This is a genomic window from Pseudomonas sp. Ma2-10, from assembly GCF_054330215.1.
The window spans coordinates 340937-456279 of sequence record NZ_JBTEYL010000003.1; the positions used below are offsets into that span (position 1 = coordinate 340937).

97 protein-coding genes and 8 pseudogenes (2 of these 105 running past the window's edge) are annotated in these 115343 nt (G+C 57.8%); 57 read left to right on the plus strand and 48 right to left on the minus strand.

Features of this window, described 5'->3' with window-relative positions:
* Positions 1-39: the 5' end (the start) of a glutamine synthetase family protein gene (locus ACXPVS_RS06660; protein WP_458509209.1), read on the minus strand. It extends 1338 nt beyond the left edge of the window; 39 of the gene's 1377 nt are visible here — the first part of the coding sequence; it begins with the start codon at positions 37-39; its stop codon lies beyond the left edge, outside the window.
* 280 nt (positions 40-319) lie between these two features.
* On the opposite strand from ACXPVS_RS06660, the gene ACXPVS_RS06665 reads away from it, so the two are divergent.
* The 5 genes from ACXPVS_RS06665 to ACXPVS_RS06685 all read left to right on the plus strand — a co-directional run bounded on the left by ACXPVS_RS06665 (position 320) and on the right by ACXPVS_RS06685 (position 5398).
* Positions 320-1081: a gamma-glutamyl-gamma-aminobutyrate hydrolase family protein gene (locus tag ACXPVS_RS06665; protein WP_458509210.1), complete on the plus strand. Its 762-nt coding sequence runs from the start codon at positions 320-322 to the stop codon at positions 1079-1081.
* Between the two features lie 214 nt (positions 1082-1295).
* Positions 1296-2438, plus strand: coding sequence for an ABC transporter ATP-binding protein (locus tag ACXPVS_RS06670; protein ID WP_458509211.1), 1143 nt, complete (start codon positions 1296-1298; stop codon positions 2436-2438).
* 29 nt (positions 2439-2467) lie between these two features.
* On the plus strand, positions 2468-3349 hold the full coding sequence (locus ACXPVS_RS06675; RefSeq protein ID WP_458509302.1) for an ABC transporter permease subunit: 882 nt from the start codon (positions 2468-2470) through the stop codon (positions 3347-3349).
* Positions 3346-4230 (plus strand): ABC transporter permease subunit, encoded by an 885-nt coding sequence (locus ACXPVS_RS06680; RefSeq protein WP_458509212.1) that lies wholly within the window; start codon positions 3346-3348, stop codon positions 4228-4230. The genes ACXPVS_RS06675 and ACXPVS_RS06680 overlap by 4 nt, the downstream gene beginning before the upstream one ends.
* Positions 4231-4300: 70 nt before the next feature.
* Complete coding sequence (locus ACXPVS_RS06685) at positions 4301-5398, plus strand: polyamine ABC transporter substrate-binding protein (RefSeq protein WP_458509213.1); 1098 nt, start codon at positions 4301-4303, stop codon at positions 5396-5398.
* A 101-nt stretch (positions 5399-5499) separates the two neighbouring features.
* Here ACXPVS_RS06685 and ACXPVS_RS06690 read toward each other — a convergent pair.
* Positions 5500-5916 (minus strand): annotated as a pseudogene (locus ACXPVS_RS06690) (2'-5' RNA ligase family protein); the annotation flags it as partial.
* Positions 5917-5976: 60 nt separating this feature from the next.
* On the opposite strand from ACXPVS_RS06690, the gene ACXPVS_RS06695 reads away from it, so the two are divergent.
* Positions 5977-6171 carry a hypothetical protein gene (locus ACXPVS_RS06695; protein WP_458509214.1) on the plus strand — a complete coding sequence of 65 codons (195 nt, stop codon included), beginning with the start codon at positions 5977-5979 and terminating at the stop codon, positions 6169-6171.
* A 53-nt stretch (positions 6172-6224) separates the two neighbouring features.
* On the opposite strand, the gene ACXPVS_RS06700 is transcribed toward ACXPVS_RS06695, so the two are convergent.
* Positions 6225-7283: a hypothetical protein gene (locus ACXPVS_RS06700; protein ID WP_458509215.1), complete on the minus strand. Its 1059-nt coding sequence runs from the start codon at positions 7281-7283 to the stop codon at positions 6225-6227.
* A gap of 134 nt (positions 7284-7417) precedes the next feature.
* On the opposite strand from ACXPVS_RS06700, the gene ACXPVS_RS06705 reads away from it, so the two are divergent.
* Positions 7418-7645: a hypothetical protein gene (locus ACXPVS_RS06705; RefSeq protein ID WP_458509216.1), complete on the plus strand. Its 228-nt coding sequence runs from the start codon at positions 7418-7420 to the stop codon at positions 7643-7645.
* On the opposite strand, the gene ACXPVS_RS06710 is transcribed toward ACXPVS_RS06705, so the two are convergent.
* On the minus strand, positions 7642-8547 hold the full coding sequence (locus tag ACXPVS_RS06710) for a LysR family transcriptional regulator (protein ID WP_458509217.1): 906 nt from the start codon (positions 8545-8547) through the stop codon (positions 7642-7644). The two genes, ACXPVS_RS06705 and ACXPVS_RS06710, sit on opposite strands and share 4 nt — an antisense overlap.
* Before the next feature lie 134 nt (positions 8548-8681).
* On the opposite strand from ACXPVS_RS06710, the gene ACXPVS_RS06715 reads away from it, so the two are divergent.
* Positions 8682-10121: an MFS transporter gene (locus ACXPVS_RS06715; RefSeq protein WP_458509218.1), complete on the plus strand. Its 1440-nt coding sequence runs from the start codon at positions 8682-8684 to the stop codon at positions 10119-10121.
* On the opposite strand, the pseudogene ACXPVS_RS06720 reads toward ACXPVS_RS06715, so the two are convergent.
* Positions 10116-10339: pseudogene (locus tag ACXPVS_RS06720) on the minus strand (cupin domain-containing protein); the annotation flags it as partial. The gene ACXPVS_RS06715 and the pseudogene ACXPVS_RS06720 sit on opposite strands and share 6 nt — an antisense overlap.
* 585 nt (positions 10340-10924) lie before the next feature.
* Complete coding sequence (locus ACXPVS_RS06725; protein ID WP_458509219.1) at positions 10925-12454, minus strand: MFS transporter; 1530 nt, start codon at positions 12452-12454, stop codon at positions 10925-10927.
* Positions 12455-12745: 291 nt separating this feature from the next.
* On the opposite strand from ACXPVS_RS06725, the gene yghX reads away from it, so the two are divergent.
* Positions 12746-13633: a YghX family hydrolase gene (gene yghX, locus ACXPVS_RS06730; RefSeq protein ID WP_458509220.1), complete on the plus strand. Its 888-nt coding sequence runs from the start codon at positions 12746-12748 to the stop codon at positions 13631-13633.
* A 100-nt stretch (positions 13634-13733) separates the two neighbouring features.
* Here the strand turns inward: yghX and ACXPVS_RS06735 are convergent, their stop codons facing one another.
* On the minus strand, positions 13734-14051 hold the full coding sequence (locus ACXPVS_RS06735) for a carboxymuconolactone decarboxylase family protein (RefSeq protein ID WP_458509221.1): 318 nt from the start codon (positions 14049-14051) through the stop codon (positions 13734-13736).
* A gap of 212 nt (positions 14052-14263) precedes the next feature.
* Here ACXPVS_RS06735 and ACXPVS_RS06740 point away from each other — a divergent pair, with 212 nt between their 5' ends.
* The 4 genes and pseudogenes from ACXPVS_RS06740 to ACXPVS_RS06755 form a co-directional block, all read left to right on the plus strand.
* Positions 14264-15637: a glutamine synthetase family protein gene (locus ACXPVS_RS06740; RefSeq protein ID WP_458509222.1), complete on the plus strand. Its 1374-nt coding sequence runs from the start codon at positions 14264-14266 to the stop codon at positions 15635-15637.
* Between the two features lie 10 nt (positions 15638-15647).
* On the plus strand, positions 15648-17039 hold the full coding sequence (locus ACXPVS_RS06745; protein WP_458509223.1) for an aldehyde dehydrogenase family protein: 1392 nt from the start codon (positions 15648-15650) through the stop codon (positions 17037-17039).
* Positions 17040-17042: 3 nt separating this feature from the next.
* Positions 17043-18203 (plus strand): iron-containing alcohol dehydrogenase, encoded by a 1161-nt coding sequence (locus ACXPVS_RS06750; RefSeq protein ID WP_458509224.1) that lies wholly within the window; start codon positions 17043-17045, stop codon positions 18201-18203.
* A 40-nt stretch (positions 18204-18243) separates the two neighbouring features.
* Positions 18244-18399 (plus strand): annotated as a pseudogene (locus tag ACXPVS_RS06755) (VOC family protein); the annotation flags it as partial.
* A 25-nt stretch (positions 18400-18424) separates the two neighbouring features.
* Here ACXPVS_RS06755 and ACXPVS_RS06760 read toward each other — a convergent pair.
* Entirely contained in the window at positions 18425-18586 is a 162-nt protein-coding gene (locus tag ACXPVS_RS06760; protein WP_458509225.1) for a DUF2986 domain-containing protein, read from the minus strand.
* Positions 18587-19058: 472 nt separating this feature from the next.
* On the opposite strand from ACXPVS_RS06760, the gene ACXPVS_RS06765 reads away from it, so the two are divergent.
* On the plus strand, positions 19059-19802 hold the full coding sequence (locus tag ACXPVS_RS06765) for a hypothetical protein (RefSeq protein ID WP_458509226.1): 744 nt from the start codon (positions 19059-19061) through the stop codon (positions 19800-19802).
* Positions 19803-19844: 42 nt separating this feature from the next.
* Here the strand turns inward: ACXPVS_RS06765 and ACXPVS_RS06770 are convergent, their stop codons facing one another.
* The gene (locus ACXPVS_RS06770; protein WP_458509227.1) at positions 19845-20648 is read right to left on the minus strand and encodes a hypothetical protein; all 804 of its coding nucleotides are present in this window, start codon (positions 20646-20648) and stop codon (positions 19845-19847) included.
* Between the two features lie 199 nt (positions 20649-20847).
* On the opposite strand from ACXPVS_RS06770, the gene ACXPVS_RS06775 reads away from it, so the two are divergent.
* From ACXPVS_RS06775 to ACXPVS_RS06840, 14 genes are all read left to right on the plus strand, one after another.
* On the plus strand, positions 20848-21519 hold the full coding sequence (locus tag ACXPVS_RS06775; protein WP_458509228.1) for a GntR family transcriptional regulator: 672 nt from the start codon (positions 20848-20850) through the stop codon (positions 21517-21519).
* A gap of 113 nt (positions 21520-21632) precedes the next feature.
* Positions 21633-22565 carry a 4-hydroxyproline epimerase gene (locus ACXPVS_RS06780; protein ID WP_458509229.1) on the plus strand — a complete coding sequence of 311 codons (933 nt, stop codon included), beginning with the start codon at positions 21633-21635 and terminating at the stop codon, positions 22563-22565.
* Entirely contained in the window at positions 22562-23677 is a 1116-nt protein-coding gene (locus tag ACXPVS_RS06785) for an NAD(P)/FAD-dependent oxidoreductase (RefSeq protein WP_458509230.1), read from the plus strand. The genes ACXPVS_RS06780 and ACXPVS_RS06785 overlap by 4 nt, the downstream gene beginning before the upstream one ends.
* Positions 23670-23906 (plus strand): (2Fe-2S)-binding protein, encoded by a 237-nt coding sequence (locus tag ACXPVS_RS06790; protein ID WP_458509231.1) that lies wholly within the window; start codon positions 23670-23672, stop codon positions 23904-23906. Before ACXPVS_RS06785 ends, ACXPVS_RS06790 begins: the two co-directional genes overlap by 8 nt.
* Positions 23903-25159: an FAD-dependent oxidoreductase gene (locus ACXPVS_RS06795; protein ID WP_458509232.1), complete on the plus strand. Its 1257-nt coding sequence runs from the start codon at positions 23903-23905 to the stop codon at positions 25157-25159. Before ACXPVS_RS06790 ends, ACXPVS_RS06795 begins: the two co-directional genes overlap by 4 nt.
* A 74-nt stretch (positions 25160-25233) precedes the next feature.
* Positions 25234-25983 carry a helix-turn-helix domain-containing protein gene (locus tag ACXPVS_RS06800; protein ID WP_458509303.1) on the plus strand — a complete coding sequence of 250 codons (750 nt, stop codon included), beginning with the start codon at positions 25234-25236 and terminating at the stop codon, positions 25981-25983.
* Positions 25984-26233: 250 nt separating this feature from the next.
* Positions 26234-27052: an ABC transporter substrate-binding protein gene (locus ACXPVS_RS06805; protein WP_095132633.1), complete on the plus strand. Its 819-nt coding sequence runs from the start codon at positions 26234-26236 to the stop codon at positions 27050-27052.
* 10 nt (positions 27053-27062) lie between these two features.
* The gene (gene lhpI, locus ACXPVS_RS06810; RefSeq protein WP_458509233.1) at positions 27063-28841 is read left to right on the plus strand and encodes a cis-3-hydroxy-L-proline dehydratase; all 1779 of its coding nucleotides are present in this window, start codon (positions 27063-27065) and stop codon (positions 28839-28841) included.
* A complete protein-coding gene (locus ACXPVS_RS06815) occupies positions 28834-29499 on the plus strand; it encodes an amino acid ABC transporter permease (protein WP_458509234.1) in 666 nt (221 codons plus the stop codon). The genes lhpI and ACXPVS_RS06815 overlap by 8 nt, the downstream gene beginning before the upstream one ends.
* Positions 29500-29509: 10 nt before the next feature.
* Positions 29510-30160: an amino acid ABC transporter permease gene (locus tag ACXPVS_RS06820; RefSeq protein ID WP_008157201.1), complete on the plus strand. Its 651-nt coding sequence runs from the start codon at positions 29510-29512 to the stop codon at positions 30158-30160.
* Complete coding sequence (locus ACXPVS_RS06825) at positions 30153-30875, plus strand: amino acid ABC transporter ATP-binding protein (RefSeq protein ID WP_458509235.1); 723 nt, start codon at positions 30153-30155, stop codon at positions 30873-30875. Before ACXPVS_RS06820 ends, ACXPVS_RS06825 begins: the two co-directional genes overlap by 8 nt.
* 9 nt (positions 30876-30884) lie before the next feature.
* Positions 30885-31913 carry a trans-3-hydroxy-L-proline dehydratase gene (locus ACXPVS_RS06830; RefSeq protein WP_458509236.1) on the plus strand — a complete coding sequence of 343 codons (1029 nt, stop codon included), beginning with the start codon at positions 30885-30887 and terminating at the stop codon, positions 31911-31913.
* A gap of 135 nt (positions 31914-32048) precedes the next feature.
* The gene (locus tag ACXPVS_RS06835; protein WP_007903713.1) at positions 32049-32966 is read left to right on the plus strand and encodes a dihydrodipicolinate synthase family protein; all 918 of its coding nucleotides are present in this window, start codon (positions 32049-32051) and stop codon (positions 32964-32966) included.
* Positions 32967-33037: 71 nt separating this feature from the next.
* On the plus strand, positions 33038-34618 hold the full coding sequence (locus tag ACXPVS_RS06840) for an aldehyde dehydrogenase (NADP(+)) (RefSeq protein ID WP_458509237.1): 1581 nt from the start codon (positions 33038-33040) through the stop codon (positions 34616-34618).
* Positions 34619-34651: 33 nt separating this feature from the next.
* On the opposite strand, the gene ACXPVS_RS06845 is transcribed toward ACXPVS_RS06840, so the two are convergent.
* Complete coding sequence (locus tag ACXPVS_RS06845) at positions 34652-35659, minus strand: Ldh family oxidoreductase (protein WP_458509304.1); 1008 nt, start codon at positions 35657-35659, stop codon at positions 34652-34654.
* Between the two features lie 193 nt (positions 35660-35852).
* Entirely contained in the window at positions 35853-36737 is an 885-nt protein-coding gene (ptrR, locus tag ACXPVS_RS06850) for a putrescine utilization regulator PtrR (protein ID WP_458509238.1), read from the minus strand.
* Between the two features lie 100 nt (positions 36738-36837).
* On the opposite strand from ptrR, the gene ACXPVS_RS06855 reads away from it, so the two are divergent.
* Complete coding sequence (locus ACXPVS_RS06855; protein ID WP_458509239.1) at positions 36838-38229, plus strand: aldehyde dehydrogenase family protein; 1392 nt, start codon at positions 36838-36840, stop codon at positions 38227-38229.
* A 16-nt stretch (positions 38230-38245) separates the two neighbouring features.
* Here ACXPVS_RS06855 and ACXPVS_RS06860 read toward each other — a convergent pair whose 3' ends face one another.
* On the minus strand, positions 38246-39064 hold the full coding sequence (locus tag ACXPVS_RS06860; RefSeq protein WP_458509305.1) for an aldo/keto reductase: 819 nt from the start codon (positions 39062-39064) through the stop codon (positions 38246-38248).
* 133 nt (positions 39065-39197) lie between these two features.
* On the opposite strand from ACXPVS_RS06860, the gene ACXPVS_RS06865 reads away from it, so the two are divergent.
* Positions 39198-39983 (plus strand): alpha/beta hydrolase, encoded by a 786-nt coding sequence (locus ACXPVS_RS06865; protein ID WP_458509306.1) that lies wholly within the window; start codon positions 39198-39200, stop codon positions 39981-39983.
* Positions 39984-40130: 147 nt separating this feature from the next.
* On the opposite strand, the gene ACXPVS_RS06870 is transcribed toward ACXPVS_RS06865, so the two are convergent.
* Positions 40131-41462, minus strand: a complete 1332-nt coding sequence (locus tag ACXPVS_RS06870) for an aminotransferase-like domain-containing protein (RefSeq protein ID WP_458509240.1) — start codon at positions 41460-41462, stop codon at positions 40131-40133.
* 83 nt (positions 41463-41545) lie between these two features.
* Between ACXPVS_RS06870 and ACXPVS_RS06875 the strand changes: the two genes are divergently transcribed.
* A complete protein-coding gene (locus tag ACXPVS_RS06875) occupies positions 41546-42436 on the plus strand; it encodes a DMT family transporter (protein ID WP_458509241.1) in 891 nt (296 codons plus the stop codon).
* On the opposite strand, the gene ACXPVS_RS06880 is transcribed toward ACXPVS_RS06875, so the two are convergent.
* Positions 42384-42791 (minus strand): hypothetical protein, encoded by a 408-nt coding sequence (locus ACXPVS_RS06880; RefSeq protein ID WP_458509242.1) that lies wholly within the window; start codon positions 42789-42791, stop codon positions 42384-42386. The two genes, ACXPVS_RS06875 and ACXPVS_RS06880, sit on opposite strands and share 53 nt — an antisense overlap.
* Positions 42792-43255: 464 nt before the next feature.
* On the opposite strand from ACXPVS_RS06880, the gene ACXPVS_RS06885 reads away from it, so the two are divergent.
* From ACXPVS_RS06885 to ACXPVS_RS06910, 6 genes are all read left to right on the plus strand, one after another.
* Entirely contained in the window at positions 43256-45295 is a 2040-nt protein-coding gene (locus tag ACXPVS_RS06885; protein WP_458509243.1) for a type VI secretion system Vgr family protein, read from the plus strand.
* Positions 45292-46140: a DUF4123 domain-containing protein gene (locus ACXPVS_RS06890; protein ID WP_458509244.1), complete on the plus strand. Its 849-nt coding sequence runs from the start codon at positions 45292-45294 to the stop codon at positions 46138-46140. Before ACXPVS_RS06885 ends, ACXPVS_RS06890 begins: the two co-directional genes overlap by 4 nt.
* Positions 46137-46937: a hypothetical protein gene (locus tag ACXPVS_RS06895; protein WP_458509245.1), complete on the plus strand. Its 801-nt coding sequence runs from the start codon at positions 46137-46139 to the stop codon at positions 46935-46937. The genes ACXPVS_RS06890 and ACXPVS_RS06895 overlap by 4 nt, the downstream gene beginning before the upstream one ends.
* Positions 46934-49177 (plus strand): lipase family protein, encoded by a 2244-nt coding sequence (locus ACXPVS_RS06900; RefSeq protein WP_458509246.1) that lies wholly within the window; start codon positions 46934-46936, stop codon positions 49175-49177. Before ACXPVS_RS06895 ends, ACXPVS_RS06900 begins: the two co-directional genes overlap by 4 nt.
* A gap of 607 nt (positions 49178-49784) precedes the next feature.
* Positions 49785-52040: a catalase/peroxidase HPI gene (katG, locus tag ACXPVS_RS06905; RefSeq protein ID WP_458509247.1), complete on the plus strand. Its 2256-nt coding sequence runs from the start codon at positions 49785-49787 to the stop codon at positions 52038-52040.
* Between the two features lie 152 nt (positions 52041-52192).
* The gene (locus ACXPVS_RS06910; protein WP_458509248.1) at positions 52193-53212 is read left to right on the plus strand and encodes an AbrB family transcriptional regulator; all 1020 of its coding nucleotides are present in this window, start codon (positions 52193-52195) and stop codon (positions 53210-53212) included.
* Positions 53213-53503: 291 nt separating this feature from the next.
* Here ACXPVS_RS06910 and ACXPVS_RS06915 read toward each other — a convergent pair whose 3' ends face one another.
* From ACXPVS_RS06915 to ACXPVS_RS06940, 6 genes are all read right to left on the minus strand, one after another.
* A complete protein-coding gene (locus tag ACXPVS_RS06915) occupies positions 53504-54052 on the minus strand; it encodes an antibiotic biosynthesis monooxygenase (RefSeq protein WP_458509249.1) in 549 nt (182 codons plus the stop codon).
* A complete protein-coding gene (locus ACXPVS_RS06920; protein WP_458509250.1) occupies positions 54049-55089 on the minus strand; it encodes a catalase family peroxidase in 1041 nt (346 codons plus the stop codon). The genes ACXPVS_RS06915 and ACXPVS_RS06920 overlap by 4 nt, the downstream gene beginning before the upstream one ends.
* A gap of 5 nt (positions 55090-55094) precedes the next feature.
* Complete coding sequence (locus ACXPVS_RS06925; RefSeq protein ID WP_458509251.1) at positions 55095-56552, minus strand: aldehyde dehydrogenase family protein; 1458 nt, start codon at positions 56550-56552, stop codon at positions 55095-55097.
* A 19-nt stretch (positions 56553-56571) separates the two neighbouring features.
* Positions 56572-58209, minus strand: coding sequence for a GMC oxidoreductase (locus tag ACXPVS_RS06930; RefSeq protein ID WP_458509252.1), 1638 nt, complete (start codon positions 58207-58209; stop codon positions 56572-56574).
* 122 nt (positions 58210-58331) lie between these two features.
* Positions 58332-59255 carry a LysR substrate-binding domain-containing protein gene (locus tag ACXPVS_RS06935; RefSeq protein WP_458509253.1) on the minus strand — a complete coding sequence of 308 codons (924 nt, stop codon included), beginning with the start codon at positions 59253-59255 and terminating at the stop codon, positions 58332-58334.
* 64 nt (positions 59256-59319) lie between these two features.
* Positions 59320-59469 (minus strand): hypothetical protein, encoded by a 150-nt coding sequence (locus tag ACXPVS_RS06940; RefSeq protein WP_458509254.1) that lies wholly within the window; start codon positions 59467-59469, stop codon positions 59320-59322.
* Between the two features lie 184 nt (positions 59470-59653).
* Between ACXPVS_RS06940 and ACXPVS_RS06945 the strand changes: the two genes are divergently transcribed.
* Positions 59654-60556, plus strand: coding sequence for a LysR substrate-binding domain-containing protein (locus tag ACXPVS_RS06945; protein WP_458509307.1), 903 nt, complete (start codon positions 59654-59656; stop codon positions 60554-60556).
* Positions 60557-60745: 189 nt separating this feature from the next.
* Here ACXPVS_RS06945 and ACXPVS_RS06950 read toward each other — a convergent pair.
* Positions 60746-61253: pseudogene (locus ACXPVS_RS06950) on the minus strand (malate:quinone oxidoreductase); the annotation flags it as partial.
* A gap of 64 nt (positions 61254-61317) precedes the next feature.
* Here ACXPVS_RS06950 and ACXPVS_RS06955 point away from each other — a divergent pair.
* Both ACXPVS_RS06955 and ACXPVS_RS06960 read left to right on the plus strand, forming a co-directional pair.
* Positions 61318-61848: pseudogene (locus ACXPVS_RS06955) on the plus strand (PAAR domain-containing protein).
* Entirely contained in the window at positions 61845-63131 is a 1287-nt protein-coding gene (locus tag ACXPVS_RS06960; RefSeq protein ID WP_458509255.1) for a glycine zipper family protein, read from the plus strand. Before ACXPVS_RS06955 ends, ACXPVS_RS06960 begins: the two are co-directional and overlap by 4 nt.
* Positions 63132-63294: 163 nt before the next feature.
* Here ACXPVS_RS06960 and mqo read toward each other — a convergent pair whose 3' ends face one another.
* Entirely contained in the window at positions 63295-64944 is a 1650-nt protein-coding gene (gene mqo, locus ACXPVS_RS06965) for a malate dehydrogenase (quinone) (RefSeq protein ID WP_458509256.1), read from the minus strand.
* Between the two features lie 387 nt (positions 64945-65331).
* On the opposite strand from mqo, the gene ilvD reads away from it, so the two are divergent.
* The gene (gene ilvD / locus ACXPVS_RS06970) at positions 65332-67014 is read left to right on the plus strand and encodes a dihydroxy-acid dehydratase (RefSeq protein ID WP_458509257.1); all 1683 of its coding nucleotides are present in this window, start codon (positions 65332-65334) and stop codon (positions 67012-67014) included.
* Between the two features lie 38 nt (positions 67015-67052).
* Here ilvD and ACXPVS_RS06975 read toward each other — a convergent pair whose 3' ends face one another.
* From ACXPVS_RS06975 to ACXPVS_RS06985, 3 genes are read right to left on the minus strand one after another with little or no spacing between them, the layout of a single operon-like run.
* Positions 67053-68000, minus strand: coding sequence for a phosphatidate cytidylyltransferase (locus ACXPVS_RS06975; protein ID WP_458509258.1), 948 nt, complete (start codon positions 67998-68000; stop codon positions 67053-67055).
* Positions 67997-68596, minus strand: a complete 600-nt coding sequence (locus tag ACXPVS_RS06980; RefSeq protein ID WP_458509259.1) for a lysophospholipid acyltransferase family protein — start codon at positions 68594-68596, stop codon at positions 67997-67999. Before ACXPVS_RS06980 ends, ACXPVS_RS06975 begins: the two co-directional genes overlap by 4 nt.
* Positions 68583-69215: a CDP-alcohol phosphatidyltransferase family protein gene (locus ACXPVS_RS06985; RefSeq protein ID WP_458509260.1), complete on the minus strand. Its 633-nt coding sequence runs from the start codon at positions 69213-69215 to the stop codon at positions 68583-68585. Before ACXPVS_RS06985 ends, ACXPVS_RS06980 begins: the two co-directional genes overlap by 14 nt.
* A gap of 204 nt (positions 69216-69419) precedes the next feature.
* Between ACXPVS_RS06985 and ACXPVS_RS06990 the strand changes: the two are divergent.
* From ACXPVS_RS06990 to ACXPVS_RS07035, 10 genes and pseudogenes are all read left to right on the plus strand, one after another.
* A pseudogene (locus ACXPVS_RS06990) lies at positions 69420-69735 on the plus strand (hypothetical protein); the annotation flags it as partial.
* Positions 69715-69900 (plus strand): annotated as a pseudogene (locus ACXPVS_RS06995) (helix-turn-helix transcriptional regulator); the annotation flags it as partial. The pseudogenes ACXPVS_RS06990 and ACXPVS_RS06995, both read left to right, overlap by 21 nt.
* A gap of 125 nt (positions 69901-70025) precedes the next feature.
* Positions 70026-71249, plus strand: coding sequence for a chromate efflux transporter (gene chrA / locus ACXPVS_RS07000; protein ID WP_458509261.1), 1224 nt, complete (start codon positions 70026-70028; stop codon positions 71247-71249).
* A gap of 274 nt (positions 71250-71523) precedes the next feature.
* The gene (locus tag ACXPVS_RS07005; protein WP_458509262.1) at positions 71524-72708 is read left to right on the plus strand and encodes an acetyl-CoA C-acyltransferase family protein; all 1185 of its coding nucleotides are present in this window, start codon (positions 71524-71526) and stop codon (positions 72706-72708) included.
* Between the two features lie 430 nt (positions 72709-73138).
* On the plus strand, positions 73139-74563 hold the full coding sequence (locus ACXPVS_RS07010; protein WP_458509263.1) for an undecaprenyl-phosphate glucose phosphotransferase: 1425 nt from the start codon (positions 73139-73141) through the stop codon (positions 74561-74563).
* A gap of 370 nt (positions 74564-74933) precedes the next feature.
* A pseudogene (locus ACXPVS_RS07015) lies at positions 74934-76485 on the plus strand (MFS transporter).
* Between the two features lie 21 nt (positions 76486-76506).
* Positions 76507-77571 (plus strand): HlyD family secretion protein, encoded by a 1065-nt coding sequence (locus ACXPVS_RS07020; RefSeq protein ID WP_458509264.1) that lies wholly within the window; start codon positions 76507-76509, stop codon positions 77569-77571.
* Positions 77568-79043: an efflux transporter outer membrane subunit gene (locus ACXPVS_RS07025; protein ID WP_458509265.1), complete on the plus strand. Its 1476-nt coding sequence runs from the start codon at positions 77568-77570 to the stop codon at positions 79041-79043. The genes ACXPVS_RS07020 and ACXPVS_RS07025 overlap by 4 nt, the downstream gene beginning before the upstream one ends.
* Before the next feature lie 218 nt (positions 79044-79261).
* Complete coding sequence (locus ACXPVS_RS07030; RefSeq protein WP_458509266.1) at positions 79262-79774, plus strand: ATPase; 513 nt, start codon at positions 79262-79264, stop codon at positions 79772-79774.
* A 3-nt stretch (positions 79775-79777) separates the two neighbouring features.
* Positions 79778-80566: a LysR family transcriptional regulator gene (locus ACXPVS_RS07035; RefSeq protein WP_458509267.1), complete on the plus strand. Its 789-nt coding sequence runs from the start codon at positions 79778-79780 to the stop codon at positions 80564-80566.
* On the opposite strand, the gene ACXPVS_RS07040 is transcribed toward ACXPVS_RS07035, so the two are convergent.
* From ACXPVS_RS07040 to ACXPVS_RS07095, 12 genes are all read right to left on the minus strand, one after another.
* Positions 80528-81673, minus strand: a complete 1146-nt coding sequence (locus ACXPVS_RS07040; protein ID WP_458509268.1) for a hypothetical protein — start codon at positions 81671-81673, stop codon at positions 80528-80530. The two genes, ACXPVS_RS07035 and ACXPVS_RS07040, sit on opposite strands and share 39 nt — an antisense overlap.
* Before the next feature lie 49 nt (positions 81674-81722).
* Positions 81723-82478: a WecB/TagA/CpsF family glycosyltransferase gene (locus tag ACXPVS_RS07045; protein ID WP_458509269.1), complete on the minus strand. Its 756-nt coding sequence runs from the start codon at positions 82476-82478 to the stop codon at positions 81723-81725.
* Positions 82478-83665 (minus strand): glycosyltransferase family 2 protein, encoded by a 1188-nt coding sequence (locus ACXPVS_RS07050; RefSeq protein ID WP_458509270.1) that lies wholly within the window; start codon positions 83663-83665, stop codon positions 82478-82480. The genes ACXPVS_RS07045 and ACXPVS_RS07050 overlap by 1 nt, the downstream gene beginning before the upstream one ends.
* A complete protein-coding gene (locus ACXPVS_RS07055; RefSeq protein WP_458509271.1) occupies positions 83662-84864 on the minus strand; it encodes a glycosyltransferase in 1203 nt (400 codons plus the stop codon). Before ACXPVS_RS07055 ends, ACXPVS_RS07050 begins: the two co-directional genes overlap by 4 nt.
* A 75-nt stretch (positions 84865-84939) precedes the next feature.
* Positions 84940-85875 (minus strand): DUF535 family protein, encoded by a 936-nt coding sequence (locus ACXPVS_RS07060; protein ID WP_458509272.1) that lies wholly within the window; start codon positions 85873-85875, stop codon positions 84940-84942.
* A 7-nt stretch (positions 85876-85882) separates the two neighbouring features.
* On the minus strand, positions 85883-86860 hold the full coding sequence (locus ACXPVS_RS07065) for a glycosyltransferase family 2 protein (RefSeq protein WP_458509273.1): 978 nt from the start codon (positions 86858-86860) through the stop codon (positions 85883-85885).
* Positions 86861-86903: 43 nt separating this feature from the next.
* Positions 86904-87428, minus strand: a complete 525-nt coding sequence (locus tag ACXPVS_RS07070; RefSeq protein ID WP_458509274.1) for a serine O-acetyltransferase — start codon at positions 87426-87428, stop codon at positions 86904-86906.
* 8 nt (positions 87429-87436) lie between these two features.
* Positions 87437-88393, minus strand: a complete 957-nt coding sequence (locus ACXPVS_RS07075; RefSeq protein ID WP_458509275.1) for a glycosyltransferase family 2 protein — start codon at positions 88391-88393, stop codon at positions 87437-87439.
* Positions 88386-89003, minus strand: coding sequence for an acyltransferase (locus ACXPVS_RS07080; RefSeq protein ID WP_458509276.1), 618 nt, complete (start codon positions 89001-89003; stop codon positions 88386-88388). The genes ACXPVS_RS07075 and ACXPVS_RS07080 overlap by 8 nt, the downstream gene beginning before the upstream one ends.
* A gap of 133 nt (positions 89004-89136) precedes the next feature.
* The gene (locus ACXPVS_RS07085) at positions 89137-90606 is read right to left on the minus strand and encodes an FAD-dependent oxidoreductase (protein WP_458509277.1); all 1470 of its coding nucleotides are present in this window, start codon (positions 90604-90606) and stop codon (positions 89137-89139) included.
* Positions 90603-90797, minus strand: a complete 195-nt coding sequence (locus ACXPVS_RS07090; protein WP_458509278.1) for a hypothetical protein — start codon at positions 90795-90797, stop codon at positions 90603-90605. Before ACXPVS_RS07090 ends, ACXPVS_RS07085 begins: the two co-directional genes overlap by 4 nt.
* A gap of 139 nt (positions 90798-90936) precedes the next feature.
* Positions 90937-92313 (minus strand): oligosaccharide flippase family protein, encoded by a 1377-nt coding sequence (locus tag ACXPVS_RS07095; RefSeq protein WP_458509279.1) that lies wholly within the window; start codon positions 92311-92313, stop codon positions 90937-90939.
* A 95-nt stretch (positions 92314-92408) separates the two neighbouring features.
* Between ACXPVS_RS07095 and ACXPVS_RS07100 the strand changes: the two genes are divergently transcribed.
* Both ACXPVS_RS07100 and ACXPVS_RS07105 read left to right on the plus strand, forming a co-directional pair.
* Positions 92409-93932: an O-antigen ligase family protein gene (locus ACXPVS_RS07100; protein WP_458509280.1), complete on the plus strand. Its 1524-nt coding sequence runs from the start codon at positions 92409-92411 to the stop codon at positions 93930-93932.
* 5 nt (positions 93933-93937) lie between these two features.
* The gene (locus ACXPVS_RS07105; protein WP_458509281.1) at positions 93938-96562 is read left to right on the plus strand and encodes a glycosyl hydrolase family 5; all 2625 of its coding nucleotides are present in this window, start codon (positions 93938-93940) and stop codon (positions 96560-96562) included.
* 53 nt (positions 96563-96615) lie between these two features.
* On the opposite strand, the gene ACXPVS_RS07110 is transcribed toward ACXPVS_RS07105, so the two are convergent.
* Entirely contained in the window at positions 96616-98223 is a 1608-nt protein-coding gene (locus ACXPVS_RS07110; protein ID WP_458509308.1) for a phosphoethanolamine transferase, read from the minus strand.
* A gap of 426 nt (positions 98224-98649) precedes the next feature.
* On the opposite strand from ACXPVS_RS07110, the gene galE reads away from it, so the two are divergent.
* Entirely contained in the window at positions 98650-99627 is a 978-nt protein-coding gene (galE, locus tag ACXPVS_RS07115) for a UDP-glucose 4-epimerase GalE (protein ID WP_458509282.1), read from the plus strand.
* Between the two features lie 44 nt (positions 99628-99671).
* Here the strand turns inward: galE and ACXPVS_RS07120 are convergent, their stop codons facing one another.
* The 6 genes from ACXPVS_RS07120 to ACXPVS_RS07145 all read right to left on the minus strand — a co-directional run bounded on the left by ACXPVS_RS07120 (position 99672) and on the right by ACXPVS_RS07145 (position 105637).
* On the minus strand, positions 99672-100403 hold the full coding sequence (locus ACXPVS_RS07120) for a CpsD/CapB family tyrosine-protein kinase (protein WP_458509309.1): 732 nt from the start codon (positions 100401-100403) through the stop codon (positions 99672-99674).
* A 68-nt stretch (positions 100404-100471) separates the two neighbouring features.
* Entirely contained in the window at positions 100472-102034 is a 1563-nt protein-coding gene (locus tag ACXPVS_RS07125; RefSeq protein ID WP_458509283.1) for a GumC family protein, read from the minus strand.
* 20 nt (positions 102035-102054) lie between these two features.
* Positions 102055-103110 carry a hypothetical protein gene (locus ACXPVS_RS07130; RefSeq protein WP_458509284.1) on the minus strand — a complete coding sequence of 352 codons (1056 nt, stop codon included), beginning with the start codon at positions 103108-103110 and terminating at the stop codon, positions 102055-102057.
* A gap of 86 nt (positions 103111-103196) precedes the next feature.
* Entirely contained in the window at positions 103197-103754 is a 558-nt protein-coding gene (locus ACXPVS_RS07135) for a polysaccharide biosynthesis/export family protein (RefSeq protein WP_458509285.1), read from the minus strand.
* 451 nt (positions 103755-104205) lie between these two features.
* Positions 104206-104703: a VPLPA-CTERM sorting domain-containing protein gene (locus ACXPVS_RS07140; RefSeq protein WP_458509286.1), complete on the minus strand. Its 498-nt coding sequence runs from the start codon at positions 104701-104703 to the stop codon at positions 104206-104208.
* Positions 104704-104983: 280 nt separating this feature from the next.
* A complete protein-coding gene (locus ACXPVS_RS07145) occupies positions 104984-105637 on the minus strand; it encodes a peroxiredoxin (protein ID WP_458509287.1) in 654 nt (217 codons plus the stop codon).
* Positions 105638-106052: 415 nt separating this feature from the next.
* Between ACXPVS_RS07145 and ACXPVS_RS07150 the strand changes: the two genes are divergently transcribed.
* Positions 106053-106769 carry a glycosyltransferase family 25 protein gene (locus ACXPVS_RS07150; protein WP_458509288.1) on the plus strand — a complete coding sequence of 239 codons (717 nt, stop codon included), beginning with the start codon at positions 106053-106055 and terminating at the stop codon, positions 106767-106769.
* Positions 106770-106888: 119 nt separating this feature from the next.
* On the opposite strand, the gene betA is transcribed toward ACXPVS_RS07150, so the two are convergent.
* The 4 genes from betA to speB form a co-directional block, all read right to left on the minus strand.
* Entirely contained in the window at positions 106889-108577 is a 1689-nt protein-coding gene (gene betA, locus ACXPVS_RS07155; RefSeq protein WP_458509289.1) for a choline dehydrogenase, read from the minus strand.
* Positions 108578-108579: 2 nt separating this feature from the next.
* On the minus strand, positions 108580-110148 hold the full coding sequence (locus tag ACXPVS_RS07160; RefSeq protein WP_458509290.1) for a purine-cytosine permease family protein: 1569 nt from the start codon (positions 110146-110148) through the stop codon (positions 108580-108582).
* Between the two features lie 89 nt (positions 110149-110237).
* Positions 110238-111746: an aldehyde dehydrogenase family protein gene (locus ACXPVS_RS07165; RefSeq protein ID WP_458509291.1), complete on the minus strand. Its 1509-nt coding sequence runs from the start codon at positions 111744-111746 to the stop codon at positions 110238-110240.
* A gap of 27 nt (positions 111747-111773) precedes the next feature.
* Positions 111774-112778: an agmatinase gene (gene speB / locus ACXPVS_RS07170; protein WP_458509310.1), complete on the minus strand. Its 1005-nt coding sequence runs from the start codon at positions 112776-112778 to the stop codon at positions 111774-111776.
* Between the two features lie 151 nt (positions 112779-112929).
* Between speB and ACXPVS_RS07175 the strand changes: the two genes are divergently transcribed.
* Together ACXPVS_RS07175 and ACXPVS_RS07180 are read left to right on the plus strand one after the other, a co-directional pair.
* Positions 112930-113844, plus strand: a complete 915-nt coding sequence (locus ACXPVS_RS07175) for a LysR family transcriptional regulator (RefSeq protein ID WP_458509292.1) — start codon at positions 112930-112932, stop codon at positions 113842-113844.
* Positions 113845-113901: 57 nt separating this feature from the next.
* Positions 113902-115343: the 5' portion of a sigma-54-dependent transcriptional regulator gene (locus tag ACXPVS_RS07180; RefSeq protein WP_458509293.1), read on the plus strand. The gene runs 67 nt beyond the window's last position; the window shows 1442 of its 1509 coding nt (coding positions 1-1442); it begins with the start codon at positions 113902-113904; its stop codon lies beyond the right edge, outside the window.

A 115343-nucleotide genomic window follows, 5' to 3' on the forward strand; every position in this document is an offset into this window, starting at 1 on the left:
TGCTTCGTTGAGTTGAACGGTACGCAGAGGGACCGACATGATGCACCTATTAGCTGTTAATTATTATGTTCACTGCCTTGTTGCGAACTCAGTCAACCCGAACGGCAAAGTGAAGTCAATAGCGAACACTTGACCTCTTAACCTTTATTTTTGGGCCTTTAATGGGCACGAGAGTGCCATGTCAGTCTTGCGCACCGCGTAAACCCTGAAGATCGGACGTACGGCGTTTAGAATTTTTTACATGAGAGTTGTTAATTAAAATCAACAAGGCTAAGCTCCGGAAAAGCTCGTTCAAGTGTGAAACTTCGAGGTGATAAAAATGGCATTCAAGCCATTGATCGGTGTTACTGCGTGCGTCAAACAGATTGGCCTGCACCCTTACCATGTCAGCGGCGACAAGTACTTGCGTGCTGTCAGCGTCGCGGCTTTGGGCCTGCCCGTCGTCATTCCTTCCTTAGGCGATCTGACCGAAATCGATGACCTGCTCGCGCAGCTCGACGGTCTGCTGCTGACCGGCTCACCCTCGAATGTGGAACCCTTCCACTATCAAGGCCCCGACAGCGCCCCCGGCACGGATCACGATCCGCAACGGGACGCCACGACCCTTCCCTTATTGCGCGCGGCCGTTGCGGCTGGCGTTCCGGTGCTCGGTATTTGCCGGGGCTTCCAGGAAATGAACGTGGCGTTCGGCGGCGGCCTGCACCAGAAGGTCCACGAACTCCCGGGCATGCTTGATCACCGGGAAGCGAATCATCCGGACCTGGCGGTGCAATACGCATCGGCGCATTCGGTCAACGTGCAACCGGGCGGCGTGTTCGAGGCGCTGGATTTGCCGCAGGTGTTCCAGGTCAACTCGATTCATAGCCAGGGCATCGACCGACTGGCGCCCGGCCTGCGTGCGGAAGCGATTGCGCCCGACGGTTTGATCGAGGCGATTTCGGTTGAACACAGCCCGACCTTCGCCGTTGGCGTGCAATGGCATCCGGAATGGCAGGTTCTGTCGAATCCTCCTTATTTGAGTATTTTCCAGGCGTTTGGCGACGCGTGCCGGCGACGGGCCGCGCTACGTAATAAGCGCTGACGTCAAACCCGACCAAATCAATTTACTGCCCCGAGCGTCAGGCGGGCGTGCCTTTGCGCGCCAGTCCCTCACGACAACAACAAACGCGATAACAACAAGCACCACCAGGCAGCCAGGACGGCGGCGCCGAATAAGCCCGCCCAGTGCTGGCTTGCAATCAACTATTAAGTCAGGCCGCGTTGGCCCGACGACTGAAACCTGTTGGGAGTTTCACATGGCAAACGCCTCCAGCATCTACAGGAAGGCTCTTGAAGGTCACCCGTCACCGGAAAAGGTGTTGGTGAAAATCGACCGCGTCACCAAGAAGTTCGACGAAACCACCGCGGTGGACGATGTCTCGCTTGAAATCCATCAAGGCGAAATCTTCGCCCTGCTCGGCGGTTCCGGCTCCGGCAAATCGACCCTGCTGCGCATGCTCGCAGGCTTCGAGCGCCCGACCGAAGGACGGATTCTGCTCGACGGTGTCGACATCACCGACATGCCGCCGTACGAACGGCCGATCAATATGATGTTCCAGTCCTACGCGCTGTTCCCGCACATGACGGTGGCGCAGAACATCGCCTTCGGTTTGAAGCAGGATCGTCTGTCCGCCAGCGAAATCGACACCCGCGTTGAAGAGATGCTGCGACTGGTGCATATGACCCAGTACGCCAAACGCAAACCGCATCAACTGTCCGGCGGTCAGCGTCAGCGTGTGGCATTGGCTCGCTCCCTGGCCAAACGTCCGAAGCTGTTGCTGCTCGACGAACCGATGGGTGCGCTGGACAAGAAGCTGCGTTCGCAGATGCAACTGGAGCTGGTGGAGATCATTGAGCGCGTTGGCGTGACCTGCGTGATGGTGACTCACGATCAGGAAGAGGCCATGACCATGGCCCAGCGCATCGCCATCATGCACCTGGGCTGGATCGCGCAGATCGGCAGCCCGGTGGACATTTATGAGGCGCCGGTCAGCCGCATGGTCTGCGAGTTCATCGGCAACGTGAACGCCTTCGACGGCACGGTTGTGGAAGACCTTGAAGGTCACGCGATCATTCACAGCCCGGACCTGGAGCAGAAGATTTACGTCGGTCACGGGGTCAGCACCTCGGTGCAGGACAAGTCGATCACCTACGCCATCCGCCCGGAAAAACTGCTGGTCAGCACCACCCAACCCGATACCCGCTACAACTGGTCCAGCGGCAAGGTGCACGACATCGCTTACCTCGGCGGCCACTCGGTGTTTTACGTGGAACTGCCTGGCGGCAAGGTGGTGCAGTCGTTCATGGCCAACGCCGAACGCCGGGGTTCACGTCCGACCTGGGACGACAAGGTCTACGTCTGGTGGGAAGACGACAGCGGCGTGGTACTGCGCTCATGAAAACACTCAATCAGCAGTTTATGCGGCTGATGCCCAGTGGTCGAAAGCTCGTCATCGGGGTTCCTTTCCTGTGGCTGTGCCTGTTTTTCCTGTTGCCGTTCTTCCTGGTGATGAAGATCAGCTTCTCGGAAGCGGCCCTGGCCATTCCTCCTTACACAGAGATCTACACCTTCGCCGAGCAGAAATTTCAGCTATTGCTCAACATCGGCAACTACTCGCTGCTGACCCAAGATGAGTTGTACATCTCGGCCTACTTCGGCTCGTTGAAGGTCGCGTTTTTAAGCACGCTGATGTGCCTGGCGCTCGGTTTCCCGATGGCCTACGCGATCACCAAGGCCAACAAGGAAACGCAAAACGTTCTGCTGCTGCTGATCATGATGCCGACCTGGACCGCGATCCTGATCCGCGTTTATGCGTGGATGGGCATCCTCAGCAACAACGGTTTGCTCAACTCATTCCTGATGTGGACCGGGCTGACGTCGCACCCGATCGAGATGCTCAACACCAACACGGCGGTGTATATCGGCGTGGTGTATGCGTATCTGCCGTTCATGGTATTGCCGCTGTACGCCAACCTGGTCAAGCACGATCAAAGCCTGCTGGAAGCCGCTTCGGACCTGGGCTCGAGCAACTTCAACAACTTCTGGAAAATCACCGTACCCCTGGCCAAGAACGGAATCATCGCCGGCTGCATGCTGGTGTTCATTCCGGTGGTCGGTGAGTTCGTGATCCCGGAGCTGTTGGGTGGCCCGGAGACCCTGATGATCGGTCGCGTGCTGTGGCAAGAGTTCTTCAATAACCGCGACTGGCCGGTGGCCTCTGCCTTGGCGGTGGTGATGCTGTTGATCCTGATTGTGCCGATTCTGCTATTCAACCGCAGCCAGGCCAAAGAGATGGAGGCACGGGGATGAAACGCTTCGAGTTTTCAAAGTTCATGCTGATTTTCGGCCTGTCGTTTATTTACCTGCCGATGTTGATTCTGGTGATTTACTCGTTCAACGCTTCCAAACTGGTGACGGTGTGGGGCGGCTGGTCGGTGAAGTGGTATGTCGGCCTGGCCGACAACTCGCAACTGATGGGCTCGGTGGTGCGCTCGCTGGAAATCGCCTGCTACACCGCAATTGCGGCGGTGGCGCTGGGAACGTTGGCGGCCTTTGTGCTGACTCGCGTGACTCGCTTCAAGGGCCGCACATTGTTCGGTGGCTTGGTGACAGCGCCGCTGGTGATGCCGGAAGTGATCACCGGTCTGTCGCTGTTGCTGCTGTTCGTGGCAATGGCGCAGTTGATCGGTTGGCCAATGGAGCGTGGCATCGTCACCATCTGGATCGCGCACACCACCTTCTGTGCGGCGTATGTGGCGGTGGTGGTTTCGGCGCGCTTGCGCGAGCTGGACTTGTCCATCGAAGAAGCGGCCATGGACCTCGGGGCGAAGCCGTTCAAGGTATTTTTCCTGATCACCATTCCGATGATCGCACCGTCACTCGCGGCCGGCGGCATGATGTCGTTTGCCCTGTCTCTGGATGACTTGGTGCTGGCGAGCTTCGTGTCCGGACCGGGCTCGACGACCCTGCCGATGGAAGTGTTCTCGGCGGTGCGTCTGGGCGTGAAGCCTGAGATCAATGCCGTGGCCAGCCTGATTCTGCTCGCCGTCTCGATCGTAACCCTCATGGTCTGGTACTTCAGCCGCCGCGCCGAAGCCACCCGTAAACGCGCGATTCAGGAAGCGATGGACCAGACCGCCAGCGAATCCTGGCAGCAACCTAAAAAGCAAATGGTAGAAACGACGGCCTAGCGCCGTCGCGTTTTACGGTTTTGCATGATTTTCATAACAAGAACTGAATAAAAAGATTGGAGTTGTACCGATGAAAATGTTTGGCAGGACTCTGCTGACACTGTCCTTATTGGGCGCGATGGCCACCGGCGCCCAGGCCAATGACAAGGTACTGCGCGTCTACAACTGGTCGGATTACATCGCCCCGAACACCGTCAAGAAATTCGAAGACGAGACCGGCATCCGCGTGACCTACGATGTGTTCGACAGCAATGAAACCCTCGAGGCACGGCTGCTCGCCGGCAAATCAGGCTACGACATTGTCGTGCCGTCCAACAGTTTCCTGGCCAAGCAGATCAAAGCAGGTGTCTATCAGGAACTGGACAAATCCAAGCTGGCGAACTGGAAAAACCTCAATCCGGCGCTGCTGAAAAATGCTTCCGCCAGCGACCCGAATAACGGCCATGCCTTCCCATACATGTGGGGCTCGATAGGCATCGGTTTCAACCCGGAGAGGGTCAAGGAAGTGCTCGGCACGAACGCGCCAACCAACTCCTGGGACTTACTGTTCAAGCCGGAAAACGCCGCCAAGCTGAAAGCGTGTGGCATCAGTTTCCTTGATTCGCCGACCGAAATGCTCCCGGCCGCCCTGCACTATCTGGGCTATCCGGTGAACTCTCAGGACAAAGATCAGATCGCCCAAGCTGAAGCGTTGTTCATGAAGATTCGCCCTTCGGTGGCGTACTTCCATTCCTCGAAATACATCTCGGACCTTGCCAACGGCAATATCTGCGTGGCAGTCGGTTACTCCGGCGACGTGCTGCAAGCCAAGGCCCGCGCCCAAGAAGCGGGCGATAAGGTGAAGGTCAATTACAGCATTCCCAAGGAAGGCGCGGGCAGTTTCTACGACATGGTCGCTATCCCTCGGGACGCATCGAACGTCGAGAACGCGTACCTGTTCATGGACTTCCTGCTGCGCCCGGACATCATCGCCGAGATCACCAACAACATCGGCTACAGCAATGCCAACGCGGCGGCCACGCCTTTGGTGGATGAAGCGATTCGGGATGATCCGGGGTCGTATCCGTCGCCGGCTGTGATGGCGACGCTGTATGCCATTCCGGACATGCCGATTGGCGTTCAGCGGATGATGACCCGTGGGTGGACGCGGGTGAAACTCGGCAAATAACTCGTAACGATCAGTTACCGGTGTCAACGATTTCCGTTCACGCAGCGCCTTACCACCGCTGCACTCCTATCTGTAGAACGGCCTCACCTGGCTTCCTCGGTTAAGGTGAATGTGGGCGGTGTCGCGGACTCTGGCACCAGCATTCGGTAATCACGCATCAGCGTCAGATGCGGCCGAAACGCCTTCGGCGATTCCTCAAACCCGAACGGCAGCATTGCCTGCTCCGGCGCGAGCACCAACACCCCTGCCCTGCGCCAGACATCCAGCCGATCAAGCGCAACCCTCAAAGGCACACCCGGCGTTCGAATATTGGCAGCGACCGTACAGATATCGGCTATTTTCGCCACCTCGACAGCGCCCAAAAACATCAACGTCAGATGAAAGTTCTCCACCGGTACCGGGCGTCCACACCTGAGCTCAAGTGCTCTGCGCCATTGGGCGATGGCCCGACGTTGCGAGGGTGTGCAGTTGAGGGCAAAAAACAGTCGTTTTAACGGCTCATGGGATTCGTCGCTCATACCTGGCACCTCCTCACATCCACGTTATAGTTCATGCAAACGATTCAACTGGAGGGGGCCATGCGAGAGATCATCAGCAAGGAACCATGGTGGGCCGTGCCACCCAAACCTGGCCAGGATGAGTCCGAGCTGGAATGGGGCTGGCTGGTTCATTACAACGAAGGTGAACCGCGCTTCGAGTTCGTCAACGAACGGCCGACAGACAGCGAGATCCGTAATCGCAAGAGTTGCAAGACCACCCCGTCGCCGGAGTGAACCTGTCGTTGCTTTCAGGCTTTTACGATCATTTCGAAGTCGCTCTCCTTGGGTTATGGGGCGATCTGCGGGTCAGTCGGCCCCCAATCGACAGCTCCGCCGCCCGAACTGACCGACGGCACTTGCGCGCTCCCCGCCAGATTGCTCTCGATTTGCGCCGCCATGTACAACGTACCGGCCATCACGCCGGTGGTTGGGTTTTGCACCAGCTTCAACCAGGCCTTGTCGAACGTGTTACCCAAACTGCTGCGAATCAGTGCCTCGCTGTCAGGCCGATCATTGGCCTGGATCATCGCGCGAATCCCCGCCACACCCACGGAAATCAAGCCCCCGGCCAATTTTCCCGCTGCAGCGGCCACTGCACTGACCGCACCTCGCGGGACCATTTCGGCTTCCATTCGTTGACTGGCGCGTTTGGCCACCGGCGCCATGGCGATGTCTGTCGAATCAACACCCATGTCGCCACCGGCCTTGTGGACTTTTTCGATCAGCGCTGCATAGGCCGGCAACGTATTTAGGGGCTGGGTGTGCACGACCTGATAAAGCGAGGCGTCCCTGGCGGGAGGCGGCCCCAAGGCGATGGCGGGGATGTTGCGCAGACGTCCGTTGAGCTGAGCCATCGGTACGCCGTGGCGCTGAGAGATTTTCTGCAGTTCTTCCTGAAGGATGTCCACGTAAAACGCCGTTGCCAGGCCGAGAATCGCGTCGGGATCGATCTCCACCGCGACCGGTGCCAACACGCGCTGTTGGTATTGCTCCAGCAGATAGGCCGCCAAGCGCTTGGCCGAGACATCTTGCTCGCCCTTGGCGCTGAGGGTGTACCAACTGACCTTCATCGAGAGCCATTCCTGAGTCCAGTAACTGCTGAACCATGGAATGAAGTTTTCTTCGGTCAGTTGATAGACACGCGTTCGCCAGTAATCCATGGCACCGCGCGCGTAAATTTTGGTCTGCTCGGTGGCCGATTGCGACGCCACGACAATCTCCCGATCCACCAACTGCCAGGTGCTCCGGGAAATAATCACCGGCACCACTTCCACCGGGGCACGCGCAGGCATGGCGCATCCCGCCAACACCACCAACACGGCGACGATCAGCGAACGCAGGTTCAAGATCGCGGTTCTCTCGGGTTGAAATCAGATCAAGGGCTATATGCCTGAGTATAGGTGGCTGCCCACACGGGGGCCGGAACAGTCAGCGATGACCCCTCCTTCACTTATGTCGATATTCACCATCGGCGCGAATCATGATGATCCATCTGCTGACCTGCCTGGCACGTCCTGGCCGTGAGCTTTGCGGTGTTGGGCAAAACTTCGAGGCGTTGCTGATACCGGCAGCCGCCAACCATTTCAACAACGAAGTGGTCGGGCTTAATGATCACTTTCGGTTTCTGAATGATGTACTGGTCGAGCATCTGCTTGAGATCGAGTTGGCCCAGGCCAGGCCACGGTCGGCGCGTCAGTTCACGTTTTAATCAATGATTTGCTGCTGCGCGCACACCTCCCGAAGGCAACCCCGCAACCAGCGATGCACAGGATCGGCATCCAGCCGCGGATGCCAGAGCATGGCGACAGTGAACGCCGGCAGAGACAACGGCAACGCAAAACTGTGCAGGCCGGCGCGCAAATTGGCGGTGTGCCGTTCGGGAACGCTGGCGATCAGATCGGTGTCCCGGGCGAGTGCCAGTGCGGTGGAGAAGCCTGCGACGACGATTGCGATCTGCCGATCCAGTTTCAGGGGCTCAAGGGCTTCATCAATGGGGCCTCTGTCGAGCCCGCGCCGAGAGACGCCGATGTGGCTGCCCGCCGCATAACGCTCGGGGGTTATCTCGCCTTCGCTCAGCGGATGCCCCCTTCGCACGACGCCAATGAAACGGTCCCGAAACAAGCCCTGCGTGCGCAACTCCGGCCCGGCGCTCTTCCCCACCACTCCCGTTTCCAGATCGACCGTGCCGTCGCGCAGTGACGTGCTGTCTTTGTCGGGTTTGTGCATGAAGCGCAGCCGTACGCCTGGGGCTTGCTCGGCGACGCGGGCAATCAGGTCCGCGCCAAAATTCTCCACAAAGCCTTCACTGGTGCGCAGCGTGAACATGCGGCTCAGCTGGCTGAGGTCGGGTTGCTCGGCCGGTCGAAGGACCGCTTCTGCGTCCTGCACCAGTTGACTGACCCGCTCGCGCAGTTCCAGCGCTCGCGGGGTGGGCACCAGACCGCGCCCGGCCCTGACCAACAGCGGATCGCCAGTGGTTTCACGCAATCGCGCCAGTGCCCGGCTCATCGCCGACGGGCTCAGCCGCAAGCGTTTGGCGGCGCGCGCCACGCTGCCTTCGGCGAGCAGCACATCCAGGGTAATCAGCAAGTTGAAATCGGGAGTGGACATGCAGCGCCCCGCGGAAGAGTGATATGGCGTTGAACGCACACGTTAACTGCAAACGGTGCGCCTTCCGCCATGTTAGGTCGGCGGGTAGATTTCTGATAGCTCCGCTTCGGGAGTGGCCAGAAAAGAGGAACAGCATGAAATCAATCAGTGCAGTCGCAGAACGTGCGCAACAGACACCGTCGACTCGGTGGACGCTGGCCAGTCTTTCACTGTCGATGCTGCTGTCCTCGCTGGGCACCAGTATCGCCAATGTGGGTTTGCCGACGTTGGCCGAAGTGTTCAACGCTTCCTTCCAGCACGTGCAGTGGATCGTCCTCGCCTACCTTCTGGCCATCACTACCCTGATCGTCAGCGTCGGTCGGCTCGGTGACATGGTGGGTCGTCGGCGGCTGCTCTTGGCCGGCATTGGCGTGTTCACGCTGGCGTCGGCATTGTGCGGCTTTGCACCCACGCTCTGGATGCTGATTGGTGCCCGGGCACTGCAAGGACTCGGCGCGGCAATCATGATGGCGCTGACCATGGCCTTTGTCGGCGAGACGGTAGCGAAGGCAAAAACCGGCAGCGCCATGGGCTTGCTCGGGACGATGTCGGCGATAGGCACCGCGATGGGGCCGTCACTCGGTGGCCTGCTGATTGGCGGGTTCGGCTGGCGGGCGATCTTCCTCATCACCGTACCGTTGGGTTTGCTGACGCTGGTGCTCGCGCATCGCTACTTGCCCGCCGATCGCCAGAAGCCTAAAACCGACCGCGCCGGCTTCGACTCGCTGGGCACTCTGTTGCTGGCGTTGACCCTCGCTGCTTATGCGCTGGCCATGACCCTTGGGCGAGGCAGTTTCGGCCCGCTTAACATCGCCTTGCTGTTAGCGGCGGGCGTCGGCGGCGGCCTCTTTGTGTTCGTCGAAGCACGAGTCACCTCTCCGTTGATTCAATTGGCGATGTTGCGGGATCCATTGCTCAGTGGCGGTCTCGCCATGAGCCTGCTCGTCGCGACAGTGATGATGGCGACGCTCGTGGTCGGGCCCTTCTACCTCGCCCATGGGCTGGGGCTCGATGCCGTTCGGGTTGGATTGGTCTTGTCGGTCGGGCCGTTTGTCGCGGCGCTGACGGGAGTGCCCGCCGGCCGTATTGCCGACCGCGTTGGCGCCCAACGCATGACCCTCATCGGGCTCATCGCCATGGCAGCCGGGTGCCTCACGTTATCGGTATTGCCGGAGACGTCAGGCATCGGCGGCTACCTCTTGCCCATGGTCGTGATAACTATCGGCTATGCGCTGTTCCAGACAGCTAACAACACGGCGGTCATGGCGGAGGTTCAGCCGGACCAGCGAGGCGTCATCTCCGGCCTGCTCAACCTGTCGCGCAATCTGGGGCTGATCACAGGTGCGTCCGCCTTGGGCGCGGTATTCGCGCTCGCATCGGCCTCGGTCGACATTGCAACGGCGCGACCCGAAGCCGTTGCCAGCGGTCTGCGGATCACCTTCGCCGTGGCGCTGGTGTTGATCGCTGTCGCACTGGCCATCGCGCTGGGAAGCCGCGCGGTGCCTGGGGGATGTACAAGGAATCGCCAACGTTGATTCAATGACGTGGGCCACTTCCGCCCCGGGATGCGAATGCTTGGGGGGGGCACCACACCCGGCTCGAAATCAACGAGAACCTGGATCACCTCACGCCCGGCAACGTCGAGGTCCTGGCGCAGCCGATCGGTGCGATGAAGACCCGTCTGCCAGCTCATTACGGGAGGCGCCTCCTCAGCTTGAGGGATCCTCCGCCAAAAACGAGAAAAGCCCTGCAAGCGTAAACCTGCAGGGCTTCTCGGTCAGGCTGACCATCTCATTAAGCCCGCACAAGACGGGCTTTGAAAATCGAGTAGGTGGCCGGCGCTGGTCTCCGGCTTACAAGGTTTATCAGGCCTCCCACAGAACAGTTTTGTGCTGTCCTGCTTCACACGGCATAAGGGCTGGATCTCAGCGCGGAGATCTTTCTAACCGTGTACCCTTCGGAACGCGCCCCACGTTTCCTCGCCATCCGCTTGCGCATCAGTCTGCGTCTTCACCTACAACTTCAAGAGTAGTACAAACTCCAAAGCGCAAGGCGGGCTTTTTAGAACGATTTTGTCCTGTAGCAAGCGTGACAGGATGGAAAAATGCTATCGCGCGTCACTTGGGGTACACGCGCTTTCGTCTCACCGGGTCGTGCCTGCCGTTCACGGATCGGTGATTTCCTTATGACGTGGCACCAGATAGGCCAGGGGTCAAAGCCGGGCACGACGCGCAGGTGGCTAGGGCCGGGGCGCAATGCCTGAACTGAGCCGAACCGATTTGAGCAGAGCAATGAAATAGTCGGGCCGTGTGATAAACGGCCCGACGTTCGTTTTCGATCACTGCCCTTCAGCAAGTTTCGCCTTCGGTATCCGCAGAGCGCGCCAGGCAATTAAAATCGCCATGAGTGCCAAGCCGAACGTCACCCACGAAACCAGATTAATTCCACCCTCGAAGGCACTTCCCGCCTGCGTCATCAGCGCTTGTGCTTGATCCTGCGACAACTGCACCGCTACATGATGAGCACCCGATAGCGTCTCACTCGCCAGCATCGTCTGCACCTCGCTCAAAAAGCCCGGCAACTGCAATGCACCGCGATAGTAGGCCGTGACGAGACCACCGAGCACCGTCGTCCCCAAAACCACACCCACTTCATAGGCCGTTTCACTAATGGCCGACGCCGCACCCGCCTTTTCCGGCGGTGCAGCCGACAAAATCACATCGTTGGATACCGTCGCGATCGCGCCCACGCCAATGTTCAGCAAGGCAAAAGCCACCACCAGAACGATCAGACTGCTGCCGATGCTGGCGACCAACAAAAACGCCACCCCAGCAAACGCCATCAGAATCGGTACCAGCACATGCACCGGTACTCGCCGCGCTACTGGCACGACGGCCATTCCCACTACGATCGCCATGATCTGACCAGGTACTAACGCAAAGCTGGCATTCAACGGTGACATCTGAAGAACGATCTGTAAGAACTGAGTGGTAAAGAACACAAAGCCGACGAGGAACGCGAGGCTCATCAGATTGATGAGTACCGAGCCGCTAAAGGTGCCACTTCGGAACAGACTCAGATCCATCAGCGGCACAGGCAGACGTAACTGCCGATGCACAAACCTCCATCCAGCCACCATGCCGATTACACATGCTGTCAGTGCCATCCAGTCGAGACCATTACTGGCGCTGTGTTTAATGCCATAAACGATGGCACTGAGGGCAACCATCGATTGCAGGATACTTAGCGGATCCAATGGCCCTGAACAGTCTTTCTCGGACTCAGGCAACAACACCGGTCCCAATACCAACAACGGCACCAATACAGGTATCGCCAATAGGAAAATCGCCCCCCAGCTGAAAAACTCCAGCAAAACCCCACCGACCAAAGGACCGAGCGCTGATCCTACCGTCAGCGTTGTTGCCCAGATCGCGACAGCTACTCTGCGCTCCTCTCGATCCAGGAACACCGAACGTATCAATGCCAACGTCGAGGGCATCAACATCGCACCGAAAATCCCCATGCACGCTCGCCCGGCAATCAGTTGCATGGCCGTATGGGAATAGGCGGTCAGCACCGACACAATGACAAAACCCAAAGACCCGGCCAGTAACAACTTTCGATGACCGATTCGATCGCCCAGACTGCCCATCGACACCAGTAATCCGGCCAATACCAGCGAATAGGCATCGATCATCCATAACTGCTGACTTGCGCTTGGACTCAGGGCTTCGGCAATCTTTGGTAACGCGAATCCAAGCACCGTATTGTCTACGGTCACCAGTAGCACTGGCAGCATCAGCACGCTAAGGGCTGACCATCGTTTTGATTTTTCTCTGTGTTTCGCTGTATCACTTATTAACGGCATTGCTCCACGCTCCTTATTTCCCTCAAAGTATTCACGGGAGATTTCGCAATGCACCCGTGAAACGAACCCTGCGCGCTTCCATGGCGAGGGTTTAAGAACGTAACGTTCAACGTAAGAAAATTAACTTTTCTCGCGGAAAAACAGATCACTTCTATAATTTCGTTACATCACAATTCAATCGGCTATTTGTTTCATATTGTTTGATAGCACTGATGGGCTGAAAGTCCTTCTCCGTCTGCCCCGCCCCAAAAGCAAGCGCCCCAAACAATCTCGGGCGGAGGAAACGCACAGATGCCCCGTCTCACCGCGAAAGACTTTGCCCCGGAACTGCTCGAACTCTACGACTACTACGCCCACGGCAAGATCAACCGTCGAGAGTTTCTGGATCGGGCGGCGTTGTTCACTTTGGGTGGCTTGACGGCCAGCGCGCTCCTCGCGGCCCTGAGTCCGAATTATGCGCTCGCCGAGCAGGTTGAATTTACCGACCCCGACATCGTTGCCGAATACATCACCTATCCCTCCCCCAAGGGCCACGGGCAGGTTCGTGGTTATCTGGTGCGCCCGGCGAAAGCCACCGGCAAGGTACCGGCGGTGGTGGTCGTGCATGAAAATCGCGGGCTCAACCCGTACATCGAAGACGTCGCGCGGCGTGTGGCCAAGGCAGGCTTCATCGCCCTCGCCCCCGATGGCCTGACGTCAGTGGGCGGCTATCCCGGTAACGACGACAAAGGCCGGGAGTTGCAGGCGACCGTCGCCCCGGAAAAACTTATGAACGACTTTTTCGCCGCCATCGAGTGGTTGATGAAGCATGACGCGACCAGCGCAAAAGTCGGCATCACCGGGTTCTGCTACGGCGGTGGCGTCGTCAATGCGGCGGCCGTGGCTTATCCGGAACTGGGGGCGGCCGTGTCCTTTTATGGCCGCCAGCCAGAGGCCAAGGATGTCGCCCGAATCAAGGCACCAGTGATGCTTCACTACGGCGAATTGGATACGCGCATCAACGAAGGCTGGCCTGCCTATGAGAAGGCGCTGAAGGCTGCGGGCAAAACGTATGAGGCGTACATCTACCCCGGCGCCAACCACGGTTTCCATAACGACTCCACGCCTCGATACGATGACGCCGCGGCAACGCTGGCCTGGGACCGGACGCTGGGGTGGTTTCGACGGTACCTGGCTTAAGGGTGAAGCTGAAGTCTGCTTTGACAGTGTTGCCAGATTCCGCATGAAGGGAGGGTTTCGAACAGCTGACGAGTCAGCTGCTCAAACGCGCCTCAATAGGTCACGTCTCAATCACATCATCCGCCCAACTGATGGCCGCAACGACGGTGGGGAAACCGATCGTGCTGGTCAGTGAGATCAGCGTGTGACGGATCTGCTCTGGTGTAGCGCCCGCCTTCAGTGCGCGTCGGGTATGACTGTGCACCGCCCCCTCCGAGCGGATGGCCGCCGCGGCACCGAGCTGGATCAACTGGACAACGATCTCTTCCAGTGGGCCGGTATGACGCACCGTCGTACCCAAGGCCTCCACGGCAGCCAAGTAATCCGGGTACTGCTGTTCGAGACGTTGGTAGGTGTTGTGCGCTTTCTTCTTGGTCATGTTTGTTTCCTCGCGTTGGAGGGCGATCAATTCGCGCCTTTGCGCCCGAGTCATCAGGCTGCGATTTACGAAATCTGCACACCGCAGCAGTAGGCTACGCTTACAGCAGCTCATTGCACACGATGCTCACGTCTGCAGGTTTTGGTTTGTTCTGGGGAGCGTCTGCAACAGCTATTTCAGACAGCCCCAAACAGTTCACGCAGGACTACGTGATGACCGAGCCTCTCCTCAGTTTCGACCAACTCAAGCGCGCCGCCGCCTCCGGCGAGATCGATACCGTTCTTGTCTGCATGGTCGACATGCAAGGCCGACTGGTCGGCAAACGATTCCAGGTCGAGTTTTTCATCGACAGCGGCCATGAAGAAACCCATTGCTGCAATTACCTGCTGGCCGACGACATCGACATGGAGCCGGTGCCGGGTTACGCCGCGGCCAGCTGGAGCAAAGGCTATGGCGACTTTGTGCTCAAACCCGACATGACCACATTGCGACGGGTGCCCTGGCTTGAGTGCACGGCGCTGGTGCTCTGCGATGTGCTCGATCACCACCATCGGCGCGACCTGCCACACAGCCCGAGGGCGATCCTGAAAAAACAGGTCGAGCGATTGCGCGAGCGCGGCTACACCGGCATGTTTGCTTCGGAACTGGAGTTCTATCTGTTCGACGAGAGCTACGAGGCCATCCACGAGCGCAACTACCACAAGCCGAAGACCGCCGGTCACTACATCGAGGACTACAACATCCTGCAGACTACCCGCGAAGAGCCGGTTCTGCGGACGATTCGCAAGCATTTGCAAGCCAGCGGCATTCCCGTGGAAAACTCCAAGGGTGAATGGGGGCCAGGCCAGGAAGAAATCAATATCCGTTATGCCGATGCGCTGACCATGGCCGACCACCACGTCATCATCAAGCACGCCTGCAAAGAGATCGCGCAACTACAGGGCAAGGCGATCACGTTCATGGCCAAGTGGCGTTATGACGCCGCCGGTTCCAGCAGCCACATCCACAATTCGCTGTGGGACAAGAACGGTAAAAAGCCGCTGTTCTTTGACGCCAAGGCTGAGTTTGGCATGTCGAAACTGATGCGCTCCTGGGTGGCCGGGCAGCTCAAATATGCCAACGACATCACCTGCTTTCTCGCGCCCTACATCAATTCGTACAAGCGCTTTCAGGCCGGCACTTTTGCACCGACCCGGGCGGTGTGGAGTCGGGACAATCGCACTGCGGGCTTTCGTTTGTGCGCAGAAGGCAGCAAAGCCATCCGCATCGAATGTCGCATTGGCGGTGCCGACCTCAATCCTTATCTGGCCTTCGCCGCCTTGATCGCTGCGGGGCTGGCCGGTATCGACGAGAAGCTCAGCCTCGCGCCGCCCTTCGAGGGCGATGCCTACGCCGACGAACACTTGCCTGAAGTCTCGAAGACCCTGCGCGAAGCTTGCTCCGCACTCCAGGGCTCGACCATGTTGCGCGCGGCGTTCGGCGATGAAGTGATCGATCATTACGTGCACACCGCCGAATGGGAGCAGAAAGAGTACGACCGGCGGATCACCGACTGGGAACTGCAGCGCGGATTTGAGCGCTATTGAGACCGCCATCATGACGTCAACGATTCAACTCATCTCCCCAGTCGATGGCCGGGTCTATGCCGAACGCCGCTGCGCCGATGCAGCGCAAATCGACCAGGCGCTGGCGGTGGCCGAAGCGGCCCAGGCGCAATGGAAACGCCGGCCACTGAGCGAACGCGCCGCCTTCTGCAGCGCCGCGGTGGACGCGATGTTGGCCATGAAGGCTGACATCGTGCCGGAACTGGCCTGGCAGATGGGCCGACCGGTGCGCGTTGGCGCGGGCGAACTGCGCGGTTTCGAAGAGCGTGCCCGCCATATGATCGCCATTGCGCCTGAAGCGTTGGCAACGATTGAACCCACGCCTGTCGCCGGTTTTCGACGCTGTATCAAACGCGAGCCGCTGGGAACGGTATTGGTCGTCGCCCCCTGGAATTACCCCTACCTGACGGCAGTCAATACGATTATCCCGGCACTGATGGCCGGCAACAGCGTCATCCTCAAACATGCGTCGCAAACGCTGCTGGTGGGCGAACGGTTCGCCGAGGCCTTTCGCCGTGCCAATCTGCCCGATGGATTGTTCCAGAACCTGCTGCTGAGTCATCTCTATACCGGAGCGATCATTGCCTCTGGACGCGTGCAGCAGGTGAACTTCACTGGCTCGGTCGAAGCCGGAAAATCCATGGTACACGCTGCCGTCGGCGGTTTCCTCGGCGTGGGCCTGGAGCTCGGAGGCAAAGACCCGGCCTACGTCCGGGCCGACGCCAACCTCGACCCTGCAGTGGAAAATCTGGTAGATGGCAGCTTCTTCAACTCCGGGCAGAGCTGCTGCGCCGTGGAGCGCATTTATGTCGATGAAAAAATTTACCCGACGTTTATCGAACGCTTCGCCGCCTTGACTCGCCAATACGTGCTGGGCAACCCACTGGACGAAGCCACCACGCTCGGTCCGCTGGTGACACCGGCCGCCGCTGATTTCGTTCGTGGGCAGATCGCCGATGCGCTGTCAAAAGGTGCAAAGGCACTGATCGATCCAAAGGATTTTCCTGACGACGTGCCGGGCAGCGCCTACCTCGCACCGCAAGTATTAGTCGACGTCACCCATCAAATGTCGGTGATGCGCGAGGAAAGCTTTGGCCCCGTGGTCGGCATCATGCCGGTGGCCAGCGACGACGAAGCCATCGCCTTGATGAACGACAGTGAGTTCGGGCTCAGCGCGTCCATCTGGACGCAAGACCTTGCCGCCGCCGAACGCCTGGGTAACGAGATCGACACCGGCACCGTGTACATGAACCGCTGCGATTACCTGGACCCGGCCCTGGCCTGGACCGGAGTGAAGAACAGCGGGCGCGGCGTCACCCTGTCGCGCCTGGGTTATGAAAATCTGACCCGAGCGAAATCCTTCCATTTGCGCCACGAGATCTGAGCCATGAGCCTGACCGCGAACTGGAACTACCCCACAAGCATCCGCTTCGGTGTCGGCCGCATCGCCGAACTCGCCGAGACCTGCCGCAGTCAAGGGATCCAGCGACCATTGCTGGTCACCGACAGTGGCCTGGCGCGAGCCCCGATCACCATCGCAGCGCTGGACGCCTTGTGCGCCGCCGGCCTTGGCGTCGCGCTGTTTTGCGACCTTAAACCCAATCCGGTCGAAGCCAACCTGGCGGACGGGCTCGACGCCTGGCGCGCCGGCGTTCACGATGGCGTGGTCGCCTTCGGCGGTGGCAGTGGCCTGGACATGGGCAAGCTCATCGCCTTCATGAGCGGCCAGACCCGCCCGGTGTGGGATTTCGAAGACATCGGCGACTATTGGACCCGCGCCGACGAAGGCGGCATCGCCCCGGTCATTGCGGTGCCGACCACGGCGGGCACCGGCTCCGAGGTGGGCCGTGCCGCAGTGATCATTGATGAGCGTACGCACACCAAACGCATCATCTTCCACCCGAAGATGATGCCGCGCGTGGTCATCAGCGATCCGGCCCTCACCGTTGGCATGCCGGCCAAGGTCACCGCGGGTACTGGCATGGATGCGTTTGCGCATTGTCTGGAATCGTATTGCGCCCCCAGTTTTCATCCCATGGCCGAAGGGATTGCGGTGGAAGGCATGCGCCTGGTCGCCAATGCCCTGGTGCGAGCCGTACACACGCCCTCGGACCTGGAGGCGCGCGCGAAAATGCTCGCGGCGGCCGCGATGGGCGCTACCGCTTTCCAGAAAGGTCTGGGCGCAATGCACGCCCTCTCACATCCGGTGGGCGCCCTTTACGATACCCATCACGGCATGACCAACGCCACGTTCATGCCCTATGTCCTGAAATTCAATCGCCCGGCCATCGAGGAACGCATCACCCGCCTCGCGGCTTATTTGCGCCTGCCCTCTCCCGGCTTCGACAGTTTCCTGGCCTTCGTCCTCAAGTTGCGCAAGGACATCGGCGTGCCGCACACGCTGGTTGAACTGGGGGTGGATGATCGGCAGGCAGACCTGATTGCGGACATGGCGATTGTCGACCCTTGCGCCGGCGGCAACCCGTTGCCATTGACTCGAAATGGCGCGACAGAGATTTTCGAAGCGGCATACCACGGCCGTCTATAGCGCAGTTGTCTGCGCCGTTGGCGCGGAACCTGAGGGCACTATGATGTATCGCCAAGGCTACTCGACACCGGACATCGAGAAGGCCGATGACGAACTGATGGTCGCCAGCGTTCAGCCAGTCGACGAAAACGCAGAGCCATTGGCCCGAGCGAATCTGAAACCCCGGTCAGTAACACGCATCATCCGGTTGCCTGAGTGATGCGGTGCTTAAGCGACATAGATCAGCTCTCAGCGCAAATGATTGCGTCGTGACTGGATTCAGCGGCCAGCTTCAATCGGTCAGATTTACTAATGTATTTAGACTTGCTTGACGGAGCCAATTTGGCACTGGCTTTTTTGGCGTGAGCCTTTAATAACTGCGTTATTTTTTTTCGACGATTCATACTTTTCTACTCGGTTTGTAATTTTCTGGATGATATCAGCTTGCGGTTTGCGCAAAAAAACAGAAGCGACCGCGGGGCCATGGAAAAAGAAGGGTTTACCAGGTACTCGAAGGAGTGGTGGCACCTCACATACAGCGGGGAAGGTTCTCCGAAGTCCCGAACAGGAATACACGCACCTTCGCGAACGCTGGCAGACGGGCGCCCCCTTGTTACATCACTGTTACGCAGGCTGTTACTTCATGATCTTCACCTGCGCCAACGACCCTCCTGACTGTAACGCCAAGACACTTTGCCGCACTGCGCGCCCCGCCTACCGTGAAGCCGTCAATGTGCTTACAGGGTCGTGACAGCACCGCCCGCCACCCGTCACGGGAGGCATGGGAAAACGTCACGGATGCTGCCTGATCGCGGGTCGGATCCGAAGCCCGCTGCCCATTGATTGTCCAATACTCAACCAAGGAAGAGGGAAACCATGAGTCAGTCAAACACAGTCAGTAAACAACGCGAGCTACTGCACAAAGACGTGCAAGAGGCTTTCAAGTCGTTCCAGAGCGTCGCCCCAACGGCCCTGAAAACCACCGATTACAGCAAGGTGCTGACGTCGACCCTGGCGGCCACCCAAAAGTCGGTGAAGATACAGATCGCCGCCGGTGATCTGACCCAGCTCAAACAATCAGGCTACAAGCTGTGCTTTGCCAAGAAGGTCGGCAATGAAGCCTATAACGTGGTCTGGCAGTCCTACGTCCAGTACCTGAGCAACAGTACTTTCAGCTGGACGCCCCAGTATCAGTTGTTCGGCGCCAACTCTTTCCAGGCCAACGTGCAGGTTGATGTGTCGACCAACATCGTCAATATCGGGCTGGGCCAACAGTCGATACTCGACAGTTCGGGCCTGCTGGGTTCGGCGACGAGTGGTGGGGCCGACACCTCCATCACCCTGGTGAACAACTACGGTGCGATCCACCCCGGCATCAGCCAATTGTCCACGGGCATCGATGGCAAGCAGATCAGCACGCCCATCTACGTGGCCTCGGCACAAGTAGTCACCGGCCAGACCGTGCTAACCCCCGTCGAGACCATTCTGGTGTGGTTCGAACAGAGCGTGCAGACCAGCACCATGTTCAGCACCTCGCGTTCGCAATCGATCGAAATCGACCTGACCTTTGAGAACAGTGCGACCCGCCTCTACTCTGGCGGTAGCTGGACTGTCGTGTAACACCAGCATCCAGGGGCAGCCTGGTGGTTGCCCCTCTGTTCATCAATCGTCACTGCCACCCCGGGTGAAATACCCCGTCAACGACTGACAGATGGACTCAGCCAGATCTTCCTGAGTGGCAATGCCATAGGGTTGATTGCAATCGAACTGCTCTGACCAGCGAATGCGGCCCTGAGCGACATCAATCAGGCGTACCGAGGCCCGGACACGAGCCGACTCCACCCGCACGCTGCCTTCCAGAGAATAACTCCCCCGTCCTGTCCGCCCCTGGTCCGGTGTTTTCACGCTGCTTCGCGGCACCTTTATCAGCACATGACTGGCGCGGGTTTGGGTTTGTTCAAACGACTCGAACAGCCTGCAGCTCAACTCTTCGCACAACCCCCGGGTAAAGTCGTCGCCATCGCGGGTGATGCAGGTAAACGGCTGGAGTTGCAGGACAGGGTGACGAATAGCGATGCCTTTGGATCTGAGTCGCTGGTACGCCAGCCGATAACAACCGGCCGGTATGCTCAGACTCACCGGGTCCTGTTGACCAAACGTGGCGTAATGACTGGCGAGTTTGCGCCGCAATCGGCCAATCTGCACCCGCACCACCGGATCATCGCCGGTGCAATAGACCGCCGGATCACGGCGAAACACCGCAATGCCGATGGCGTGTTCGGTAAGGGGGATGTCCGAGAGCTGAAGGTCGTGCTCGACCAGAAAGCGTAGCAGGCTGCCCATGCGCCGTGACTTGGCGAACAACGGGCTGGCCAACAACAGCCCGAGCACCCGCTCCACCTCTTCCCGAGCGAGAGGCTCTGGAACGATGTCTGCACTTGCATTGCCAATGTGCTTGATCATCACAGCCTGCCTCCTTGCAGGTAACCGCCTGTCGCCCGCCCCCTTGATGGCCATGATCGGCTTGAGCGCTGCCAGACGTAGCGTAGCAGTTGCAATCGGGGCGGGAAGATATTGCAGGGGCGGGAGGTCCCGGCCATCGACGAAGGAACACCCCAGCAAATTCGTATACCCTATCTGCAATTCATTCCGAACGATCACGACCGTGGCCCTGACAAAACTCAACGCTCCCGACCTTGGCAATTCGCCTTCGACGTCGGAAATCATCACCCGTCATCTGCGTGACGCCATCGTTGCCGGGCATTTCGCCGAGGACGAGCCGATTCGCCAGGACGACATTGCCCGCCAGTTCAACGTCAGCAAGATTCCGGTGCGCGAAGCCCTCAAGCGCCTGGAGGCCGAAGGCCTGGTGATGTTTCAGCGTAATCGCGGGGCGATGGTCACCCGGGTTTCCGATGCAGAACTGGCGCAGATGTTCGAAGTGCGCATGCTGCTCGAAGACAAGGTGCTGCGCCTGGCCATTCCGAACATGACCGAAGACACCTTCGCCCGTGCCGAACGCATCTGCCAGGAGTTCATCGGCGAAGATGACGTGGGGCGCTGGGCCGAGCTCAATTGGGAGCTGCACGCCTGCCTTTACGAACCGGCGCAACGACCGTTTCTGGTCGGCCTGATTCGCTCGGTCAACGACAAGCTGGAGCGCTACCTGCGTATGCAGATGAGCCTGTCGGCCGGCAAGGCGCGCGCCGATCACGAACACCGGGAAATCCTTGCGGCCTGTCGCGCAGGTGACGTCGACCGGGCGGTAAAGTTGCTCGACGAGCACATTGCTGGCGTCTGCAAAACCCTGTTCGAGCACCTGCCTCATAGTCACTGACGCTCGCTGCACTGTGCCGATTTCGTCATCGGCACTGGATAAAACCATCAAGCCGGCATGCCCTCGCACAGGCCACTCTTTCGTTCACTCATCTGAACGGGCGTGGCCAACTTATGAAACGCATCACCGTGATCGACTCCCACACCGGCGGCGAACCGACCCGTCTGGTGACCGCCGGCTTTCCTGATCTGGGCACCGGCAGCATGGCCGAGCGTCGACAGCGGCTGGCCGAACAGCATGACCATTGGCGCGCGGCCTGCGTGCTCGAACCACGGGGCAGTGACGTGCTGGTCGGCGCCCTGCTTTGTGAGCCGGTGGACCCGAGCGCCTGTGCCGGCGTGATTTTCTTCAACAACAGCGGTTACCTCGGCATGTGCGGCCACGGCACCATCGGCCTGGTGGCCTCGCTGGCGCATCTGGGCAAGATCGGCCCGGGGGTGCACAGCATCGAAACCCCGGTGGGCACGGTGCAGGCGACGCTGCACGAAGACCATTCAGTGAGCGTGCGCAACGTGCCGGCCTACCGTTACCGCAAAGCGCTGTCACTGCAGGTACCGGGTATCGGCCAAGTGACCGGCGATGTTGCCTGGGGTGGGAACTGGTTTTTCCTGATTGCCGAGCATGGCCTGCGCGTGGCGGGCGATAACCTCGATACGCTCACCGCCTACACCTTCGCCGTGCAGCAGGCACTGGAGGCTCAGGGTATTCGCGGCGAAGACGGCGGCTTGATCGACCATGTCGAGCTGTTCGCCGATGACGAGCAGGCCGACAGCCGCAACTTCGTCCTCTGCCCCGGCAAGGCCTACGACCGCTCACCCTGCGGCACCGGCACCAGTGCCAAATTGGCGTGCCTGGCGGCCGACGACAAATTGCAGCCGGGACAGATCTGGCGTCAAGCCAGTGTCATCGGCAGCGAGTTCGAGGGCTCCTACGAACTTCAGGGCGAGCGCATCGTGCCGACCATTCGCGGCCGTGCCTTTATCAGCGCCGAAGCCAGCCTGATCATTGACCAGGACGACCCGTTCGCCTGGGGCATTCGTCCGTGAACGAGGGCCTGATGGCCGATGTAATCGTGATTGGTGCTGGCATCATCGGCGCCGCTTGTGCCCGGGCGCTGGCGAGTCGCGGCTTGCGCGTGCTGGTGCTGGACGCCGGCCTGCCCGGCGCCACGGCGGCGGGCATGGGCCACTTGTTGGTCCTCGACGACAACCCGGCCGAACTGGCCCTCAGTCAATATTCTTTGCAACGCTGGCGCGAACTGGCACCAGCCCTTCCCGATGGTTGCGCCTACCGTTGCAATGGCACGCTCTGGCTGGCAGCCAATGCCGAAGAAATGGCCGTCGCCCACAGCAAATACCTGAATTTGCAGGCCCAAGGCGTGGCCTGCGAGTTGATCTCCCGCAGTGCCTTGCACCAACGCGAACCGGAACTGCGCAAGGGCCTTGAAGGCGGTCTGCTGATCAATGGCGACGGCATTCTTTACGCCCCGGCGACCGCCAATTGGATGCTCGACACACCGAACATCAGCCAACGCCGCGCGCGGGTCAGCGAAGTCGACGGTAATCGCGTGCGGCTCGACGACGGCCACTGGCTGAGCGCCGAAGCGGTGATTCTGGCCAACGGTATCCAGGCCAACGCGCTGTGCCCCGAGCTGCCGATCGAGCCGAAGAAAGGCCACCTGCTGATCACCGACCGCTACCCTGGCAAAGTCACCCACACCCTGGTGGAACTTGGTTACGTCACCAGTGCCCACAACGCCAGCGGTCCCTCGACGGCGTGCAATATCCAGCCTCGGCCGACCGGGCAACTGTTCATCGGCGCCTCGCGACAATTCGGCACCACCGACCCGCAAGTCGAGGGCTGGATGCTGGCGAAAATGCTCCGGCGTGCCACTGACTACATGCCGGGGCTGGCTCAGCTCAATGGTATCCGCGCCTGGACCGGTTTTCGCGCTGCCAGCCCCGACGGTTTACCGCTGGTGGGTCAGCACCCGCAACGCAAAGGCTTATGGCTGGCGGTCGGTCATGAGGGCCTCGGCGTGACGACCGCCCCCGGCACCGCCGACCTGCTGGTCGCGCAACTTTTCGACGAAACGCCGCCACTGGCCGCACAACCGTATCTACCGCAACGTTTTCTCGGAGAGCCCGTTTATGCCTGAATTGATGCTGGACGGACGTGCCCTGCGGGTCGCCGAGGGCACCAGCGTCGCCGCAGCCCTGGCCTTGGGCGGCGATGGCTGCACGCGCACATCGATCAGTGGCCAACGCCGCGCCCCGCTATGCGGTATGGGCATTTGCCAGGAATGCCGGGTGACCATCGACGGTCGACGGCGCCTGGCGTGCCAGACGCTGTGCCGTGATGGCATGCACGTGGAGACTCAAGCATGAGCGAATACGCCGACCTGCTGATCATCGGCGCCGGTCCCGCCGGCATGGCCGCTGCGCTCGCCGCAGCCCCTAGCGGTGCGCGCATCGTCCTGCTCGATGACAACCCGCTGCCGGGCGGGCAAATCTGGCGTGACGGGCCTCAAGCCAAGCTGCCGAACTCGGCGCGTCAGATGCGCAAGCGACTGGAAGCCTGTCGCAATATCCGCCGTCACTCGGGTACTCGGGTGATCGCCTGCGCCGGACCGAAACAACTGCTGGTCGAAGACGCTGATCGTGGCTGGCTGATCGACTACGACAAATTGATTCTGTGTACCGGCGCCCGCGAATTGCTGCTGCCCTTCCCCGGCTGGACGCTGCCCGGCGTGACGGGGGTTGGCGGCCTCCAGGCATTGATCAAGGGCGGGCTGCCGGTGCAGGACGAACGCATTGTGATTGCAGGCAGCGGACCGTTATTGCTCGCCAGCGCCGCCACCGCCAAACACAACGGCGCCCGGGTACTGCGCATCGCCGAGCAGGCCCGTGCGGCCGCTGTCGCCAGTTTCACCGCACAACTGCCACGCTGGCCCAACAAGCTGATGCAGTCGGTCACGTTGTTCGACCACCATTACCGTACCGGGACCCATGTACTGGCCGCCTTGGGCAATGAGCGGCTGGAAGGTGTGCGCCTGCAACAGCAAGGGGAAATTGTCGAACTGGCATGTGATCGCCTGGCCTGTGGCTTCGGTCTGATACCCAACACCCAACTCGGCCAAGCCCTGGGCTGCGAACTCGATGGCCAAGCGATTGCCGTCGATGCCTGGCAGACCACTCGCCGCGCCGATCACTACGCGGCAGGTGAATGCACCGGTTTCGGTGGCAGTGAACTGGCGCTGGTCGAAGGCGCCATCGCTGGCTACGCCGCCGTCGGTGACCTTGATTCGGCCCGAGCATTGTGGCCGCGCCGTGCGCGCTGGCAGGGTTTCGCCAACGCCCTCAACAGGGCATTCACGCTCGATCCGACACTCAAGTCGCTGGCGCAACCCGACACCCTGGTGTGCCGTTGCGAAGACGTGCCTTACGGGTTGCTTGCCGAGCACACTGACTGGCGCGACGCCAAACTGGCCAGCCGCTGCGGCATGGGCGCCTGCCAGGGCCGGGTGTGTGGCGGCGCGTTGCAGCACCTGTTCGGCTGGCAACCTTCGGCACCACGACCACCCTTCAGTCCGGCGCGGATCGAGACCTTGCTGTGCCTGGACGACACCCCGCCGGCCTGAATGCCGGCCCGGGGCTTTCGGCTCCGTCGCCGAGTCTTTATGATCCCGAGCATTGCCTTCAGACGCCCAGCGCCATGTACGCCTCGCTCACTACCTTCAAACCCTGCGACCTGCCCACCCTGCTGAGCAGTCTGCAGCCGATCGCGGCGTTGCTCGACACCCTGTCGGATGTGGTGTTTTTCATCAAGGACAGCGAGGCTCGCTACGCCTTCGTCAACCAGACCCTGGCCCGGCGCTGCGGCTTCAAACACAGTGACGAGCTGCTCGGGCGCACCGCCGACAGGGTCTTTCCCGAGCGCTTCGGCCCGCTGTACACCGAGCAGGATCGGCGGGTGCTGTCCACCGGCCGCGAACTGGCCGACCAACTCGAACTGCACCTGTATTACGGCAACCAACCGGTCTGGTGCCTGACCCACAAACTCGCGCTGCGCGACCTGCAAGGCCAGATCGTCGGCCTGGCCGGCATCTCCCGCGACCTGCAAGCGCCACAGTCCAGCCATCCGGCGTTCCAGAAACTCGCGGCGGTGGACGCGCATATCCGCAGCCATTTCGCCCGGCCGATCAGCCTCGCCGAACTGACCGCGATCGCCGGGTTTTCTGTGGCGCAACTGGAGCGCCATTGCAAACGAGTGTTCCAGCTCACCCCACGGCAGATGATTCACAAGGCGCGCCTGGAAGAAGGCTCTCGACTGCTGCTGCACACCGACCTGCCCATCACCGAGATCGCCCTGCGCTGCGGTTACACCGATCACAGCGCCTTCAGCCGGCAGTTCCGTGCCTTGACCAGTCTGGCGCCGAGTCAGTATCGCGAAAACCGTCGCTGAACCCCGGCGAGTGTTCCTTTAAGGGGCGCCCGGCGTTCCCATTGCTCCCTTCTGTAACACCGCCTGATACGACCCGGCGAGGCGTTCTTCTCCTACGCCCTATTCCCACAATCGTGTAAGACCTTTAGCTCAAGGCTTGGCGATTAATTCTCGCCTCCGTTCGGAAACAGGCACGCTCATTGCAAATCACATATCGTATACGAAATTCACAATACGATATTCAACAGCACTTTCCGACAACGAGGCCTCTATGAAAAACCCCGCATTTGCCGTAGCCCTCAGCGCTGTTCTCAGTACGTCTTTCATCGCCACCGCCCAGGCCGACAAGCTCGATGACATTATTGGTTCGGGTAAACTGCGTTGCGCCGTCACCCTGGACTTCCCGCCCATGGGTTTTCGCGATGAAGGCAACAACCCGGCCGGTTTCGACGTGGACTACTGCCGCGATCTGGCGAAGATCCTCGGGGTCGACGCCGAAGTGGTTGAAACGCCCTTCCCCGATCGAATTCCGGCGCTGGTCTCCGGGCGAGCGGACGTGATCGTTGCCTCCACGTCCGATACCCTCGAACGGGCCAAGACCGTCGGCCTCACCGTGCCGTACTTCGCCTTCCAGATGGTGGTGCTGACCCGCGACAACACCGGCATCAACAGCTTCGCCGATATCAAGGGCAAAGCCCTGGGCAACACCAGCGGTACCTATGAAGCCATTGCCCTGGAAAAAGATGTGAAGAGCTGGGGCACCGGCACCTTCCGCGCTTATCAGTCGCAGAACGACACGCTGCTGGCGGTCGCCCAAGGTCACATCGACGCTACCGTGGTCACCAACACTGTGGCCGCCGCCACGATCAAGTCGGGCAAATACAAGAACCTGAAAATCGCCGGCAACGCGCCGTACACCATCGACTATGTGTCCCTTGGCGCCAAGCGTAACGAGTATGGCCTGCTCAACTACCTCAACCTGTTCGTCAATCAGCAGGTGCGCAGCGGCCGATACAACGAGCTGTTCACCAAATGGGTCGGCACCGAGATTTCACCCACCGACCTGACCGTGCCTAAGGTCTATTACTGAGGTGTCCGGCATGCCTAGGCCAACCACTCTGACCGGTCGCAGCCTGGTCGCCGGCGCCGCACAAGGCGCCCTGCTGTTTGCCGATGTCGGGTTGAGTTTCTGGGGCGGGGTCGACCCGTACAGCGGCGAGGTCATCGACCGTCACCACCCGCTGAGCGGCGACTACCTGGCCGGCCGGGTGCTGGCCATTCCCAGCGGACGCGGCTCGTGCACCGGTAGCAGTGTGCTGATGGAACTGATCAGCAACGGTCATGCGCCGGCCGCACTGGTGCTGGCCGAACCCGATGAGATCCTGACCCTGGGCGTGCTCGTGGCGCAGACCATTTTCGCGCGTTCCCTGCCGGTGCTGTGCATCGGCCGGGAGGCCTTCGCCGCCTTGCGCGGCAAGGCTTTTGCTCGGATCGAAGCATCAACCGTGACCCTGTTCGAACACCTGCCGGGCGATGCCTGGCAGGCACTCGACAGTCCGTTGCCGACAGCAGAAAAAAGCATCTCGATCGAACTCACCGAACTCGATCAGGCGCTGCTCGACGGCGAGCACGGCAAGGCCGCCCAGGTGGCCATGCAGATCGTCCTGCGCATGGCTGAACTGCAAGGCGCCCGCCATCTGGTGGACGTCACCCAGGCACACATCGACGGCTGCATTTATACCGGGCCTGCGAGCCTGCGCTTCGCCGAACAACTGGTGCAGTGGGGAGCAAACGTACGGGTGCCAACCACCCTCAATTCGATTTCCGTCGACCAGCGCCGTTGGCGCGAGTTGGGCATCGATCCGGCACTGGGCGTGCCGGCCAGTGCTTTGGGCGATGCGTACATGGCGATGGGCGCGCAGCTCAGTTTTACCTGCGCGCCCTACCTGCTCGACAGCGCGCCGAAGGCCGGCGAGCAAATCGTCTGGGCCGAATCCAACGCCGTGGTTTATGCCAATAGCGTGCTCGGCGCACGCACCCTGAAATACCCGGACTACCTGGATATCTGCATCGCCCTAACCGGGCGCGCGCCCCTGATCGGCTGCCATCTGGACGCGCAACGTAAAGCGAGACTGCAAATCGAATTGCCGGTTTTGCTCGAGTTGGACGATGCTTTCTACCCGCTGCTCGGTTACCACATCGGTGCCCTGGCCGGCAGCCGGATTCCGCTGGTGTTGGGGCTGGAACAGAGCAAGCCGAGCCTGGACGATTTGAAAGCCTTCGGTGCCGCTTTCGCCACCACCTCTGCCGCGCCGCTGTTTCATATCGCCGGGGTGACCCCGGAAGCACTCGACCCGACGCAGGTGCTGGAGGCGGATGCCCCTGTGCCGGTGGAAAAAATCCACCTGAAGGATTTGCTGCTCAGTTGGCGCGAACTCAACAGTGCCCGCGACAGTCGGGTGGATGTGGTGTCGCTGGGCAATCCGCATTTCTCTCTCAGCGAATTCGCACAGCTGGCGCGGCTGTGCCGGGGTCGGCACAAACACCCCGAGGTGGTGCTCGCCATCACCTGCGGTCGTGCGGTGCTGGAGCAGGCTCGCGAGGCTGGGCATATCGCCGTAATCGAAGCCTTCGGCGCGACCCTGGTCACTGATACCTGCTGGTGCATGCTCGGCGAGCCGGTGATCCCGCTGGCCGCCAAGACCTTGATGACTAACTCGGGCAAGTACGCCCATTACGCACCCGGTCTGGTGGGCCGCAAGGTGCACTTCGCCAACCTCGCCGAATGTGTCGACGCCGCCTGCAGCGCCACGGCCAGCGGTCGTTTGCCGGCCTGGCTGCAATCGGCCGCCTCACTGGAGAGTCTCGCGCATGTTTGATTACACCTTCCAATGGCGGGTGACCCTGCGCGCCCTGCCGGACATGCTTGCCGGCGCCTGGGTCACCTTCGAGACTGCTGCGCTGTCGATGATCTTCGGCGTGCTGATCGCCTTGGCCCTGACGGTGATGCGCGAAGCCAAACAACCGTTGTTGCGCGGCATCGGTAACGGCTGGGTGTCGATCGCCCGCAACACCCCGTCGCTGTTCCAGATCTACGTCCTCTACTTCGGCCTCGGCTCGCTCGATTTGCATGTCAGCTCATGGTTCGCACTGCTGGCCGGGATCACCTTCAACAACGCAGGTTACCTGGCGGAAAACTTTCGCGGTGGCCTCAAGGCTGTGCCCGGCACGCAAGTGCGCGCCGCGCGCTCGCTGGGCATGAGTGCCTTTGAGGCTTACCGGATGATCATCGTCCCGCAGTTGCTGCGGATCGTGTTCTACCCGTTGAGCAATCAGATGGTCTGGGCGGTGCTGATGACGTCGCTGGGGGTGATCGTTGGGCTGAACAATGACCTCACCGGCGTGACCCAGGATTACAACGTCAAGACGTTTCGCACCTTCGAATATTTCGCCATCGCCGCGGTGCTGTATTACCTGATTGCCAAGGCGATCGTCGGCGTTGCCCGGCTGATGGCCTGGCGACTGTTCCGTTACTGAGGAGGTGACCATGTTGACCACCAGTTTTTCCTGGAATGACCTGCTGTTCTTGCTTGATGGCGCCTGGGTCACTCTGAAACTCACGTTCTGGTCGATCATCCTTGGCTCCTTCGCTGGGCTGCTGTTCGGCTTGCTGCGGGCGCTGCTGCCGCGCGCCAGCCTGCCGCTGGCCTGGGTGCTGGACGTGTTTCGCAGCGTGCCGTTGCTGATCCAGTTTGTGTTGTTCAACTCGCTGAAAAGCATCGTCGGCTTGAACATCAGCGCCTTCAGCGTTGGTTGCATCGTGCTTGGGGTCTACGCCGCCGCGTACTTCACCGAGATCGTGCGCAGCGGCGTGCTTTCGGTGCCCTTCACCGTGCGCCGCGCCAGTCGCTCGCTGGGCCTGAGTTTCCTGCAGGACCTGCGCTGGATCGTCCTGCCGATGGCCACGCGAGTGGCCTTTCCCGGCTGGCTGAACCTGGTTCTTAGCGTGATGAAAGACACCGCGCTGGTGATGTGGATCGGCATCGTCGAACTGCTGCGCGCCTCGCAAACCATCGTGACCCGCATTCAGGAACCGCTGCTGGTGCTGTGCATCGCGGGCCTCATCTACTACGTCATGAGCCTGGTGGTCGCTCGCCTGGGCGCTCGTCTGGAAAGAAGGTGGCAAGAAAATGATTGAGATCGACAACGTGCACAAATCCTTCGGCAACCTCGAAGTGGTCAAGGGCGTCAACCTGACGGTGAACAAGGGCGAGGTGGTGTCGATCATCGGCGGCTCCGGCTCGGGCAAATCGACCCTGCTGATGTGCATCAACGGCCTGGAGCCGATCCAGAAAGGCAACATCCGCGTCGACGGTGTCGAGGTCCACCACAGCGCCACGGACCTCAATCGCCTGCGGCAAAAGATCGGCATCGTCTTCCAGCAATGGAACGCGTTCCCGCACCTGACCGTGCTGGAAAACGTGATGCTGGCGCCACGCAAGGTGCTGGGCAAGAGCAAGTGCGACGCCGAGGAACTGGCGGTGAAACAACTGACCCACGTCGGCTTGGGCGACAAGCTCAAAGCCTTTCCCGGCAAGCTCTCCGGCGGCCAGCAACAACGCATGGCCATCGCCCGCGCCCTGGCCATGTCGCCGGATTACATGCTGTTCGACGAAGCCACTTCGGCCCTCGACCCGCAACTGGTGGGCGAGGTGCTGGACACCATGCGCATGCTCGCCGAAGACGGCATGACCATGGTCCTGGTCACCCACGAAATCCGCTTCGCCCGCGATGTGTCCGACCGCGTGGCGTTCTTTCGCAATGGCCTGGTGCATGAGATCGGCTCGCCGGACCAAGTCATCGGCAACCCGGTCCATGCGGAAACCGCGGCGTTCCTCAAGTCAGTCAAATAGGAGCAGACAATGCGTTCATCGAAAGTGATTCACGTGGTCAGCTGCCACGCCGAAGGCGAAGTCGGCGACGTGATCGTCGGCGGCGTCGCGCCACCGCCCGGGGCCACCGTGTGGGAACAGTCGCGCTGGATTGCCAAAGATCAGACCCTGCGCAACTTCGTCCTTAACGAGCCGCGCGGCGGTGTGTTCCGCCACGTCAACCTGCTGGTGCCGGCCAAGGATCCTCGGGCGCAAATGGCCTGGATCATCATGGAGCCCGCCGACACACCACCGATGTCCGGGTCCAACTCGCTGTGCGTGGTCACCGTGTTGCTCGACAGCGGCATCCTGCCAATGACCGAACCGCAAACCCGGCTGGTACTCGAAGCCCCGGGCGGGCTGATCGAAGCGGTGGCCGACTGCCGTGACGGCAAGGTCGAACGGGTGGAAATCAAGAATGTGCCCTCCTTCGCTGACCGCCTCGACGCCTGGATCGAAGTCGAAGGCATCGGCTCATTACAGGTCGACACCGCGTACGGTGGCGACAGTTTTGTGATCGCCGACGCCAAGCGCCTGGGCTTTTCCATTCGCCCTGATGAGGCCGCTGAACTGGTCGAGGTCGGGCTGAAAATCACCCGCGCCGCTAATGAACAACTGGGCTTCGTCCATCCGCTGAACCCCGAGTGGTCGCACATTTCCTTCTGCCAGATCGCCGCTCCCCTCGTCTATGAAAATGGCATCGCTACCGGCGCCAATGCGGTGGTGATTCAACCCGGCAAGATCGACCGTTCGCCAACCGGCACCGGTTGCTCGGCGCGCATGGCGGTGCTGCAGGCCAAGGGCCTGATGCAGGTCGGCGAACGTTTTATCGGTCGTTCGATCATCGGTTCCGAGTTCCACTGCCGCATCGATTCGCTGACGGAAGTCGCCGGACGCCCGGCAATTTACCCGTGCATTTGCGGCCGGGCCTGGATCACCGGCACCCACCAATTGCTGCTCGATCCGAGCGACCCGTGGCCACAAGGCTATCGACTGTCCGACACCTGGCCTGGGGCCTGAGCACCGCCTACAAACCCTCACTCATATCTCTGACCAACGGCTAGCAAAAAGCCCTCGTGACTGAAAAAAGCACTGGCCGAGTCTTTCTACTTGCAATATCGTATACGAAATACAATTAACGAACCGGAGGCAACAATGAGCAAGCGCATTAACTGGAGTGGCGTCTTCCCCGCGGTGACCACTCAATTCAACGACGACTTCTCCATCAACCTGGAAAAAACCCACCAGGTGATTTCCAACGTGATCCGTGACGGCGTGTCGGGCCTGGTGGTCTGCGGTTCCGTGGGAGAAAACACCTCGCTGACCGCCGAAGAAAAAATCGCCGTGACTGAAGTCGCAGTCGACGCTTCCCGCGGTCGGGTGCCGGTAATCTGCGGTGTGGCCGAATTCACCAGCGTGCAAGCGGCCAAGGTGGCCAATGCCGTGCGCCGCGTCGGCGTTGACGGGGTCATGCTGATGCCTGCGCTGGTCTACGGCTCCAAGCCGTTCGAAACCGCCGAGCACTACCGCTACGTCGCCAAGAATGCCGATGTCCCGCTGATGGTCTACAACAACCCGCCGATCTACAAAAACGACGTTACCCCGGACATCCTGATTTCCCTGGCCGATTGCGACAACGTGGTGTGCTTCAAGGATTCCTCTGGCGACACCCGTCGTTTCATCGACGTGCGCAATGAAGTGGGCGACCGTTTTGTGCTGTTCGCCGGCCTCGATGACGTGGTGCTGGAAAGTATCGCTGTGGGAGCCGAAGGCTGGGTCTCGGGCATGTCCAACGTGTTCCCGAAAGAAGGCGAAACCATCTTCCGCCTGGCCAAGGCCGGTCGCTTCGCAGAAGCCATGCCGATCTACGAATGGCTGATGCCGATCCTGCACCTCGACGCCCGTGCCGACCTGGTGCAGTGCATCAAGCTGTGCGAGGCCATCGCCGGTCGCGGCAGCGCCCTGACCCGTCCGCCACGCTTGGCCCTGCCGGAAGCCGATCGGGTTTTCGTCGAGCAGATCATGGCCAAGGCCCTGGCCAACCGTCCGGAACTGCCAGACGTCGGTCTCTGAGTGTTTGCCGGGCGGGGCCCATGCGGACCCGGCCCGGCTACCTGTTTTTTGCGCCTCGACAGGAGTGATTCATGCCCCAGATCATCGGTCACAACTACATCGGCGGTACGCGCAGTGCCGCCGGCAACATCACCGTGCAAAGCCATGACGCGAACACCGGTGAAGCACTGCCCTACTCGTTCATGCAAGCCACCGTTGAGGAAGTCGACGCCGCTGCCCAGGCCGCGGCTGCCGCCTACCCGGCCTTCCGCCACTTGCCGGCGAGCCGGCGTGCGGAGTTTCTCGAGGCCATCGCCACGCAATTGGAGGCACTGGACGATGAGTTCGTTGCCCTGGTCACGCGCGAGACGGCGCTGCCGACCGGGCGTATTCAGGGTGAGCGCGGTCGCACCAGCGGCCAACTGCGGCTGTTCGCTCAGGTCCTGCGCCGTGGCGATTTTTATGGCGCGCGCATCGACCGCGCCCTGCCCGAACGTCAGCCGCTGCCACGGGTGGACCTGCGTCAGTACCGGATCGGCGTCGGCCCGGTCGCGGTGTTCGGTGCGAGCAATTTCCCGTTGGCATTCTCCACCGCCGGTGGCGACACCGCTGCCGCCCTGGCCGCCGGTTGCCCGGTGGTGTTCAAGGCCCACAGCGGGCATATGGCGACGGCCGAGCGAGTGGCCGATGCGATCATCCGCGCCGCTGAGCAAACCGGTATGCCCAAGGGCGTATTCAACATGATCTATGGTGCGGGTGTCGGCGAAGCGTTGGTCAAGCATCCGGCAATCCAGGCGGTGGGTTTTACCGGATCGCTCAAGGGCGGTCGCGCCCTCTGTGACATGGCTGCCGCACGGCCTCAACCGATCCCGGTGTTCGCCGAAATGAGTAGCATCAATCCGGTACTGGTGTTGCCCGAAGCCCTGCAACGGCGCGGCGATAAAATCGCCAGTGAACTCGCCGCGTCAGTGGTGCTCGGCAGCGGCCAGTTCTGCACCAACCCCGGATTGGTGATCGGCATTCGCTCCCCTGCGTTTAGCGCATTTATTCAATCGCTCAGCGCGGTGATGGCCGACCAGCCGGGGCAAACCATGCTCAACAGCGGCACGCTGGCCAGCTACGGAAAAGGCGTTCAGGCGCTGCGCGCGCATCCGCACATCACCCACCTGGCCGGCCGCGAACAACAGGGCAAGCAGGCCCAACCTCAGCTGTTCAAGGCAGACGTCTGCCTGCTGCTCAACGGCGACCCGCTAGTGCAGGAGGAAGTGTTCGGTCCCTCCACGGTGCTGGTGGAAGTGGCCGACAAGGCCGAACTGCAACGGGCATTGCAGGGTTTGCACGGTCAACTTACGGCCACTCTGATTGCCGATGCCGGGGACCTGCAAACCCATGGCGAACTACTGCCGCTACTCGAACAAAAAGTCGGGCGGGTACTGTTCAACGGCTACCCGACCGGTGTCGAAGTCTGCGATGCGATGGTGCATGGCGGTCCCTACCCGGCCACCTCAGATGCGCGCGGCACTTCGGTCGGCAGCCTGGCCATCGAGCGTTTCCTGCGTCCGGTGTGCTACCAGAACTGCCCGGATGCGCTCTTGCCCGACGCGCTGAAAAACGCCAATCCGTTGGGCGTCGCCCGTCTGGTCGATGGCAACAGCCACCGCGAACCGCTGTAAAACCAGACGGGCGCCACTGGCGCCCGTCTCCCTTCAATCCAGCAGTGACTTCAAGTCGTTGTACAAGGCTTCGGGAATCTGCACGCCTTCCACCAGACTGCGTGCTCGCGCCTCGTAACGCCGTTGCGACGGCAAGCGCGCGCCCTGCCCTTGTATGCTTTGGAACATGACCTCGGCACGGGCCAGGTGCTGCTCGGTAGCCTCTCCGAGAAAGCGTCGCGGATCGAGGGCGATGATCAGCTCGCCGTGGTACGGCGACGACTTGCTGCCGGCGTCATAGGCCAGCGACTCGGCACTGGTCAGATCACCAATCAACGGCCCGGCGATCAACTCCACCATGGCGGCGAGCGCCGAGCCCTTGTGCCCACCAAACGTCAGCATCGCGCCGGTATCGAGTACCACGTTCGCATCGGTACTCGGCTGCCCGTCTGCATCGACGCCCCAGCCTTCGGGAATCGCTTTGCCGGCACGTCGATGCAACTCGATATCGCCACGGGCAATCGCACTGGTGGCGAAGTCGAACACAAACGGATCCTTGCCCGAACGCGGCCAGCCAAACGCAATGGGATTGGTGCCGAACACCGGTTGGCTGCCCCCCGTCGGCGCGACCCAGGCATGGCTGGGATTACACGCCAGCGCGACCAGCCCGGCAGCAGTCAGTTGCTCGATTTCGACCCACAGAGCGGAAAAATGCACACAGCGATTGATCGCCAAGGCCGCCATTCCGTTTGCCCGGGCTTTCTCCTCGAGCATTGGCAGACCCGCCTGAAACGCCAACGGGGAGAAGCCACCCGCCGCATCGACCCGCACGATCGAAGGGGCCTGGTCGATCACCCGTGGCTCGGCATCGGCCATCACCTTGCCAGCCCTGAGCGAATTCACGCACCCCAATACCCGGTACAGACCGTGGGAGGCGCAGCCATCGCGTTCGCCGGCAATCACTGTGGCGGCCACCGCCTGAGCGTGGGCACCGTTGAAACCGTTGTGCAGCAAGATCGATTCGGCCAGCTCGCGAGCTTCGGCCAGGGACAGTCGTTTCATCATCAACTCCTTGGACAGACCGCCCAGACTGGCCCATTCCTCACACCACGGCTTGATCGCTTTAGGCCCGGTCGACGACGAATTCGGCATACCCCCCTTGGCACCGCACTGCTGCAGTCGGCAACCATCTCATCCAGTCGAAGAAATCCGGGGAATGAGCCAGCAAGTCTTCCTGCACATGCTCGCGGGCGAACTAGCGCGCGGCTTCATCCCGTCCCGTCCCGCGCTCCTCCAGCAAGCGCACAAACATGGTCAGACTTTGCGACACCGTCCCCCGGCGCCACACCAACCAGGTGCGCAAATACCGGAACGATTCCGATAGCGGCCAGACGCTCACCGTGGTGCATCCCGGCATGCTGTCGAGCATGCTGCGGGGCATCAGTGCCAGACCTGCACCCGCGCTGACGCACGCCAGCATGCCGTGATAGGACTCCATTTCGAAGATTTTTCCGGGCACTGCTGCGTCCTTGGCGAACCAGCTTTCGAAGTGATGGCGGTAAGAGCAATTGGAGCGGAAGGCATAGATATTTTCGCCATTAACATCCCGCGCGCGATGGATGGGGGAATGGTTGAGCGGTGCGATCACCACCATTTCTTCCTCAAACGCCGGCACGCCTTCCAGTGCCGGGTGCAGTACCGACCCATCGACAAACGCTGCCGCTAATCGTCCCGACAACACACCGTCGATCATGGTCCCCGACGGGCCGGTGGACAGATCCAACTCGACCTTGGCGTGCTTGTGGTTATACGCGGCCAGCAGCTCAGGGATGCGCACCGCAGCGGTGCTCTCCAGTGATCCCAAGGGAAACGCTCCCTGAGGTTCTTCGCCCGCCACCGTCGCGCGAGCCTCCTGGACCAGGTCGAGAATGCGCCGGGCATAGTCCAGGAAACTCCAGCCGGCCGGCGACAGGCGCAGACGGCTCTTCTCACGGATAAACAGGTCCACGCCCAGATCCAGCTCCAGCTGCTTGATCCGCGTCGTCAGGTTGGAAGGCACCCGATGGATGTGCCGAGCCGCCGCGCTGATGCTGCCGTGCTCGGCGACAGCTTTGAAAATTTCGAGTTGAACCAGATCCATGTCATTCTCCAAACGTGAACGATACGTTCAGTATTATTCAGTTTCCAGAAAACAAACACCACCGTAACCTGCGCGCATCCCCACCTCGCAGGACGGTGCCATGACCCACGTTTGCAGCCTCACCCACGCCATTTCGATCAACCCCGCCAACGGCGAGCAGATCGGCCACTACCGTTTCGAATCCGATTCGGCACTGGACGCCGCCCTTGCCCGCGCCGCTGCCGGGTTTCGCGTCTGGCGCAGCAAACCGGTTGATCAACGCTCGCCGTTGTTGATCGCCCTGGCTCAGGCATTGCGCAACAACGTCGCCGCGATGGCGAACATGATCACCCTGGAAATGGGTAAGCCGATCACCCAGGCACGCGGTGAAATTGAAAAGTGTGCGCAGCTCTGCGAGTGGTACGCCGAACACGGCCCGGCGATGCTGAGCGCTGAGCCGACGCAGGTTGAAGGTGCAAAAGCGCGCATTGAATACCGCCCGCTGGGCCCGATTCTCGCAGTGATGCCGTGGAACTTCCCGATCTGGCAGGTCCTGCGCGGCGCCGTTCCAGCGCTGATCGCCGGCAACACCTACGTGCTAAAACATGCACCGAGCGTGATGGGCAGCGCTTATCTGTTGCGGGAAGCCTTCAAGCAAGCCGACTTTCCCGAAGGTGTCTTCGAGGTTATCAATGTCACGCCGGACGGCGTCTCCAAAGCCATTGCTGACTCACGCATCGCAGCGGTGACCCTCACCGGCAGCGTGCGAGCCGGCATGGCCATCGGCGCTCAAGCCGGCGCGGCGCTGAAGAAATGTGTACTGGAACTGGGCGGCTCCGATCCGTTCATCGTGCTCAACGATGCCGATCTCGACGAAGCGGTCAAAGCCGCCGTGATTGGACGCTACCAGAACACCGGGCAAGTTTGCGCGGCGGCCAAACGCTTGATCGTCGAGCAAGGCATCGTCGAGGCATTCACGCGCAAGTTCGTCGACGCCACGCAAAAACTGGTGGTCGGTGATCCACTGGCCGCCGACACCTACATCGGCCCCATGGCCCGCTTTGATCTGCGCGATGAACTGGATCAACAGGTGCGCGACACCCTGGAACAAGGCGCGACGCTGTTGATGGGCGGCAAGAAGGCTGAAGGCGCCGGCAACTTTTACGAGCCCACGGTTTTCGGTGATGTCACCGACCAGATGACCTCATTCAAACAGGAGCTGTTTGGCCCGGTGGCCTCGATCATCACGGCGAGCAATGCAGCGCATGCATTGGCACTGGCGAATGACAGTGAGTTCGGCCTCGCCTCAACCATTTACACACGCAACATTGAGCTTGCCGAACAGATGGCCGGTGAACTGGAAACCGGCGGCGTGTTTATCAATGGCTATTGCGCATCCGACCCACGGGTTACCTTCGGCGGCGTGAAGAAAAGTGGCTTTGGCCGTGAGCTCTCGCATTTTGGTGTGCGTGAGTTCTGCAATGCCCAGACGGTGTGGCTGGACCGGCATTGATTGCATAACGATGCCCCTATCCCACCACGTCAATCAACTGCTCACGCTGCGCCCCCGTCAGCATCGGACCGAAACCTGCACCGGCATTTTCTGCCACGTAACGCGGGTTGCCGGTACCGGGGATCACGCAAGTCACCGCCGAATGCGTCAGCAGGAATTTGAGCGCCAGTTGCGGCCAGCTGTTGACCCCCACTTGCGCGGCCCAACCCGGTAGCGGCTTGCCCTTCAAGCGGGCGAGCAAATCGCCGCCGCCGAAGGGCCGATTGCAGATCACCGCTACGCCCCGCTCGCGACACAGCGGCAGGATGCGTTTCTCGACGCCGCGATCGTCCAGGGCATAGTTGATCTGCAAAAAATCCAACGGTTCAGCCTTGAGTACTGCTTCCACCTCGTCATACGCCGACGCCGTGTAATGGGTGATACCGATGTAACGAATGCGCCCTTCTTCCTTCCATTTGCGCAAGGTCGACAAATGGGTTTTCCAGTCCAGCAGGTTGTGAATCTGCATCAGGTCGATCCGATCGGTCTGCAGCAGTTTGAAGGACTGTTCCATCTGCGCGATGCCTTCCTCACGGCCACGCGTCCACACCTTGGTGGCCAGAAACGCCGGCGAGCGCGGCTCATGAATCGACAGCAGTTCACCGGTCGTCTGTTCGGCGCGACCGTACATCGGCGAACTGTCTATCACCTTCCCGCCCTTCTCGAACAACGCGCGCAGCACAGCAGGCAGCTGTTTGTAGGCGGGGCTTGAAGGCTCGACATCAAAACCGCGATACGTGCCCAACCCGACGATCGGTAAGAGTTCGGCGCTGGATGGAATGGCCCGGGTCAGCATGTTATTGCCTCCTGTTTGCGTCGACAGCGTGTGCCCATCAGTGTGGCTCATGGAATTGTCCGCTATCGATCTACTACACTCTGACAGCGATCAAGCGATAGCCGTCTTCCGGCCAGAGCCGCCAATGCTGCCAATGCCGCCCACTAAAGTTAGCCGAATGTCACGAACTCTGGTGTCCCTCGTCGTCATTGCCGTTTTGTATCTGGCACTCTGCGCTGCGCTGTTCATCTTCCAGCGCGCCCTCATCTACTTCCCGCAACCCCGCGCTGTCGACACCTCGGCAACGCTGCTCACACTGTCGGTCGACGACGCTCAGGTGCTGGTCTCCGTCAGGCCGCACGAGGGGGCCAAAGCATTGATCTATTTCGGTGGAAATGCCGAGGACGTCTCCCGAAGCCTACCTTCGTTTTCCGCAGCCTTTGCCGATCATGCCCTCTACTTGCTGCACTACCGAGGCTACGGCGGCAGTTCCGGATCACCCTCCGAGGAGATGATCTCGCGCGACGCCATAACCTTGTTTGACCGGGTCTACGCCACCCATCCACACATTACGGTGGTCGGTCGCAGCCTGGGGTCGGGCGTCGCCGTGCGCCTCGCCAGCCAACGCCCGGCCGCGCGTCTGGTGCTGATCACGCCCTACAACAGTGTTGTAGAACTCGCCGTCCGGCAGTTCCCCATCTTCCCGGTGAAGTGGTTGCTCAAGGACACCTTTGAATCCTGGAAGTACGCCGCCCACATCACGGTGCCAACGCTCCTGATCGCGGCTGAACACGACGAAGTGATACCGCGTTCCAGCACCGAGCGGCTCTTCATGCATTTCGCCAACGGCGTGGCGTCGCTGAAGGTCATACCGGGTACGGGGCACAACTCGATATCCGAGAGTCCCGAGTACCTCAACGTGTTGGGCGATGGTTTGTAAGTGGCACCCTTAACGATCCCGACGTCACAAAAGGGTAGACAATCCCGGACAGTTTCACACACTCATGCTTGATGGATTCGCCAGGGCGCTTGCGTAACCTGCAGCGGACTGGACCTTTCAATATAGACGGCGGTGGGCATCTTCGGACTATGAATAAGCACCAATCACCCACTTAACTTTTTCAAGCGCCTCACGCAGTGCACCCAACTCTGCCGACCCCAGCGCCAAGCGAATCGCATGCGGTACATGAACAGAAGTGGCAAAAGGCTCAGCGGTTGAAACCGCCACTTTTTCACGCAGCAGCGCCGCGGCGATCTGGTCTGCCCTCGCATCTTCAGACAACGGCAGCCAAAGAAAATAGGACGACGGGTGGCGAATGCACGGAAGGCCCGCCAGCACGTCTGCGGCCATGGTTTGCCTGGCCTGCGCATCCCGGCGTTTTTCAGCTTCCAGTTGCATGACGGTGCCATCGTCGAGCCACGCGCTCGCGATCGCCGTCAACACGCCCGGGGTATTCCAGGTGGTCGCCCTGATCGTTCGCTCCAGCGCCGGCACTTTTTTGGCCGGGGCTGCGACGAAACCTACGCGCAGTCCGGTGGCCACACTCTTGGAGAGCCCTGAAACATAAACGGTCCGCTCGGGGGCGAGTTGCGCTATCGGTGCCGGCGGGTTCTCGGCAAGGAACGCATAGGCGGCGTCCTCGATGATGAGCAGGTCATGCCTGCGCGCGATCGTCACCAGCGACTCGCGCTGATCGCCACTCATCACCCATCCCAGCGGATTGTGCAGCGTCGGCATCGTGTACACCGCCCGCACGCGGCGACGAAGACACAGGCGGTCCAGCGCCTCCAGATCAGGCCCCTGATCGGTCACGGGAATGGGCACGATTTCAAGGTGCAAGGCTTCGGCCAGCACGATGAATCCCGAATAGGTCAGCGCATCCGCTGCAATCACATCACCGGGTTGCAGCAGCGCCATCATTGTTACGGCCAGCCCATGCTGTGCACCACTGACCATTAACACTTGCTCGGCATCCACCGTCAGCCCTCGGGCGAGCAAATGGCGCGCCACCGAGGCGCGTTCATGCAGACGCCCGGCGTGTGGCTGGTAGCGCAACAGGGATTCCAGATCTCCGCCCGAGGCGAGTTGGCGCAGCGCATTTCGCAAGCGTTCTGCCTGCCCTGGCAGCGAGGGATAGTTGAAGTTGAGGTCGGTCATTCCAACGGCAACGTTTTTCTGGTCGATACCCAAGCCCGGCGGCAACGACGTCTCTCGTACGAACGTACCTCGCCCCGTTTCCCCACTGACCAGGCCCATGGCTTCGAGCTCTGCATAGACCCGAGAGGCGGTCACCAAAGCCAGCCCTTCTGTTGCCGCCAGTTGGCGATGCGTCGGCAAGCGCGCGCCCGGCAACAATCGCCCTGACCGGATATCAGCCGCCAAAGCATCCACTAATGACTTGTACCGTGAACGAGGCATATCAAGATGTATCCATGACAATTTTTTGATTGTAGTGATCGTCGATCATACGATGGATCTCTGCAAATTGAGAGTGCCCTCAAATGGAACGGACCCTGCAAAACCCAATGACGGACAAGACCGCGAGCGGATGGCTCAACGGATTTATCGGCGTGCTGATTTTCAGCGGCTCGCTGCCGGCCACGCGGTTGGCCGTGCTGGAATTCGACCCGGTTTTCCTGACCGTTGCCCGAGCGACGATTGCCGGGCTCCTGGCGCTTTGCATGCTTTTGCTGTTTAAAGAACAGCGTCCCGCCAAGCGTCAGCTTATGCCCTTGGCGATTGTGGCAATGGGCGTTGTAGTGGGGTTTCCGCTATTGACGGCGCTGGCGCTTCAGTACGTGACGTCGGCGCATTCCATCGTCTTCGTTGGCCTGTTGCCGCTTGCCACAGCGGTGTTCGGCGTGTTGCGCGGCGGGGAACGGCCCCGGCCGGTGTTCTGGTGCTTCTCAGTGCTGGGCAGCACGTTGGTCGTGGGGTTTGCGGTCTCGCAAGGCCTGACCGCTTCGCCGACCGGCGACATTCTCATGCTGCTGGCCATCCTCGCCTGCGGGCTGGGTTATGCCGAAGGCGCAAAACTTTCAAGAACCTTGGGAGGCTGGCAGGTCATCTCTTGGGCGTTGCTGCTGTCGCTGCCCGTCATGGTCCCGCTGACCTGGTTAATGGCCCCGGCTTCGTTCTCGGGAATCACCCCATCGGCGTGGTTCAGCCTGGCTTACGTATCGGTCTTCAGCATGCTGATCGGTTTCGTTTTCTGGTACCGCGGGCTGGCCCAAGGGGGGATCGCCGCCGTCGGTCAGCTGCAACTGCTGCAGCCGTTTTTTGGATTGGCGCTGGCGGCCACGCTGCTTCACGAGCATGTCAGCATCGGCATGCTGGGGGTTACCGTCGCGGTGATCCTTTGCGTGGCCGGGGCGAGGAAGTTTTCGAAGTGACCGGGCGCGACAAGCGTTGTTGCCAGTTTCCGCCATTGGCGCGCTGGCATTCTTCTTCAGAATCGAACTGCACATGGGCCGATACCGGGCTGACGGAAACGTCCGCTTCGCGTAACGCATTGGCGGTCAATTCGACCATGCGCTCGCCCTGCCCACTGACCAGTGCCTGATCCTTATTGGCCTGCGTATCGAAGACCCAGATGACCCGCAGGCTGGAGGGAAACAGGTCGTAATCGATCTCGTGGGTCAGCCAGCAGAACCCGAAAATTTCCGCTTTGGCCGTCTCACACGCCTCGGTCAGGGTGACCACCAGGCGATGGTCGATGTGCGCCTGATCGCGTTTGCTTAACAGCATGGGTGGGTCCTTGTGACGGCTAAAAAGAAGCCATCATACGACACCTCCTTATCCTCTTTGGCAGTCGCACTGCGTCCAGCGCAAATACGTCTATTTCGTCCGTGAACCTTGTGTTGAAGCGCCAGTCATAGCCGAGCCGTGCATCCCACTTGCCCGCTCAGAGCTGTTCATCCATGCGCCAAACCTTCCTGTCCACTTTCGCCGCGGAAGAAAAATCAACAGTGAGCAGTCAGTTGCTTCGCGTTGATGTCGAACCAATAGCCCCGTACAACTGTGAAGGGATAGATACTCCGCATCTCTTTGACTACTCCCGTCATTTTCCAAGAAAAACCCAGGCGATCTTTAGGACGTTTCCTACATCAATTGCTTTTCACCCTTGATAGATTCTTGAGGAAGCTACGTTTTCACAGGCTAGGACTGGCTCGTGCAATACGTTTTTTAATTTTCAGCTTAAGGACAAGCGTATGTTCGCGCCGGCCAATACCGCGCATTTCGAACTGCTGATCCCCTCTGTCCGCAATGACTTCAAGGTGCTCGCCTTTCACGGCACTGAAACCATCAGTCAGCTGTATGCGATCAAGGTAGAACTGGTCAGCGAGTCGTCCGACTTCGGTCTGGAGAGTCTGCTCAGCCAACCCGCATTTCTCCAGTTCGGTATCAACGGTGAAGGCATCCATGGACGCATCGAAGATGTGCTAGCCGGGGAAACCGGCAAACGCCTGACTCGTTACCACCTGACTCTTGTGCCGGCACTGCACTATTTGCAGTTCAGCTACAACCAGCGGATATTCCAACATCTAACTGTGCCGCAGATCGTGACTCAAGTGCTCCAAGGGCACGGGATTCAGGGTGATTCGTTTACCTTCAACGTCAGCACCAGCGCCGAGCGTGAATACTGCACGCAATACGGCGAGAGCGACTACGCCTTCATCCAGAGGTTGTGCAGCGAAGACGGCATTGCCTGGCACCACCAACATAACCAAGATGGGCATCAGCTGGTTTTCACTGACGATCAGACCTACTTTCCCAAGCTTGGGGAAACGCCCTATCAGCAGGGCTCCGGCATGGTCGCTGAGCATCCAGTGGTCAGCCAGTTCTCCATGCGCTTCAGCACCCGTACCAGCACGACCACACGTCGGCACTATGACTTTGAGCGTCCAAGCCTGTTGCTGCAAAATCAGTTCACCGCCGAGTCCACCCCTGAACTTGAAGACTACCGTTTCCCGGTACGCTTCGAGACTGAAAATCTCGGCAAACAACTGGCCCGCCAAGCACTGGAGCGGCATCGCAGCGACTACCAAGTGGCCGAAGCTAAAAGTGATCAGCCTGCCCTGCGTAGCGGTCACTTTTTCAACCTGATCGAGCATCCGCGTCAACCGTACAACGATTTGTGGTTGTTACTTGCAGTCCACCACGTTGGAAAACAGCCCCAGGCACTGGAAGAGTCGGTGACCAGTGACACCAACCCCGACGACGGCTTCACCCAAGGTTATCGCAACACATTCAGTGCCATTCCCTGGAACGTGTTCTACCGTCCGCCGCTGCTCGCTCGCCCCTCAGTGCTGGTCAGTCAGACAGCGCGGGTTACTGGGCCGAAGGGAGAAGAAATCCATTGTGATGAATATGGGCGGGTTCGCTGCGAGTTCCATTGGGATCGCGCCGAACTGGGCAGCGACAAGAGCAGTTGCTGGTTGCGGGTGTCATCGAGCTGGGCCGGAGAGGGGTTCGGTGCCGTAACCATCCCACGCGTCGGCATGGAAGTGGTGGTGACCTTTCTGGAGGGTAATCCTGATGATCCACTGATTACAGGATGCGTGCCCAACAAGGCCACCCCTGTGCCGTACCCGTTGCCAGCGAACAAAACCAAAACTGTGCTGCGCAGCCACAGCTCGCCACACAATGGCGGCTACAACGAACTGTCGATTGAGGATCGGGTCGGACAAGAACTGATCTATCTTCGTGCCCAGCGTGACATGGAGCAGAAAATCGAGAACGACAGTCGGCTGGAAGTTGGAAACGAGCGTCGCGAGACCATCAAGGGCAACAGCATTGCGGTGCTGGAGGCGGAAGATCAGCGTACCGTCACCGCTGACCGCAAGGTCGACCTCAAATCCAACGATTACTTGCAGGTCGCCGAAAGCAGTCACACCCGTGTAGGTCAAATATTGGTCGCCGAGGCTGGCCAACAGGTACACCTCAAGGCTGGAGCCAACCTGATTCTCGACGCGGGAGTCAGCATCACCTTGAAGGGTGGTGGCCAGCACATCGTTATTGGCCCAGGTGGCATCTTCAGCAGCACCGAAATTCAGATTGGTGGTGCCCCCATGATGGGTGCAGCTCCGTTACAGGCGACACCAACGACGCTCGCGCCACTCAGCGCACCGCTGGCGAGCATTGCCAGTCCACGGTCTATCGTGACTACCGCCCAACAACAGGCGGCAGACTATTGCCCGCTCTGCGAAGCATGTCGCAATGGCCTGTGCAGCATTGGAGAGAACGCATGAACCCTCAGGAACAATGGCTGCATGCGCAAGCCGAACAAGGACGACAGATCTATCTGGTGCTGGATTCTGATGGACAACTCGAAGCGCGCAATGCACTGATCGCCGAGCTGGGCAACGACCAGTACCGCAATCTGTACGTCGGCACGCCGGCGGACTCATTGGTGGAAATGGCCCCGTACCTTTTGAGGCTTGAGTCGGCAGGACATCCCACCGTCCAGGCACTGCTGAATACGCCAGAGCGCAATTGGGGCTGGCTGGCCAGCGCAGAAAACAACGACCTCGATGCGCTGGCTACCCATTGGCAGAATCGCTTGGTGGTAGGAGAGCGTCCGAACCAGTCGCTTTATCGTTTCCACGACAATCGGGTACTGGGGCGAGCGCTGGACTTCCTGCAACCCGAGCAGCGTCCGGCTTACCTCGGGCCGTTAGCCAGCGTGTGTTACTGGCAAGCAGACCAATGGAAGGTCGTCTACAACCTCGATCCAGGCGTGCACCCGCTGCCGTCCGATCCGGCGTGGTTGAATACCCCCATACCGGAGGCCACCTTCGCGGGTCAGCAGTTCGATAACGCCCGACGCTACCTGGTGCGTGAGCACTCGGAGAGTTTGGTCAAACTGGCCGAACAGCAGGATCTGGACACTTGGCTGCGAGGCCAACTTGACCTTGCTCGCACCTGGGAATGGCGGGAACCCGAACAGATTCATTTCTTACTGACGCAAAGTTTACAAGCGTCGGGTGACGCTCTGTCCAAGGCCTGGTTGCCCAAGCCCGATGAAACGTCGTCGATGCACTTTGATCGCTTGTACCAGGAAAAACTGTACTGGCAGGGAGATGCCCCCGTATGAAACGCGTCATTCAAAGCCTGATCGCTGGCAGTTGCCTGGCCCTCACCGTGGGCTGCTCTACCACGGACAAATCCAACACCTTTATTTTTACTGCCGACCTGCCGCCGAACTTTGCTTATACGGCAAGGGCCAACTACGTGCCCGCCAAGGGTGAGACCTGCACTGTTCCTGGCGGAAGAAACACTCAGATTGGTTTCAACATTGAGGAATGGCGAACTGAATATAAGCCTGACTCGGAAGTCGAGCTACACAGGACGGTGAGCGGCTGTCCATTAGTGCTGTATAGCATTGAACTATTTGTCTACGCGAAATATGGAACACACCCAGGCGATTTCGGGCGTGACTTCGGAAAAATATCAGTGCGCGCCCAACTGGATGAACGCGACAAGGACACCTTTAATGCGGCGGGTGAGAGCGAGTTTTACGGCCAGTGCCAGTGGTTGTTTCGCACGATTGGCCCCAAGCGTTACATCGCAAAAATCCTCGACTGCAAAGACACCGATGCCCAAGGCAAGCTGACGCGAGGTCATCCGTTTGCGGCCTACACCTTGGATCAACTGCCAGGTAAGACTGTACGACTGAAGATCAAGCAGCCCTCAGAGGAAAGACCGGCTATCGGAGATACATGGGTGAAAGTTCCGGGTGGTTGGAAGCGCTGCATGGGCGAAAACTTTGAAGATCAATATGCATTTTGCCGAGGCAACGATAAGGATTTCAGCACCTTCCGCATGCCGGATGGTCGTGACACCTGCACCATTTACCCCGGTTGTACGGAAAACAAGGAGGTGACCCCATGAGTCTTGCACTGCCTCAGCGTGACAGGCCATCCATGGATGGCAAAATCCTCGCTTGCCCATTGCGCGAACACTCGACCAGTTTTCAGTTAGTGGATGAATTTGGCGATGGACTGCCCTACGCCGGACTGACTTATCAACTCATTGATCATGAGGACATTATCTACTCCGGTACGCTGGATGCCACAGGCTTTGGCAAAGTAGAAAACCACTACTGCGGCCCTGTGGAGCTTCGGTTCAATCAGGCTTACCAAGGAAACGAAAACGCTTATACGTTTTTACGCGAGAGGCCACACTACCCGTTGCCCATCACTGAACTGCAAGTGCGTGCCGAAAAAACTCGCTTCTTCAATAAGTCCGGCCTGCGTACGCATTCCAACCCTGCACAAGGCAAGGCGGATGCGGGAGCGTTTCATCAGGTGGAGGTGCGTGAGCTGGTAGAGCACGGCGCGCACCTACCGCCGCTGGCCGCACGCAATTTCCCACCCAACTTCCATGTATTTAAGCTGTTTCGACCGCTACCTGTTAAAGGCAAGGCAGGCTACAAGCCTGAGCTGGCCAAACGTTTCGGCATTCCGCTGATGTCGGACAAGCACCATGTATTGGAAGTGCGCCCGTTGCGGGCATTGCGCCCGATGCTCTCGACCAGTAACAAGTTCTGCGCGCTCAACCTGTACCAGTTGGCATTGATGGCGACCCTGAGTTACACGCCGTTCGGTCAAGATCCTGACGAGCAGCCCGTGAGGGCCAGCACGGTAACCTTTCCGGACCAGCCCAGCAGTGGCAACTGGTTTGGGGATGCCTTGGCCAAGGCTGATGAGATCTGGCAGGTAGACGCGGGCCAGAAACCGGAGAAGCCTTATTACCCGTTGTATGAAGACGTCCCTTACTCCAAGCGTTTGGAAATCGTGCCGTTTGACCCTGAGCTGTATCCTGAGGTAAATGACCCCGGTTTAGGTGAACAACAGGAAAGTCCTTCAACGATTCACTTTTTCGATGACCGCAAACGGAAAAACAATACAGATAGCCAAGCCTTCATCACACACAACGATGAGCTGGTATTGATTGCGGTGCGGGGTACGAATGAGCAACCGTGGGATCTGTTAACGGACATCGATGCAACACAGGTGCCTATTGAAGAGGGCTTGGGCGTTGGCCAAGCGCACCAAGGATTTTATGGTGCGGCAAAAGTCGTATATGACTTCGCAACAACCTACCTAGATAAATTTTACAGCGGGCAAAAAATCATTGTTACAGGCCACAGCTTGGGCGGCGCCATTGCTTTGCTGTTGTCTGAAATGATAAGGCGCACCGATAGGTATGCAGCAGATATTCTGCTCTACACCTATGGTTCTCCACGAGCAGCCGACCAGACCTTCGTCGAGGGTGCAGCCACACTGACACATCATCGCATGGTCAATCACAACGACCCGATTCCAAGTGTTCCGGGAACCGGTATGGACACGAAGCCCAAGGTGTTTGGCACTGGTCTCGCTGTCAGCTTCGTTAATGCGCCATTGGGTATTTCGATATTTTTTGCTGGAGTGGCCAATCTCAGCGGCGCACCTTATGCACACCACGGCACGTTGCATCACTTTATGCCAATGAGACTTGAGGACGGTCGACAGTCCCAGATCCTCTGGGAGCCTGGCTGCGAAAGCATTACCAATAAAGCCTGCAATGAAATACTCCAGCAAAAAAATGGATTGCCAACGCATCGAGCTTTCGAGCCAGCCCTCTACATACTCAATCACTTGATGGTCGGGGGCTACGTCCCGAATAGCTGGGCCACGCTACGCCGCTGGCAGGAGTCCCTGGAGTTGCGCCGCGAGCTAGTGACCACGCGTGAGTTCGATTGGGTTGATACCGCCCTTCAGAGCATGAAGCGGCAGTTGGAAAAAACCTCCCGTGAAACCCATCCCGATGCCTATCTGCGCACCCATGAACGTGAATTCAGCGCACTCAGAGCTGAAATCGGAAAAATGCAAATAACGCATGATCGTCTGGTCAAGTTGCATGGCAAAAAAGCCAGCGAAAGCGAGGTCTATGGCCAAGCGGCAACCAAACCTGAATTTCTGACAGAAAATCTGCCGCGCTGGAAAGCCCACCCCGAAAACACCGTAAAAGAACAACTGGCAATGGCCCCGCCGCCAGTGTTCCGCGATGACGAGACCATTGCCGCCATACTGGAAGGGCACGAGCCAGGCGCAGCACCTGCGTTCGATCTGGATTCGTACTCCTGATCCTCCCAGAAAGATAGGCGGTTTCGCACGATTCCTTGGTTAATCACCAACGCAACGGTCACCGGGGATGATCGTACGATCCTCACATCAACAACAGACACCAATGATTGAAACAATGAGAAATCATGACGTGCTGGAGTGGTGCGGGATTAGTTGACCACTACAAGGCACGTTGTCGTAGAAAGGCCAGTGCATGGTTTGGATCCATCCAGGAACGTGCGTCAGTAACGGTTTTCCCGCGTCTAGGCTTCAAATAGACGCGGGGCTTTCGCCGGATGCCAGTAAAAGACTCTGCCTATCACGACCCAATACTCCCCCTATTAGCTGACTTCCCAACTGGGGTCTAACCTTATTCCAGCGTCGGCATCGTAAGCCGGCCGGTCAAGAGCTGATAAGGAGATAGGAATGGGTCAGAAGCCTGACTAAACCTGCCGTAGGCCACCGTGCAGGCAACTCGATTGCCGCTGTTGAGAATTCCCGTGTGATCAAAACAATCAGTTGATCAAACTGCTGGCCCTGCAGCCTGTGTCATTGGTTTCGCCCGTTGCTATTTAACGCCCACGTTGGGCCGGATAGCCGGATGAATACGACCAAAGGTAGCTCACACATGGCAAACGAATCGAAATGCCCGTTCCTTAGCGCCGCTGGCGGTGGCACGACAAACCGCGACTGGTGGCCGAACCAACTGAATCTGAAGATCCTCCATCAGCACTCGCCCCTGTCCGACCCCATGGACGAGGACTTCAGCTACGCCGAAGCCTTCAAAAGCCTGGACTTTGAAGCGGTCAAAACAGACCTGACTGCGTTGATGACCGATTCCCAGGACTGGTGGCCGGCGGACTTCGGTCACTACGGGCCACTCTTCATTCGTATGGCCTGGCACGCCGCGGGTACGTACCGCACTGGTGACGGGCGTGGTGGCGCCGGTTCCGGTCAGCAACGTTTCGCGCCGCTCAACAGTTGGCCGGACAACGTCAGCCTCGACAAGGCACGCCGGCTGCTCTGGCCGATCAAGCAAAAATATGGCCGGAGAATTTCCTGGGCAGACCTGGTCGTCCTTACCGGCAACGTCGCGCTGGAGTCCATGGGCTTCAAGACCTTTGGCTTTTCCGGCGGCCGTCCGGACGTCTGGGAACCGGATGAAGACATTTACTGGGGCTCGGAAAACAAGTGGCTGGGCGGCGACACCCGCTACGGCAAAAAAAACGAGCCCATGCAAGAACCCGGCGAAAGCCCTCTCGTTGCCGAGCCGGGGGAAAATGAGGAGAGCCGCACCGACCTGGGACGCAACCTGGAGAACCCGCTCGCCGCCGTGCAAATGGGCTTGATCTACGTCAACCCGGAAGGCCCGGAAGGCAATCCGGACCCGGTCGCTGCCGGGAATGACATCCGTGAAACCTTCGCGCGCATGGCGATGAATGATGAAGAAACCGTGGCACTGATCGCTGGCGGCCACGCCTTCGGCAAGACTCACGGCGCCGGACCTGCCGACAATGTCGGTGCCGAGCCCGAAGCCGCTGGCCTCGAAGCACAAGGCTTGGGCTGGAAGAGCAGCTTCGGCACCGGCAAGGGTCCTGACACCATCACCAGCGGCCTGGAAGTGACCTGGACCACCACGCCCACCCGGTGGAGCAACAACTATCTGGAAAACCTGTTCGGCTTTGAGTGGGAGCTAAGTAAAAGCCCGGCCGGAGCGAACCAGTGGATACCGAAAAACAACGCCGGTGCTGGCATCATTCCGGATGCTCACGACCCTTCCAAACGTCGTAATCCGACCATGCTGACCACCGACCTGTCGCTGCGATTCGACCCGATCTATGAACCGATTTCGCGGCGCTTCCTGGCCAATCCAGACCAGTTGTCCGACGCGTTCGCCCGCGCCTGGTTCAAGCTGATCCACCGAGACATGGGTCCCCTCTCCCGCTACCTCGGCCCGGAAATGCCGAGCGAAGAGCTGCTGTGGCAAGACCCGATTCCAGCGGTCGACCATGCCTTGGTCACCGACAGCGATGTCGGCGCACTCAAGAGCAAACTCCTCACCTCGGGCCTGACCGTCTCGCAGCTTGTATCAACGGCTTGGGCGGCGGCTTCGACCTTCCGTGGCTCCGACAAACGCGGCGGTGCCAACGGTGGGCGTTTGCGTCTGGCGCCGCAGAAGTTCTGGCAGGCCAACCAGCCTGACCAACTGGCGAGCGTGCTGGCGAAACTCGAGGGTATCCAAAGCGAGTTCAACAACAGCGGCAAGAAGATCTCGCTGGCAGACCTGATCGTGCTGGCCGGTAACGCGGGCGTCGAACAGGCGGCGAAAAATGCCGGTCAAACCGTGACAGTGCCGTTCACACCAGGACGGATGGACGCCTCCCAAGAGCAAACGGACGTGGAGTCCTTCGGCTTCCTCGAACCCATCGCCGATGGCTTCCGCAACTACCTCAAAGGCAGATACAGCGTAGCGGCCGAGCAGCTGTTGATCGACAAGGCGCAACTGCTGACCCTCACCGCGCCAGAAATGACCGCGCTCATTGGCGGCATGCGCGTGCTGAACACCAACGTCGGACAAACCAGACACGGTGTATTCACCACGCAGCCAGAAGCGTTGACCAACGACTTCTTCAAAAACCTGCTGGACATGGGCGTGGAATGGAAACCGGTGTCGGAGGCTAATGAGGAGTTTGAAGGGCGCGATCGCAACACCGGCGAAGTGAAGTGGACCGGCACACGCGTCGATCTCGTCTTCGGCTCAAACGCGCAGTTGCGAGCGTTGGCGGAAGTCTATGCCACCGCTGATGCGCAAGAGAAGTTCGTGAAAGACTTCGTAGCCGCCTGGGCCAAAGTGATGGACCTGGATCGCTTCGACCTTAATTAACACGAGCGGTATCGCTGAAACTGCAACGCCTCCCACTGTGGAGGCGTTGTGCTTTTTGTCACTTGACGCTTCACGCCGTTAGATGGGAAAACGTGCGTGGCCCGGATGCAAGCGTTGGGTTCAACATGATTCAAGGAAGACTCATCAACACCATGAAAACCCTCCTGTGTTTGCTGATCGCCACCGGCGTCGGCACCGCGCTGCAGTATGCCGGTCTCCCCCATGGCCTGTTGCTCGGTTCAATACTCGCCACCACGTTGATCGCCAGCAACCTGCGCTTTTCTCCTGCGCTGCCCTTCAGCCTTGGCTACGTGCAAATCGTGTTGGGGATCGCGACCGGTCTGATGTTCACGTCATGGAACAGCCAAACGGCGGCTGCCATGTTGCCGAGCCTGGGCTTCATGCTGCTGGGCTTGATGGTCCAGAGCGCCGTGGCCGGTTTGTGGCTGCTCAAGGTCTCGGGATGGAACCCGAAGGACTCCCTGCTAGCCGTGTATCCGGGCGCACTCGCCGCCGTGTTCGATTTGCTTGAGTCCGAACGCGCATCAAGCAAGGTGATCGTCGTGCACCTGGTCCGACTGCTGTCGATCACCGTGCTGGTCAGCTTTTGCATTCCCGGACAGACCGACGTGGCCCTTGCCGAGAGCAGCCCGTTGCTCATGAGCACGGTGCTGACCCTGCTGTCGCTTATTGCCTTGTGCCTGTTGCTCGGCCGCTTGCTGTTGCGCGTCGGCGTTCCGGCACCGTTCATGCTCACCGCGATCGTCGTCACCGGCGTCTATATGAAGCTGGGCTATCTCCAGGCCTTCCACCTGCCGTCATGGAGTGTCGACACCGCCGTGGTCCTGCTCGGCGTGCTGATTGGCTCGAAATTCAAAGACATCAGCCTCGCCGAACTTGTCCGCCACGGACGAGCCGGGTTGATGGCCGTCGCCTTGATGTTGCTGATCGCAGCAGCGTTTGCCGCAGTGGCCGCGCAGGTTCTGGGCAGCGATCCCTTGTCGTTGTGGCTGGCGTACATGCCTGGCGCCATCGAAACCATCGCCCTCGTCGCCTTCAGTGGCGGGCTGAACGTGGTGTTCATCCTGACCCATCACCTGGTGCGGATGGTCGTGCTGCACTTTGCGCCGGCGCTGGTCGTTCAGGCGCGGCGCTGGCGGGAGGGTCTCTGATCGCAGAAAGGACTAAGTGGGAGAGATCGTGGCCAGGGCACCAATCAAAATGGTCAACACCAGAAATCCACCCAGAAAAATCGCCATCTTGCCCATTGGGCCTCCTACATTATGAGTTTGCGGTGCAGCGGTTTCCGCGACTGCCGAGCGTGCCGTTATTGTGAGCCGGCGGCGGTGTGCATTACAGATGCAGATAGCGCGGAAAAATACGGATCAGAAGGTGTAAACCTTATTCAGGACGGGACAACTGTGTACCCCGTGAAAAACCTTTCTCCCCTACCGCCGCTGACGTCAGCTCAACAACCAGCGCGACATCAGTCGAGTCATCAACGGCATCAACCCATAGACCATACTGAATGACACCACCCCAGCAACCGCAACCTTGAATAACCAGACCGGCAGACACAGACCGGACAGGTCAAGCAGAGCTGTCAACACCCATGGCACAAAAACGGTCAATGGCAATACGATCATCCAGGACAATAACCATTGCTTCCATCGCTCGACGGGCACCCTTCCTTGCAGCGGCTCAAACCAGAATTTTGAATCATCGTCGGTACGGTGGTAGTCCTGTCGCAGCCAGGGCAACGACTCGCGCAATAAGGCGTGACGGACCGGGGATTCCAGCCAAGCCGTGACATGCCCCTTGCTGACAAAGCGCAGGATGATTGCGTAGCGCAAATGCGAGCCGACCGGTTTGACCACATCCGTCGCCAGGTAACCCGGAAACTGTCGATGGGCGTCGATGGCCTTGTTCATCCATTGCTCATATAACGCCTGATACTGCGGATCAACCTCATGCACAATCACACTGACACCAATATCAGCGTCAATGCTCATGGTTGGTGTCGTCGGAGCATGGCCCGCTGATAGATGCGTTCGCGTGCCAGAATCATCGGGTCGTGACTGGGTGCGATGCCATCGGGCAAGCGTCCGGGGTTGAAATCAAGGCGCTGCTGGGCGAGCTGTTGTTCTTCGACCGGGACAAGCGCATCAAGTGTCAGAATCCCCAGTTCGACTTCCTCGTGGCTGCGCGACCAAGGGATCGAACCATCTTCGATGGCATCCCCCGGCGCCGCCAGTTGCACCACCAGACGTAACTTCACGGCTCCCCTGGCCAGTCGTGCGCCGATTTCGTCCTGCAAATAATCGGCGGGCATCACGGCGGCTGGCTGATCACTCAATGCAGGCTCTGCCAGCAACGGTTCAATACGGTAGCGACCGATAAACGCTTCACCTTGACGGTTACTGAACACTAGGGCATTCACGCCAAAGTACTCGATCGCGGCGTAACTGCTCGGCGCGGGTTTGGATGCCTGAAGGAAATGCTCCGCGCGTGGATGATTGGCCAGAAAGGTTTGCAGCGGCAGCGGATCCGGCGGCGTGGTGACGTTGGCGGCAATGCCTTGCAAAAAAAGCAGGAAGTCTTCGGGCGTGGCCACCGGAAAGCCGTTGAACGAGTGCGTCACGATATCCGTGAACTCACCGTCCGGCAGCGTAAAACGAACGGCCAAGCCTTGAGGACTGGCCTGCGGATCCCCGTCCTCGGTAGCCGGCACGCCGCTGAAGTTGGAGAACCTCAGCACCACCGGCACCGGTTGCCCCTGCAAATGGGTAGCCCGGCTTAATACCGGGGCTGATGGCGAAGCCACAAAGGTACCGCGCAGCAATACACCCTTGGCATGGGTCACGCGAAATCCCGGATGAGGGCCGAACGTCGCGGCAAGTGCGTCAAGTAAAGCGTCGTAAAGTCTGTCCTGGAACATGGGAAAACTTCTCATGGGCGACACATTGTTCTGATTGGCGATGGCAAAGGCAGAGGACGCGATCAGCGTCCCTGCCAACAGCGCGCCGATCAATAACCGGGGTGGTTGCATTGGATTCAGCCTTGGCGCAGGCCAGGATTGAGAGCGATGTGTTTGTACTCGACAAAGTCATCCATGGCCGCCACGCCGTTGAGGCGCCCCTGCCCCGACTGCTTGACCCCTCCTTCTTCGAACTCGTCGTAGACCACAGCCCAGTCGTTGACCCACACCGTGCCCGCCGCCAGTTCGCGGGCCACCCGCAACGCGCGGTCGACATCGCGGGTCCAGACACTGGCCGCCAGGCCGAACTCGCTGTTGTTGGCCAGTTCGATCGCCTCGGCTTCGCTGTCGAATACCTGCAGCGTCAGCACCGGGCCGAAAGTCTCACGCTGGACGATCGCCATATCGGGATCGCTGACCCGCAGCAGTGTCGGGCGATAGAACGCGCCTTTGGCCAAAGGCCCCTCTGTCACCGGGCCACCGCGAACGATGACCTGGGCTCCGGCGGCAATCGCCTCCTTGACGATTTGATCGACCCGCTGCACGTTGGGCTTATCGATCAACGGGCCCATTTCGCTGGCCGAATCCGCAGCGGGCCCCACACACACAGCTTCCAGTCGCTCGGCCAGGCGCTCGGTCAACGCCGTGGCAATATCGCGTTGCACCAACAGCCGCGAACCGGTCATGCAGAACTGGCCGGCGAATACCGTCAGGGCTTTCACCAGGGTGGGTACTGCGGCATCAAGGTCGGCGTCGTTAAACACCAGCATGGGCGTTTTTCCACCCAACTCCAGGCCAAAACGTTTGAGGTGCTGCGCCCCCACGGCTGAAATCGCCCGACCAGTGGTGGTGCTGCCGGTAAAACTGATTACCGGAACCCGGGGTGACTCCACCAAATGGATGGAGCCCGCCGCGCCCTGTTCGCTGAACAGATTAATCACGCCGCGTGGCAGGGAAAGCGCCTCGCTGATGATCCGGGCGACCAGGCAGTTTGTCTGGGCGGTTTGTCCGGGCATTTTGATGACCGTGGTGCAACCGGCCGCCAGCGCCGGTGCCAGCGAGCGAATCATCAGCACCACCGGCGAGTTCCACGGCACGATGATGCCCGCCACGCCCACCGCCTGACGAATCACCAACGATATCTTGCCGGGTTTTGGCTCGGCTGCTCGACCGTATTCGGCACGCGCCAGGGCGGCGTAATAGCGCAACTTGGAGGGCACCATGCTGACCTCGAACTCGGCTTCGGGTTTGATCTTGCCGTTTTCCAGCGCCAGGGTATCGATCAGCTCATCGGCGTTGCGCTCAAAGGCGTCCGCCAGCTCCAGCAGAACCTGAGCGCGCAATTGGCGGTCATCTTTCCAGGGTGTTTCGGCAAACGCCCGTTGCGCCGCATCTATCCCTTGTTGCGCTTCGTTCAAGCCACCTTCGGCATATCGACCAATCAGCTCGTAGGTCGCAGGGTCGATGGAGTCTTTGTAAACACCGGAGTCCAGCCATTGGCCGTCGATCCAGTTCAATACCGGAGTGCTATTCATAGAGGCAGGTTCCTGAAGGTCAAACGTAAAGACGGGCAATGTGCTCGGCGGTGGCAATCACTGTGATGTTGGTGGCGACCGAGGGCACGTCGGGGAAGATCGACGCATCCACCACGCGCAACCTCTGCACACCGATGACCCGCGCTTGCAGGTCGACCACCGCCCGCGCATCCCCCGGCTTGCCCATCGGCGCCGTTGAGGTCGGGTGGTGATAGGTGTCGAGGCTGGCTTTGACACTGGCCAGCAAGGCCTCGTCCGAATCGTTGCCTTGACCCGGGTTGAGCTCGGAATGGATCAACGAATTCAGAGGCGCCGTGGTGCCGATTTTTCGGGCCAGGCGAATGCCATCCAGCAGGCGCAGGCGATCCTTGGGCTCGGCGAGAAAATTCAAGTCGATGTTCGGTGCCACGAACGGATCGCGACTGGCCAGCGTCACCTTGCCCCGAGACAGTGGCCGGGTCAGGGTTACCGCGAGCACGAAGCCGACGCCGGTCGGGCTCTGATCATGGGGAAACAAGTGAGTGGCCGTGATATGCAGATCCAGCTCGCCATTCTCGGCAGAACGGCTGTGGGTCCAGAGTTTGGCCCCGATGGCGGGCGATTGGCTGCCGATCAGGTCAGGCCTGGCGGCATAAGCGTTGTAATAGAACGGGTGATCCACCAGGTTCTGCCCGACTGCAAGCTCGGCGACTTGTGGAATCTGCAAGGCACGCAGCGCCTCGCCAGGACCAATGCCGGAACGCAACAGAATCGCGGCGCTGCCGTAGCTGCCAGCCGACAGGATGACTTCCTCGGCCAGCAACTTCTCACCGTTACCCAGTTGCACACCGACCGCACGAGTACCGTCGAACAGCACTTTGTCCACCAGGCTGTCGGTACGGATATGCAGGTTGTCGCGGGTGCGCACCTCTTCGGTGAGATACGCCATGCCAGTGTTAACCCGCACGCCGTTGACAACATTCATCGGGTACGGACCCACGCCGTGGGCGTCAGCGCCGTCAAAATCCTCAATCACCCTGTAACCATTGGCGAAGGTCGCGTAGATGAAGGCCCGCTGCATGGGAGTGACATCGGCTTTGCCGAGTTGATTCACCGGAAGCGGTCCTTCATGGCCGTGCAACGGGCTGGCACCACCGCTGTGGGTTTCCAGTTTTTTGAACGATGGCAGCAGCTCGTCATAGCTCCAGCCAGGCAGATCCCAACGCTTGAAGTCGCTGGCACGGGCGCGGATGGCCACCGCTCCGTTGATGGCCGAACTCCCTCCCAGCACCTTGCCGCGCAAGGCGCCGATGGGATGATCGATGTAACCCGGTCGGCTCTTGTAACCCCATTCGAACTCAGGATTGGCATTGGCACCGACGATGTCACTGCTGGCAATGATCTCGGGGTAGTTGTGTGGACTGTAGCTGTGGCCCGCCTCAAGCAATACCACCTGACGCTGGTTGTTCTCGCTCAAACGGCGAGCCAACACCGCGCCTGCCGAGCCGCCACCGACAATAATCACATCAACCGCTGTGCCATGAACGGCACGCTTGTCGGTACTGCCGCTTGACTCCAACGCCTGCGCCAAACCACTGCCCGTCGCCAACGTAGCGGCGGCCACAACACCGCCGGCCAGAACAGCACGGCGAGCAGGATTGTTAAGGGTACTCTTCATCCGTCTTCTTCCCTGTCAGACGCCAGGATGCGTCTGTTGGGAAAAAGCATATGGGAGGGTGCGCAGACTCATAAGCCAGCAAAAGATGATTCCACGTTTCGTTTTTCTCGAACGAATCAACGTTACGGCTGCGGGTGAGCCGTCAGCATTTTCTCCCACACCGGCGGGCTGCCGATCTGCTCGATGAGGAAGTTGATCAGCGCCTGAAGCTTGGGCGAAGCTCTCTGGGATCGCCGGTAAACAGCCGAGATATTGCCACCTCGAGGGGCGTAAGGCGCCAACACCTCCTTCAGTTCACCGGCCACAATGGCCTGCGCAGCCAGGAAGGTGGGCAGAATCGCCAGGCCCATACCGGCCTTGGCGGCTTCCAAAAGTTGATGGCCGTTATTAGTGCGCATACGGCAACGGACACGGAATGATTCCAAGGCGTTGTTCACCGGCAGCGTCCACATGCCATGGGGTTCGCGATTCACATAGAGCATGGCGAAATGCTGGGTCAGTTCTTGCGGGATTTGCGGCGTGCCGTGAGTGGCCAGATACTCCGGACTCGCACAGATGATGTGACGGTTGGGCGTAATGGTCTTCGCGACCAGCGAGGAGTCAGGCAACTCGCCGATGCGAATGGCCGCGTCATACCGCTCTTCGTGCAGGTTGACGTGGCGGTCATCAAACTCAACGTCCAGCCGCAACTCAGGGTAACGCACCGCGAAGGACGACAGAATCGGTGTCAGGTAGCCAATGCTGAAGGCCATCGGCGCTGCAAGCCGCAGGCCCCCACGCAAACTCGATTGAAACGCCAGCACCGCGTCCTCAGCATCCTCCACATCGGCCAGAATACGCACGCAATAACGGTAAAACACCTCACCCGACTCCGTAAGCCGGGCCTGACGACCACGCTCCAACAAGATGCTGCCCAGGCGTTTTTCCAATTGCTGGATCCGCAGGCTGACCATTGACTTGGCGATCCCCAAACGCCGGGCGGCTTCGGAAATACTGCCGGTGTCCACCACCATGACGAAAGAATGCATCTCGGACAGTTTGTTCAAGTTTTAGTCATCCAGAGAAAAGTCGGGCGCATGCTTTCCAGATGGAATGCCCCCTCGGAGTTTTTTAGTCGGACTGAATCTTACCGCCTTCAATCAACACTTTATCGGTGAAGCTTTGATCCTGGATCGTCAGGTTCTGCGAACGATTGGCCCAACACAGCGAACCCAGTGCAGCCAACCCCAACGGCATGGCGAGAACTGTCCTGCGTAACATCTGTATTGCCTTGAGTGAACTAACCAAACAGCGGAATTCTAGCCGCCGTGTTGCCTGGTCAACCAGGCCCAAATAGTGGGTTTCTCTTTCCCATACAGTGGACGATCCTTCTTGTATAGTTGGCCTCCTTTGGCCGAGTGAATGTAGCCCAGTGCTCGATCTCAATGACCTTCAATACTTTGTTATGGTGGTGGACCACGGCGGCTTCGCGCCGACCGCTCGCGCGCTAGGCATTCCAAAATCCAACCTCAGCCGACGGATCGCACTGCTCGAGAAAAGACTCGGCGTGCGCTTAATCATCCGTAACACCCGCAGTTTCAAAGCGACGGAATTAGGGCTGACGTATTACGCCCATTGCCGTTCAATGCTGAAAGAGGCCGAAGCTGCTGAAGCGGCCGTTGCCATGACCCGTTCCGAACCTGGCGGCTTGTTGCGAGTCACCTGCCCGACGGTCTTACTGGAAGAATGCGTAGGCAGCATGATCACGCGATTCATGGCCATGCACCCACGAGTCGAAGTGCATCTGGAAGCCAGTGACCGTCAAGTCGACGTGGTGGCTGAGGGGGTTGATCTCGCGCTGAGAGTACGCCCGCCTCCCCTTCAGGACTCGGACCTGGTTAACCGAGTCATGTCCCAGCGGCCACAATGTCTGGTCGCCAGTCCCGCGCTATTGCAGCGCCTGGGCGAACCCCAGGAACCGGAAGACCTGTCACGCTTCCCCAGCGTCCATCACGGCAGTCCGCAACGCGATTACAGTTGGACGTTGTTCCACCAAGGTGGCGCGGATTTTACGATTCAGCATCGTCCGCAGCTCATCACCAAGGGACTGCCCATGCTGCGATGCGCAGCGATGGACAGCGTCGGTATTGCGCAGATGCCTATTTCGCTGGTGCACGACTACATTGATCGTGGGCAACTGGTGGTGGTTTTGCCAGACTGGGCTCCGCGCACGGAGATGATTTATGCCGTGTTTGCGAGCAGGCATGGGATGTTGCCATCAATGCGGATGCTGATTGATTTCATGGTGGAACAATTCAAGTTGCTGGATGATCCGGCGCGTGAGATCCGGGCAAGTCCGCGGGTTTGAGGCTGAGTCGATCACGAGAAAACTCAACGCCACAACTGTTCGAATGGCCGAGGGTTACGAACAGCACTGACTTCATGAGTGTTATTTCCCTTGAAAAATTCGCCACACCTGCGCCGTGGACTGCTTGCGAGGGTTACAACCCTTCGTGGTGGGGAGGCGATCTGCAAGCCGCCACCTTAGTCAAGTCTGCTCCGCAGCCACTTTCTCAGGGCTGCCATTCAACTGAGTGCCATAGCTCGGCACGAGCTGGTGCAGCTTCTCCTTCCAGGCCGGCGAAGCCACCTTGTCCTTGAACACTTTCTGCAGCACGGTCAGCATGATCGGTGCAGCGGTCGAAGCGCCCGGCGATGCGCCCAGCAGACCCGCGATGGTGCCGTCTTGCGAGGCAACAATCTCAGTCCCCAATTTCAGCACGCCACCAGCGGCTTCATCACGCTTGATGATTTGCACGCGCTGGCCGGCTTGCCACAGACGCCAGTCTTCGGCTTTGGCGTTCGGGAAGTATTCTTTCAGGGCGTTGAGGCGGTCTTCGTCAGACAGCATCAGTTGACCAGCCAGGTACTCGACCAGCGGGTATTCCTTGATGCCGACTTTGGCCGTTGGCCACACGTTGTGCGTGGTGGAGGTCAGCAGGTCCAGGTACGAGCCTTTTCAGGAACTTGGTGCGAAAGATTGCCATTGGACCAAACAGGATAGCGGTGGTTGTCCGCAGATTCTTTGTGTAACAATCGTCGACTAATAATTTTACAAGGATGTTCAAAATGGCCGGCAAACCTGCTGCCCGAGTCACGGACCCAACTAGCTGTCCGCTTCCCGGCCACGGGGTTAACTCCATCGCCGCAGGCTCTTCCGATGTTTTCTTTGATGGTTTGGCTGCTGCTCGCCAAGATGACAAAAGTGCGTGCGGCAGTCCCATTGTCGGGGAGGTAGCCTCTACTGTTCTTATCAACGGCAAACCCGCCGCAACTGTGGGCAGCGTCGGTGCCCATGGCAATAACGTGGTGAGTGGCTCTGGAACGGTGGTCATCGGCAACTCACACACGCCTACGGATTTCATCCCGCCTTTACCGATGCCGCTATGGTTGCAGCCATTCAATGAGCAGTTCCGTATTCTCTGAAGTGACGGCGAGCCTCTCGCCCATGTGCCCTATCACATCAAAGATGAAGCCGGTCAGGTTTACACCGGATTTTCTGACGAGTCAGGGCATACGCTACGAATCACTACCAAAAAGCAGGAAACACTGGAAATCACAACAGGCGTTGCCGCACTTGAAAAGTGGGGTGAGACATGACCGAGTTCTCTTGTAAGGTTCCGACGAATCAACAAGCTGGCTCGGTAAGCAATGTGTCTGGCTACCCAATGCCTGCCAACATCCATATGTTTGTTGTGGTCGAGGAAATTGGAAAAGATGGTTTGCTGGTCAGAAAGATTTATGCCTCTCCGGACAACCCTCACTTGATTGCAAAAAATCTTCCGGAGTTTCGAATCAAGCATGAAATCTGGCCAGAAAAATTTGGCATGATGCCTGTTGACCCGAAATCAAACGCCACCGTAGCCGAACATGTTTTTAGCAGCAGAAAATATCCATCCAGCTACGTATCAACCAGCTCTATCTTCCCTGATGGCTCGCCACGCTTTGAAGGAAAGGCCGTTTACATAGATGTTGCGAAAGCCAAGGCCGCGGGAGCAAAACTGGTTACCACCGAAGAAATCTTACGGTCCTTGGAGCGGTATAAAAAAGTCGCGCCTAAAAACGTGGCCAAGATCGATCAAATCGCGGAGTGGGTAAAAAATATCGATAAAGAGGTATTGGTTCAAGCTGACAAAATACCTCCTAAAGCAATTTTTACACCTGGCTCGTACAAAGCCACAAACGTATTCATCAAAGGTGCGAGAGTGGTCAGAGTATTTGCCATTGGCTTCACCGCATATGATTTAAAATTGGCAGCAGACGAGTCAATCAAGCAAAAGAGCATCAAGCCTATTTCTATTGAGGAGGTCAAGCAGGCTGGTGGTTGGGGCGGAGCTATTGCTGGAGCAAGGATAGGTGTCGTCGCGGGGGCTGCGGTTGGCATCGAAACGGGTCCCGGAGCAATCGTTAGTGGAGCTGTCGGAGGGATTATCTTCGGCACCGCAGGTTATTTCGGGGCCAGTTGGCTCACCGAAATAACCTGCGGTGCCGAAGACAACTTCACGTATGCGACTGAAAAAACGTTTAACGAACTGCCCGTAAAGCAGTATGTAAACACTCAAAAAACTGAGCACTTGGTGCTTTTCATATCTACCAGAGAATTCAACTCTGTGACTGTACGACTGGTCACCAATAGTGTTGATTTCTTGGCCAGCATTGCTCGCGAGAAATTCTCCGTGCCTCCTCCATGGATTGTTTTCGAGAAGTACAACCCTTCGTGGTGGGGAGGCGATATGCAAGGCGCTCAGGGCTACTATAACGACAGCTACTTCTCGTCTTTTTTTACTGATTTAAGCGCAGCAGAAAGGGAAATTTATTACGCCAGATACAGCGCTCCGAATGAGTGGATAAAAAGCTTGGAATTAATGTACGACGTTGAGTGATCGTTTACGTTTTTGGGACCGCTTCGCGGCCCAACGGAGGCAAGCCCCCTCGCCACAAAAAACTCGCCAGCCTTAGCATTTTGTAATCTGCAAGATTGAATCCCAGACACAAAAAAGCCCACTGACCGTCACCGGTTCAGTGGGCTTTTGATTCGGGATCTAGTTACAGAGCCATATCAGTCGCAGCATTAGCCTTCGGCGCCTTAGCCGGAGCAGCCGCAGCAGCAGCAACCGGAGCCACCACCTGACCCATCGCCGGCGGCGGAGTCAGTTGCAACACCTTGGCGGTGTAAGCCCACTCCTCAGCCACTTTCTCAGGGCTGCCATTCAACTGAGTGCCATAGCTCGGCACGATCTGGTGCAGCTTTTCCTGCCAGGCTGGCGAAGCCACCTTGTCCTTGAACACTTTCTGCAGCACGGTCAGCATGATCGGTGCAGCGGTCGAAGCGCCCGGCGATGCGCCCAGCAGACCCGCGATGGTGCCGTCTTGCGAGGCAACGATCTCGGTACCCAACTTCAGCACGCCACCAGCGGCTTCATCACGCTTGATGATTTGCACGCGCTGGCCGGCTTGCCACAGACGCCAGTCTTCGGTTTTGGCGTTCGGGAAGTATTCTTTCAGGGCGTTGAGGCGGTCTTCGTCAGACAGCATCAGTTGACCAGCCAGGTACTCGACCAGCGGGTATTCCTTGATGCCGACTTTGGCCATTGGCCACACGTTGTGCGTGGTCGTGGTGGTCAGCAGGTCCAGGTACGAGCCTTCTTTCAGGAACTTGGTGCTGAAGGTCGCAAATGGGCCAAACAGGAGGACGCGCTTGCCGTCCAGGACACGAGTGTCCAGGTGCGGAACCGACATCGGTGGTGCGCCAACGGAGGCTTTACCGTAAGCCTTGGCCAAGTGTTGCTCGACGATGGTCGGGTTCTCGGTCACGAGGAACGAGCCGCCTACCGGGAAGCCTGCATATTCCTTGCCTTCAGGAATACCGGACTTCTGCAGCAAGTGCAGCGCCCCCCCGCCCGCACCGATGAACACGAACTTGGCGTCGGTTTCGGTTTTGGTGCCGTCTTTCAGGTTTTTGTAGCTGACGCGCCAGCTGCCGTCTTCGTTCTGGGTGATGTCTTGCACTTCGCTAGACAGTTTCAAGTCGAACGTTGGCGTAGTTTGCAGGTGCGCAACGAATTGGCGGGTGATCTCGCCGAAGTTCACGTCGGTACCGATCGAAGACCAGGTGGCCGCGACTTTCTGGTTCGGGTCACGCCCTTCCATCATCAGCGGAACCCACTTCTTGATCACCGCCGGGTCTTCGGAGTACTGCATGCCGGCGAACAGCGGGCTCGCTTGCAGGGCTTCGTAGCGCTTTTTCAGGAACTTGATGTTGTCATCGCCCCACACAAAGCTCATGTGTGGGGTGGAGTTGATGAACGAACGCGGGTTCTTCAGCACGCCTTGCTGAACTTGCCAGGCCCAGAACTGACGGGAGACCTGAAAGGCTTCGTTGATTTCAACGGCTTTCGGGATCTCAACGTTGCCTTTATCGTCTTGAGGGGTGTAGTTCAACTCGGCGAGCGCGGAGTGGCCGGTACCGGCGTTGTTCCAGCCATTGGAGCTTTCCAGGGCGACGCCGTCGAGACGCTCGACCATTTCCATCGACAGATCCGGTTGCAGCTCATTGAGCCAGACACCCAAGGTCGCGCTCATGATGCCGCCGCCAATCAGCAGCACGTCGACTTTCTTTGCCTCTTCCGCTTGCGCGGACGCGATCCCCATCGACAAAGTCAGTCCCAGCAGGGCTGTGTTGAGTTTTTTAAACATGTGTAGCACCTATGATAAAACGCCATCCGCCCTTCCATCCTCATGCATGAGGCTCCCTGGTTCACGGCATGCAGGCCGCATGCTATGGGTTGCGCACTGATCAGGATTGGAGGGTGGGCACACAAGGCCGACTGACTGCATCGACCTCAGTTTATATGTCCCTACTGAACTGACTTTTTATCATTATTGGCTTCAGCTACTTGAGCGACAGTGATTCTGTTGGCGCGTCTCTAGAACGCGCAAACTGAATAGCTCAAAGCAAGTTGGGGCGAAGAATATCACGACACTGCAAACCCGCGCGTCTGTTCTAGACTTGATAGTCCGGGCACGAGCGCTGAGCCCACTATACTCATCGTGATTTTCTCGATGAGCCTGTGAGGAGCCGTCATGAGCGACAAAGACGATTTGCGCAAATATTCCTCCCTCGTGGTCGACGGCGTGGAACGCGCGCCCGGCCGCGCCATGTTGCGTGCCGTGGGTTTCACGGACGAGGACTTCAAGAAACCGCAGATCGGCATCGCCTCCACGTGGGCGATGGTCACGCCTTGCAACATGCACATCGACAAACTGGCGATTGAAGCCGAAAAAGGTGCGAATGCCGCCGGGGCCAAGGGCGTCATTTTCAACACCATCACCATCTCCGACGGCATCGCCAACGGCACCGAAGGCATGAAGTATTCGCTGGTGTCGCGGGAAGTGATCGCCGATTCCATTGAAGTTGTGGCCGGCTGCGAAGGCTTTGACGGCCTGGTGACCGTGGGCGGTTGTGACAAGAACATGCCGGGCTGCCTGATCGGCATGGCGCGGCTGAATCGCCCATCCATTTTCGTCTATGGCGGCACCATCCGGCCGGGCGCCGGCCACACCGATATCATCTCTGTGTTCGAGGCCGTGGGTCAGCACGCGCGGGGTGATATCAGCGAGATTCAGGTCAAGCAAATCGAAGAAGAGGCGATTCCAGGTCCGGGCTCCTGCGGCGGCATGTACACGGCCAACACCATGGCTTCTGCGATTGAGGCGCTGGGCATGAGCTTGCCCGGCTCCAGCTCTCAGGAGGCCGTCGGCAGCGACAAGGCGTCGGACAGTTTCCGCGCGGGTCAGCAGGTCATGGAGCTGCTCAAGCAAGACATCAAGCCGCGCGACATCATGACCCGCAAGGCCTTTGAAAATGCGATTCGGGTGGTAATCGCCCTCGCCGGATCGACCAATGCCGTGCTGCATCTTCTGGCCATGGCGCATGCCGTGGATGTCGAGCTGACGCTGGATGATTTCGTCGAACTGGGCAAGGTGTCCCCAGTGGTGGCCGACCTGCGCCCCAGCGGTCAATACATGATGAGTGAACTGGTGGCCATCGGCGGTATCCAGCCGCTGATGAAGCGCATGCTCGCCGCCGGCATGCTGCATGGCGATGCGCTGACGGTCACCGGTAAAACCCTGGCCGAAAACCTGGAAAACGTGCCTGACTACCCCGAAGGACAGGACGTGATCCTGCCCTTCGACCAACCGATCAAAAAGGACTCCCATTTGGTGGTGCTGCGCGGCAACCTTTCGCCCACCGGCGCCGTGGCCAAAATCACTGGCAAGGAAGGCTTGCGCTTTGAAGGCACGGCTCGTGTGTATCACGGCGAGGAAGGCGCGCTGGCCGGTATCCTCAACGGCGAAGTCAAAGCCGGCGATGTGATCGTGATTCGCTACGAAGGCCCCAAGGGTGGCCCGGGCATGCGCGAAATGCTCTCGCCCACGTCGGCGGTCATGGGTAAGGGGCTGGGCAAGGACGTTGCACTGATCACCGACGGCCGCTTCTCCGGCGGTTCACACGGGTTTGTGGTGGGCCATATCACGCCCGAAGCCTTTGATGGCGGACCGATTGCGCTGATTGAAGACGGCGACAAGATCACCATCGACGCCGAAACACGGCAGATTACGGTCGATGTCTCCGACGCCGAACTGGCCGAGCGCAAGACCCGTTGGGTGCGCCCGGAATCCAAGTACAAGCGCGGGGTGTTGGCCAAGTACGCGAAGACGGTGTCCAGCGCCTCGGAAGGCGCTGTGACGGATAAATACCTCTAACGCATCAACGCCGTTTTTCGGTTATGAGGGCGCCTGAATCAGGCCGCGGAGAAGAAGTAGCGCGTCAAGTGAAAGAAGATCGGCGCCGCAAAGCAAATCGAGTCCATCCGGTCGAGCATGCCGCCGTGACCTTTGATCATGGTTCCCCAGTCTTTGGCGCTCAAACTGCGCTTGATCGCCGACATGACCAGACCACCGAGGAAGCCCATCACCACGATGACGAACGACATCATCAGCGACTGCCAGAAGCTGAAGGGGGTCATCCAGAACATGCAGCCGCCAATCAGCGTTGCACAGAGGCCTCCTCCGACCAGTCCTTCCACCGTTTTTGATGGACTGACCAGCGGCGCTACTTTGTGTTTGCCGAAGAGCTTGCCGAACACGTACTGCAACACGTCACTCAACTGAACGACGAACACCAGATAGAACAGCAGCAACGCGTTTTGGCCCGTGAATCCTTCCAGATCCAAAAGCAAAAGTGCGGGCGCATGGCTGATGCAATAAATGCAGATCATCACGCCCCACTGGATTTTTGCCGTCCTTTCCAGGAAGCCGTCAGTGTCCTGACTCAGCACCGCAATCGCCGGTAACAGCAGGAATGAATACACCGGTATCAGCAGCGTAAACATCGAATACCAGTGCGTACCGATCAGAATGTATTGCAGCGGGATCAGGATGAAAAATGCCGAAAACAGAGCGTTATGATCACCCCGTCTGGTCGGTGTCAGGGTGATGAACTCCCTGAGCGCGAACAGTGAGATGAACCCGAACAAGACGACCGTTGCATTGCCGCCAAGCAGGTAGGAAACGAAGAAGATAATGACCATCCCCCACCAGGCATTCACGCGCTGGTTGAGGTTTTCGATGGTCGAGACAGCGCCTTCCGTTTTGGCCCGCCGGGCCAGCAATCGACCGGCCAGCGAAGCAATCGCCAGCAAGCACGCCAATCCAAAAAAGAACCACAAAAACTTTGCTTCAAGACTCATTTCGACAGCCCCACAATGGCGTTACGCGCGCGCTCCAGAAACACGTGCTTTTCCTCGCCAGCAATCCTTTCCAGCGGATTGCCGATACGGATCGTGCAGATGATCGGCAGAGGGACGTGTTTGCCTTTGGGCATGGAGCGATGAAGGTTTTCCAGGTAGATAGGCACCAGGTCGACATCAGGGAAGGTTTCGCTCAACCGGTAAAGACCTGATTTGAATTCTCCGGGCAGTGCCTCGCAGGATCGAGTGCCTTCCGGAAAGAAGATGATCGAATGACCCGCCTGCACCACATCGAAAATGGGCTCCAACGCGTTTTTACCGGGCGCCGGTTTACGGTCAATCAGCACGGCATTCAGGCCTTTCTGGGAGATGTACGACAGAAAACGGTTCTTTCCCCAGTAATCGGCAGCGGCGATCGGCTTCACATTTAGCCTTGCCTCGGGCGGCAGGGCCGCAATGATCGCCAAGGTGTCCATATGACTGGTGTGATTGGCGAAGTAGATTCGCTGACGCGTGAGATCCGGCGGACTCTCCCACCTGGCCGTGACGCCAATCAGCAGTCGAAGAACAGAAATCAGTGCATTACTGATCCACATGGTCGGCCCCCTTCAATTGCTTGGCGATCGCCAGCGTTCGCGTGACGCAGGTTGCGACTGAGCCAATGGCGATGGCAGCCAGCGCGATCAACAGTATGTAGTGAGAGCCATAAATGTTTGCTTCGACGGCATTCAGCAGCAGTCCTGCAGTCATCACGGCCATTCGATGCTGCTTGGCCATAGGGCCGATGAAGGTTTGCTTGAGGCCAATCGAGCCGCCGAACACCCTGACATAAGCAGTAAGTGCTGCCGCCAGCGCAGCAAACCATCCGAGGTCGGATTGCCCAATGGCATACCCCAGCCCTACGATCAGCAGGCTGTCGGCAATCCGGTCCGGGAATTCGTTGTAGAGACTGCCGATATCGGACTTCTTGCCGCCCTCTATCGCCACCATCCCGTCGAAGAGATTGCACAGCAAGCGCAACTGAATGCCGATCGCGCAGCAGATCGATCCAATGACACCGCTATCAATATTGAGCGCCACGACGCCGGCAAGCGCGAAGGCGATGCTGGCGACGGATATTTGATTGGGGGAAATGTCTCTTCTCACCAGAATATCGGTGATGCGTTTTGCCCAGCCCGCAGAGCGCGTCTTGATGGGCCTTCTGTTGTCATCCACGAGCCAATATCCCTATAAGTGATGAGTTATTACGTGTTGCATTGTAATGGCGAGTCGCGCTGACGACACCTAGCAATATGAAGACTTTACTAACGAACCCTGCTTTGACCCAATCAGAAGTTTTCATCTTCATTTTTCGGGACGTCGTTCCGACCTTAAACCTCGCGACAAGCCCTCAACGCACGTTCGTTTTTTTCTGCCGCACGCCTGGCGTTACGCGACCTTTGGGTCGAGCATATTTTCTGGATCAGAAATGACGCTATCGCCAACCAGGCAGCCGTCACGGATTTGACCGGCAATGCCAAGGCGATTGCGGCGTTTTTGGCCAAAGCCAACCCCAACCTGCCTGAGAACGCGCGGGTTGCCATGTTGTCCACTCACGGCGGCCACCACGTCGCCCAGGTCGATGAACTTGCCGCGCACGATTATGCAAGCGAAGCACGCACCTGGCACATGATGCGCGGCCATATCATGGCGCTGGCTGACGGCGGCACTGGTCAAGCAGTTCCCTCGCCAATATCAGATGCTGGCCAGTGTGCTGATCGAGGAAGTGGTCGATATCATCGGCCACGATGCCCTGGCTTCGCGGATGCGCAGCATGGGTCGAAAACTGACTCTGGACCGCGAACCTCAGGTGGTTGACGAAGCCAGCGTCGTGCAGCACATGAACCAGGGCGGACAGGAGTTGTCTCCCGGTTGCATTGTTTTTATAGGGGCCGGGGGAACGTCAATCAGGGAGACAGCATTCAACGAATTCGCTATCGTCACTCGCCTATGAACCGGACTCGCTCGAACCAGGAAGTTGCCCACATGACCGACTCTCATGCCGATGATCGCAGCAGCGCGTGGTCGGTATTTCTGATCTTCCTGCGCCTTGGGCTGACCTCTTTCGGTGGGCCCATTGCGCACTTGGGTTACTTCCGCGATGAGTTCGTCACACGACGGCGCTGGCTGACCGAGCGCAGCTATGCCGATCTGGTCGCGCTCTGCCAGTTTCTGCCGGGGCCGGCAAGCAGTCAGGTCGGCATTGCGCTGGGTCTGTCTCGGGCGGGATATCGCGGGGCGCTGGCTGCCTGGACGGGCTTCACGCTGCCATCGGCCATTGCCCTGATCCTGTTTGCACTGGGCATTTCCCATTACGGCACTGCCCTCGCGCCCGGTGCACTGCATGGCCTCAAAGTGGTGGCGGTCGCGGTGGTTGCGCAAGCGGTCTGGGGCATGGCGCGAAACCTGTGCACGGACGTGTTGCGGGTCTCCATCATGGTGATTGCGTCCTGCGTCGCCCTGCTTGAGCCGTCCGCCTGGGGACAGGTCAGCGTGATTGCCGCCGCGGGATTCGCCGGCCTCCTGTTGTTCAAACCCGATCAGCGTGTCGAGCACGATCCACTGCCAATCACGATCAGCCACCGGGCCGGAGCGTTTTGGCTGTCGCTGTTTCTGGTCTTGCTGGTTGGCCTGCCGCTCTTGGCACAGCTGCTGCCCGGTCAACCCGTGGCGATGGTGGATGCCTTCTACCGGTCCGGCTCTCTGGTGTTCGGTGGGGGGCACGTCGTTCTGCCGTTGCTGCAAGCCGAGGTGGTACCGTCTGGCTGGGTCAACAACGAAACCTTTCTTGCCGGGTATGGCGCCGCGCAGGCTGTGCCCGGCCCCTTGTTCACCTTCGCCGCGTTCCTCGGCGCCTCAATGAACCCCGCCCCGTCGGGTTGGATCGGCGGCATAATTTGCTTGCTGGCGATCTTCGCACCGTCCTTTCTGTTGATCGTGGGGGCCTTGCCTTTTTGGGAACGGCTGCGCCGCAGTTTGCGCACACAGGCCGCGCTGGTCGGTGTCAATGCCGCGGTGGTCGGCCTGCTGTTGGCCGCGCTGTATCAGCCTGTCTGGACCAGTGCCATTTTCAAGCCACAAGACTTCGGTTTGGCACTGGTCGCCCTGGTGGCACTGATGTTCTGGAAACTCCCACCGTGGCTGGTGGTGGTCGGCTGCGGGGTCGCGGGATGGCTGATGTACTTGGAGCCGTGGAAACACTGGACGTAAGGTCTGATGTCGCGCAGATGGATGGCGCCAGCAAGAGCAAACGTGCGCCTGACAAAGATCTGACTTACAAAGCCTGGACGTGTAACGTTGTTTTCTTCTCTGCGTTTTTGACTGGATCAGACGGATAAAAAAGCGACTTCAACTGAAATGTCCAAAAACGCCACCCCCCTTGAGCAGTTTTGGCATAGGCCAAAATCATAGCGGTGTCTAGACTCCCCCCCATATAACAGTGCGAAAGCACACTTGAGTCCAGGACTGTTCCAAGGGAGCCCGCATGAACCCATCCGACATTTTTGTTATCAGCGCCGTCCGCTCGGCCATCGGCAGCTTTGGTGGCTCGCTCAAAGATGTGCCGCCCATTCAATTGGCCACTGACGTTTGCCGCGCCGCCATTGAACGTTCGGGGCTGGCACCTGAACACATCGGTCACGTGGTGATGGGGCATGTGATCCCGACGGAAGCACGTGACGCCTACATCTCTCGTGCCGTGGCGATGAATGCCGGCCTGCCGAAAGAGACACCCGCCTTCAACGTTAATCGCCTCTGCGGTTCTGGTTTGCAGGCCATTGTCAGTGCGGCACAAAGTTTGATGTTGGGGGATGCCGGGGCTGTGCTGGCGGGTGGCGTCGAATCCATGAGCCGCGCAACCTATCTGTTGCCGCAAGCGCGCTGGGGCGCACGCATGGGTGATATGCAAGCCATCGACTACGTGCTCGGCGTACTGCAAGACCCGTTCGGCGGTTTCCACATGGGCATTACTGCGGAAAACATCGCCGAGCGTTATGGCATCTCTCGTCAGGCTCAGGATGAGTTGGCGCTGCTCAGCCAGCAGCGGGCGGCCCGGGCGATTGCTGAAGGGCGGTTTACCGACCAGATCGTGCCGATCGAAGTGGCGTCCCGCAAAGGTACCGTGACGTTTGCCACGGACGAGCATGTCCGCGCCGAGGTTAATGCCGAGCAATTGGGCAAGATGAAACCCGCTTTCAAAAAAGACGGCAGCGTCACCGCCGGCAACGCGTCCGGCCTCAATGATGGCGCTGGGGCACTGATCATGGCCACGGGTCAGATGGTTCTCGATCAAGGCCTTAAGCCCATCGCCCGACTGGTCGGTTACGCCCATGCCGGTGTGGAGCCAGAGCTGATGGGATTGGGGCCGATTCCCGCCACCCGCCTGGTCCTCAAACGCGCCGGCCTGACCGTTGCCGACCTGGATGTCATCGAGTCCAACGAAGCATTCGCTGCCCAGGCCTGTGCCGTGGCGCAGGAACTGGGCTTCGACCCGGAGAAGGTCAACCCGAACGGTTCGGGGATTTCTCTGGGCCACCCGGTGGGCGCGACCGGTGCGATTATCGCCACCAAGGCGATTCACGAACTGCACCGTGTTCAGGGTCGTTATGCCCTGGCAACCATGTGCATCGGCGGCGGCCAAGGTATCGCCGTGTTGTTCGAGCGCGTCTGATCGGCCCAAACGAAGACGGCGCCCATTGTGTGCGCCGTCTCGTTTTATCGCGATGGAATCACTGCGCAATGCACACAGATTTCAGCGGGGTGTAAGCCTCGATCACTGCGCGACCAAACTCGCGACCCATACCCGATTGCTGACCAGGCGCACCCTTGCTGCAGGCACCGCTGACGGCACCGCTGCGGGTCAGTCGGTATCTCGATGGGCTTCATTTTTTCAGCCCGCAGGTTCTACTAAACTACGCAGATTCAGTGAATGATTTCACAGCACTGCTAAAGTGATAGCACGCGTCACCACATGCCCCCAAAGCCTGTAATTTCGAAGGTGGGTGGCTAGTCACGGTGACGCCAACGCTCTCACGCGAGGGCAGCATGAACTGAATCGCGTCATCATCGAGCGCGAGGGGCAGCAGACATGAGGTCTAAATATGATATTTGAGCCCAACAGTACCCGTTCCGTTCTCCAGCGAAGAAGCAGTACCAGTATCGTTATTCAGGCTGGTCTCGATTGTGTTGCGGTAACCGGTGTTGCATGGTTTTTGATCAATTATCATATCGGTTTCATAACGCAGTCCTATGTCATCCTGCTCCTGTTGCTACTGGGGGCTTTGGCCGTCGTGTACGACCACTATGCTATTTACCGCAGCAATGTTGGTTTTACCGTCAAAGCCTTCAAGCTTTTGAAAGCGTGGACTGCCACGTTTGGCTTTCTCGTCGCCATGGCCTTTCTTACCAAGCAAAGCGAAGAGTACTCGCGCTTATTGGTCGGGCAGTTATTTGTTGCCGGGTACTTTGCTCAATTGCTTTTGCACCTCGCGACACGCGAGATGCAAAAGAAGTTTTTGGCCCACCCGACTCAACTGGAAAACTCGCTCATCATTGGCTCGGGCGAACTGGCGAGCTATCTTCACAAGAAGATCAGCAATAATCCCTGGCTCGGAGAGCGCATTGTCGGCTGTGTGTTGATTGGCGCGGACGATGATCGGGAAAAGGAAAGTCTGGAAGGCGCGCAACGTCTGTCGATACTGGGCGATATCTCCGACCTTGATGAGTTAGTTGTTAAGCATGCCATTCGTACCGTCTATTTCGTGACCCCTCTGGGTGGCTCAGAGGTCATCCAGGATGTTTATTTAAAGCTGTTCGATAAACACATCTCTGTTAACTGGGTGCCTGACATTTTCTCGTTGCGCCTGATCAACCACAGTGTTCGCGAAATTGCCGGCATTCCCGTGCTGACCTTGTCTGAAACGCCGCTAATGGGGATGCGCCTGTTTCTGAAGAATCTAGAAGACAAAGTCCTGGCCTTTCTCATTTTGGTTCTTGCGACACCCTTTCTGTTAGCAGTCGCCATTGCCATCAAGCTCGATAGCCCCGGCCCCATATTCTTTCGTCAGCAGCGCATGGGGTGGAGTGGAGAAACTTTTCGGATCTGGAAGTTCAGAAGCATGGTCGTCCATCAACCGGAAGACGGCGTCGTCAAGCAGGCGCAAAAGAATGACCCGCGCATGACCAGGGTTGGCGCCTTTATTCGGCGGACCAGCCTGGATGAACTACCGCAGTTGTTCAACGTTTTGATGGGGGAAATGTCTCTGGTGGGGCCTCGGCCACACGCTATTCAACACGATGTGCAGTACTCGCCCGACGTCTCGGGCTACTTTGCGCGTCACAACATTAAACCGGGCATCACAGGCCTGGCTCAGGTGCGTGGCTATCGTGGTGAAACGAGGGATATAGAACAGATGATCCGCCGTGTTGACTCGGACATTGAATACATCAATAACTGGTCGCTATGGCTCGATTTCGTCATTCTTGTGCGAACAGTGTTTGCCTTCTCTGGCAAGCATGCCTATTAGCCAGTCCTGAATGCGGGATGTTGTTGTCGATCGGTAAAAAACCAGCCTCCACGTAACGCTCTAGCCGCCTCCTGCGGCGTCACCTGAGACGGCGTTTTCTCCAGCCAGTTTTTCAACTGCCTCAGGACCGGTAGCTTTTTGATCAACTCTTCAATCGATGACGCCGTCAGTAGGCGAGTACGTGCGTGGAGTGCGCAACTAAAGCCCTGACGCGATCCCGGATTGCATAAATCGCAACTCAGACATACCTAATTATCACTTTTTAACAGCTGTCCCCCCCCCTAATCTGCGCGCCTCTTTTAAAGATATGGAGTGCTCGGACAATGCTATTGCTCCTTGCCGTAACAACCTGCTCGTGCAGGAGGCCGCTGTGAACGCCTTGTCCGGCGCCTTTCCGCTGCCTTCCGCCCACACGAGTATCGAGACCCCAACCAGACCTCCTGTCGCCGCTCCCGCCGCCTTCGGTGTACGCATCGCGACAGGTTTGGTGGGTGTCCTATTGGCCGTGCTGGTTTCTGGTTTCAACGAAAACGTCACCAAGTTCGCGATGCCCGACATTCGCGGTGCGCTGGGCTACAGCTATGACCAAGGCACTTGGCTGTTGTCTGTCTATGCCGCGTTTTCCGTGACCGCCATGGCTTTTGCGCCATGGTGTTCCGCTACGTTTACCCTACGTCGATTTACCCTCGCAGCGATCGGTAGCTTCATGCTCCTGGGTGTGCTGAGCCCGTTCGCCCCAAACTACGAATCAATGCTGATCCTGAGGATTCTGCAAGGTTTGGCCGGGGGTGCGTTGCCACCAATGCTGATGTCGGTGGCCCTGCGCTTCCTGCCCCCGGGCGTAAAACTGTACGGTCTTGGCAGCTATGCGCTGACGGCGACCTTCGGCCCCAGCTTCGGTTTGCCCCTTGCAGCATGGAGCGTTGAGTACCTGGGATGGCAGTACGCATTCTGGCAGATCATTCCGATGTGTCTGCTGGCAATGGGTTTCGTTGCCTGGGGTCTGCCGCAAGATCCGATGAAGCTGGAGCGCATCAAGCAATTTAACTGGCGCGGTTTACTGCTGGGTGCTCCGGCGCTCGTCATGATCGTGTTGGGGCTTGAACAAGGCCATCGTCTGGACTGGTTCAATAGTCAGCTGATCCGGTTACTCATCGGCGGAGGTCTGTCACTGTTGATCCTGTTCTTCATCAATGAGTGGTCTCAGCCGCTGCCATTTTTCAAGATTCAAATGCTGCGAATACGCAACCTTTCCCATGCGTTGATTACTTTGGGCGGCGTACTGTTCGTACTGCTAGGCGTGATTATCATTCCCTCAAACTTTCTGGCGGACGTTCAGGGTTATCGTCCTCTGCAAACTGCTCCGGTGCTGCTATGGGTAGCGGTTCCCCAGTTGATCGCGCTACCGCTCGTTGTTGCACTGCTTAACAACCGCATCGTCGACTGCCGGTGGGTATTGGCGATTGGTCTAGCACTCCTGGCCGTTGCCTGTGGGATCGGATCTCACCTCACACAGGCCTGGCATCGGGAAGAGTTTTACCTGATGCAGATGATTCAGATCATCGCGCAACCCATGGCGGTCATTCCATTGCTGATGCTGGCCACGGGCGGGCTTCAGCCTACCGATGGACCGTTTGCCTCTGCCTGGTTCAATACCATCGGTCGCAGCCAGTAGCACGCTGGAAACACTCAGCATGCATCGGATGCACTTTCACTCAACGATGCTGGTTGATCGCTATGGCAACAACCCGTCTGTGACCGGTGGCGCATCCACTACTGACATGGCGCACAGGCTTCACGAGCAGGCCATCGTACTGACCTCCTCGGACCTCTACCTCTATATGGCTGGGCTAGCGCTGCTGCTCATCGTACTGATTCCCATTATGCCGACACGTATCTTCCCGCCGCGTGCCGTCTCCTGATCAACTTGGAAAGTAAAGAAAATGAGTCAAACAGAAGTTTCAAAAAAACCGTTCTGGGGCGTAGCAATCGTGCTTTTGGTCCTCGCCCTAGGGGTGATCCTCTGGCGATTCGTATTGGTCGAAAGCCCGCTGCAATCGACCAACGATGCCTTCGTCAGTGCAGACTTCACCTTGGTAGCGCCCAAAGTATCCGGTTTTATTGACCAGGTACTTGTGGAAGATAACCAACAGGTCAAGGCTGGCGAAGTCCTCGCACGAATCGACCCCAAGGATTATCAAGCCGACCTGGCTGCTGCCAATGCCGCTATTGCGACCGCCCATGCCAACGAAGAAAATGCCAGTGCTGCACTCGTAAGGCAGCAGGCGTTGATCGCCCAAGCTAAAGCTGTAGTTGACGGTGACGTGTCCCAGGTCGAGTTCGCCCAGCACGAATTGGAGCGTTATCAGAACCTGGCCCGCCAAGGCGCAGGGACCTTACAGAACTTCCAGCAAGCCAAGAACCGCCTGCAAACGGCCAAGGCCCAAGAAGCCGAGCACCGGGCTGCCATTAATGCAGTGACCAAACAAATCGACGTGCTCGACGCTCAACACAACGCGACGCGGGCGGATGTAATGCGTGCTGAAGCCATGCAGCAGCGCGCCACGCTGAATCTTTCCTACACAACGCTGTTGGCGCCTTTTGACGGCGTTATCGGACGGCGCAGCTTGCGCGTAGGCGCCTATGTCAAACCGGGAGATCTGTTGATGGCCGTGGTCCCGGTCAGCCAGACTTACATCATTGCCAATTTCCAGGAAAGCCAGTTGACTCATATCGTCCCCGGCCAGTCTGCAACCGTAACCGTAGATACCTTCCCCGGCGAGCAACTGAAAGGCACCGTGCAAAGTATCGCCCCGGCCACAGGCGTCACCTTCGCCGCGGTTGCTCCGGACAATGCCACTGGCAACTTCACAAAAGTCGTGCAACGTATTCCTGTGAAGATTGTCCTCGATGCCAACCAGAGCATGACAGAGCAACTTCGTGTCGGCATGTCGGTAGAAGCCAGCGTGAACACCGAGGCCCCTAACGCGAAGGTGGGCACTCGATGAAACGCTCACTCATCGCAGCGTTGGTCGGTGCGTGTAGCACCTTCGGCCTGACGGGATGCACCTTGGGACCTGATTTCAAGGTCCCTGCCAATCCGCTTTCGGCACATTGGGCGCAACCTACGATCGCCGCACCGACGACAACACCCTACAGCCAGACCAACGCCGGCGCAGTGGAAGTTCAGTGGTGGAACACCTTCGGTGACCCGCTGATGTCGTCTCTGCTCCGCCGAGCGCAGGCGAACAATCTGGACTTGGGCATTGCGGCTCAACACGTCGAACAGAGCATGGCCGCCAGAAAGACTGTCGCAGCCGACAAGCTGCCGAGCGTTGGGGCCCATGCAGATTACAGCCGCGCACGAAGCTCCTCGCGTGGGCTTGCCGACATTTCCGGTTTGAATGGCAAGCGCGATTACAACCTTTGGGACACCGGATTTAACCTGAACTGGGAAGCCGATTTGTGGGGCCGCGTTCGCCGTTCAGTAGAAATGGCGGACGCCAATATTCAAGTGACCGAGGAAGACCAACGCAACGCGCTGATATCGATCATGGGCCAGACCGCACATGACTATATCCAGCTGCGCGGCACACAGAACATTCTGAAGGTGACGCGACAAAACCAGGAGATTGCCCAGCACAGCCTGAGTCTCACGCAGATGCGCCTGAACCAGGGCGTGGCAACGGACCTTGAAGTGTCCGAGGCCACTGCACTGGTGGCCTCGATCGACGCGCGCATCCCTCCGCTTGAACAGCAGCAAAGCATTCTGATCAATGCCTTGAGTTTTCTGGTGGGCCGTGAACCCGGCGCGCTGACGAGCGAGCTAAATACAGTGAAAGACATTCCGGCAGGGCCGGCAGATGTACCTGTCGGCCTGCCCAGCGAACTGGCTCAACGTCGACCTGACATCCGTCGCGCAGAGGCTGACCTCCATGCCGCAACAGCCGCAATCGGAGTCGCTAAAGCGGACTTCTATCCACGCATTACCTTGTCGGGCACCGTCGGCTTTCAAGCTAGCCAACTGTCGCATCTGGGTAGCTGGGCCACACACAATTTCGCTTTTGGCCCAGCGTTGAGCGTGCCGATCTTCGAGGGCGGTCGACTGCAAGGTGTGCTTGAACTGCGAGAAAGTCGACAGAAGGAAGCGGGCATTACCTACCAGCGAACGGTACTGGCCGCCTGGCATGAAGTGGACAACGCGCTCAGTGGCTACCAAGCGGACCAGCGTCGCCATGAAAGCCTGGAACGCGCCGTTACTGCCAGCCAAAAAGCTCTGGTCAGTGCACAGCAGCAATACGTAGCAGGCTCGGTCGACTTCCTTAATGTATTGACGGTGCAAAACGCCTTACTCGCTAACCAGGCGGCGCTGGTGCAAAGCACCGCCGATGTCTCCTTGACACTGGTAAGCCTTTACCAGGCCCTGGGTGGTGGCTGGGAAAGCCCCCCCACTCTGGCAGCAGTTTCTAACAATCCATAACAACTTACAGTCCACCGAGGTCGGCAACGGCCTTCGGTGGACACCCCCCTCTCTCGGAGGTCTGCCATGTACACCGTGAAAATCTGGATTCCGTTGACCTTGGCACTGTTGGCGGGATGCAGTTTTCCTACTGCGCCCGAAGTGCGGCCCCCCCCGGATCCGTAAATCGCCATGGTGCTACGTCCACGCTGACGTTCAACCGCACGAGCACGTTCGGTGTGGTCTACAGCCCCCAGACCCTGAAGGATCTCGACTACCTAAATAGATATCACGACCATGCGCTGCATAGTCTTGAGGGCCGCTGGCTAGTAAGCCCCATACGGCAAGCATATATAGAAAGTTCGCCTCCAAACGTGGCCATCGACAGGGTAAAACAGGCCTTGGATACGGTTCTGCCCAACGTCACTTTCTATAGCAGCACAGCCGCACTGACCAAGGCTAAACCGGACTTTATCGTCGTCGTTTATACCCATCACGTGCTCGTGACGCCGCGCAGCTCGGATATAGAGGCGACCTTTAGCGCCGAGTTCTTCAGCCCGAACTTCGGTTATCTCGGTTGCGCCGAGGGTCACCGCGCGGCGCACATGCCAGCCCTGTGGACGCACACCCAGCGAACACCTGAAATCGTCGCGCAGCTCGATAGCCAGCGAGCGCTACAAGCCAGCGCACTGAGTGACTTTGAAAACTCACTGACAAAAATGGTCGGCAACCAGACCACCGCCAGGGAATAGCCAATGAACCGAAGAGAGTTACGCAAGGTCGATCTTGCCCTGCTTGTTTGTTTTGAATCGATGATGCTGGACCGCAACGTAACGCGGGTGGCGAAAAAGTTTTGCGTTGGTCAGTCCACCATCAGCAGTTCCCTGAACCGATTACGCTCCATTTTCAATGACCCTCTTTTCATTCGCGTAGGTCATGCCATGGAGCCTACCGCCAGGGCTTACGAACTCGCGAAATTTCTGACGCCTAGTCTGGACGCAATGTCTAAGGCCTTACGGCTGGCGGAAGCTTTCCAACCGCAGACCAGTGACCGGGTTTTCCGTCTGGGGTTAACCGACGATGTGGAGTTCAGTTTGTTGCCAAGGCTGATCAAACAACTACGTGCAGAGGCACCGGAAGTGACCCTGATCATCCAGCATGCCGATTATCGCCGACTCCCGGCTCAGCTCATCAGCGGCGATATCTCGATTGGCGTCTGTCAAACCCGTGAGCTGCCAGCCAACGCAAAGCGCAAGACATTACGGCACTTTCAGTATCGAGTGCTGTGCGACCAACACGACGCGACAGCGCTGGATCTCGACGAGTACTGCGCGCGACCGCACGTGGTGGTTTCCCAATCGGCCAATACCGTGAGCTACCTCGACAAGTTCCTTGCCGAGCAAGGCCGTAAGCGACAAGTCGTACGGGACGCATCATTGTCATGGGCTCCTGATGAAAATCGGGCGTACAGCACAGTCGTCAACTATTCGCTTGGAATGTGGGGTTTATGGGGCGGATACGATACTTTCCAAGACTGGCGGTGACTTCAGATGAGCGTAGCGACTACGCAAGATATCGAGAAGCGCGTCTCCCGGTGCCCTGGAACAATGGAGGTATATTTTTAGAAGGCCGCCAAAACCCATTTCGCGATATCGATTAGCGACTTCCTCGTCACTCGGACCGTTCGGCAACCCAAGATGAAGTGTCAATTGTTTGCCTTCTACAGCGAATAGAGGCGTCTCCCAAAGAAACTGCGCTGCGCCCACCTTGGGCAGTCGAACAAACAAATAGCCGTGATTGCCCAGCGTATCAACATCACCGCCGCGCCTTCTTTTCCACTCAAGAAGTCCATCGTCCGGCCGCGCCAGGCAAGTGCCGATATCATAATAGTCAAAACCATTTTCTATCGCCCATTCAAGTGCCATGAACGTGGTAATCGAGTTGACTTCACGCAACTTTTTGGTGTCTGAGAATACAACATCGGGATAGCCGAAACGGATCGTGCTCCAGTAGCGTTTTCCTGCACGGGTAATGACGCACCCAAGATGGCATGCAACAATTTCATCCGCCAACAGTACCAGATCGAGCCGTCCGCCTTTTTTTGCTACCCTTTGAACCTCGTGCGATTCAATTTGAGAGGCTGATGCGCCATGCCTTGCTCTGGCATAGGGCTGAAGCATTTCCCGATCCGCGATTTCAATTTCTTCGTCGCTCAAGGCTTGTTTCATACGATAGCGCAGCCGGTTTTTACGCAGATTACGACGTAACTCGGTATTGTACCTGGCCGTAATATCCTCAACTGACCTGTTCAGCGGAACGACAGCACTCAAATATTGAGGTACATACAATGCACCCAAGGTTGGCAGTTCACTGACCCACACCGTCCGGTCTGACGTGCCCAACTTCAACTGACTATCAACTGCTTGAGACTCAGCACCCAGTAGAACCTTCACAAACTCTCGCTGTGATTTCCTGCCCACATAGAGGATATCGTGGAGGCTGTCTTCCCGCAGTTTGAACCTGACAATTTCCCAGCGCCAAAAACAGGCTCGCCCACGTATATCCCGCAGCCAGGCGGCAACTTTTCTTAGCTCAAATCGCATCGAAGGAGATATGAACTTACGCATTAACTCTGCTATGTATTCTTTCATTTGATTATTAGCACAACTCAAGGAAAGGGGATGTGAGTTTACAAACCATCTATTTTGAACACGTCACCTTTCCTTTGTCCTTGTAGATCAATGTGCGCAACAAGAACATCGGATTACCCACCACATAGCGTCTGAATAATCGCTTTGGCTCACCTAGTAGCCTGAACACCCATTCACAACCGAGACGACGCACCCATTGCGGAGCACGACTCACCTTGCCGCCGAGAAAATCCAGAATCGCCCCTCCGCACACGACCAAACAGGGCACGCCACTGGCCGCTAACCTGGCAGCAACGGCTTCTTGCTTGGGCATGCCCATACCCAGCACAACCAGTTCCGGCTGAAATTGCCGGGCAAGATTTATGTAGACATCCACCGGCGCGAATCCATGATGAGCAGAGACTACATTGACCGCAAATAGCGCTTCGCTGCGCTGCACCGCGCTGGCTAGAAAGGGCTCTTCAGTACCCCAGAAAGCCACGCGTCGGCCCTTGAACGCGGCCAGCAATTTGGGAATGAAATCGGTGCCATTCATATTCAGCCCCGGCTCCAGGCCGAGGCGACGAAACAGGATGGCCATACCGGACCCATCCCGTAACAACACGTCCGCAGCCAGCAACGCGTTAAAGTAGTCGGTGTTGGCCGCCACCAGATTCATGGCATGGGCATTCGCGAACCCGAGCACTGTCGTCACGTCAGGTCTGGATAACGCATCAATCAATGCTTGCTCGTCATCAACATCGCTGACCACCCTGAGTTTCTGGGTAATCGTTTGCCAGCTGTGCTGCCAGGATAAAGCACGCATCAGTTGTCATCTCGTTTCGAACGCACCCATTCAACCTGGCGCTTAAGCACAAAGCCTATGTACAGGGGGATTTTTTTGATTGCGTAGAACGGTGCATACAACAAAGCCGAAAAAGAAATAATCCCGCGACCAAATTGGCTCCATGCCAGCAAGATCGTCATACCCAATATTGCCATCCCGCAAGAAGCTATCAAGGCTGGCGCCAAAGCTCCCGACAGCATAAACACCAACCATGACAGCCCCCATGCCGCCGCCAGGACCAACGTCAAGAGGGCCAACGGCGGGACCAGCAAATCCAGTGTCATCGCCAGCAGTCGCCAGTTGCGCCGGCCAATCGACTCCACAAGCAACTTCGGCGTATCCCCAAGGATGACCCCTAGATGACCATGTTCCCAGCGCGTACGCTGGGTAGTTAAACCTTCATCGCTGCGCGGAAAATAACTGGTCACCAGCGCATCTGGGCAAAACATAGGCGGCTTGCCGCTTCGGCAGAAATCCAGGCCCATCTTCAAATCTTCAACGATGTGGCCACTGGCTAAATCGATCAGCGTCAGATCCCGCCAGACGAAAGCCATTCCCGTGCCCATTAACTGACAGGGTAAACCGAGCCGGGTCCAACCCTGCGGCCGTACCCGATTCTTCACACACCAGGCAAACTCGGCCAGCCGCACTTTTAGCCCCGAACCTGCCGGGGCATGCATTAAATTAAGTGCTTGTGTTGGCCGCCCTGAGTCGATGCAACAGATTGCCAAACGCTCAATAGAACCCTCAGCCACCTGGCAATCCGCATCGACAATAATCATGACGTGCGGCGCATCACTCGCCAAATGACGCACCCCACAGTCCAGCGCATAACCCTTTCCACGCTGCTGATCATTGCTGCGCTCCACCACCTCGGCGCCCGCCGTGCGGGCCAGCGCCGCCGTGTCGTCAGAACAGTTATCCGCCACTACCAACAGGCGATCACCCAAAAGCAACTGCGGCCGAATGCTATTTAACGTAGCGACGATGATCGAGGATTCATTATGTGCCGGTATCAACACCGCCACCCGCGGTCGCGCCCCTTGCGCCGACGAGCGCGACCGTGCAGGCAGGCAGGCCATCAGCACCTGCACAAACAGCACCAACACCGGCAGGAGGATGAGTATCAACAGTGAGCTGAACAGCCAGCTAAATAATGTGATCATGCTTGCGCCCTAAACAAATTAGCCAACTTGGCCGCTTCGATATCGATGTCGTGTCGCTCCAGCACTCTCTGATAAGCCGACTCGCCCATCCGCTGCAACACCTCGACAGGTTGCGCGAGGCAGTCCGCCAATGCCGCCGCCAACTCATCCACCGCCCCGGCGGGAAACAACCAACCGTTCTCACCCTGTCGCACTAACTCGGGAATGCCCGCCACATAGCTCGTCAGTACGGGTCGACGCAACGCCATGGCTTCCATAATGACAACCGGCAACCCCTCGGCGAAGCTCGGCAACACCAAGGCCCGCGCCGCAAGAATTTCCGCCCGTACCTGTTCGCTGCTGATCCAGCCGGTAATCCGCACCCGCGCCTGCAAGCCATGCAGTGCAATCAGGGTTTCGATTTCCGCGCGCATTTCTCCATCGCCGGCCAGTACTATTTCGAACTCCACGCCTTGAGCTGCCAGGATGCGGGCGGCTTCAAGCAGCAAAAGCTGACCCTTCTGCTCACACAAACGACCTACACAAACCAACCGCGGCGTGGATGGCACGGCGACGGCCGGCACGTCATGAAACGCCCGCTCCAGCCCACAATGCACCACCTTTACCCTCGCCCAGTGTGCATGAGCCACCCAGCGAAACAGCTGGCTGCGCCCATAAGAACTGATAGCAACAACAAAGGCTGCGCGCCGAACTTTCTCGCCCAAGTGAATAAACTGCGGTTTGTCGAACTCTTCCGGCCCGTGCACGGTAAAACTGTACGCCGGCCCACCGAGTACATTAGCCAGCATCACCACCTCGGTTGAGTTAGTGCCGAAATGCGCATGCACATGCTCGGCACCAAACGCCTGCAACCACGTCAGCACGCGACAGGCCTCGGACAAATAAACCAAATGATAAGGCCAGGGGCGATCGGCACGCTGGCCCATGCGCAGCGCCAGCCACAGCGCCGAAAAAAAGCGTCGCGGCTGGGCGCGCAACACCTGCAGCACAGGCACTAACAGCTCTTTGATTCCGCCCTGCAGCACATACTGGGTTTTATCGCGCTCGGACACGTCCTCGGCATCCACCAATTCGGCATCCCAGCCGCGCAGAGCAATGCGCTGCACCACAAACCCCTGACGTTCCAACGCCAAAATCTCGCGACGAATGAAGCTATGGCTGACTTTGGGGTATTGATTGATGAAATAAGCGATACGCATAGGAACCAGACTTAGTTGTCGTTGCGGTGGATTATTACTGCCAGTAATCCCACAGTAGTACAGGTATCAGGAACGTCAACTAGCCACACGGCGGCTGCTATAACTACCTATCAATACGCTGTCTATCTTTTTAAACGTGTCATCCAACAGCTCATAGCGCCTGCGGTACATGGCCCGTTTTTTTGAAGCAATACTGTCGAGCGGTTTTCTGGACAGCATCATGGGCATCTCGAAAAAATCTTCGCGCTCTGATGGGGTCGCTCCATGCTCTAACCAGATCACATCATAATTCGCCGCCAGTTCTAGAGCTTTGTGAGCGCCAAAATACGGATGACGATGGTGGCGATACCCATCCCCTACCGCATAAATTTTTTCAACACCGATATTGATGGCAATGTATTTAATAACTTCGATCAGAAAGCTTCGTGGCCGAAGGCCTTCAAAGTTTTTAGTCAGGTCCCTGTAGATACTCAACGACCGTTCACTCTCGACGCCTTTATGTATCCCTTGAACAGCGCCGATAAAAATACATAGTTCAGTGTCCGTGCGACACAAGGTGAAGGCTATTGATGCAATGCGCAGGTCACCCTGAAACAGGTTCAGCACCAGCTCCCCTTCACGCATAAACCATATCGGACGATCCAACACCAGAGAACAGTCAGCGGCAAACTCCGACAACTCACTCAGCATCAATCTGTCACTCCGCCCCAACAGCAATAGCTGCGGACAGCTTTTAGTAACCACTTCGTAATGCGAGGCCAACACACCCAGTTTATTCTTGGGGCTCCAGGTTTTGCTGATGTAGGGCCAATGAACAACACCCACACAATCCCCGCCTAACTTCTCAACACCGGACGCACCCAGAGCGCTCGACATCCGCCCGCAAAACAATTTTAGCTCGGACCAGTTTTTCGCAACTAAAACCAGCATTTTAAACTTATTGTTCAATGCCCTTAAGGAATACCCTGCGTGCAGAAAAAACACGCTTTTTAATATCACCCAATTGTTCATATACGTCTCACTTGTATTCGATCAACGCCGTCTTGCCGGCACCGAATCTGTTCAGTAGAAACTTGACTTGGCCGAGCATCTCGGGAAATTTCCCCAGCACGAGAAAGAAAGCCCGCAGCCAGTTTTCGCGCGGGGATCTATCGCCCCCGCGAGCGAGGCGCCCGACCTGTAATGGATAGACCAGCAGCACAAGCAGCCCAAACCATCCCGACACCAAACTCCCGACAACAGTCGCCAGCGGCACGCCCAATCCCCAGAACCAGGCACGGCGCGACTCACGCAACCAATGTTGCTCCGGTGCGGCCCCATGCAAAAATGCGCCCTCGGCAAAGGCGTAACCACCGCGCAGGGTACGCCGCCACCATTGGCCGAAACGGGTCATGGTTGCATCGTGCAACGTCATTTCCTCACCCAGACGCCAGACCTTCCAACCATTCCCACGCAGACGCACGCACAATTCAGGCTCTTCCCCGGCAATAAGGCCCGGTCGAAACCCGGACGCGTCGGCGAAGGCGTCAGCCCGCATTAGCGCATCGCCACCACACGCCTTGGCCTCACCTACCGGCGTATCCCATTCGAAATCACACAGTAAGTTGTAAACAGAGTGCTGCGGAAAACGTTCACGGCGCCGTCCACAGACCACCGCGACGTCAGGATGTGTATCAAGAAAGGCCTGCGCCCGGGGCAGCCAACCGCCGATAACCTCACAATCACCGTCGACGAACTGCACATAACGCAACGTCGGCAATAAGCGTTGTATGCAGGCAAATCCTTCGTTGCGCGCACGCGCAGCCGTAAAGGGAATGGTCATGTCCAACTCGACCACCTCGACTCCAAGCCTCAGTGCCATCTGCACTGAACCGTCCGTTGATCCAGAGTCGACATAAACAACCTTCTCCGCCGAACCGACGAGGGAAGTCAGGCAACGCTCAAGCCGTAGGCCTTCGTTGCGACCGATAACAACGACACCCATACCCATAGCCATGGCGTTCACTCGGCGACGCAATTGAAGTAATCCATTGGGGGGGTCATGAGAACTCCCTCGTTTCTGCGTACTTCCTTTTCTTGATAGTCGCAGGCACGCCCACTGCCACCGAGTCGTCCGGCACATCAGTCAGCACCACAGCATTGGCACCAATCACGACATTGTTACCAATGCGGATATTGCCCAGCACCTTGGCCCCTGCACCGATATCAACATTGTTACCCATCACCGGCGCAATCGGCTCATTCACATTCTTCAACCCCACGACGACGCCATTGCGAATACGGCAATCATCGCCGAACTGCGCATAGCCACTGATCACGATTCCGCCGAAGTGATCGATGACGAAGTTGCGCCCTACCACCACCTCACACGGCAACTCGATACCCGTGACGATCTGCACCAGTTTGAAAAGCACTTTGTATATAAAGGAGCACAGCTTGCGTAACAGTGCCGGTCGCACACCGTAACGCCAGCGCCCAAAGCGATAAACCACCATCACCCAAAACCCCTGAGCCCCCCAATCCCCGGCGTAGGCACGCAAGTCCGCACGTATGTTTTCGAACATAACTGACTCTACCGTGTTGGTTGGCTAGCGAATTGGGTATCACGCAGCAACGCCCAGGTCACACGAGTATGCTGCCAACACGCCCCTAAAGCGGCCCGACCGCGGCCTTTCAATAACGCCTTGAGCGCCAAAATCAGATCACCCAGACTCACCAATAGCATATGTGAGGCCAAACCAGGCAGGCCGTGGTGCTTGCGAAAGTACAAAAGCTCACTTTCGATTTGTAACGTGGGGAGCTGGCGACTAACCGCATTGAGCTTATCAACAGACTTGGCACTTTCACCGCCAATATGCACCACCGTGGTATGCGGGTAATAAACCACTTTCCAGCCGGCTTGTTTAACGCGTTTGCAGTGATCTATCTCCTCGAAATAAAGGAAGTAGCGCGGATCGAACAAGCCCACCTGATCGATGACTTCACGGCGGATCAGGTAATAGCACCCGGGCACCCAGTCGCACTCGCGCACCGAAGCATGATCCCAGGCCATGTCGTCGACCCTCTTCACCACAGGGACAAAACGTTCAAGCCCTGTACGCGAGAGGAAGACATTCAACGGCGTTGGAAAATAGCGACAGGAGGGCTGTAGCTCTCCCTCTCGTCCGACCAACCGAACCCCAAGGACACCGCAATCAGGATGAGCCTCCATGTACTCGAGGGTCTTGCTCAGGGTGTCCGCAGCAACGAAGGCATCGGTATTGAGGAGCAACGCATACTTGCCCTGCAGGTGTTCAACCAATTGATTATTGGCACGCCCAAAGCCAACATTATTTTCATTGGCCAGTTGCAATGCCTCTGGACAAATAGTTGCCAGACACTCCAGCGAGTTATCAACAGAGGCATTATCCACCACTAAATAGCGTGTGCGATCCACACGCGTTGACTGGCGCAACGCATTAAACATCGGTTGCAACAGAGCCGCGGTATTGTAATTAACTACCAGTACATCAAGGGACGCACTAACCATTGGGCTGCTCGCCAAAAAAATGTTGCACTCTCATTTTTTTAAGCTTCGGCTCAAGTTCTGGATCGAATATACCGCTGCGCGCCCTGATGAGGTCAATCCACGGGTAAGCGGCGCAACGCTCTTCGACTTTTGCCAACAGTTCTTCCAGCGTGCAAATAACCTTGGCGGGATTACCCCCAACCACGACCCCAGGCGGAACATCTTTCACCACTACCGCACCGGCTGCAACAATTGAATCCGGACCAATAGTCACACGCGGCATGATGATAGCGCCATAACCGATAAAACAATTATCACGTATATCGATAGGGCCGACAGAGTCAAGTTTTGTACCAAAGCGGGCATCGAGCAAGCCGACTATGCCATCGTGGCCAAACAGCGTGCAATCAGATAAACCTACATTATTTCCGAGTCGTAATAGCGTAGGGTCAGGTATGTTGCACCCAAGGTTGATCCATACGCCTTTACCGACGGAGTGCAGAGCCCCCCATCGAGCGAGGTGCTTAGCCCATTCATACCCGTCCGGTTTACAGAATCTTTTATAGAGTGAGGTCCCACGCCCCGTTGTTTTGGCAATATGAGCAATAGTACGCTTTAGTAGACCAATCATCCTGTCAGCCTCAAAAAATCAGCAATAGACATCTGTGCCAGGGTTAGATACACCCTGATTCTTCATTACCACTACCCTTAGAGTAGACGCTCCCCTAAAATCCAACACTCAAATAATCCCCACATGCTCTCACTCAAGAATACCTGCCCACCAGGAGCCCCATCTGACGGTTAAGATAATCCGCCAGCCTTAGAGTCATTTGCAAAAGAGGCATCGTGGGGTTACAAGCGCCCCCTGTCGCGAAAACACTGCTGCCCGCAACGTAAAGATTCTCGACACCAAATACTTTGCAGTTCTCGTCGACCACACCAAACTCGGGCGACGTCGCCATCCGCGTGGTCCCCATATGATGAGCATGGGGGTTGAGCTTCAGTGGCAAATCGAGGTTATAAACGTACTCTTCCAACTTGACAAAGCCCAACCCTGTGTCGGCAAAACACTTTGCCACTTCGAGCCCTATGGACTTGACGGTATTTCTGTCTGCGGGGGTTAGTTCCCAATGAACATTGGCCTTCCTCATCCCTAACGCATCTCGCTCGTCGAGCAATGAGATTCGGCTATTGGGGTTGGGAAACTGCTCGATCAGCGTGCCGAGTACCCCGTCTCCTGGGCAATCGAACTTGGCAATAAATTCAACCTTGCTCTCCGCACCCACTTCGCAAACGAGGTTCTCGAAAAAGCTCTTGATGGCAGCCATTCGCCCGTAGGATTTCACTTCAGCCACAAGCGTGGCCGTCACATTCCCTTTACCTGACTTGTGCTCCATCACGAATGCATCGGTCGTGAAGTACTCCTGCCGAGCATCTGTACCCTGCCCGTCTTTCAGGATGAAGTTTCCCATTTCGACGTTCAGGTGCTCCATGAAGCATCGACCGACGAAACCATCCTTGCTAACAACACCGCCAGCGGCCAGGGACTCGCTGTTGAGCAGGTGCCTGGCATTCTCGATCGCGCCTGTCGCCAGAATAAATTGTTTGGCCGTGACTCGCTCTCGATGCAACTCGTAGTCCGAGACAACTATCGTTGCTATGCGGCCGGTCTTGCTGTCGAACTCAAGATCGACGCAATTGCAATGGATGAAGACATCCAGCCCTTCAGTCTCATTCAGTTCCTTGGCATACTTTTGTGCAAATCGCGTCGGCGGGCTTAGCAGAAAACGATCGGCGTCAAAGTCGGCGCCGTCCAAAGTCGCATTAATCGCCTTGAATCCGGCGTGCGGCGGAAGATCAACAATATCCATGGCCGCCGACAGAGTGTGCTCAATCTCGGAAAACGCGATGGGCCAACCGGGCACGGACACCGGAGGGCCTACGGTAAAGTCCGACTTTTCGAAGGGACGGCATCGCCCGGCCCAGTGATTGGAGGTCCCGCCAAGAAAGCGCAGGCGTGTTTCCTGAGCGTAGACCTCGAGGCCTGACGATGAAACCTTGTAGAGGTTCTGCGAAGCCGGCGAATACTCGTGCCCGCCGCCCTCGACAAGTACCACACGCCGACCATTACCGGCTAAACGCAAGGCCAGCGTAATGCCGGCCGGCCCACCCCCTATGATGCAGACGTCATAGTGGTCGCGGAGTTCTTTCTGCGATTGGTAGTCTTTGATCATGCTTGTGTTTGCCGAAAATGCTGGGCAGGCAGCACCCATCCGTTGATGACAACAAACTCGGATTTAGCAACAGAAGGCCGGGCAACGGCTTTGGAAAATCCGAACATGAGCCCCCCAAGACTCAACAGAGCAGAAGCCAAGAGGAAGCCTCTGCGCCCCATCACAGAGGTATTCAAATCAGTTTCTCTCATGATTCAAAGCTCCACGACATCGAGATTACGTTGGAAATTTCAACCACACATCCAGGTCATATTTTTTGCCAACCGCCATCAGTACCTCAATGGCGACGCTGTGCCACAGCGTCGGAAACATCAAGAGAAATAGATCAAATCAAAGCCATTTAGCAAGATCCGTCAATAACTCCCCACACAAAGCCCCCACTGCCAGCATTGGCAGCACGACCAGTTCACGCTTGAGACTGAACAACCCCAGACGACAATTGACATAAAAAACCAGGATAAGCGTAGGAAACGTATACAGGGCAGCGCCCCAAATCGCATAGTTGACCCCGCCAATCGCCAGCAGCAGAGGCAACAGCACCCACAGCGAGACCACGCGAATAATGTTATCCATGGCCTGGTACTTGGTGAGTCCCAAGGCAATCCAGACCTGATTCGCCAGCATGTAGCGCATGGTGAAAAAAGAGAGTGAAAGAATGGCCATCATGTTGCCGGCCTGAGCGTAACGCTCATCGTACAAGATGCCGATGAGCAGTGGACTGCCGGTCAGGAAAAGTCCACAGAGAAACAGGCAGGCAAGATCGAGCATCAATTTCAAGCGGTAGTACAAAGAGTGGAGCCGTGCGGTGTCATTCGTTCTTGAGGCCTCACTGAAGGCAGGCAAGGCAACGGCCCCCGCGATCTTTTGCATCGCAAGCTGAACAGCACCCAAAATCAGCACGGCAATGGAGTAAACGCCCAGTTCGCTGGTCGTCATGCTGCCGCCGAACCAGATACGATCACCGTACATGGCCAAGACGCCCACGGCCGACGACAACAGTATCCAACGGCCGAAGCCGACTAATTCCTTGAGCGCAGGACGCTCCCACTGTAGGCGATTAGAGGGGCCCTCAAACCAGAAATGCCCCAGTAGCGTACTGACCAGTGATGAGACCAGACCTGCAATCACCAGCGACCAGATGGACCTGGTGAAGTAACCGATGCCCAGCATGACGAACAGCCCGACGATCAGGGACGCAAACTCGGTGAGTACCACTTTCTTTTGCTGGAAAGAGCGCACTGCCAGGTCTATTTTCGTCGACTGAAAACCAACGATGATTGCCGAGAAACTGGTCACTGCCAACACCAGCGGCAACTCGGGTGCGGCGTAGGTGGAATTGGGCGCCCACAGATTAATGGTCTGTGCAAACCAGGCGAGGGCCGCGAGGAGAAGTGTCGAAGCAAAAAGGATAAAGCCCCGCAAGATCTGCACGGTCCAGATGGTATTGAGAAATACCGGATCGTCGCCACGCGGGCTCTGAATGATGTTCTGGCGCAAGCCGGCATCGGAAAGCAAGTGCAGAACCAGCGAAACGGTGATGGCGATCATCATGACGCCGAACATCTCCGGCATCAGCAGACGGGCCATTATCAGGTTGCCACCCAAGCGAAGGGCTTGAGACGTGACCAGTGCCCCCAGATTCCATGCCCCAGCAGAGATCGCTCGCTTACGAAGGCTCAACGTTGGCGATAAATCAACTAACGACATAACATCATCCCCGGACTCAATGGCTCAAAACGAACTATAGTCGCGTTTGGCCATTCCACTAGCCGTCGCTCATCAATCAATAAGTCCAATCACCCATGCCTGAGCACTTTCGCGCGTTAATCGTCATTTTGGTCCTTGCTGGCATCGTTTTTGCCATGGCACGTCGACCAGCAGCAGACCTGATTCCCGACCGTAATTTTACTCGTCGGCGCAATCTGTGGTTCGTATTGACGCTACTGGCATTTATTTCACACAGTTTCTGGGTGTACGCAGGCATTGCCGCGATCGTTTTGACCTTCGCACAACATCGCGAACGCAATCCCGTGGCGCTATTTTTCCTTCTGGTGTTTCTCATCCCGCCGGCCACAGCGGAGATTCCGGGCTTCGGCCTGATCAACTATTTCTTTGCCCTTAACCATATTCGTCTGCTGGCCCTGTGTGTGTTGCTTCCGGCTTTTCTCACTCTGCGCAAACGCGCCGACACGGTCTCTTTCGGGCGCACCTGGCCTGACAAACTGTTAGCCGCCTACCTCCTGCTGACGAGCCTGCTTTTCCTGCGCGAAACCACCGTCACCGACACGTTGCGCCAAATGCTCTACCTGTTCATCGAAGTTTTTTTGCCTTACTACGTCGCCAGTCGGGCGCTGAAGAACCTCAGCGACTTCAAGGACGCTCTGTTCGGTTTTGTACTCGCCGCCATGGTGCTGTCGCTTATAGGTCTCTTCGAATATGCCAAGAACTGGCAGCTGTACAGCGCGGTTGTCTACGCCATGGGCATGCAATGGGATCCCGGCTACTTGAGCCGTGGTGGCTCGTTACGCGCCAGCGCTACTACCGGCCAGGCCATTGCGCTGGGCTTCGTCATCAGCGTAGCCATCGGCTTTTATCTGTACTTGCAGGAGGAGGTACGTAGCAAATTGCAGCGAACCCTCGGCGCACTCTTGCTCGCCGGAGGTCTGTACGCACCGCTGTCGCGTGGCCCCTGGATCGGCGCAGCCGTCATGATCGTCGTGTTCATCGGCACCGGTCGTAAAGCGCTCAAACGCCTGATGCTGCTGGCCGCCGCCGGGGCGCTCGCCCTTCCCTTGCTGGCCGTCGTGCCGGGCGGGCAAAAAGTGCTTGATCTGCTACCGTTTATCGGCACGGTGGAAGTGGAAAATATCACCTACCGGCAGCGCTTGATTGATAACGCAGTGATCGTTATCCAGCGTAATCCTTGGCTGGGTTCTTTCAATTTCCGCAGCACACCGGAAATGCAGTCCATGATTCAGGGCCAGGGGATCATCGATATTGTGAACACCTATATCGGCATAGCGCTGTCGTTCGGTTTGATCGGTTTGACACTTTTCGTGGTTTTTTTCGCCAGTGTTCTGCAGGGCATCCGCAAGGGGATGCGTTCGTTTCCCAACCAAGATGATGAGGCACGCCGACTCGGACGTGCGCTTCTGGCGACATTGGCCGGGGTCCTGATCACCATCGTTACCGTTAGCAGTATCACCGTGATCCCCGTGGTGTATTGGTCGGTGGCTGGACTGGGAGTCGCCTACGCTCAGATGGCACGCAGGCTCAAGCACACCTCGACGGCCGTCACGGCGAGCGCCCACCTCCAACTCAGGTAAAACCCATGGTCCAGTTGTTTCGTCGCCCCCAGATACTGCTCCTGCCACTGCTTTTTTTTGCTATTTGGCCGTTTCGTACCTGGGCGTCGGACTGGGTCGTCAGTGTGGATGAGCGCAATGGCCTGCCAATGCTGGAGCGTGGCGGCAGTCCGGCAATGGCTACGACATTCTCGTTCTTTGGGCGCAACTGGGACTGGACGTATTTGCAGACTGAATTCAAGGTAAACACCCCTTATCGATACTCACTTGCAGGCAAAAACAAAGCGCTGGATTTCGACTTGACTGCGCAGATTCAGAAGCAAGACAAACAAAAGCTGACCTGGAACTTTGCCGTGGATGCACACAGCGGCAAGTCCGGTGTTTCAGGTGGAGGCATCGTCTTCACATTCGACCCCGCTCTTTTCGCTGGAGAAATGGGCGAGCCCACTTTGCTACCCGACAACCGCGGCTGGACCTGGGGCAGTGCACAAGGGCGACGCATCGAGATGCGCTTCGAGCCCGCACTGGCGAGTGTGTACTTTGAACCGGGCAGTAAATCCGAGGTGCGTGCTTTTTTCTTCAAGAACACGATCAAACCAGGCCGCCAGGATTTCACCGCCACCCTGAGCGTTTCTGGCGATGTGGCGGTCGGCCCAACCAGTACCGAGCGCTTCGGGTTGTCGGACCCAAAGAGCTGGCCGACTGACAAGCTCGACTTGAAAACTTCGCCGGTCGACCTGTCCTTTCTCAACGCTCAGGAAAAACCTGCAGGCAAGCGCGGCTTCATCAAAGCCTCCGGCGAGCAATTGCTATTTGCGGACAACACTGCGGCACGTTTCTGGGGCACCAACCTTTCGGCTTACACGCTGTTCCTCACGCCAGACGATGCAATCAAGCAGCAGGCCAAACGCCTGTCGGCATTGGGCTTCAACCTTGTACGACTGCACCACCATGACTCGCCATGGGTCTTCCCGAACATCTTTGGCGACGGTAGGGTCACGCGCAGCACCCAGCAACTGAGCCCGGAATCGCTGAAAAAAATCGACTGGTGGATCAAGTGCCTGAAAGACGAAGGCATTTATGTGTGGCTCGATTTGCACGTCCAACGAGTCTTTACTGAAAACGACAACATTTATGGCTTCGATGAATTGCCAAAAGAAGAGCAAAATTTTACCTACCTCAAGGGCTATTCCTATGTGAATCTCACCATTCAGAAAGCCATGAAGCGCTTTACCGAAGCCTACATGACCCATGTAAACAGCTATACCGGTCTCGCCTACAAAGACGACCCGGCGATCGCCGCCGTACTGATCACCAACGAAAACGACGTCACCAACCACTTTGGCAACGCCCTGTTGCCAGACAAGAATGTGCCGAAGCACAACCGCATCTACATGGCGGAGGCCGAGGCCTTTGCCAACCAGCACAATCTGTCTGCAAACCAGACCTGGCGCTCCTGGGAGCCTGGCCCTTCCAAGCTGTTCCTTAACGATCTGGAACGACGTTTCAACGTCGACATGATTCAACACCTGCGTGGAATAGGCGTGAAGGTCCCCATCGCCACGACCAGTAGCTGGGGCCGCAATGGCCTAAGCTCCCTGCCGGCCCTTACTGCCGGCGACGTAATCGATGTCCATAGCTACGGTGGCTCGGGACAGATAGAAAAAAACCCGCTGTACAGTGACAGCATCGTGAATTGGATTGCCGCCGGCCAGGTCATCGGCAAACCCTTGACCGTCACCGAGTGGAACAATGAGCCCTTCCCTATACCCGACCGTCACTCGCTGCCACTCTATATCGCCGGCACCGCCAGCCACCAAGGCTGGGATGCACTGATGCAATATGCCTACAGCCAGGAGCCACTGGGAGTTGAAGGGATGAGTGCCAACAACTGGCACGCCTATAACGACCCAGCAATGCTGGCCACCCTGCCCGCCGCCGCCTTGCTGTATCGCCGAGCAGACGTTCGGGAAGCCACAACGACCTACGTCTTCGCGCCGACGCCAGACACCCTGTTCAACCAAATGATTACACCGGCCAACTCTGCGCTACTGCGCACCGCCATGGAGAAAGGCAAGCTGGAAATCGCGATGCCACAGACGCCGCAATTGCCTTGGTTGCAACAGAGCACTATCCCAGGCAATGCACAGGAATTTCATGACCCTGACCAGTCGCTGCTGGACGCCAATGCCAGCGAATCCACGACAGACACGGGTGAGCTAAAGCGCAACTGGAAACAAGGCATCTACACCATCAATACACTGCGAACCCAGGCCGCTACCGGCTGGATCGGCGGCGAGTCGATCAGCCTTGGCAACATTCAGGTTCAAGTGAAGACCGCCAACGCCAGTGTGGTGGTGCAAAGTCTGGACGAGGCGCCTTTGGGCCGATCGCAGGATCTACTGATTTCGTTAGGCACCCGTGCCATCCCCCAAGACAACGACAAAATACCTTTTTACGTTGAGCCCATCGAGGGCACCCTAACGATCCAGGCGCCGCAAGGCTTGACACTGTTCACCCACGGCATCCTGGGGCAAATGAAGAAGCTGCCCGCGACCTACCTTGATGGCCGCTATACAATCAAGTTCGACGGCTTGCAGGCGTCGAACTGGTTATTTTTGAAAAAAAGTGTCACGCAAGCACAACCTTAGGCGACCTCCGTCTGATGGAACAACGCCTTGCGGCGTTGTTCCGTGGGGGTTATTTAATGGCTGTCAAAATCAAACGATGGAACATAGCCTGCGCCGAGCAGATATGGACATTTCGACGATACAAAATCATCACTTAATAAGTCTTCCGAACGTTTGTACCGACTTGTGAAAACCCCTGTGATATTTAGAAGCGTATGTGGCAAGGAGGATATGCTGATTTTCTGACTTTCTCTTTCCTTCAGCTTTAGAAACTTGAGCGATTGCTGGCTTGAAACATTATCGGACGCCCAGATAAACGCCGAAACAGGGAGGTCATATTGATTGCCAATGCCATGCCCCAAGAGCCCTCGACTGTCATCCATCATGTTTTCACCATGATCCGACGAATAAAATAAGACCGATGTTTTTTTGCTTGACTTCAAGCGATCAATAATTGAGCTTAACAGCCAATCCGTATACAAAATACTATTGTCATACTCTGCCGTAATTTTGTCTTTGAAGCTGTTGGTTGAAGGCTTGAATTGATCGAAATCTTTCGGATACCGGCGTGAATACTCGAAATGACTACCTTTGAGATGAATGAATATGGCTTTCTTTTCTGTACTGCTTTTATTTAATATTTCTTCATACTCTGAAATTAAAGCGCCATCATAGCTTCTCTCAAAATACTGACGGTGTTGCGCCTCTGCAGCTATTTGTGGAATTATTCCGCCAAAACTATCAACCTCCTGCACAGACAACCAATAGGTCATGTATCCGGCTGCACGATATATACTCACCAATGATTTTGTTGACACAATGGAGTCCCAATCCGATATCGGTTCAAGGCTCAGCATTGAAGGAACCGCGAACGAGGTGTACGGGGCGGTCGTGCAGATCTGATTAAATTTGAAAATCCCCGCCTGCTTACCGAGATTCGGGGTGGTGTCCTTGTTATAACCATAGAGGGACCAGTTCTGCGGCCGTGATGACTCACCAATTACAAAAACAATGGTTTCTATATTTGATGGCTTCGACATACTGGTTATTTTTACATCAGAATCCCGACGACGCTTGATAAGCGCCTCCGTCCCCAAATACAAATTTGCAGTAAGGGCAATTTGCGACAAATAACCTGCTGGCGTGCTTTGATCTTTTGCAAGGAGGTCCATGACAGCAGATGTCCCAAAAGAATTAAGTTTTACGGTTTTATAAAAATACGCCCCATAGCCCGCTAGCAAGGCGCTGACAGCCACAACAAAAACACCTTTGTTTTTATATAACTCGCGCTTATACAGGCCTATTAATCCAGCCCCATAACAAAATATGAAAATCACCAAAACGATACTGATGGGCTGCCAATAGGTCGGTAGAAATTCGCTTGCCTCCTGAGAGTTTGTCAAGCCAATAAATATATAGGCAGCTGTTAATCTCGAATTGAAATTCAACACCAAAAAGAGATCAACAGTTGCTGCCAAATAGAAGGGCAGTAGAATGATGTGAACTTTGAATTGATTGAATGAAATAAATCGAATCGCCAAAAGCCACAACACCGACATGCCAAAGGTGTAAAAGACCAACAAATCAATTTTAGAGTATTGATAGTTTGTTAGCGCTCTAACAATTAACGGTGACAGCAGATATGACCACAACACTAAATTTGGCCATTCTGCTTTTAACATTTTCAATGAGCAATCGATTATTCTGGCAGAGTTTTTCATTTGATCATTACTCTCGCAGGATGCCCATAGACCTCCTCAGAGGGTAGCTCCACTTGGCACGCTCGCTGTATCTTGCTCAAAATATACACTCCTTTGGCGATCCAAACGTAGCGAGTCGCAAGGCTTGGCACTGTTCACCCCTGGCATTCTGGGACAAATGAAGAAGCTCCCCGCGACCTGCCTTGATAGCCGTTATACAATCAACTTCGACTTACAGGGTTCGAGCTGGTTGTTTTTGAAAAAGGTGTCACCTAGGGCAACGCTCAGTCAAGCCCTGCCGCGGCGACTCAACGCCAACGTGTCTTTTAATGCAATGGTCAGACGGATCGTACTGACGTTTCAATCTGTGCTTGCACAGCAATAGTGCCCAGGAAATCGGAGATCATAATGAAACTTTTGGTGGTGGGTGGCGCGGGTTATATCGGCTCGCACATGGTGAAGCAGCTACTGAGCGCAGGTCACGAGTTGGTGGTGGCAGACAATTTCTCAACCGGTTATCGCAGCGCGTTGATGGGCGGGACATTGGTCGAGCTGGACATCGCCGACGAACAGGCGCTGGACGCCCTGTTTACGGGGCACCACTTTGATGCCGTGTTCCACTTCGCCTCCTTTATACAGGTGGGCGAATCCGTCGCTGAACCTGCCAAGTACTATCAAAACAACTTCGCCGCCACCCTGACGCTGCTCCAGGCGATGGTTCGCGCGGGAGTTAAAAACTTCATTTTTTCCTCGACCGCCGCCGTCTACGGTGACCCGGTGTATGTGCCCATCGACGAGGAGCATCCCAAGGTCGCGATCAACCCTTATGGCCGCAGCAAGTGGATGGTGGAGCAGATGCTTGAAGATTTCGACCGCGCCTATGGGCTGAAATCGGTCTGCCTGCGCTACTTCAACGCCGCCGGAGCAGACCCTGAAGGACAGTTAGGTGAGCGCCATGAACCGGAGACCCACCTGCTGCCGCTGATCCTGCAAGCCGCCTCCGGACGGCGCGCAACCATCACCGTCTATGGCCGTGATTACGACACACCTGACGGCACTTGCATTCGCGATTACGTCCACGTTGTCGACCTCGTTGCCGCTCACGCGCTTGCCGTGGATTATCTGCTGGCGGGGGGTGCAAGCACGGCGTTCAACCTCGGTAACGGTCAAGGTTTCTCAGTACAGCAAGTGATAGATACTGCACGCAACGTGACCGGCCAGGATATTTCCGTCAGCGAAGCGCCACGTCGCGCGGGCGATCCACCACGCCTTGTGGCCGATCCCCGCAGGGCCAACACATTACTTGGCTGGCAACCGCAATTTGGCTCACTTGAACAGATAGTGGCGCACGCCTGGAGTTGGGAGCAGAAGCACCCTTGGCACTGACCGTCGGCGCTAGCCAATAGCGCCGATCTCCTGCGGGTGATGCTCTAGTAGTAAGAGCGGTTTTCGGGTTCGGCTTTGTTCAACACCGTGCCAATCAGATTGGCTGTCCCAAGATGATGCAGGCTTTCTTCGATCTCTTTCTTGCTGTTCAATCCATTAGCGACAACGAGCAGGACGCAGTCGAACCTGGGCAGGACGTTAATGACATCATCCGAACTCAACAACGGCGGCAAGTCGAAAATCACGATGCGTGAGTTATAGCGCTCGCGCAGATCAGCAATCAAATGGTTCACTGCAGGCGATGACAACACCTCGGTGGAAAGAGGAATCGGCTCACGCGTCGGCAGGACCACAAAGCGCGGCAAGGTCGGATTGACCAGTACTTCTTGTAGTTCAGCTTCATCTGCCAACAATTCATTAAGCGATTTATCCATCGGCAGACCCAGATACTCACCCACCTTCGGACGACGCAAGTCAAAGTCCACCAGTAACGCCGTCTTGGTCGTGTGATGCGCGATACTCATTGCCAGGTTTATAGCCAACACCGTCTTGCCTGCCTCCGGAGTCGGCGAGGTGATAGCGAGCGTGCGCCAGCCATTTTCTTCCATGGTTTTTAGCACTTGTGTACGCAGTAGATCGAATGCCCCACCCATATTCGAGTTTTTGTTGTAAGCCACAATGCGGTTGCGCTCGAGGTGATCTGGTCGCAAAGGCACAACCTTGGTTTGCACATAACTGAGCGCATTCAGACCTGCTGACTGCGCGGTCGCAGTCATGGCTTTTGAGGAGGTCTGTTGCTCGGCTTTTTCGGTATCAGGATTGACTATTTCCATGGCTATATTCCTTATGCAAACCGGCCCAGAGCTTTAAACATCAGAAGATCCAGAGGCATGTAGAGGAAGTGCAGGAGCACCAGAAAGATCGCGATTATCACAACGCCACAGACGATCAATAGCGTTCGCCACTTCCTGCGGCGTGCCAGTTCAGCCTTGGTGTGGATGTAGGGAATGGAAACCAGTACGCGTCTACCCAGCACGCTGGCCAAGGCCTGGGCACCGCGCACACGCTGACTCAACATCTCGATGAGCATCACCAGTGCGCCAGCACCCACCGGGGCAAGCAAGAAACCCATTGCAACCACTTTTTTACGGTTCGGCCGTACCGGCTTTTCGGGCATCAGCGGGGACTCCAGAAGAACAAAACGCTCGGCTTTGTTTTCCTGTTCCAGGCTTTCGGAAATTTTCGCACTCATTTCTTTCGTGCGAATCTCCTCATATTTTTTTCGAGCGTTATCATGGTCACGCATCACCGTGACCAAGCCGCGCTCGACTTGCGGAGTCTCAAGAATCTGCGCCTCGTATTCGGCTATTTTTCTGAGTATTTGCTGCTTTTGATCGGCCAGCGACTTCATACGTGCTTCTGCTGCGGAGATCCGCGCCTGAGCCCTGGCAACGTCCAGATTGACCGAAGCCGCTGCACCATCAGCACCTTTGCCAGCCTCAAGTGCAGCAATTTTGCGTTTGACGGTCCGCACGTCGGGGTGGGCTTGCGTATACAGCGACTGCAACCTGATGTACTCCGCTTTGAGGCTCGCCAGGTCCTGTGGTTTATCAACTGCCGCACCGGGTGCCCCGGAATTGGTCGCTAGACCGGCATTCGCGGCGGAAAGCTCCAACTCATTGAAGCGCAACTCCTCACGGGCAGTTTTGTAGTCACGGTCGACCTCTTTAAGCTCGGTTTCGGCGCGCGTCAACATATTCATGCGCAGCTCTTGATGCTCCGGCAGCGCGTTGCTGTGTGCCTGCTTGAAGTCCGCCAACCGGTTCTCAAGGGCTTCCAGTTCCACCCTGAGTTTGTCTGCCTCTTGCGTCAGGAACTCTGTCGTTTCACTGGCGCGCTCGGTGCGCTGCTTGATGTTTTCATCCAGAAACAGCGTCACCAGTTCATTGGCAACTTTGTTCGCAATCTCTGGCTGCCTGTGTTCAAAGGAAAGACGGAAAGCAATCGTCACCTCTCCACGCCCCTTAACGGCAGCACTGACCAGAGAGACCGTAATTGCATTGCGCATTTCTTCGATTTTCTCGGCAACGCTCAGTTGTCGACTTTGCGAAGCAAAAAGATTGTATTTGTCGATGATCCCTTCCAGATGCTCACGGGTCATCACGCGCTGGCGAATGACTTCGATGCGCTCATCGGCAAAGGTATTGTTGTTGGCCGCCACCAAGTCTGGCGAAATCTGCTGAGACTCCACCAGGATCGTGCCAGATGACTCATAGGTAGGCGGGAGAGCGATCGCTACCGCTATGCACACGCCGAGTATGACCACGAAACTCAGGATCAACAGCAGGGCATGGTGCTTGATGATAGCTAGGTAGTCGTTGAGCGACATTTCGTAATCAGAGGCCATATTTCTCACACAGCTGAGTTTCAGAGACCGGGATAATTATAAGTCAGCGTCAGCCCGACGACGTTTGCAGTGGCATCCGGCAAGCCATCTTGCTGGCGTTGTTTGTATGTGTAGGATAGGCGCGCAATCCAAAAAGGCGAGAGTTCTTGGCTAAACCAGGCACTGTAATTTTGCAGGGTATTAGGCGTCCGGCCTTTGGAGTCCTGCCAGGAGGCATCGAAACCGGCGCGCCGGGTTTCGTCGACGGCATAGCTCCATGTACCCCTCAGAGCATCAACCTCAACGAAACCACCGTCCCCGCTGGCGAGAGTGCTACGACTGGCGTCGATGCCGGTATCAATACGCTCACCGGCATATTGCAACGATAAACCGCCCTGGCCTTTGGGGCCGCTACCTGTGCCGGAGACTTGGTTGAGACCCGCGTAGGCCGTCCCCTTAAGCCGCTCGGAGAGTTGGATATTCAAGCCGACCGTGGGGGTGTAGCTGTTTGAGGAAGCCACCGCAGATCCCTTCTCCGGCTCATAGCGCCTCACGCTAAAACGGGTGAACAGCTCGACCGTCTCACTCCATGCATAGTTCCAGCTGAAGCGGGTCGCCAGTTCGTCATAGTCGGTCAGTGAATCAACATCGTAAGTGACATGAGTGTAGTCAGTCTCGTTAACCAGGGTACTTCGCTCGCTGAGAGCAGTGCTCCAGTTGCCGCCCACCCAATACATCTTTTGCGTGCCATCAGACGCAACTACGCCGGTGTCCTGAACCACCGTGGAAAGCGTAGAGTTTTCTTCATATCTCGCCGTGAGTCCAAAAGCACCCGTTTCGGTCGCGCGCTGCCATCCCAACTTTAATCTGGGATCTTCACGGTCCGAAACGACGGACGTATCCGAGGAACGCACGATGTTTAACCCGAGACCGAACTGGAACTCATCCCGTCCGGAAGTACCCACGAGGCTGTAATCGGGCGCGATGATGGTACGGGTCACCCCCTTCTCATCACTCGTGAGCAGCAGTGGATTGCTGTCGTACTCAACCGTCGAAGGCACAGCTATTGCTGATTGCCAAGTAGCAGCATAGGCCATGTCCGAACACGACAAAGCCAGGATTGCCGTCGCAACCCCGGTCGTTCGAAATCCAAGCAAGATAATCCCTAGTGCCTCGCGCAAGGCTAAGGCACGACCAGCGTATCGCCGGCTTTAAGTAGAAAATTGGTGGACATGTCATCCCCTGACATCAACTTGCTGTAGTTGACGCGAAGGATATCTTGTCTAGCCCCATTGAGTCGCACGACCTTAATGTCGTCCTTATCGGCGAATTTGTCGAGTCCACCCGCCATGCTTATTACCTGCAGCACTGACGTTTGACCTGACATATGCACGGTGCCGGGCTTCAGCACTTTGCCCTGAACGTAGACGAGATTACCTTCGGTGCCGGTGACGACAACGCTCACCTGTGGATCAGGTATGAAAGCCTCAAGCTTGGCAGCGATTTGCTTCGCGACAGCGGTGGCATCAAGCCCCCCAACATTGACTTGCCCTGCCAGCGGGAAGGTAATGCTGCCATCGGGGAGTACGCGTACATCCTGTTTGAGCTTGTCTTCGCCCCACACGGAAACAGAAAGGTTATCTCCCGGACTCAGCCGGTAAGTCGGGTCGTTTTCGACGGCACTGGAAATGCTGGGCCAAACAGCCAGCGCGCAGAGCACAGGTATCAATGAACGGAACATCGGGATCCCTCCGTCTAAGTAGCCATGCAAGGAGTTTAGAACAAAAAAACCTAGTCAAATCACTCTAGCCTATTTCTCGCCAAAGAAACGACTAAACAACAATCACCTTGAGCTTCTTGGGCAGTCAATTCTGCCAGTGCAATACCCTCGAAACCGGAACGTTAGTACAAAACAGCAAAATATTGTTATTTAACAACCGGTTGGAATACGCAATCCATCCCTGATGTATTTCGCGCCAATATTAACCGCACTGCTGCACGGGCTCAATTGCGGCACTGCCACCTGACGACGGATACGTTTTACAGCGTAACTAACTGATATCTACGATTACAAACCAAGCATCATCGCAAGCCAACCATCATTAGCAAAATCAACACATGAAGTGATGTGTCAAGCCAGCCAATAGAGTGATCGCATCAATAACCATTATTGCCAAAACCGTTAACAGTACCTATATCTTCCGGCGGTTGGCGACCACAATAAAACCCAACAACGCGGACGAAAATAACCAGGCTGCCGCCGGAAGCGGTACTGCATTCGGTTGGATGATGTCAGATACTTCAACCAGACTTTTATCCTGGACAGTCGAATCAATTTTGAACGGCTTATTGTCAACCACCGCCATTAATCCGTCACTCGAAGAAGAATTGACGGACACACCCACGCTTGAGTCGGCGTGATGAGTGACGTTGTTAAATTTGGCAGAATGGGCATCATCGAAGTAAATATCGGTGATCAACGAAGGTAAGCCAAGACCCTTTCCAAAAGTAAGCGATGCGCCACCCGCCTGCTCTTCTAGCGCTGCGACAAGTTGAGGCCTTGATTTGTCGCTGATGTTGCTTATACGACTATTTTCAGAGGACAAACTGGTCACCTGAGCACTGGCAACGGCCGCACCATTCAGGATCACAGAAAACAACACGCATTTAATGACAAGTGTTGAGCGCATAACACCGCCTCCTTGCGTAGGGGGTTATTCTTTTGTCGGTTGAAGGAACCTTTATCGGCTAAATTGAGCCTATAAGCACATCGCCATTACGTCAATAGCTCGTCACAATAATAAATCGAAATTTCATTTTAGGGCGAGTGGCGTCAAAATAACGCCACTGCGAGCACCTCCGACCTGTGAATACTATCTATGTGAAATAGCTTCACGGGGCCGCGCCGAGCAGATCAATCCGATGCGCATAACAGGCATCGCGATTGAAGCCAGGATGAATGACTGAGCATTACTTCGGTTGCGCCACCGTACGCAAATAAGGTTTCACCGTCTTGAAGCCATCCGGGTACTTCTTCCTTGCATCGTCGTCGGATACCGACGTAGGAATGATCACGTCCTCACCCGGACGCCAGTTCACCGGAGTGGCAACGGCGTGCTTGGCGTTTAACTGAATAGCATCGAGCAGCCTTAACACTTCATCGAAGTTGCGCCCGGCACTCATCGGGTAGACGAGCATCGCCTTGATCTTTTTATCCGGGCCGACAATGAATACTGAACGCACCGTGGCGTTGTCCACGGCAGTACGAGCGCCGCCACTGGCGTTCGGGTGAATCATGTCGTAGAGCTTGGCCACCACCAGATTATCGTCGCCGATCATAGGGTAGTTGACCGCATGGCCCTGGGTTTCTTCGATGTCTTTGGCCCAGGTTTTGTGGTTGCCGACCGGATCGACGCTGAGGCCGACAATCTTGGTGTTGCGTTTATCGAACTCCGGCTTGAGCCCGGCCATATAACCGAGCTCAGTGGTGCAGACCGGGGTGAAGTCCTTCGGATGTGAGAACAGGATGGCCCACTTGTCGCCAATCCATTCGTGGAAATGGAGCGTGCCTTCGGTGGTTTCGGCGGTGAAATCCGGTGCGTCGTCACCAATACGAATGGTCATGTGCGTTCTCCTCGTTGTGAAGGGTAGAGAAACTCTAGGAACGATCCAGTATAGGAGGCCGTGAAGACTTCGTGCTGCACGCCGATTTACCAGACTAAAACTTCATCCGCAAATGCTGCCTATACTGCAGTCCGGGGTCGATAGAGAAAACGGACAAAATCGCCAAGCATTCAGCCTGTCAGGTTAAGGTCATGGAAGTTGACGCCGCGCCGTCAGGAAATACAGAAAGTGGCCCTACTCTGACGTTGCACGAGTGAACCGCCTGACGCCTGGTTGATGAGGTGTACTTCAATCGGACACAACCCACAAGACGTAAGGGATTGCTTCCTGACAGCAGCGCTGTGTACGATTTTTTCCGAAATCTGCGGGTTCCCCAATCCAACTGCCCTGATTGTCTGCGCTAAGGACCTGACAGATGAATGTGATCGAATATTTTGATCGAGTAAGAATCATCAATATCTCGTCAAGAAAGGATCGCCGTTTAGAAACAGTAGAAGAATTCACTCGCAACGGCTTTCACATTGATGATGAAAAAATAGGTTTTTTTGAGGCTGTTACGCCCAGCGAGGGAAATGGCTTCCCGAGCGTCGGGGTCAGAGGCTGCTTTTTGAGTCATCTGGGGGTGCTGGAAGAGGCGATGCGCCTGAATTTGAAAAACATCTTGATCATGGAGGACGACATACAGTTTTCCAGACATATTTCTCAATATGGGAGAGAGGCGATTGAGTCTCTGGAAGGTATGGAGTGGGACATCGTCTATTTTGGGCATTCGTTTGAGGAAAATTCAAACTTGCCCGCTTGGAGAACAGTCGACCGGCCAATACATTTGGCCCATTTCTATGCTGTAAACGGGAAATGCTTTGGGAAATTGAGGGATTTTTTATTGCAGGTTCTGGAGCGGCCGCCGGGACATCCTGACGGGGGGCCGATGCATTACGACGCTGCTCTCAATACGCTAATTCATAAGAATAAAGAAATTCTGGCTTACTACTTTACCTGGAACTGCGGCTATCAAAGGCCCTCGCGGACGGACCTGCATGAGCTTTCCATCGTTGACAGGGTGCCTCTCCTGCGGCCGGTAATGGGTATGCTCAGGAGGTTAAAGGCAAAAAACCTGAGAAGAACTCGATAGTTTTCTCCCTTTAGGGACGGTCTGGATCACCCCAGAATTCAGCCAGGTGGCCTACGAAAACGGGCGCCCTTAAGGCGCCCGTTTTATGTGTCGTCTCCTAAGCCATTAACCCGTCGGATTCAAACCCTCACATTGCGCCCTGGCGACGTTGATCGCTGGCTGGTTTCCCAATCCTGGACTAGCCCGACGGGCGCATCGGACGCCGGCAGCATGGTGCGCCCTCGAACCAGATCGGAAGCCCGCTCGGCCAGCATAATGGTCGGTGCGTTGAGGTTGCCGTTTGGCTCGGTCGGGAACACCGACGAGTCAATCACCCGCAAACCCGCGATGCCCCGCACACGCAGCTCGGAGTCAACCACTGCCATCTCGTCCTCGCCCATGCGGCACGAGCCGCAAGGGTGGTAGGTGCTTTCCAGGTTTTCACGCACGAAGGCGTCGATTTCTTCGTCGGTGTTCACCTGTGGCCCGGGCGCAATCTCGCCGTCGCGGAAGCGGTCCATCGCCGGTTGACCGATGATCTCGCGGGTCAGGCGTATGCAGCGACGGAAACCTTCCCGGTCCTCTTCGCGTTGCAGGTAGTTGAATTGAATCTGCGGATGTTCGTAAGGGTCAGCGGAACGCACCCGAACATAGCCGCGGCTCTTGGGTTTGTTCGGCCCGGTGAGCACCATGAAGCCGTGGCCCTTGATCGGTTTGTTGCCGTCATAACGCATGGCCGCGGGCAGAAAGTGGAACTGAATGTCCGGCCAACGCAGGCCCTTGTCCGAGCGGATGAAACCACCGGCCTCGAAATGGTTGGTGGCGCCGAGTCCGTCCTTGAACAACAGCCAGCGCAGGCCGATCAACAACTTGCTCAAAGGATCCATTTTGCTGTTCAGCGTCACCGGCTCCTTGCAGCCGAACTGGATATAAACCTCGGCGTGATCCTGCAGGTTTTCCCCTACTCCCGGCAGGTCATGATGCACGCCAATCCCGGCTTTGCGCAGCACCTCGGCCGGGCCGATACCGGAGCGTTGCAGCAAGTGTGGAGAACCGATGGGACCGGACGATACAAGCACTTCCCGGTTGCAATAGACCTGGTGCGTCTGGCCTTGATGGTCATACATGACGCCGACGGCTTGCTTGCCTTCAAGGATGATCTGACGGGTCATTGCGTGGGTGATCACGGTCAGGTTCGGACGCCCCATGGCCGGGCGCAGGTAAGCGTTGGCCGTGGAGCAGCGCACGCCGTTTTTCACCGTCATGTGCATCGCACCGAACCCTTCCTGCATGTAGCCGTTGCAGTCTTCGGTCTTGATGTAACCCGCTTCTGCGCCGGCCTCGACCCAGGCCCCGTACAACGGGTTTTTCATGTGATTGCCGTTGGTGGTGTGCAAGGGGCCGGTGCTGCCGCGATAGCCGTCACCACCCTCCTCGTAGTGCTCGGCCCGTTTGAAGTAAGGCAGGCAATTGCGATAGCCCCAGCCCTCTGCACCGAGGGACTCCCATTCGTCAAAGTCATAGGCGTGGCCACGGATGTACACCAGGCCATTGATCGACGATGAGCCACCCAGCACCTTGCCCCTTGGGCAATGAATGCGACGTCCGTTGATGAACGGCTCGGGCTCGGTTTCATAACGCCAGTTGTACTTTTTGGTGTTCATCGGGATCGAGAACGCACTCGGCATCTGGATCACCACACTGCGATCACTGCCGCCGAATTCCAGCACCAGTACCGAGGTGGCCGGGTCTTCGCTGAGGCGGTTGGCCAACACACAACCTGCCGAGCCTGCACCGATGATGATGTAGTCGTATTTTTGCGTAGCCATGATTATCTCCGGACCGCCGATTCGTTGAAAACGGGCAACGACGGCTTGGTAAACGTGTCGCCGGTGGTGTATTGCGGGGATGTTTTTTCGATGTGCTGGATGACAATTTCTTCGCGCTTGAGGTCGATCGAGCGGCTGAACCAGTAGTACACCAGCCCCGACACGATCAGCCCGACGAGCCAGGCGATGTCAATGTTGCCGAGCGCTTTGGCGAGCGGACCGACATAGACCTCGCGCTGTTCAACGCCATCGTAGATGTAGAAGAACGGGATCATCGAGATGAAGCCGATGGCATACGCTGCGATGCCGCGCAGGCCCCAACTGCCGTACAGGTTGCCGTGGGGCATGAAGAAGTGCGGGATGGCGTAGCGGCCCTTGCGGACGAAGAAGTAGTCGGTCAGGTTGACCGAGGTCCATGGCACCAGGAAGTACAGCATCACCACCAGGTAGATGCCCAACACCGACAAGCCTTTGCCTGAACTCTGGATGCTCAGGGCCACACTCAGTTGCAGCAGGATCACGAAACCGATGGCCAGGATACGCGCCTTGCGGGTTGGCTCTATGTGCTTGATGGAGTCGACGCAGGTCAGCGTGGTCAACTTCGCGCTGTAGATGTTCATGGCGATAACCGGCAGGAACGCCAGAATCGTGACAACCACCACCACAGTCCCCATCAGTGGCGAGATGGTGTTGCCGACTTGCCCCAGGGCCACCAGCACGTCCGTGGAATGCAGGTGATCGGCCAGCCATCCACCCACGGAAATCATCCATGCGCCGGACAACGAGGCACCCAGGAACACCACCGCGATCAGTTTGCCGCTGGAGGTGTTCTTCGGCAGGTAACGCGAATAATCGGACACATACGGGGCGTAAGCGATGTTGTAACTCGCTGCTGCTGCGAACTGGGTGATGAAACCAGTCCAGTTGAAGCCCAGCGGCGCTCGGGCCACTTCACCGACCGCGAGTACCGGCACCACGGCATCGGGAACCCAGCCCATCAGCACCGCTAACGTCACCAGGCCGTAAAGCGGAAGCGACAGGTACAACGCCCATTTGAAACTGCGGTGCATCCAGTCATGCCCGAGGATCGCCAATACAGCCGCCGGTATCGTCACCGCCACCGCGATCACCGCTGGGTTGAAGCCGAAGAGTGTGTGCAGGCCCTGCATCATCAGCACCAGGTTGACGATGTTGAAACCGGCGAACACAAACAGCGTCGCCAGCAACACCAGGATCACACCGCGATAGCCGAACTGTGCACGAGACTGAATCATCTGCGGCAGACCAAGGTGTGGACCTTGCGAGCCGTGAAAAGCCATGAACAGCGTGCCGAACATGATGCCCAGCGTGCCGGCGAGAGTGGTCCAGAGCGCGGTCAGGCCGACGCTCGGGCCAACGAAGCCGATGGTCATGGTAAAGAAGGTGAAATTACCGAGAAACCAGAACGGACCCTGGCTCGACAATTTATCGGTGCGCTCGTTCTCCGGGATGAAGTCAATCGAATGCCCCTCGACGACGGGCTTGTCATCGCGGGTCAACACGCTTGGGGCGGCTTTGGCGTCAATGTTCATGATGTACTCTTATTTTTTGAAGATCATGACGAGATAACTGCGTTCTTTTGAGTGAACGACGCTCCCACAGGGGTGGAGTCGGCCATGACTCAGGGCAGCGTGATCCAGACCGCCTTGGTCTCGAGCAGATAATCGAGCTGCTCCGCGCCCAGATCCTTGCCGAATCCGGATTGCTTGTAGCCACCGAACGGCATTGACGGGTCTAGAGTACCGTGGGCGTTGACGTAGACCGAACCCGCTTTCAACCGTGGGATCAGGCTGTGCACCTTTCCAAGGTCATTGGAATAGAGTGCAGCCGCCAGGCCGTAAGGCGAGTCATTGGCCAGGGCCAAGGCCTCTTCTTCATCGTCGAACGGTGCAGTGACCAGCACCGGACCAAAGATCTCTTCCTGGACGATGCGCATGTCGTTGCGGCAATGGGCAAAAATGGTCGGTTGAACGAAGAAGCCGAGGCCCTCGACAGGTTGGCCGCCATAGACCAGCTCGGCGCCCTCTTGCTTGCCGGTTTCGATGTAATCGGTCACGCGCTCCTTCTGCAACGCCGAGACCAACGGGCTGATGAAGCAGTCTGGATCCAGGCCCGGTGCGATTTTCAGCGTGCGGGTGTAAGCGATCAGTTCGCGCAGGAACTCGCCGTAGACGCTGCGATGAATATAGGCGCGAGTACCGGCATCACACACCTGACCGGAGTTGAAAAACACGCCGTTGGCAATGGCCTGAGCGGCGGCCGGCACGTCGGCGTCGGCCAATACGATTACCGGTGATTTTCCTCCGAGTTCGAGGGTTAGTCGCTTCATTTCGTCCAGTGCAGCGCGGCCAACGGTACGGCCGACCGGGGTCGAGCCAGTGAAGGTGAGCTTGTCGATACCAGGGTGCGTGGCCATGGCCGCACCGACCACGCTGCCGCGTCCGGTCACGATATTGATTACCCCGTCCGGGATGCCGGCTTCCTGCACCAATTCGGCAAAGCGCAAGGCCGACAGCGAAGTCAGTTCGGCGGGTTTGACCACCACGGTGCAACCGGTTGCCAGTGCCGCGCCGAGCTTCCAGGCCATGGTTTGCAGCGGGAAGTTCCAGGGCACGATGGCGCCGACCACACCTACCGCTTCCTTGCGGGTATAGGCCAGGTAATTGCCCGGCAGCGATGGCTCAACGGTTCGGCCATGCAGCTTCGTTGCCCAACCGGCGAAATAACGCAGCGTATCGACCGTGCCCTGAATATCGACTTCCCGCGCGAAGGCAACTGACTTGCCCATGTCGATCGATTCGATTTCCGCCAGTTCGGCGGAGTTGCTTTCAATCAGGTCCGCCAGGCGTTGCATCAGCCGTTCGCGTTCTGCCGGTTTGGCCTGACGCCACGCGCCACCGTCAAACTGTGCGCGAGCTGCTTGCACGGCGCGATCCAGATCCTGTGTGGTGCCCATCGGAATACGCGTGATCAGGCCCTCGGTCGACGGCTCGATAACATCGGACGTCTGCCCGTCGCTGGCCTCGACAAAGGCGCCACCGATGAACATTTTCTGAACCTTGCCGAGAAAGGTCTGGGTGGCTTCGGATACACCGAATTTCTGCAAATACTGCTTAACGATCGTGTCCATGTTCATTCCCTCTGTGCGGCGGTCAGATCACGCCGTGGCGGTGGTGGTTTCGCTCATGGCGTGCCGTGCTTGAGCCCGCTCGTGGAAGATGAAACCGATGCTGTTGAGCAGCAGTTGCGCCGCCAGAATAGAGGTCACGCCGGAAGGGTCATAAACGGGAGCGACCTCGACCAGATCCATGCCAACAATGTTGCCTTGGCTGCGTTTGGCCAGGGCCTGGATGATTTCCAGCACTTCGTAATAGAGGAAGCCACCGTGGCTTGGGGTGCCGGTCCCAGGGGCGATGGACGGGTCGAAACCGTCGATGTCGATGGTGATGTAATAGTTGATGTTCTGCGGGATCAACGCCAGTACCCCTTCGACGCCGAGGCGGCGCACATCACGGACCGAAAGGATCTTCGAGCCCGCCGCGTGGGCTGCTTCATAGTCGTCGCGATTGGACGAAGATACGTTGCGGATGCCCATCTGGGTCATGCCGACGATGTGGTTCATTTCGGACGCGCGACGCAGCGGGTTGCCATGGCCGTAGCGAACGCCATGACGCTCGTCGACGAAGTCCAGGTGTGCATCGAAGTGGATAATGTGGATCGGGCCCCGGCCCTCGAACGCCTTGATCACCGGCGCGTGAATCGAGTGATCGCCACCGAGTACAACCGGCATGACACCGGCATCCAGAATCTTGCGCACAGCGTATTCAGTGTTCTCGTTACTGGTGACCATGTCGGTGTGCACGATATCGGCGTCACCAACGTCGACCATGCGCACGTCGGAGGCGGTCAGGTACATGACGTCATCTTCGTGGTCATAGGCGCCGGCATGACCGAAGGAAAACAGAGTCGATGCCTCACGAATGCCGCGTGGTCCGAAGCGTGCGCCGGAACGCCACTGGGTGCCCATGTCATTCGGTGCGCCGAGAATGGCGACATCGGCATCAAGCGCATCCCAATCGGTGCACACCGGGGATTTTGCGAAGGTGCAGTGACCCACGAATGGCAGGTTCAGGCGACCGGATTCATAACCGTTGTTCGACATTTCAGGCATCTCCAATTCTTGTTATCAGCTGGCGGGCGTGGAAGGTGACCGCCGTTGGAATGACTATGGGCGCAGGTTTTCGTGGAAAAAATGCTAAATATCAGATACTCATATCGGCATTACCGATGCATCCACACGCGGGAGGTTCAAGGTGATCCAGCTGCACGATGTCGATCTGAAACTGCTCAGGGTGTTTGCCACGATTGTCAGGTGCGGCGGGTTCTCTGCCGCGCAGGCGGCATTGAATGCCGGGCAGTCGACCATCAGCGAGCAGATGACTCATCTGGAAACCCGGCTGGGGGTCAAACTCTGTCAACGCGGGCGCAGCGGCTTTCGCCTGACCGAGCAAGGCGTGGCGATCCACGAAGCCACTCAGCGTCTGCTCTCGGCGGTCGAAAATTTCTGCATGGACGCTGATGTGCTCAAGCAGCACATCAGCGGCAAGCTCAACCTGGGGATTATCGACACCACCATTACCGACCCCGATTCTCCATTACCGCGCACCACCCAACGCTTCGTCTCCAGAGGGCATGATGTGCACCTGAACGTGTACGTGGGCACCCCGGCGGAACTGGAAGAACGCGTGCTCGATGGCCGTCTGCACCTGGCCATCGGGCACTTCCCGATCTACGTTCCGGGGCTGTTGCACTCACCGCTGTATCAGGAAGCACTGGGTTTGTATTGCGGGCGGCGGCATCCGTTGTATGGCAGCAAGGCCGAGGGCGACGAACTGCTCGAAGAGATTGCCGCGAGCCGGATTGTCGTCAGGGGTTACATGCAGCAATACGACCTGGAACACCTGGGCGTCAGCAAAGCCGCCGCCACGGTGGACAACATCGAAGCGCTGGCGATTCTGCTGATCTCCGGCGCCTATCTGGGCTTTCTGCCGATGCACTTCGCCGCTCAATGGGTCAAGACCGGCGAGATGCACCAACTGGCGCCCACCAACCTGCAACTGATGTCGCCGTTCGACGTGATCACCCGACGTGGCACAGCCCCGCCGCCGATCCTTCAGGCGTTCCTTGAGGATCTGGCCGCCTGTTCGCGCACCACTGGCAATACCTGACTGGCACTGCTGGTGCCGGTCATACTCATTCTGTTCACAACCCTTGCAGGCCACCCTATGCGCATCCACGTCACCTTCATCGACCGCGTCGGCATCACCCAGGAAGTACTTGCCCTGCTCGGTGGGCGCCGTTTCAATCTGGATGCCGTCGAGATGGTGCCGCCCAACGTTTACATCGATGCGCCCACCCTCGGCGCCGATGCACTGGAAGAATTGCGCGAGGCCTTTCTTGGGGTGCAGGGTGTGCAAGCGGTGACGATGGTTGACATCCTCCCGGGGCAGCGCCGGCGCTTGCAACTCGATGCCTTGCTGGCGGCCAGCACCGACCCGGTGTTGGCGGTGGATGAGCGCGGTCACGTGTTGCTGGCCAACCCGGCCCTGATCTCTCTGTGCGGTCGAGAACCGGCCGGCGAGCCATTGACGGCGCTCTTCGATGATCCTGCCTTGCAACGCACATTGATCGAGCACGGCTTTCGCCTGCCCATGCACGAGGTCAGTCTCGGTGGCCAGACCCTGCTGCTGGACGCCATGCCGATCACCGATGCTGGCGCGCTGCTGACCTTGTATCAGCCCAATCGCATCGGTGAACGCCTCTCGGCGCTGCATCATGACCATGCCGAAGGTTTCGATGCGCTGCTTGGCGAGTCACCGGCGATTCGCACTCTCAAGGCCCGTGCCCAGCGTGTTGCAACGCTCGATGCACCGCTGCTGATTCAGGGCGAAACCGGCACCGGTAAAGAGCTCGTGGCCCGCGCCTGCCACGCGATCAGCACACGGCATGACTCGCCCTTTCTGGCCCTGAACTGCGCGGCACTGCCTGAGAGCCTCGCCGAAAGCGAGCTGTTCGGCTATGCCGCTGGCGCCTTCACCGGTGCCCAGCGCGGCGGCAAACTCGGCCTGCTGGAACTGGCCGACCAAGGCACGGTGTTCCTCGACGAAGTCGGCGAGATGTCGCCCTACTTGCAGGCCAAATTGCTGCGCTTTTTAAGCGATGGCTGCTTCCGGAGAGTGGGTGGTGATCGTGAGGTCAGGGTCAACGTGCGGGTCCTCAGCGCGACCCACCGTAATCTGGAGAAAATGGTCAGCGAAGGCAGTTTTCGCGAGGATCTGTTTTACCGCCTGAATGTGCTTAATCTGCAAGTACCACCGTTGCGAGAGCGCGGCCATGACATCCTGTTGATGGCCAACCACTTCATGCAGCAGGCCTGCGCGCAGATCCAGCGTCCGGTCTGTCGCCTGGCGCCAGGGACCTATCCGGCACTGCTCGGTAATCGCTGGCCGGGCAATGTGCGGCAATTGCAAAACGTGATTTTTCGCGCCGCCGCTATTTGCGAGAACCCGCTGGTGGACATCGACGACCTCGACATCGCCCGCACCGCCGTCGAGCGCAAAAACGACGGCGAGGTTGGCAGCCTGGAAGATGCCGTCGAAGGGTTTGAAAAGAACCTGCTGCAACAGCTTTACAGCAGCTATCCCTCCAGCCGTTTACTCGCCGCTCG

Bases quoted from the DNA above. Each gene is read 5' to 3' on its own strand.
- ACXPVS_RS06925 (WP_458509251.1), bottom strand. From the start codon at position 56,552: ATGAATAGCACTCCGGTATTGAACTGGATCGACGGCCAATGGCTGGAC.
- lhpI (WP_458509233.1), top strand. From the start codon at position 27,063: ATGCCTAGGCCAACCACTCTGACCGGTCGCAGCCTGGTCGCCGGCGCC.
- ACXPVS_RS06760 (WP_458509225.1), bottom strand. From the start codon at position 18,586: ATGAATCGTCGAAAAAAAATAACGCAGTTATTAAAGGCTCACGCCAAA.
- ACXPVS_RS06865 (WP_458509306.1), top strand. From the start codon at position 39,198: ATGCCGCCCACTAAAGTTAGCCGAATGTCACGAACTCTGGTGTCCCTC.
- ACXPVS_RS06710 (WP_458509217.1), bottom strand. From the start codon at position 8,547: ATGTCCACTCCCGATTTCAACTTGCTGATTACCCTGGATGTGCTGCTC.
- ACXPVS_RS06795 (WP_458509232.1), top strand. From the start codon at position 23,903: ATGAGCGAATACGCCGACCTGCTGATCATCGGCGCCGGTCCCGCCGGC.
- ACXPVS_RS06945 (WP_458509307.1), top strand. From the start codon at position 59,654: ATGGTGGTGGACCACGGCGGCTTCGCGCCGACCGCTCGCGCGCTAGGC.
- ACXPVS_RS06860 (WP_458509305.1), bottom strand. From the start codon at position 39,064: ATGCTGACCCGGGCCATTCCATCCAGCGCCGAACTCTTACCGATCGTC.
- ACXPVS_RS07105 (WP_458509281.1), top strand. From the start codon at position 93,938: ATGGTCCAGTTGTTTCGTCGCCCCCAGATACTGCTCCTGCCACTGCTT.
- ACXPVS_RS07060 (WP_458509272.1), bottom strand. From the start codon at position 85,875: ATGAACAATTGGGTGATATTAAAAAGCGTGTTTTTTCTGCACGCAGGG.
- ACXPVS_RS06745 (WP_458509223.1), top strand. From the start codon at position 15,648: ATGACGTCAACGATTCAACTCATCTCCCCAGTCGATGGCCGGGTCTAT.
- ACXPVS_RS07055 (WP_458509271.1), bottom strand. From the start codon at position 84,864: ATGCGTATCGCTTATTTCATCAATCAATACCCCAAAGTCAGCCATAGC.
- ACXPVS_RS07165 (WP_458509291.1), bottom strand. From the start codon at position 111,746: ATGGACACGATCGTTAAGCAGTATTTGCAGAAATTCGGTGTATCCGAA.
- ACXPVS_RS07040 (WP_458509268.1), bottom strand. From the start codon at position 81,673: ATGAAAGAATACATAGCAGAGTTAATGCGTAAGTTCATATCTCCTTCG.
- ACXPVS_RS07160 (WP_458509290.1), bottom strand. From the start codon at position 110,148: ATGAACATTGACGCCAAAGCCGCCCCAAGCGTGTTGACCCGCGATGAC.
- galE (WP_458509282.1), top strand. From the start codon at position 98,650: ATGAAACTTTTGGTGGTGGGTGGCGCGGGTTATATCGGCTCGCACATG.
- ACXPVS_RS06750 (WP_458509224.1), top strand. From the start codon at position 17,043: ATGAGCCTGACCGCGAACTGGAACTACCCCACAAGCATCCGCTTCGGT.
- ACXPVS_RS06735 (WP_458509221.1), bottom strand. From the start codon at position 14,051: ATGACCAAGAAGAAAGCGCACAACACCTACCAACGTCTCGAACAGCAG.
- ACXPVS_RS07150 (WP_458509288.1), top strand. From the start codon at position 106,053: ATGAATGTGATCGAATATTTTGATCGAGTAAGAATCATCAATATCTCG.
- ACXPVS_RS06805 (WP_095132633.1), top strand. From the start codon at position 26,234: ATGAAAAACCCCGCATTTGCCGTAGCCCTCAGCGCTGTTCTCAGTACG.
- ACXPVS_RS07140 (WP_458509286.1), bottom strand. From the start codon at position 104,703: ATGCGCTCAACACTTGTCATTAAATGCGTGTTGTTTTCTGTGATCCTG.
- ACXPVS_RS06840 (WP_458509237.1), top strand. From the start codon at position 33,038: ATGCCCCAGATCATCGGTCACAACTACATCGGCGGTACGCGCAGTGCC.
- ACXPVS_RS07035 (WP_458509267.1), top strand. From the start codon at position 79,778: ATGAACCGAAGAGAGTTACGCAAGGTCGATCTTGCCCTGCTTGTTTGT.
- ACXPVS_RS06705 (WP_458509216.1), top strand. From the start codon at position 7,418: ATGATGATCCATCTGCTGACCTGCCTGGCACGTCCTGGCCGTGAGCTT.
- speB (WP_458509310.1), bottom strand. From the start codon at position 112,778: ATGTCGAACAACGGTTATGAATCCGGTCGCCTGAACCTGCCATTCGTG.
- ACXPVS_RS06930 (WP_458509252.1), bottom strand. From the start codon at position 58,209: ATGAAGAGTACCCTTAACAATCCTGCTCGCCGTGCTGTTCTGGCCGGC.
- betA (WP_458509289.1), bottom strand. From the start codon at position 108,577: ATGGCTACGCAAAAATACGACTACATCATCATCGGTGCAGGCTCGGCA.
- ACXPVS_RS07095 (WP_458509279.1), bottom strand. From the start codon at position 92,313: ATGTCGTTAGTTGATTTATCGCCAACGTTGAGCCTTCGTAAGCGAGCG.
- ACXPVS_RS07145 (WP_458509287.1), bottom strand. From the start codon at position 105,637: ATGACCATTCGTATTGGTGACGACGCACCGGATTTCACCGCCGAAACC.
- ACXPVS_RS06665 (WP_458509210.1), top strand. From the start codon at position 320: ATGGCATTCAAGCCATTGATCGGTGTTACTGCGTGCGTCAAACAGATT.
- ACXPVS_RS06960 (WP_458509255.1), top strand. From the start codon at position 61,845: ATGACCGAGTTCTCTTGTAAGGTTCCGACGAATCAACAAGCTGGCTCG.
- ACXPVS_RS06845 (WP_458509304.1), bottom strand. From the start codon at position 35,659: ATGAAACGACTGTCCCTGGCCGAAGCTCGCGAGCTGGCCGAATCGATC.
- ACXPVS_RS07050 (WP_458509270.1), bottom strand. From the start codon at position 83,665: ATGATCACATTATTTAGCTGGCTGTTCAGCTCACTGTTGATACTCATC.
- ACXPVS_RS06900 (WP_458509246.1), top strand. From the start codon at position 46,934: ATGAGTCTTGCACTGCCTCAGCGTGACAGGCCATCCATGGATGGCAAA.
- ACXPVS_RS07045 (WP_458509269.1), bottom strand. From the start codon at position 82,478: ATGCGTGCTTTATCCTGGCAGCACAGCTGGCAAACGATTACCCAGAAA.
- ACXPVS_RS07110 (WP_458509308.1), bottom strand. From the start codon at position 98,223: ATGTTAAAAGCAGAATGGCCAAATTTAGTGTTGTGGTCATATCTGCTG.
- ACXPVS_RS07085 (WP_458509277.1), bottom strand. From the start codon at position 90,606: ATGATCAAAGACTACCAATCGCAGAAAGAACTCCGCGACCACTATGAC.
- ACXPVS_RS07090 (WP_458509278.1), bottom strand. From the start codon at position 90,797: ATGAGAGAAACTGATTTGAATACCTCTGTGATGGGGCGCAGAGGCTTC.
- ACXPVS_RS07080 (WP_458509276.1), bottom strand. From the start codon at position 89,003: ATGATTGGTCTACTAAAGCGTACTATTGCTCATATTGCCAAAACAACG.
- ACXPVS_RS06830 (WP_458509236.1), top strand. From the start codon at position 30,885: ATGCGTTCATCGAAAGTGATTCACGTGGTCAGCTGCCACGCCGAAGGC.
- ACXPVS_RS06910 (WP_458509248.1), top strand. From the start codon at position 52,193: ATGAAAACCCTCCTGTGTTTGCTGATCGCCACCGGCGTCGGCACCGCG.
- ACXPVS_RS06870 (WP_458509240.1), bottom strand. From the start codon at position 41,462: ATGCCTCGTTCACGGTACAAGTCATTAGTGGATGCTTTGGCGGCTGAT.
- chrA (WP_458509261.1), top strand. From the start codon at position 70,026: ATGACCGACTCTCATGCCGATGATCGCAGCAGCGCGTGGTCGGTATTT.
- ACXPVS_RS06675 (WP_458509302.1), top strand. From the start codon at position 2,468: ATGCCCAGTGGTCGAAAGCTCGTCATCGGGGTTCCTTTCCTGTGGCTG.
- ACXPVS_RS06975 (WP_458509258.1), bottom strand. From the start codon at position 68,000: ATGAGTCTTGAAGCAAAGTTTTTGTGGTTCTTTTTTGGATTGGCGTGC.
- ACXPVS_RS06680 (WP_458509212.1), top strand. From the start codon at position 3,346: ATGAAACGCTTCGAGTTTTCAAAGTTCATGCTGATTTTCGGCCTGTCG.
- ACXPVS_RS06880 (WP_458509242.1), bottom strand. From the start codon at position 42,791: ATGCTGTTAAGCAAACGCGATCAGGCGCACATCGACCATCGCCTGGTG.
- ACXPVS_RS07135 (WP_458509285.1), bottom strand. From the start codon at position 103,754: ATGTTCCGTTCATTGATACCTGTGCTCTGCGCGCTGGCTGTTTGGCCC.
- ptrR (WP_458509238.1), bottom strand. From the start codon at position 36,737: ATGGATCTGGTTCAACTCGAAATTTTCAAAGCTGTCGCCGAGCACGGC.
- ACXPVS_RS06875 (WP_458509241.1), top strand. From the start codon at position 41,546: ATGGAACGGACCCTGCAAAACCCAATGACGGACAAGACCGCGAGCGGA.
- ACXPVS_RS06800 (WP_458509303.1), top strand. From the start codon at position 25,234: ATGTACGCCTCGCTCACTACCTTCAAACCCTGCGACCTGCCCACCCTG.
- ACXPVS_RS06695 (WP_458509214.1), top strand. From the start codon at position 5,977: ATGCGAGAGATCATCAGCAAGGAACCATGGTGGGCCGTGCCACCCAAA.
- ACXPVS_RS06855 (WP_458509239.1), top strand. From the start codon at position 36,838: ATGACCCACGTTTGCAGCCTCACCCACGCCATTTCGATCAACCCCGCC.
- ACXPVS_RS06765 (WP_458509226.1), top strand. From the start codon at position 19,059: ATGAGTCAGTCAAACACAGTCAGTAAACAACGCGAGCTACTGCACAAA.
- ACXPVS_RS06715 (WP_458509218.1), top strand. From the start codon at position 8,682: ATGAAATCAATCAGTGCAGTCGCAGAACGTGCGCAACAGACACCGTCG.
- ACXPVS_RS07075 (WP_458509275.1), bottom strand. From the start codon at position 88,393: ATGGTTAGTGCGTCCCTTGATGTACTGGTAGTTAATTACAATACCGCG.
- ACXPVS_RS07130 (WP_458509284.1), bottom strand. From the start codon at position 103,110: ATGGCCTATGCTGCTACTTGGCAATCAGCAATAGCTGTGCCTTCGACG.
- ACXPVS_RS07025 (WP_458509265.1), top strand. From the start codon at position 77,568: ATGAAACGCTCACTCATCGCAGCGTTGGTCGGTGCGTGTAGCACCTTC.
- ACXPVS_RS07125 (WP_458509283.1), bottom strand. From the start codon at position 102,034: ATGGCCTCTGATTACGAAATGTCGCTCAACGACTACCTAGCTATCATC.
- ACXPVS_RS06725 (WP_458509219.1), bottom strand. From the start codon at position 12,454: ATGCCGTTAATAAGTGATACAGCGAAACACAGAGAAAAATCAAAACGA.
- ACXPVS_RS06920 (WP_458509250.1), bottom strand. From the start codon at position 55,089: ATGCAACCACCCCGGTTATTGATCGGCGCGCTGTTGGCAGGGACGCTG.
- ACXPVS_RS07100 (WP_458509280.1), top strand. From the start codon at position 92,409: ATGCCTGAGCACTTTCGCGCGTTAATCGTCATTTTGGTCCTTGCTGGC.
- ACXPVS_RS06885 (WP_458509243.1), top strand. From the start codon at position 43,256: ATGTTCGCGCCGGCCAATACCGCGCATTTCGAACTGCTGATCCCCTCT.
- ACXPVS_RS07020 (WP_458509264.1), top strand. From the start codon at position 76,507: ATGAGTCAAACAGAAGTTTCAAAAAAACCGTTCTGGGGCGTAGCAATC.
- ilvD (WP_458509257.1), top strand. From the start codon at position 65,332: ATGAGCGACAAAGACGATTTGCGCAAATATTCCTCCCTCGTGGTCGAC.
- ACXPVS_RS06740 (WP_458509222.1), top strand. From the start codon at position 14,264: ATGACCGAGCCTCTCCTCAGTTTCGACCAACTCAAGCGCGCCGCCGCC.
- ACXPVS_RS06980 (WP_458509259.1), bottom strand. From the start codon at position 68,596: ATGTGGATCAGTAATGCACTGATTTCTGTTCTTCGACTGCTGATTGGC.
- ACXPVS_RS06815 (WP_458509234.1), top strand. From the start codon at position 28,834: ATGTTTGATTACACCTTCCAATGGCGGGTGACCCTGCGCGCCCTGCCG.
- ACXPVS_RS07120 (WP_458509309.1), bottom strand. From the start codon at position 100,403: ATGACTGCGACCGCGCAGTCAGCAGGTCTGAATGCGCTCAGTTATGTG.
- ACXPVS_RS06940 (WP_458509254.1), bottom strand. From the start codon at position 59,469: ATGTTACGCAGGACAGTTCTCGCCATGCCGTTGGGGTTGGCTGCACTG.
- ACXPVS_RS07005 (WP_458509262.1), top strand. From the start codon at position 71,524: ATGAACCCATCCGACATTTTTGTTATCAGCGCCGTCCGCTCGGCCATC.
- mqo (WP_458509256.1), bottom strand. From the start codon at position 64,944: ATGTTTAAAAAACTCAACACAGCCCTGCTGGGACTGACTTTGTCGATG.
- ACXPVS_RS07010 (WP_458509263.1), top strand. From the start codon at position 73,139: ATGATATTTGAGCCCAACAGTACCCGTTCCGTTCTCCAGCGAAGAAGC.
- ACXPVS_RS06890 (WP_458509244.1), top strand. From the start codon at position 45,292: ATGAACCCTCAGGAACAATGGCTGCATGCGCAAGCCGAACAAGGACGA.
- ACXPVS_RS06915 (WP_458509249.1), bottom strand. From the start codon at position 54,052: ATGAGCATTGACGCTGATATTGGTGTCAGTGTGATTGTGCATGAGGTT.
- ACXPVS_RS06790 (WP_458509231.1), top strand. From the start codon at position 23,670: ATGCCTGAATTGATGCTGGACGGACGTGCCCTGCGGGTCGCCGAGGGC.
- ACXPVS_RS07065 (WP_458509273.1), bottom strand. From the start codon at position 86,860: ATGGCTATGGGTATGGGTGTCGTTGTTATCGGTCGCAACGAAGGCCTA.
- ACXPVS_RS06685 (WP_458509213.1), top strand. From the start codon at position 4,301: ATGAAAATGTTTGGCAGGACTCTGCTGACACTGTCCTTATTGGGCGCG.
- katG (WP_458509247.1), top strand. From the start codon at position 49,785: ATGGCAAACGAATCGAAATGCCCGTTCCTTAGCGCCGCTGGCGGTGGC.
- ACXPVS_RS06820 (WP_008157201.1), top strand. From the start codon at position 29,510: ATGTTGACCACCAGTTTTTCCTGGAATGACCTGCTGTTCTTGCTTGAT.
- yghX (WP_458509220.1), top strand. From the start codon at position 12,746: ATGCCCCGTCTCACCGCGAAAGACTTTGCCCCGGAACTGCTCGAACTC.
- ACXPVS_RS07070 (WP_458509274.1), bottom strand. From the start codon at position 87,428: ATGTTCGAAAACATACGTGCGGACTTGCGTGCCTACGCCGGGGATTGG.
- ACXPVS_RS06835 (WP_007903713.1), top strand. From the start codon at position 32,049: ATGAGCAAGCGCATTAACTGGAGTGGCGTCTTCCCCGCGGTGACCACT.
- ACXPVS_RS06895 (WP_458509245.1), top strand. From the start codon at position 46,137: ATGAAACGCGTCATTCAAAGCCTGATCGCTGGCAGTTGCCTGGCCCTC.
- ACXPVS_RS06670 (WP_458509211.1), top strand. From the start codon at position 1,296: ATGGCAAACGCCTCCAGCATCTACAGGAAGGCTCTTGAAGGTCACCCG.
- ACXPVS_RS06780 (WP_458509229.1), top strand. From the start codon at position 21,633: ATGAAACGCATCACCGTGATCGACTCCCACACCGGCGGCGAACCGACC.
- ACXPVS_RS06825 (WP_458509235.1), top strand. From the start codon at position 30,153: ATGATTGAGATCGACAACGTGCACAAATCCTTCGGCAACCTCGAAGTG.